Origin of the sequence: Halolamina sp. C58 (assembly GCF_051195095.1) — an archaeon.
GTDB lineage: Archaea > Halobacteriota > Halobacteria > Halobacteriales > Haloferacaceae > Halolamina.
Genome location: NZ_JBNTJY010000001.1, coordinates 1,100,553 through 1,206,022, shown reverse-complemented (window position 1 = coordinate 1,206,022; position 105,470 = coordinate 1,100,553). Strand labels below are relative to the sequence as shown.

Annotated in this window: 124 protein-coding genes and 3 tRNA genes (2 of these 127 cut by a window edge); 64 read left to right on the top strand and 63 right to left on the bottom strand. The window is 69.7% G+C overall.

Annotation, left to right across the window (positions count from 1 at the left end):
* Positions 1 to 191: the 5' portion of a PRC-barrel domain-containing protein gene (locus ACQUSM_RS06390; protein ID WP_435116874.1), read on the bottom strand. It extends 100 nt beyond the left edge of the window; only the first 191 of its 291 coding nucleotides appear in the window; it begins with the start codon at positions 189 to 191; the stop codon falls past the left edge of the window.
* Positions 192 to 475: 284 nt separating this feature from the next.
* Here ACQUSM_RS06390 and ACQUSM_RS06385 point away from each other — a divergent pair, with 284 nt between their 5' ends.
* Positions 476 to 1,222 carry a proteasome assembly chaperone family protein gene (locus tag ACQUSM_RS06385; protein WP_435116872.1) on the top strand — a complete coding sequence of 249 codons (747 nt, stop codon included), beginning with the start codon at positions 476 to 478 and terminating at the stop codon, positions 1,220 to 1,222.
* On the opposite strand, the gene ACQUSM_RS06380 is transcribed toward ACQUSM_RS06385, so the two are convergent.
* The 3 genes from ACQUSM_RS06380 to ACQUSM_RS06370 form a co-directional block, all read right to left on the bottom strand.
* Complete coding sequence (locus tag ACQUSM_RS06380; RefSeq protein WP_435116870.1) at positions 1,223 to 2,341, bottom strand: pyridoxal phosphate-dependent aminotransferase; 1,119 nt, start codon at positions 2,339 to 2,341, stop codon at positions 1,223 to 1,225.
* A 61-nt stretch (positions 2,342 to 2,402) separates the two neighbouring features.
* On the bottom strand, positions 2,403 to 2,867 hold the full coding sequence (locus tag ACQUSM_RS06375; protein ID WP_435116868.1) for an RDD family protein: 465 nt from the start codon (positions 2,865 to 2,867) through the stop codon (positions 2,403 to 2,405).
* A gap of 35 nt (positions 2,868 to 2,902) precedes the next feature.
* Positions 2,903 to 3,055: a hypothetical protein gene (locus ACQUSM_RS06370; protein WP_435116866.1), complete on the bottom strand. Its 153-nt coding sequence runs from the start codon at positions 3,053 to 3,055 to the stop codon at positions 2,903 to 2,905.
* An 82-nt stretch (positions 3,056 to 3,137) separates the two neighbouring features.
* Here ACQUSM_RS06370 and ACQUSM_RS06365 point away from each other — a divergent pair, with 82 nt between their 5' ends.
* On the top strand, positions 3,138 to 4,502 hold the full coding sequence (locus ACQUSM_RS06365; RefSeq protein WP_435116864.1) for a DEAD/DEAH box helicase: 1,365 nt from the start codon (positions 3,138 to 3,140) through the stop codon (positions 4,500 to 4,502).
* Here ACQUSM_RS06365 and ACQUSM_RS06360 read toward each other — a convergent pair.
* Positions 4,499 to 4,909 carry a hypothetical protein gene (locus tag ACQUSM_RS06360; protein ID WP_435116862.1) on the bottom strand — a complete coding sequence of 137 codons (411 nt, stop codon included), beginning with the start codon at positions 4,907 to 4,909 and terminating at the stop codon, positions 4,499 to 4,501. The genes ACQUSM_RS06365 and ACQUSM_RS06360 overlap by 4 nt on opposite strands.
* 212 nt (positions 4,910 to 5,121) lie before the next feature.
* Between ACQUSM_RS06360 and ACQUSM_RS06355 the strand changes: the two genes are divergently transcribed.
* Positions 5,122 to 6,666, top strand: a complete 1,545-nt coding sequence (locus ACQUSM_RS06355) for a DUF790 family protein (protein WP_435116860.1) — start codon at positions 5,122 to 5,124, stop codon at positions 6,664 to 6,666.
* 3 nt (positions 6,667 to 6,669) lie between these two features.
* Here the strand turns inward: ACQUSM_RS06355 and ACQUSM_RS06350 are convergent, their stop codons facing one another.
* The 4 genes from ACQUSM_RS06350 to ACQUSM_RS06335 all read right to left on the bottom strand — a co-directional run bounded on the left by ACQUSM_RS06350 (position 6,670) and on the right by ACQUSM_RS06335 (position 8,881).
* Complete coding sequence (locus ACQUSM_RS06350) at positions 6,670 to 7,188, bottom strand: DUF7122 family protein (RefSeq protein WP_435116858.1); 519 nt, start codon at positions 7,186 to 7,188, stop codon at positions 6,670 to 6,672.
* A complete protein-coding gene (locus ACQUSM_RS06345) occupies positions 7,185 to 8,123 on the bottom strand; it encodes an RsmB/NOP family class I SAM-dependent RNA methyltransferase (RefSeq protein WP_435116856.1) in 939 nt (312 codons plus the stop codon). Before ACQUSM_RS06345 ends, ACQUSM_RS06350 begins: the two co-directional genes overlap by 4 nt.
* A gap of 43 nt (positions 8,124 to 8,166) precedes the next feature.
* Positions 8,167 to 8,664: a hypothetical protein gene (locus ACQUSM_RS06340; protein WP_435116854.1), complete on the bottom strand. Its 498-nt coding sequence runs from the start codon at positions 8,662 to 8,664 to the stop codon at positions 8,167 to 8,169.
* A 73-nt stretch (positions 8,665 to 8,737) separates the two neighbouring features.
* The gene (locus ACQUSM_RS06335) at positions 8,738 to 8,881 is read right to left on the bottom strand and encodes a hypothetical protein (RefSeq protein WP_154018489.1); all 144 of its coding nucleotides are present in this window, start codon (positions 8,879 to 8,881) and stop codon (positions 8,738 to 8,740) included.
* Positions 8,882 to 8,966: 85 nt separating this feature from the next.
* Between ACQUSM_RS06335 and ACQUSM_RS06330 the strand changes: the two genes are divergently transcribed.
* The 3 genes from ACQUSM_RS06330 to ACQUSM_RS06320 all read left to right on the top strand — a co-directional run bounded on the left by ACQUSM_RS06330 (position 8,967) and on the right by ACQUSM_RS06320 (position 10,729).
* The gene (locus ACQUSM_RS06330) at positions 8,967 to 9,584 is read left to right on the top strand and encodes a DJ-1/PfpI family protein (protein ID WP_435116852.1); all 618 of its coding nucleotides are present in this window, start codon (positions 8,967 to 8,969) and stop codon (positions 9,582 to 9,584) included.
* 102 nt (positions 9,585 to 9,686) lie between these two features.
* The gene (gene sod / locus ACQUSM_RS06325; protein ID WP_435116850.1) at positions 9,687 to 10,289 is read left to right on the top strand and encodes a superoxide dismutase; all 603 of its coding nucleotides are present in this window, start codon (positions 9,687 to 9,689) and stop codon (positions 10,287 to 10,289) included.
* Between the two features lie 140 nt (positions 10,290 to 10,429).
* Positions 10,430 to 10,729 (top strand): DUF5827 family protein, encoded by a 300-nt coding sequence (locus ACQUSM_RS06320; protein WP_435116848.1) that lies wholly within the window; start codon positions 10,430 to 10,432, stop codon positions 10,727 to 10,729.
* An 83-nt stretch (positions 10,730 to 10,812) separates the two neighbouring features.
* On the opposite strand, the gene ACQUSM_RS06315 is transcribed toward ACQUSM_RS06320, so the two are convergent.
* The gene (locus ACQUSM_RS06315) at positions 10,813 to 11,604 is read right to left on the bottom strand and encodes an HpcH/HpaI aldolase family protein (RefSeq protein WP_435116846.1); all 792 of its coding nucleotides are present in this window, start codon (positions 11,602 to 11,604) and stop codon (positions 10,813 to 10,815) included.
* An 80-nt stretch (positions 11,605 to 11,684) separates the two neighbouring features.
* Positions 11,685 to 11,834: transfer RNA gene (locus ACQUSM_RS06310), tRNA-Met, on the bottom strand.
* 97 nt (positions 11,835 to 11,931) lie between these two features.
* On the opposite strand from ACQUSM_RS06310, the gene ACQUSM_RS06305 reads away from it, so the two are divergent.
* Entirely contained in the window at positions 11,932 to 12,924 is a 993-nt protein-coding gene (locus ACQUSM_RS06305; protein WP_435116844.1) for a DUF7115 domain-containing protein, read from the top strand.
* Between the two features lie 4 nt (positions 12,925 to 12,928).
* On the opposite strand, the gene ACQUSM_RS06300 is transcribed toward ACQUSM_RS06305, so the two are convergent.
* From ACQUSM_RS06300 to ACQUSM_RS06255, 10 genes are all read right to left on the bottom strand, one after another.
* Positions 12,929 to 13,801, bottom strand: a complete 873-nt coding sequence (locus ACQUSM_RS06300; RefSeq protein WP_435116842.1) for an NAD(P)H-binding protein — start codon at positions 13,799 to 13,801, stop codon at positions 12,929 to 12,931.
* Entirely contained in the window at positions 13,801 to 14,226 is a 426-nt protein-coding gene (locus tag ACQUSM_RS06295; RefSeq protein ID WP_435116840.1) for a DUF5791 family protein, read from the bottom strand. Before ACQUSM_RS06295 ends, ACQUSM_RS06300 begins: the two co-directional genes overlap by 1 nt.
* Positions 14,227 to 14,261: 35 nt before the next feature.
* On the bottom strand, positions 14,262 to 17,333 hold the full coding sequence (locus tag ACQUSM_RS06290) for a DUF7286 family protein (RefSeq protein ID WP_435116838.1): 3,072 nt from the start codon (positions 17,331 to 17,333) through the stop codon (positions 14,262 to 14,264).
* Positions 17,330 to 18,169, bottom strand: coding sequence for a DUF7284 family protein (locus tag ACQUSM_RS06285; RefSeq protein WP_435116836.1), 840 nt, complete (start codon positions 18,167 to 18,169; stop codon positions 17,330 to 17,332). Before ACQUSM_RS06285 ends, ACQUSM_RS06290 begins: the two co-directional genes overlap by 4 nt.
* A complete protein-coding gene (locus tag ACQUSM_RS06280; RefSeq protein ID WP_435116834.1) occupies positions 18,166 to 18,573 on the bottom strand; it encodes a DUF7285 family protein in 408 nt (135 codons plus the stop codon). Before ACQUSM_RS06280 ends, ACQUSM_RS06285 begins: the two co-directional genes overlap by 4 nt.
* Positions 18,542 to 19,006, bottom strand: coding sequence for a DUF7283 family protein (locus ACQUSM_RS06275; protein ID WP_435116832.1), 465 nt, complete (start codon positions 19,004 to 19,006; stop codon positions 18,542 to 18,544). The genes ACQUSM_RS06280 and ACQUSM_RS06275 overlap by 32 nt, the downstream gene beginning before the upstream one ends.
* 39 nt (positions 19,007 to 19,045) lie before the next feature.
* Positions 19,046 to 20,779, bottom strand: coding sequence for a type II secretion system protein (locus ACQUSM_RS06270; RefSeq protein ID WP_435116830.1), 1,734 nt, complete (start codon positions 20,777 to 20,779; stop codon positions 19,046 to 19,048).
* Positions 20,773 to 22,707, bottom strand: coding sequence for an ATPase, T2SS/T4P/T4SS family (locus ACQUSM_RS06265; protein WP_435116828.1), 1,935 nt, complete (start codon positions 22,705 to 22,707; stop codon positions 20,773 to 20,775). Before ACQUSM_RS06265 ends, ACQUSM_RS06270 begins: the two co-directional genes overlap by 7 nt.
* Positions 22,708 to 22,774: 67 nt before the next feature.
* Positions 22,775 to 23,194, bottom strand: coding sequence for a DUF7311 family protein (locus ACQUSM_RS06260; protein WP_435116826.1), 420 nt, complete (start codon positions 23,192 to 23,194; stop codon positions 22,775 to 22,777).
* On the bottom strand, positions 23,191 to 23,625 hold the full coding sequence (locus tag ACQUSM_RS06255; RefSeq protein ID WP_435116824.1) for a DUF7310 family coiled-coil domain-containing protein: 435 nt from the start codon (positions 23,623 to 23,625) through the stop codon (positions 23,191 to 23,193). Before ACQUSM_RS06255 ends, ACQUSM_RS06260 begins: the two co-directional genes overlap by 4 nt.
* Positions 23,626 to 23,722: 97 nt before the next feature.
* On the opposite strand from ACQUSM_RS06255, the gene ACQUSM_RS06250 reads away from it, so the two are divergent.
* The 4 genes from ACQUSM_RS06250 to ACQUSM_RS06235 all read left to right on the top strand — a co-directional run bounded on the left by ACQUSM_RS06250 (position 23,723) and on the right by ACQUSM_RS06235 (position 26,975).
* A complete protein-coding gene (locus tag ACQUSM_RS06250; protein ID WP_435116822.1) occupies positions 23,723 to 24,856 on the top strand; it encodes a tubulin/FtsZ family protein in 1,134 nt (377 codons plus the stop codon).
* A 56-nt stretch (positions 24,857 to 24,912) separates the two neighbouring features.
* The gene (locus ACQUSM_RS06245; protein ID WP_435116820.1) at positions 24,913 to 25,437 is read left to right on the top strand and encodes a CinA family protein; all 525 of its coding nucleotides are present in this window, start codon (positions 24,913 to 24,915) and stop codon (positions 25,435 to 25,437) included.
* Positions 25,438 to 25,463: 26 nt separating this feature from the next.
* The gene (locus tag ACQUSM_RS06240) at positions 25,464 to 26,396 is read left to right on the top strand and encodes an HNH endonuclease (RefSeq protein WP_435116818.1); all 933 of its coding nucleotides are present in this window, start codon (positions 25,464 to 25,466) and stop codon (positions 26,394 to 26,396) included.
* An 81-nt stretch (positions 26,397 to 26,477) separates the two neighbouring features.
* A complete protein-coding gene (locus tag ACQUSM_RS06235) occupies positions 26,478 to 26,975 on the top strand; it encodes a metal-dependent hydrolase (protein WP_435116816.1) in 498 nt (165 codons plus the stop codon).
* Here ACQUSM_RS06235 and ACQUSM_RS06230 read toward each other — a convergent pair.
* The gene (locus tag ACQUSM_RS06230) at positions 26,972 to 27,706 is read right to left on the bottom strand and encodes a PHP-associated domain-containing protein (RefSeq protein WP_435118300.1); all 735 of its coding nucleotides are present in this window, start codon (positions 27,704 to 27,706) and stop codon (positions 26,972 to 26,974) included. The two genes, ACQUSM_RS06235 and ACQUSM_RS06230, sit on opposite strands and share 4 nt — an antisense overlap.
* Before the next feature lie 123 nt (positions 27,707 to 27,829).
* Between ACQUSM_RS06230 and ACQUSM_RS06225 the strand changes: the two genes are divergently transcribed.
* Complete coding sequence (locus tag ACQUSM_RS06225; RefSeq protein ID WP_435116814.1) at positions 27,830 to 28,126, top strand: DUF7565 family protein; 297 nt, start codon at positions 27,830 to 27,832, stop codon at positions 28,124 to 28,126.
* Between the two features lie 46 nt (positions 28,127 to 28,172).
* On the opposite strand, the gene ACQUSM_RS06220 is transcribed toward ACQUSM_RS06225, so the two are convergent.
* From ACQUSM_RS06220 to ACQUSM_RS06195, 6 genes are all read right to left on the bottom strand, one after another.
* Entirely contained in the window at positions 28,173 to 28,715 is a 543-nt protein-coding gene (locus ACQUSM_RS06220) for an HD domain-containing protein (protein ID WP_435116812.1), read from the bottom strand.
* 162 nt (positions 28,716 to 28,877) lie between these two features.
* Positions 28,878 to 29,315: a transcription elongation factor Spt5 gene (locus ACQUSM_RS06215; RefSeq protein ID WP_049980982.1), complete on the bottom strand. Its 438-nt coding sequence runs from the start codon at positions 29,313 to 29,315 to the stop codon at positions 28,878 to 28,880.
* On the bottom strand, positions 29,316 to 29,501 hold the full coding sequence (locus ACQUSM_RS06210) for a protein translocase SEC61 complex subunit gamma (RefSeq protein WP_053947553.1): 186 nt from the start codon (positions 29,499 to 29,501) through the stop codon (positions 29,316 to 29,318).
* 107 nt (positions 29,502 to 29,608) lie between these two features.
* Positions 29,609 to 30,760 (bottom strand): cell division protein FtsZ, encoded by a 1,152-nt coding sequence (ftsZ, locus tag ACQUSM_RS06205; protein ID WP_435116809.1) that lies wholly within the window; start codon positions 30,758 to 30,760, stop codon positions 29,609 to 29,611.
* A 73-nt stretch (positions 30,761 to 30,833) separates the two neighbouring features.
* Positions 30,834 to 32,171: a D-aminoacyl-tRNA deacylase gene (locus tag ACQUSM_RS06200; protein WP_435116807.1), complete on the bottom strand. Its 1,338-nt coding sequence runs from the start codon at positions 32,169 to 32,171 to the stop codon at positions 30,834 to 30,836.
* A 72-nt stretch (positions 32,172 to 32,243) separates the two neighbouring features.
* On the bottom strand, positions 32,244 to 32,897 hold the full coding sequence (locus ACQUSM_RS06195; protein WP_435116805.1) for an SDR family oxidoreductase: 654 nt from the start codon (positions 32,895 to 32,897) through the stop codon (positions 32,244 to 32,246).
* Between the two features lie 96 nt (positions 32,898 to 32,993).
* Here ACQUSM_RS06195 and ACQUSM_RS06190 point away from each other — a divergent pair, with 96 nt between their 5' ends.
* The 5 genes from ACQUSM_RS06190 (at position 32,994) to ACQUSM_RS06170 (ending at position 37,591) form a co-directional block, all read left to right on the top strand.
* On the top strand, positions 32,994 to 33,806 hold the full coding sequence (locus ACQUSM_RS06190; RefSeq protein WP_435116803.1) for a shikimate dehydrogenase: 813 nt from the start codon (positions 32,994 to 32,996) through the stop codon (positions 33,804 to 33,806).
* A 92-nt stretch (positions 33,807 to 33,898) separates the two neighbouring features.
* Positions 33,899 to 34,489, top strand: coding sequence for a helix-hairpin-helix domain-containing protein (locus tag ACQUSM_RS06185; protein ID WP_435116801.1), 591 nt, complete (start codon positions 33,899 to 33,901; stop codon positions 34,487 to 34,489).
* Positions 34,490 to 34,533: 44 nt separating this feature from the next.
* Positions 34,534 to 36,108, top strand: coding sequence for an aminodeoxychorismate synthase, component I (pabB, locus tag ACQUSM_RS06180; protein ID WP_435116799.1), 1,575 nt, complete (start codon positions 34,534 to 34,536; stop codon positions 36,106 to 36,108).
* The gene (locus tag ACQUSM_RS06175) at positions 36,105 to 36,704 is read left to right on the top strand and encodes an anthranilate synthase component II (RefSeq protein WP_435116797.1); all 600 of its coding nucleotides are present in this window, start codon (positions 36,105 to 36,107) and stop codon (positions 36,702 to 36,704) included. The genes pabB and ACQUSM_RS06175 overlap by 4 nt, the downstream gene beginning before the upstream one ends.
* Positions 36,701 to 37,591, top strand: coding sequence for an aminotransferase class IV (locus tag ACQUSM_RS06170; RefSeq protein WP_435116795.1), 891 nt, complete (start codon positions 36,701 to 36,703; stop codon positions 37,589 to 37,591). Before ACQUSM_RS06175 ends, ACQUSM_RS06170 begins: the two co-directional genes overlap by 4 nt.
* On the opposite strand, the gene ACQUSM_RS06165 is transcribed toward ACQUSM_RS06170, so the two are convergent.
* The 6 genes from ACQUSM_RS06165 to ACQUSM_RS06140 all read right to left on the bottom strand — a co-directional run bounded on the left by ACQUSM_RS06165 (position 37,588) and on the right by ACQUSM_RS06140 (position 42,496).
* A complete protein-coding gene (locus tag ACQUSM_RS06165; RefSeq protein ID WP_154018221.1) occupies positions 37,588 to 37,737 on the bottom strand; it encodes a hypothetical protein in 150 nt (49 codons plus the stop codon). The two genes, ACQUSM_RS06170 and ACQUSM_RS06165, sit on opposite strands and share 4 nt — an antisense overlap.
* 41 nt (positions 37,738 to 37,778) lie before the next feature.
* Positions 37,779 to 38,201, bottom strand: a complete 423-nt coding sequence (locus tag ACQUSM_RS06160) for a Rieske (2Fe-2S) protein (RefSeq protein WP_435116793.1) — start codon at positions 38,199 to 38,201, stop codon at positions 37,779 to 37,781.
* Positions 38,202 to 38,358: 157 nt separating this feature from the next.
* Positions 38,359 to 38,433 (bottom strand) — tRNA-Met (locus tag ACQUSM_RS06155).
* Positions 38,434 to 38,503: 70 nt separating this feature from the next.
* Positions 38,504 to 38,950: a GtrA family protein gene (locus ACQUSM_RS06150; RefSeq protein ID WP_435116791.1), complete on the bottom strand. Its 447-nt coding sequence runs from the start codon at positions 38,948 to 38,950 to the stop codon at positions 38,504 to 38,506.
* Positions 38,947 to 39,714 carry a glycosyltransferase gene (locus ACQUSM_RS06145; RefSeq protein ID WP_435116789.1) on the bottom strand — a complete coding sequence of 256 codons (768 nt, stop codon included), beginning with the start codon at positions 39,712 to 39,714 and terminating at the stop codon, positions 38,947 to 38,949. Before ACQUSM_RS06145 ends, ACQUSM_RS06150 begins: the two co-directional genes overlap by 4 nt.
* A 46-nt stretch (positions 39,715 to 39,760) precedes the next feature.
* The gene (locus ACQUSM_RS06140) at positions 39,761 to 42,496 is read right to left on the bottom strand and encodes a DNA-directed DNA polymerase (RefSeq protein WP_435116787.1); all 2,736 of its coding nucleotides are present in this window, start codon (positions 42,494 to 42,496) and stop codon (positions 39,761 to 39,763) included.
* Between the two features lie 108 nt (positions 42,497 to 42,604).
* Here ACQUSM_RS06140 and ACQUSM_RS06135 point away from each other — a divergent pair, with 108 nt between their 5' ends.
* From ACQUSM_RS06135 to ACQUSM_RS06125, 3 genes are read left to right on the top strand one after another with little or no spacing between them, the layout of a single operon-like run.
* Positions 42,605 to 42,781, top strand: a complete 177-nt coding sequence (locus ACQUSM_RS06135) for a DUF7331 family protein (protein WP_435116785.1) — start codon at positions 42,605 to 42,607, stop codon at positions 42,779 to 42,781.
* A 45-nt stretch (positions 42,782 to 42,826) separates the two neighbouring features.
* Positions 42,827 to 43,201 carry a DUF7322 domain-containing protein gene (locus tag ACQUSM_RS06130; protein ID WP_435116783.1) on the top strand — a complete coding sequence of 125 codons (375 nt, stop codon included), beginning with the start codon at positions 42,827 to 42,829 and terminating at the stop codon, positions 43,199 to 43,201.
* Between the two features lie 42 nt (positions 43,202 to 43,243).
* The gene (locus tag ACQUSM_RS06125; protein WP_435116781.1) at positions 43,244 to 43,669 is read left to right on the top strand and encodes a DUF7346 family protein; all 426 of its coding nucleotides are present in this window, start codon (positions 43,244 to 43,246) and stop codon (positions 43,667 to 43,669) included.
* Positions 43,670 to 43,696: 27 nt separating this feature from the next.
* Here ACQUSM_RS06125 and rad50 read toward each other — a convergent pair whose 3' ends face one another.
* Genes rad50 through ACQUSM_RS06110 form a run of 3 tightly spaced genes read right to left on the bottom strand, consistent with a single transcriptional unit; the run spans position 43,697 to position 47,998 of the window.
* Positions 43,697 to 46,390: a DNA double-strand break repair ATPase Rad50 gene (gene rad50 / locus ACQUSM_RS06120; RefSeq protein WP_435116779.1), complete on the bottom strand. Its 2,694-nt coding sequence runs from the start codon at positions 46,388 to 46,390 to the stop codon at positions 43,697 to 43,699.
* On the bottom strand, positions 46,387 to 47,631 hold the full coding sequence (mre11, locus tag ACQUSM_RS06115; RefSeq protein WP_435116776.1) for a DNA double-strand break repair protein Mre11: 1,245 nt from the start codon (positions 47,629 to 47,631) through the stop codon (positions 46,387 to 46,389). Before mre11 ends, rad50 begins: the two co-directional genes overlap by 4 nt.
* 10 nt (positions 47,632 to 47,641) lie before the next feature.
* Positions 47,642 to 47,998: a hypothetical protein gene (locus ACQUSM_RS06110; protein WP_435116774.1), complete on the bottom strand. Its 357-nt coding sequence runs from the start codon at positions 47,996 to 47,998 to the stop codon at positions 47,642 to 47,644.
* A 152-nt stretch (positions 47,999 to 48,150) separates the two neighbouring features.
* Between ACQUSM_RS06110 and pan1 the strand changes: the two genes are divergently transcribed.
* Positions 48,151 to 49,365 (top strand): proteasome-activating nucleotidase Pan1, encoded by a 1,215-nt coding sequence (gene pan1 / locus ACQUSM_RS06105; protein WP_435116772.1) that lies wholly within the window; start codon positions 48,151 to 48,153, stop codon positions 49,363 to 49,365.
* Positions 49,366 to 49,464: 99 nt separating this feature from the next.
* Positions 49,465 to 49,770 carry a MazG nucleotide pyrophosphohydrolase domain-containing protein gene (locus ACQUSM_RS06100; protein WP_435118298.1) on the top strand — a complete coding sequence of 102 codons (306 nt, stop codon included), beginning with the start codon at positions 49,465 to 49,467 and terminating at the stop codon, positions 49,768 to 49,770.
* Here ACQUSM_RS06100 and ACQUSM_RS06095 read toward each other — a convergent pair.
* From ACQUSM_RS06095 to ACQUSM_RS06070, 6 genes are read right to left on the bottom strand one after another with little or no spacing between them, the layout of a single operon-like run.
* On the bottom strand, positions 49,767 to 49,889 hold the full coding sequence (locus tag ACQUSM_RS06095) for a hypothetical protein (RefSeq protein WP_435116770.1): 123 nt from the start codon (positions 49,887 to 49,889) through the stop codon (positions 49,767 to 49,769). The two genes, ACQUSM_RS06100 and ACQUSM_RS06095, sit on opposite strands and share 4 nt — an antisense overlap.
* 44 nt (positions 49,890 to 49,933) lie before the next feature.
* Positions 49,934 to 50,857 (bottom strand): PAC2 family protein, encoded by a 924-nt coding sequence (locus ACQUSM_RS06090; RefSeq protein WP_435116768.1) that lies wholly within the window; start codon positions 50,855 to 50,857, stop codon positions 49,934 to 49,936.
* 43 nt (positions 50,858 to 50,900) lie between these two features.
* A complete protein-coding gene (locus tag ACQUSM_RS06085) occupies positions 50,901 to 51,125 on the bottom strand; it encodes an RNA-protein complex protein Nop10 (RefSeq protein WP_435116765.1) in 225 nt (74 codons plus the stop codon).
* Positions 51,122 to 51,916 carry a translation initiation factor IF-2 subunit alpha gene (locus ACQUSM_RS06080; RefSeq protein WP_435116763.1) on the bottom strand — a complete coding sequence of 265 codons (795 nt, stop codon included), beginning with the start codon at positions 51,914 to 51,916 and terminating at the stop codon, positions 51,122 to 51,124. The genes ACQUSM_RS06085 and ACQUSM_RS06080 overlap by 4 nt, the downstream gene beginning before the upstream one ends.
* 6 nt (positions 51,917 to 51,922) lie before the next feature.
* On the bottom strand, positions 51,923 to 52,096 hold the full coding sequence (locus tag ACQUSM_RS06075) for a 30S ribosomal protein S27e (protein ID WP_435116761.1): 174 nt from the start codon (positions 52,094 to 52,096) through the stop codon (positions 51,923 to 51,925).
* Positions 52,093 to 52,374, bottom strand: coding sequence for a 50S ribosomal protein L44e (locus ACQUSM_RS06070; protein WP_435116759.1), 282 nt, complete (start codon positions 52,372 to 52,374; stop codon positions 52,093 to 52,095). The genes ACQUSM_RS06075 and ACQUSM_RS06070 overlap by 4 nt, the downstream gene beginning before the upstream one ends.
* Before the next feature lie 108 nt (positions 52,375 to 52,482).
* On the opposite strand from ACQUSM_RS06070, the gene ACQUSM_RS06065 reads away from it, so the two are divergent.
* Positions 52,483 to 52,749 (top strand): HAH_0734 family protein, encoded by a 267-nt coding sequence (locus tag ACQUSM_RS06065; protein ID WP_435116757.1) that lies wholly within the window; start codon positions 52,483 to 52,485, stop codon positions 52,747 to 52,749.
* A gap of 25 nt (positions 52,750 to 52,774) precedes the next feature.
* Here ACQUSM_RS06065 and ACQUSM_RS06060 read toward each other — a convergent pair whose 3' ends face one another.
* Positions 52,775 to 55,114: a DUF2298 domain-containing protein gene (locus ACQUSM_RS06060; RefSeq protein ID WP_435116755.1), complete on the bottom strand. Its 2,340-nt coding sequence runs from the start codon at positions 55,112 to 55,114 to the stop codon at positions 52,775 to 52,777.
* 253 nt (positions 55,115 to 55,367) lie between these two features.
* Between ACQUSM_RS06060 and ACQUSM_RS06055 the strand changes: the two genes are divergently transcribed.
* The 5 genes from ACQUSM_RS06055 (at position 55,368) to ACQUSM_RS06035 (ending at position 59,680) form a co-directional block, all read left to right on the top strand.
* Entirely contained in the window at positions 55,368 to 56,276 is a 909-nt protein-coding gene (locus ACQUSM_RS06055) for an ABC transporter ATP-binding protein (protein ID WP_435116753.1), read from the top strand.
* A 3-nt stretch (positions 56,277 to 56,279) separates the two neighbouring features.
* Positions 56,280 to 57,710 carry a Fe-S cluster assembly protein SufB gene (gene sufB / locus ACQUSM_RS06050; RefSeq protein WP_435116751.1) on the top strand — a complete coding sequence of 477 codons (1,431 nt, stop codon included), beginning with the start codon at positions 56,280 to 56,282 and terminating at the stop codon, positions 57,708 to 57,710.
* Positions 57,710 to 58,924, top strand: a complete 1,215-nt coding sequence (gene sufD, locus ACQUSM_RS06045) for a Fe-S cluster assembly protein SufD (RefSeq protein WP_435116749.1) — start codon at positions 57,710 to 57,712, stop codon at positions 58,922 to 58,924. Before sufB ends, sufD begins: the two co-directional genes overlap by 1 nt.
* A gap of 139 nt (positions 58,925 to 59,063) precedes the next feature.
* Positions 59,064 to 59,492 (top strand): DUF2178 domain-containing protein, encoded by a 429-nt coding sequence (locus ACQUSM_RS06040; protein ID WP_435116747.1) that lies wholly within the window; start codon positions 59,064 to 59,066, stop codon positions 59,490 to 59,492.
* Positions 59,489 to 59,680 (top strand): helix-turn-helix transcriptional regulator, encoded by a 192-nt coding sequence (locus tag ACQUSM_RS06035; protein WP_435116745.1) that lies wholly within the window; start codon positions 59,489 to 59,491, stop codon positions 59,678 to 59,680. The genes ACQUSM_RS06040 and ACQUSM_RS06035 overlap by 4 nt, the downstream gene beginning before the upstream one ends.
* Here ACQUSM_RS06035 and ACQUSM_RS06030 read toward each other — a convergent pair.
* Positions 59,673 to 60,884 carry an MFS transporter gene (locus tag ACQUSM_RS06030; protein WP_435116743.1) on the bottom strand — a complete coding sequence of 404 codons (1,212 nt, stop codon included), beginning with the start codon at positions 60,882 to 60,884 and terminating at the stop codon, positions 59,673 to 59,675. The genes ACQUSM_RS06035 and ACQUSM_RS06030 overlap by 8 nt on opposite strands.
* A gap of 144 nt (positions 60,885 to 61,028) precedes the next feature.
* Here ACQUSM_RS06030 and ACQUSM_RS06025 point away from each other — a divergent pair, with 144 nt between their 5' ends.
* The 4 genes from ACQUSM_RS06025 to ACQUSM_RS06010 all read left to right on the top strand — a co-directional run bounded on the left by ACQUSM_RS06025 (position 61,029) and on the right by ACQUSM_RS06010 (position 62,472).
* Entirely contained in the window at positions 61,029 to 61,526 is a 498-nt protein-coding gene (locus ACQUSM_RS06025) for a ferritin family protein (protein WP_053949318.1), read from the top strand.
* On the top strand, positions 61,523 to 61,957 hold the full coding sequence (locus tag ACQUSM_RS06020; RefSeq protein ID WP_435116741.1) for a metal-dependent transcriptional regulator: 435 nt from the start codon (positions 61,523 to 61,525) through the stop codon (positions 61,955 to 61,957). Before ACQUSM_RS06025 ends, ACQUSM_RS06020 begins: the two co-directional genes overlap by 4 nt.
* 42 nt (positions 61,958 to 61,999) lie before the next feature.
* On the top strand, positions 62,000 to 62,401 hold the full coding sequence (locus tag ACQUSM_RS06015) for a group I intron-associated PD-(D/E)XK endonuclease (RefSeq protein WP_435116739.1): 402 nt from the start codon (positions 62,000 to 62,002) through the stop codon (positions 62,399 to 62,401).
* Positions 62,400 to 62,472: transfer RNA gene (locus ACQUSM_RS06010), tRNA-Gln, on the top strand. The genes ACQUSM_RS06015 and ACQUSM_RS06010 overlap by 2 nt, the downstream gene beginning before the upstream one ends.
* A gap of 48 nt (positions 62,473 to 62,520) precedes the next feature.
* Here the strand turns inward: ACQUSM_RS06010 and ACQUSM_RS06005 are convergent.
* Complete coding sequence (locus ACQUSM_RS06005) at positions 62,521 to 64,311, bottom strand: hypothetical protein (protein ID WP_435116737.1); 1,791 nt, start codon at positions 64,309 to 64,311, stop codon at positions 62,521 to 62,523.
* A gap of 196 nt (positions 64,312 to 64,507) precedes the next feature.
* Here ACQUSM_RS06005 and ACQUSM_RS06000 point away from each other — a divergent pair, with 196 nt between their 5' ends.
* From ACQUSM_RS06000 to ACQUSM_RS05990, 3 genes are all read left to right on the top strand, one after another.
* Positions 64,508 to 65,497, top strand: coding sequence for a ring-cleaving dioxygenase (locus tag ACQUSM_RS06000; protein ID WP_435116735.1), 990 nt, complete (start codon positions 64,508 to 64,510; stop codon positions 65,495 to 65,497).
* 164 nt (positions 65,498 to 65,661) lie between these two features.
* Entirely contained in the window at positions 65,662 to 65,877 is a 216-nt protein-coding gene (locus ACQUSM_RS05995; protein ID WP_435116733.1) for a DUF3311 domain-containing protein, read from the top strand.
* Complete coding sequence (locus tag ACQUSM_RS05990) at positions 65,865 to 67,424, top strand: sodium:solute symporter family protein (RefSeq protein ID WP_435116731.1); 1,560 nt, start codon at positions 65,865 to 65,867, stop codon at positions 67,422 to 67,424. The genes ACQUSM_RS05995 and ACQUSM_RS05990 overlap by 13 nt, the downstream gene beginning before the upstream one ends.
* 9 nt (positions 67,425 to 67,433) lie before the next feature.
* Here ACQUSM_RS05990 and ACQUSM_RS05985 read toward each other — a convergent pair whose 3' ends face one another.
* Entirely contained in the window at positions 67,434 to 67,811 is a 378-nt protein-coding gene (locus tag ACQUSM_RS05985) for a DoxX family protein (protein WP_379731279.1), read from the bottom strand.
* Between the two features lie 141 nt (positions 67,812 to 67,952).
* On the opposite strand from ACQUSM_RS05985, the gene ACQUSM_RS05980 reads away from it, so the two are divergent.
* Genes ACQUSM_RS05980 through ACQUSM_RS05970 form a run of 3 tightly spaced genes read left to right on the top strand, consistent with a single transcriptional unit; the run spans position 67,953 to position 71,451 of the window.
* Positions 67,953 to 68,756 carry an N-acyl homoserine lactonase family protein gene (locus ACQUSM_RS05980; RefSeq protein WP_435116729.1) on the top strand — a complete coding sequence of 268 codons (804 nt, stop codon included), beginning with the start codon at positions 67,953 to 67,955 and terminating at the stop codon, positions 68,754 to 68,756.
* On the top strand, positions 68,757 to 70,070 hold the full coding sequence (locus ACQUSM_RS05975) for a hydroxyacid-oxoacid transhydrogenase (protein WP_435116727.1): 1,314 nt from the start codon (positions 68,757 to 68,759) through the stop codon (positions 70,068 to 70,070).
* Positions 70,071 to 70,089: 19 nt separating this feature from the next.
* On the top strand, positions 70,090 to 71,451 hold the full coding sequence (locus ACQUSM_RS05970; protein WP_435116725.1) for an NAD-dependent succinate-semialdehyde dehydrogenase: 1,362 nt from the start codon (positions 70,090 to 70,092) through the stop codon (positions 71,449 to 71,451).
* Positions 71,452 to 71,504: 53 nt separating this feature from the next.
* Here ACQUSM_RS05970 and ACQUSM_RS05965 read toward each other — a convergent pair whose 3' ends face one another.
* Positions 71,505 to 72,251 (bottom strand): alanyl-tRNA editing protein, encoded by a 747-nt coding sequence (locus ACQUSM_RS05965; RefSeq protein WP_435116723.1) that lies wholly within the window; start codon positions 72,249 to 72,251, stop codon positions 71,505 to 71,507.
* A 182-nt stretch (positions 72,252 to 72,433) separates the two neighbouring features.
* Here ACQUSM_RS05965 and ACQUSM_RS05960 point away from each other — a divergent pair, with 182 nt between their 5' ends.
* Entirely contained in the window at positions 72,434 to 73,129 is a 696-nt protein-coding gene (locus tag ACQUSM_RS05960) for an HD domain-containing protein (protein WP_435116721.1), read from the top strand.
* Positions 73,130 to 73,145: 16 nt separating this feature from the next.
* On the opposite strand, the gene ACQUSM_RS05955 is transcribed toward ACQUSM_RS05960, so the two are convergent.
* Positions 73,146 to 74,138 (bottom strand): NAD-dependent epimerase/dehydratase family protein, encoded by a 993-nt coding sequence (locus tag ACQUSM_RS05955; protein WP_435116719.1) that lies wholly within the window; start codon positions 74,136 to 74,138, stop codon positions 73,146 to 73,148.
* A 140-nt stretch (positions 74,139 to 74,278) separates the two neighbouring features.
* Here ACQUSM_RS05955 and ACQUSM_RS05950 point away from each other — a divergent pair, with 140 nt between their 5' ends.
* Entirely contained in the window at positions 74,279 to 74,587 is a 309-nt protein-coding gene (locus ACQUSM_RS05950; RefSeq protein ID WP_435116717.1) for a hypothetical protein, read from the top strand.
* Positions 74,588 to 74,615: 28 nt separating this feature from the next.
* Here ACQUSM_RS05950 and ACQUSM_RS05945 read toward each other — a convergent pair whose 3' ends face one another.
* Positions 74,616 to 75,809: a pyridoxal-phosphate dependent enzyme gene (locus tag ACQUSM_RS05945; protein WP_435116715.1), complete on the bottom strand. Its 1,194-nt coding sequence runs from the start codon at positions 75,807 to 75,809 to the stop codon at positions 74,616 to 74,618.
* Between the two features lie 111 nt (positions 75,810 to 75,920).
* Between ACQUSM_RS05945 and ACQUSM_RS05940 the strand changes: the two genes are divergently transcribed.
* Together ACQUSM_RS05940 and ACQUSM_RS05935 are read left to right on the top strand one after the other, a co-directional pair.
* Entirely contained in the window at positions 75,921 to 77,099 is a 1,179-nt protein-coding gene (locus tag ACQUSM_RS05940; RefSeq protein WP_435116713.1) for a thiolase C-terminal domain-containing protein, read from the top strand.
* Complete coding sequence (locus ACQUSM_RS05935; RefSeq protein ID WP_435116711.1) at positions 77,096 to 77,470, top strand: Zn-ribbon domain-containing OB-fold protein; 375 nt, start codon at positions 77,096 to 77,098, stop codon at positions 77,468 to 77,470. Before ACQUSM_RS05940 ends, ACQUSM_RS05935 begins: the two co-directional genes overlap by 4 nt.
* 604 nt (positions 77,471 to 78,074) lie before the next feature.
* On the opposite strand, the gene ACQUSM_RS05930 is transcribed toward ACQUSM_RS05935, so the two are convergent.
* Positions 78,075 to 79,175 carry an alpha/beta fold hydrolase gene (locus ACQUSM_RS05930; protein ID WP_435116709.1) on the bottom strand — a complete coding sequence of 367 codons (1,101 nt, stop codon included), beginning with the start codon at positions 79,173 to 79,175 and terminating at the stop codon, positions 78,075 to 78,077.
* 102 nt (positions 79,176 to 79,277) lie between these two features.
* Here ACQUSM_RS05930 and ACQUSM_RS05925 point away from each other — a divergent pair, with 102 nt between their 5' ends.
* From ACQUSM_RS05925 to ACQUSM_RS05910, 4 genes are read left to right on the top strand one after another with little or no spacing between them, the layout of a single operon-like run.
* Entirely contained in the window at positions 79,278 to 79,952 is a 675-nt protein-coding gene (locus ACQUSM_RS05925; RefSeq protein WP_435116707.1) for a metal-dependent transcriptional regulator, read from the top strand.
* Between the two features lie 2 nt (positions 79,953 to 79,954).
* A complete protein-coding gene (locus ACQUSM_RS05920; RefSeq protein WP_435116705.1) occupies positions 79,955 to 80,728 on the top strand; it encodes a TMEM165/GDT1 family protein in 774 nt (257 codons plus the stop codon).
* Positions 80,729 to 80,767: 39 nt separating this feature from the next.
* Entirely contained in the window at positions 80,768 to 81,496 is a 729-nt protein-coding gene (locus ACQUSM_RS05915) for a LysE family translocator (protein WP_435116703.1), read from the top strand.
* 52 nt (positions 81,497 to 81,548) lie between these two features.
* Positions 81,549 to 82,595, top strand: a complete 1,047-nt coding sequence (locus ACQUSM_RS05910; RefSeq protein ID WP_435116701.1) for an NAD(P)-dependent glycerol-1-phosphate dehydrogenase — start codon at positions 81,549 to 81,551, stop codon at positions 82,593 to 82,595.
* Positions 82,596 to 83,024: 429 nt separating this feature from the next.
* Here ACQUSM_RS05910 and ACQUSM_RS05905 read toward each other — a convergent pair whose 3' ends face one another.
* The gene (locus ACQUSM_RS05905) at positions 83,025 to 83,432 is read right to left on the bottom strand and encodes an HIT family protein (RefSeq protein WP_435116699.1); all 408 of its coding nucleotides are present in this window, start codon (positions 83,430 to 83,432) and stop codon (positions 83,025 to 83,027) included.
* 81 nt (positions 83,433 to 83,513) lie between these two features.
* Between ACQUSM_RS05905 and ACQUSM_RS05900 the strand changes: the two genes are divergently transcribed.
* From ACQUSM_RS05900 to ACQUSM_RS05890, 3 genes are read left to right on the top strand one after another with little or no spacing between them, the layout of a single operon-like run.
* Positions 83,514 to 84,113, top strand: a complete 600-nt coding sequence (locus ACQUSM_RS05900) for a DUF420 domain-containing protein (protein ID WP_435116697.1) — start codon at positions 83,514 to 83,516, stop codon at positions 84,111 to 84,113.
* Positions 84,114 to 84,170: 57 nt separating this feature from the next.
* On the top strand, positions 84,171 to 84,854 hold the full coding sequence (nth, locus tag ACQUSM_RS05895; RefSeq protein WP_435116695.1) for an endonuclease III: 684 nt from the start codon (positions 84,171 to 84,173) through the stop codon (positions 84,852 to 84,854).
* Positions 84,855 to 84,899: 45 nt separating this feature from the next.
* A complete protein-coding gene (locus ACQUSM_RS05890) occupies positions 84,900 to 85,112 on the top strand; it encodes a hypothetical protein (RefSeq protein ID WP_435116693.1) in 213 nt (70 codons plus the stop codon).
* A gap of 27 nt (positions 85,113 to 85,139) precedes the next feature.
* On the opposite strand, the gene ACQUSM_RS05885 is transcribed toward ACQUSM_RS05890, so the two are convergent.
* A complete protein-coding gene (locus ACQUSM_RS05885) occupies positions 85,140 to 85,619 on the bottom strand; it encodes a DUF7321 family protein (protein WP_435116691.1) in 480 nt (159 codons plus the stop codon).
* 103 nt (positions 85,620 to 85,722) lie between these two features.
* Between ACQUSM_RS05885 and ACQUSM_RS05880 the strand changes: the two genes are divergently transcribed.
* The 7 genes from ACQUSM_RS05880 to ACQUSM_RS05850 all read left to right on the top strand — a co-directional run bounded on the left by ACQUSM_RS05880 (position 85,723) and on the right by ACQUSM_RS05850 (position 89,839).
* Positions 85,723 to 86,532, top strand: a complete 810-nt coding sequence (locus tag ACQUSM_RS05880; RefSeq protein WP_435116689.1) for a DUF7319 domain-containing protein — start codon at positions 85,723 to 85,725, stop codon at positions 86,530 to 86,532.
* Between the two features lie 96 nt (positions 86,533 to 86,628).
* On the top strand, positions 86,629 to 87,222 hold the full coding sequence (locus ACQUSM_RS05875; protein WP_435116687.1) for a plastocyanin/azurin family copper-binding protein: 594 nt from the start codon (positions 86,629 to 86,631) through the stop codon (positions 87,220 to 87,222).
* Complete coding sequence (locus tag ACQUSM_RS05870) at positions 87,222 to 87,611, top strand: DUF7318 family protein (protein ID WP_435116681.1); 390 nt, start codon at positions 87,222 to 87,224, stop codon at positions 87,609 to 87,611. Before ACQUSM_RS05875 ends, ACQUSM_RS05870 begins: the two co-directional genes overlap by 1 nt.
* Before the next feature lie 3 nt (positions 87,612 to 87,614).
* Positions 87,615 to 88,415, top strand: coding sequence for a cytochrome b (locus ACQUSM_RS05865; RefSeq protein WP_435116673.1), 801 nt, complete (start codon positions 87,615 to 87,617; stop codon positions 88,413 to 88,415).
* A 4-nt stretch (positions 88,416 to 88,419) separates the two neighbouring features.
* A complete protein-coding gene (locus tag ACQUSM_RS05860) occupies positions 88,420 to 89,181 on the top strand; it encodes a cytochrome bc complex cytochrome b subunit (RefSeq protein WP_435116672.1) in 762 nt (253 codons plus the stop codon).
* A gap of 3 nt (positions 89,182 to 89,184) precedes the next feature.
* Complete coding sequence (locus tag ACQUSM_RS05855; protein WP_435116670.1) at positions 89,185 to 89,517, top strand: DUF7315 family membrane protein; 333 nt, start codon at positions 89,185 to 89,187, stop codon at positions 89,515 to 89,517.
* A 52-nt stretch (positions 89,518 to 89,569) separates the two neighbouring features.
* Positions 89,570 to 89,839: a DUF7314 family protein gene (locus tag ACQUSM_RS05850; RefSeq protein WP_379731172.1), complete on the top strand. Its 270-nt coding sequence runs from the start codon at positions 89,570 to 89,572 to the stop codon at positions 89,837 to 89,839.
* Between the two features lie 312 nt (positions 89,840 to 90,151).
* On the opposite strand, the gene ACQUSM_RS05845 is transcribed toward ACQUSM_RS05850, so the two are convergent.
* From ACQUSM_RS05845 to ACQUSM_RS05835, 3 genes are read right to left on the bottom strand one after another with little or no spacing between them, the layout of a single operon-like run.
* Positions 90,152 to 90,592 (bottom strand): DUF7313 family protein, encoded by a 441-nt coding sequence (locus ACQUSM_RS05845; protein WP_435116667.1) that lies wholly within the window; start codon positions 90,590 to 90,592, stop codon positions 90,152 to 90,154.
* A 24-nt stretch (positions 90,593 to 90,616) separates the two neighbouring features.
* Positions 90,617 to 91,324: an NAD(+)/NADH kinase gene (locus ACQUSM_RS05840; protein WP_435116665.1), complete on the bottom strand. Its 708-nt coding sequence runs from the start codon at positions 91,322 to 91,324 to the stop codon at positions 90,617 to 90,619.
* Positions 91,325 to 91,373: 49 nt separating this feature from the next.
* Positions 91,374 to 92,690 carry a M28 family peptidase gene (locus ACQUSM_RS05835; RefSeq protein ID WP_435116663.1) on the bottom strand — a complete coding sequence of 439 codons (1,317 nt, stop codon included), beginning with the start codon at positions 92,688 to 92,690 and terminating at the stop codon, positions 91,374 to 91,376.
* Between the two features lie 101 nt (positions 92,691 to 92,791).
* On the opposite strand from ACQUSM_RS05835, the gene ACQUSM_RS05830 reads away from it, so the two are divergent.
* Both ACQUSM_RS05830 and ACQUSM_RS05825 read left to right on the top strand, forming a co-directional pair.
* Positions 92,792 to 94,063 carry an NAD(P)/FAD-dependent oxidoreductase gene (locus ACQUSM_RS05830; protein WP_435116661.1) on the top strand — a complete coding sequence of 424 codons (1,272 nt, stop codon included), beginning with the start codon at positions 92,792 to 92,794 and terminating at the stop codon, positions 94,061 to 94,063.
* Positions 94,064 to 94,113: 50 nt separating this feature from the next.
* Positions 94,114 to 94,893 (top strand): MarR family transcriptional regulator, encoded by a 780-nt coding sequence (locus ACQUSM_RS05825; RefSeq protein WP_435116659.1) that lies wholly within the window; start codon positions 94,114 to 94,116, stop codon positions 94,891 to 94,893.
* Here the strand turns inward: ACQUSM_RS05825 and ACQUSM_RS05820 are convergent, their stop codons facing one another.
* A complete protein-coding gene (locus ACQUSM_RS05820) occupies positions 94,894 to 95,175 on the bottom strand; it encodes an amphi-Trp domain-containing protein (RefSeq protein ID WP_435116657.1) in 282 nt (93 codons plus the stop codon). It lies immediately after the preceding gene.
* Between the two features lie 42 nt (positions 95,176 to 95,217).
* Positions 95,218 to 95,961, bottom strand: a complete 744-nt coding sequence (locus ACQUSM_RS05815; RefSeq protein WP_435116655.1) for a DnaJ domain-containing protein — start codon at positions 95,959 to 95,961, stop codon at positions 95,218 to 95,220.
* 60 nt (positions 95,962 to 96,021) lie between these two features.
* Here ACQUSM_RS05815 and ACQUSM_RS05810 point away from each other — a divergent pair, with 60 nt between their 5' ends.
* Entirely contained in the window at positions 96,022 to 97,824 is a 1,803-nt protein-coding gene (locus ACQUSM_RS05810; RefSeq protein ID WP_435116653.1) for a S9 family peptidase, read from the top strand.
* Positions 97,825 to 97,899: 75 nt separating this feature from the next.
* Positions 97,900 to 98,595 (top strand): DUF4013 domain-containing protein, encoded by a 696-nt coding sequence (locus ACQUSM_RS05805; RefSeq protein ID WP_435116651.1) that lies wholly within the window; start codon positions 97,900 to 97,902, stop codon positions 98,593 to 98,595.
* A 17-nt stretch (positions 98,596 to 98,612) separates the two neighbouring features.
* Here the strand turns inward: ACQUSM_RS05805 and ACQUSM_RS05800 are convergent, their stop codons facing one another.
* Entirely contained in the window at positions 98,613 to 99,074 is a 462-nt protein-coding gene (locus ACQUSM_RS05800; protein WP_435116649.1) for an RDD family protein, read from the bottom strand.
* 59 nt (positions 99,075 to 99,133) lie between these two features.
* Positions 99,134 to 100,528, bottom strand: a complete 1,395-nt coding sequence (locus ACQUSM_RS05795) for a permease (RefSeq protein ID WP_435116647.1) — start codon at positions 100,526 to 100,528, stop codon at positions 99,134 to 99,136.
* 228 nt (positions 100,529 to 100,756) lie between these two features.
* Between ACQUSM_RS05795 and ACQUSM_RS05790 the strand changes: the two genes are divergently transcribed.
* Entirely contained in the window at positions 100,757 to 101,128 is a 372-nt protein-coding gene (locus ACQUSM_RS05790) for an SHOCT domain-containing protein (RefSeq protein WP_435116645.1), read from the top strand.
* Positions 101,129 to 101,200: 72 nt separating this feature from the next.
* Entirely contained in the window at positions 101,201 to 101,740 is a 540-nt protein-coding gene (locus tag ACQUSM_RS05785; RefSeq protein WP_435116643.1) for a hypothetical protein, read from the top strand.
* A gap of 25 nt (positions 101,741 to 101,765) precedes the next feature.
* Here the strand turns inward: ACQUSM_RS05785 and ACQUSM_RS05780 are convergent, their stop codons facing one another.
* Positions 101,766 to 101,915: a rubrerythrin-like domain-containing protein gene (locus ACQUSM_RS05780; RefSeq protein ID WP_435116641.1), complete on the bottom strand. Its 150-nt coding sequence runs from the start codon at positions 101,913 to 101,915 to the stop codon at positions 101,766 to 101,768.
* 149 nt (positions 101,916 to 102,064) lie between these two features.
* Between ACQUSM_RS05780 and ACQUSM_RS05775 the strand changes: the two genes are divergently transcribed.
* Both ACQUSM_RS05775 and meaB read left to right on the top strand, forming a co-directional pair.
* A complete protein-coding gene (locus ACQUSM_RS05775) occupies positions 102,065 to 102,481 on the top strand; it encodes a cobalamin B12-binding domain-containing protein (protein ID WP_435116639.1) in 417 nt (138 codons plus the stop codon).
* Positions 102,478 to 103,545: a methylmalonyl Co-A mutase-associated GTPase MeaB gene (gene meaB, locus ACQUSM_RS05770; RefSeq protein ID WP_435116637.1), complete on the top strand. Its 1,068-nt coding sequence runs from the start codon at positions 102,478 to 102,480 to the stop codon at positions 103,543 to 103,545. Before ACQUSM_RS05775 ends, meaB begins: the two co-directional genes overlap by 4 nt.
* A 648-nt stretch (positions 103,546 to 104,193) precedes the next feature.
* On the opposite strand, the gene ACQUSM_RS05765 is transcribed toward meaB, so the two are convergent.
* Positions 104,194 to 105,186, bottom strand: a complete 993-nt coding sequence (locus tag ACQUSM_RS05765; RefSeq protein WP_435116635.1) for an NAD-dependent epimerase/dehydratase family protein — start codon at positions 105,184 to 105,186, stop codon at positions 104,194 to 104,196.
* A 54-nt stretch (positions 105,187 to 105,240) separates the two neighbouring features.
* Positions 105,241 to 105,470, bottom strand: the final stretch of a protein-coding gene (locus ACQUSM_RS05760) for a competence/damage-inducible protein A (protein WP_435118297.1). 499 nt of this gene lie beyond the right edge of the window; 230 of the gene's 729 nt are visible here — the last part of the coding sequence; the start codon falls outside the window, past its right edge; it ends in the stop codon at positions 105,241 to 105,243.

Genomic DNA, 105,470 nt, shown 5'->3' with positions numbered 1-105,470 from the left:
ACCATCACGCCCTTGCCGCCCTCGACGTTGCCCTGGAACAGCTCCTCGTTCAGATCCGCGAGCGCCAGCCCGGTCACCTGTTCGGCGCCGAGGTCGAGTCGGACGTCCTCGACCTCGCCGACGAAGACCCCGTTGTTGGAGTAGACCTCCCGACCCACGAGCGCCGTGATCTCTTGGGAATCGACGTTCATACCCGGGCCGACGAACCGATGAACAATAATTCTTCGCTGTCGCGGGAAGCTACTCCCACTCGCCGACGTCCGAATCGAACGCGGAGATCTCCTCGACTCGGAGAACCGTCCGCCCGTCGACCGCGATCTCGTAGAAGCCGTCGAGTCGCCGTGCGTTCGGCGGATCCTCGGGTGGACCAGTTATGCGTCCATCACGAAGGAGACACCCGCAAAAGTTTCCGATGGGAAGCGGGCGTCGCTGGCCGCCACAACGCACTTGCACCGCCCGATCACACACGCCACCCATGGTCGAGATTCACGTGACCGACGACTCGGTCGATCCGGCGGGCGCGACGCTGATCGAGGGGATGCCCGGCGTCGGGCTGGTCGGCAAGATCGCTACCGACCACCTGATCGACGAGCGAGACATGCGGGAGTTCGCGAGCGTCCGGGGCGAGGGGGTCCCGCCGGTGACGGTGTTCGACGGCTCGGACCGGAGCGTGAACTCCCCGATCCGGCTGTACGTCGACGACGAAGAGGAGCTGGTCGCGCTCCGCAGCGATGTGCCGGTCCACGTGATGGACGCGCCGCTGTTCGCGGCGCGGCTCACCGACTGGGTCGACGAGAACGACGTGCTCCCCATCTACCTCGGCGGGCTCGCCGCCGAGCGCGACGCCGACGAGGTGCCGTCGGTCGAGGGGATCGGCGTCGGGGACGGGCAGACCCGTCTGGACGACGCCGCGGTCGCACCGCCGGACGACGGCGGGATGATCTCGGGGCCCTGCGGCGCGCTGCTGTTCGAAGCCGTCGACGCCGACGTGGACGCCGTGGGGCTGATGGTCGACACCGACCCGCGGTTCCCCGACCCACAGGGCTCTCACGCCCTGATCAAACAGGGGATCAATCCCATCGCCGGCGTCGACGTCGACACGCAGCGGCTGGTCGATCAGGCCGAGGAGATCGTCGAACAGCGCAAGGAGCTGGCCCAGAAGATGCAGCAGGCCGACCAGCACGAGGCCTCGCAGGTCTCCCGAACCGGGATGTTCCAGTAGCTACTGCACCGCGTCGTACGCGTCCGCCATGATCTCAAGCGCCTCCTCCAACTCCTCGGTGCTCGTCGCGTAGGAGATCCGCGCGTACCCCTCGCCGGCCGCGCCGAACGCCTCGCCCGGCACGAGCACGACCCCGCGGGCGATACACTCGTCCACGAACCCCTCGGGCACCTCGGGCATCACGTAGAACGCGCCCTCGGGGGTGGGGACGTCGAGCCCGATGTCGGTCAGCCCGTCGACGACCAGGTCCCGACGCTCCTCGAAGCTGTCCACCATCTCGTCTACCACGCCTTGCGGGCCCGAGAGGGCGGCTTCGGCGGCGTACTGGGCCGGGGCGGACGCACACGCCTGCACGTACTGATGGACGCGCAGCATGCGCTCGATACGCTCGGGCGCGGCGGCGACCCAGCCCAGCCGCCAGCCGGTCATCGAGTACGTCTTCGAGCAGGCGTCAACGAGGACGGTCTGCTCGGGGGCGAACTCCGCGGGCGAGCGGTGGTCGCCGTCGAAGACGATTCGGCCGTACACCTCGTCGGAGATACAGAGCAGGTCGTGCTCCCGGGCGATCCGGGCGAACTCCTTCACGTCCGCGACAGGCGAGACCGCGCCGGTGGGATTGCCCGGACTGTTGACCACGAACGCCGCGGTGTCCTCGCTGATCGCGTCCTCGATCGCCGTGGGGTCGATGGTGAGGTCGTCGCGGACCGGTACTGGGACCGGTTCGGCGCCGGTCAGCTTCGTCAGCGCGTCGTACGCGACGAACCCGGGGTCCGGGATGATCACCTCGTCGCCGGGGCCGACGTGGGCCTCCAGCGCGATGTGGAGCGCCTCGCTCCCGCCCGCGGTCGCGATGACCTGTTCCGGGTCGTACTCGAGGCCGAGGTCGCGTTCGTGCTTCGCGACGATCCCCTCCCGGAGTTCGGGGACCCCCTTGTTGCCGGTGTAAGCGTCGGTCTTCCCGGCCTCGATCGCGTCGACGGCGCCCTGCCGGGCGTGATCGGGCGTCGGGAAGTCGGGCTGGCCGAGCCCGAGGTTGATCGCGTCCTCGCCGGCGGCTTCGAACACTTCCCGGATCCCGGAGATGGCGATGCGCTCCACGCGGTCGGAGAACTGAGGCATACCTCCGAGGTTGGCGGGGAGTGCGTTAATGGTTGCTCTCCACGAAGATGGTCGGCGGGTACTATCGCCGCCCGTCGCCGGAACCCGACTTACGGCCCGTGTCCCTGACGACGTACGTGCCCGCGACGCCGTCAAACAGCCGTTGGTTCTGGTCGTCGATCGCGATCGCCGCCATCCCGACCAGCCAAGTGAGCCAGCCGCCGAACAGCGCCGGGATGTTGCGGACGAGCGCCTTCCCGTACCCGATATCCGTGCCGCGCCTGTCCACGACGCGGATCCCCGTCACCATCTTGCCGACCGTCTTCCCGTAGGCGCCTTCGAGCACGGTCCCGTAGCCGAGACCGACCGCGAGCAGGCCGAAGAAGACGGTCGCCTCGGCGCCACCCTGGCTGCCGGCAGCGGCGGCGCCGACGAACACGACCACGATCAACAGCAGGAACATCACGGCGTAGTCGAGCAACTGTGCGGCGATGCGCCCCCCGACGACGTTGACGTCGCCGGGACCGCTGGAGGGCTGTCGCGACATGCCACTGCCTCATACGTCGTCCCACCAAAAGCTTCCTACTCTTCGGTTGCTTCCCGCAGCGTCTCGATCCGTGACTGGAGCTGTGAGAGCGCCACGTCGGCGTTCATGTACCCCTGATCGTACTCCTCGTACACAGTGTCTGCCGCGTCGAGGAACTCCGCGACTGCCTCGTCGGAACCGTCGGTCATGCCGATCGCTATCGGCTCCGTGGTGGTAAGCGGTTCGGAGCGGCCCCGAAATCCACAAGCGCCGCGGCGACTAACCCGGGGTGTGACGCTCACGCTCCGGTTCGACGACGGGACAGTTCGGGCCGTGAGCGACGACGACGCTCACTCGACGCTCGCCGAGATCGCCCACGAACACGACTACCTCGACGTCGACGACCGGACGGGCGGCTACCGTGCCCCGGCGTATCGCTACGTCGACCTCCGGAGCGCGCTCGACGAGCGGGGCGTCGACTACCGCGACCGCGTGCTCGACACCGAGCCGCTTTCGCTCTCGACGCGGTACCAACTCCGGGAGTACCAACAGGCCGCACTCGACGCGTGGCACGACACCGGTGATCGTGGGGTCGTGGAACTCCCGACCGGCGCGGGCAAGACGGTGCTCGCGATCGCCGCGATCGCCGAACTCGGCGTCCCGACGCTTGTCATCGTTCCGACGGTCGATCTCCTCGATCAGTGGCGCCGCGAACTCGAAGCGGAGTTCGACACCGAAATCGGGCAGTTCGGCGGCGGTGAACAGCGTGCGGCGCCGATCACGGTGTCCACGTACGACTCGGCGTACCTCAAGGCCGACGACGTGGGCGGGCAGTTCGGATTCGCCGTCTTCGACGAAGTTCACCACCTCGGCGGCGAGGGGTACCGCGAGATCGCGCGGCTGCTGGCGGCGCCCGCGCGACTCGGCCTGACCGCGACGTTCGAACGCCCCGACGGCGCCCACGAAGCGATCGCCGACCTCGTCGGGCCGCGGGTGTACACGCTCGATGCCGACGACCTCGCCGGCGACCACCTCGCCGAGTACGAGATCCGGCGGATCGAGGTGAATCTCACTCCCGAGGAGCGTGAGGCCTACGAGGACGCACAGGGGACGTTCGTCGACTACCTCAAGCGGTCGAACATCTCGATGCAACGCGGGAGCGACTACCAGGAGCTCGTGAAACGCTCCGGGCGCGATCCCGAGGCACGCGAGGCGCTGCTGGCCAAGCAGCGCGCCCGCCGGATCGTCCGCGAGGCCGACCGGAAAGTCGACGAGCTCGGTCGGCTGTTGGACCGCCACCGGGACGACCGCGTGATCGTGTTCACCGCGAGCACCGATCTCGTGTACCGGCTCTCCGAACGGTACCTCCTCCCCGCGATCACGAACGAGACGGGCGCCGCCGAGCGCCGGGAGATCCTGGATCGGTTCCGATCCGGGGAGTACTCCCGGGTCGTGACCGCGAACGTGCTCGACGAGGGCGTCGACGTGCCGGACGCGAACGTCGGCGTGCTACTCGCCGGCTCGGGGAGCGAACGGGAGTTCACCCAGCGGCTCGGCCGGATTCTCCGTCCCACCGAGGACGGCTCGCGGGCGCTGCTGTACGAGGTAGTCAGCGAGGAGACCGCCGAGGAACGCGTCGCCGAACGCCGTCGCTAGCGCTCGAACTGATCGTCCCAGCCGTAGGAGAGCCCGCCACCCCCCGCCCACGTCTCGTAGCGCACGTCGAAGACGAGGTCGATCTCGGCCGCGGCCCCACCGTCGAGCGAGACCTCCCGGGTGGCCTCGTACTCGGTGATTCCGTCGTCGGTTTCGACCGTCGCTCGTCCGACGAGCGTGTCGCTTCGCGTGCCGTCGGCGGTGTTCTCGACGCCGATCACGAGCACGAGTCTCCCCTCCTCGCCCTCGCGCGGTGTCCCGTCCACGATCCGGAGTGCCCGTGTCCGATCGACTGGAGCGCCGCCGTCGGGCGTCGTCGGCGGGTTTCGCGGTCCGGAACCGTCGCTCGCACTCACACACCCCGCGAGGGCGACCGTGACCAGCGGGAGGAACTGGCGTCGCTGCACGGTCGTCACTGTCGGGGGGAGACAATCAGCGTTCCCCTGTGGCGGCGGTGCTGGAACTGGCGAACAGGCGGCGCGATCGCGCCACGGAGGGTGCGCCGCGCTCCCGCCTCGGCCGCCCCGTGGTCGTGTTCAGACGACGACGGGGTTGGTCGCGGCATCGTACTTGAACGTCGGGCCGGCGGCGTTTTACCGCCCCGCCGCCAACGCCGCGTGTGCTGCGGAAGGAACACCTCCGGGTGTCGCGGGCCGGCGGCGGCTACCACCCCCAGTTCACCGACGAGGGCGATCGCGCGCTGGCGGCGAGCCTACTGGGGACGTTCCAGGGGCACGTCGGCGAGCGTCGTGCCCGGCTCCGGGACGCACTCGAAGCGGCCGAACGCGAGGCCGACTCGTTCAAGCTGGTTCGGGGGCTGGCAGCGCTGCTGGAGCGTGAGGCGACGTTCGAGACGCGTGCCCCGATCCCCCCGCGCCGGACCCGCCGAGTGACGTTCGAGAGCGCGGAGTCGATCGGGGTTGCGACCGACGCCCAGCGCGGGGAGGCACTCGCTGCTGCGGCCGAGCGGTTTGGTGTCGAGTCCGACACCGTCGAGCAGTCGTTGTACGCCGACCGCGAGGAGAACCAGGTCATGGCGTCGTTCGACCCGCGCTGGGACCCCGAGACGCTGCTGAAGCAGTACGACCTCTCGCTGGCGCAGACCGCGCTGTTCGACGCCACCGAGGTCCGCGTCCGGAGTTCGGAGCCGGCGGATCTGGTTCGCGCGGTGAAACGGCTCGGGCTGATGTACGAGGTTCGGCAGACCGACGAGGGGCGGGAGCTCGTCGTGACGGGGCCGGACTCGCTGTTCCGTGCGACCCGCCGCTACGGCACCTCGTTCGCCCGGCTGCTGCGCTCGGTCGCGACGACCGACGACTGGCGACTCTCGGCCACGATCGACGACCGCGGCCGGGAACGCACGATGACGCTGACCGACGACGAGGTGTCGGTTCCGGGCGTCGAACCGATCGCCGAGCCGACGTACGACTCCTCGGTCGAAGCCGAGTTCGCGGCCGCCTTCGAGAGCCTCGACACCGACTGGGCGCTCGTCCGCGAGCCCGAGCTCTTGGAAACCGGCACCCGCGTGATGATCCCGGATTTCGCGTTCGACTACGCGCCCGCCGGCGCCGAGTCGAAATCGGTCGCGGAGCGCTTTCGCGTGTACTTCGAGATCATGGGGTTCTGGACCCCCGAGTACGTCAAGAAGAAGCTCTCACAGTTGGAGACCGTCGAGGACGTTGAGCTCCTCGTCGCCGTCGACGAGTCGCTGGCCGCGAGCGACGCGATCGAGGCCCGTGACCACCGCGCGATTCCCTACTCGGGGTCGGTCCGCGTGAAGGACGTGATCGACGCCCTCCGGGAGTTCGAGACCGATCTGGTCGCCGACGCTGCGGGCAGTCTGCCGGACGAGCTGGTGCCCGACGCGGACGTTGTCGGGCTCGCGGAACTGGCCGCCGAGCACGGCGTGAGCGTCGACGCGGTCGAAGACAAGTCGTTCCCGGAACACCGCCTCGTCGGGCGGACGCTCGTCCGCCCCTCGGTGCTCGACACCGTGGGCGACGCGATCGAGGCCGGGATGGACCTCTCCGCGGCGGAGTCGGTGCTGGCGGAGCACGGCCTCACCGACGCCTCGGCCGCGCTCTCGGCGCTCGGCTACCGCGTCGAGTGGGAAGGCCTCGGCGGCGGGACCGTCCGGGAGAAAGCGGACGAGTCGGCGGGGTAGCGCTCAGTCGAGCGTCGCGAGCGCCTCCTGATACCCTTTCGGCACCCGCGAGCGAAGCTCACCGTGGAGGTAGAGGCCGACGCCGATCGGTTCGAGCTCGCCCGCGAGCTCGTGGGCCGCGATCAGGTAGCCCCAGTCGCCGTCCCAGCGGTCGAGCTGCTGGTCGTGCCCGGCGGCGAACGCCGCCGCCTCGCCCGGTTCGAGTTCGATCACGTTCTTCGTCGCGTCGCGGCCGAACCGCCGGACGCCCGTGGTGGTCGGTTTCCAGTGCTCCTGTCGCGTCCGGAGCACGGTGATCCCCAGCCCCTCGGCGTCGACGGGAGAGGGGAGATCGGCGCTGAACGCCCAGATCTTCCCGGAGCCTTTCTCCCAGAACGTCACGCCGTCGAACGTCGCGGGGTCGACCCCGAAGCGCTCCGCCCACCAGTCGACGACCTCCTCGCGCGAGGCTCGTCCCTCGACCTCGCGGTCGTCGGGGGTCGCGGGCAGTCGATCGAACCGCTGCCCGTCGTTCTCGGTCATGCGCCCACCTCCTCGCTCGCATCGTCCGCGCTGCCGACGCGGAGCTTCGCGACGAAGAACCCGCCCGTGTCGTTCTGGTGGGGGTAGACGCGGTGGGCCTGCCGGAGCGACTCGTCGAACTGCTCGCCCTCCCACTCGGTGACGCCGGGCGACGTTTCGAGCGGCGCGTCCCACTCGACCATCTCGGCGTCGGTGGTCTCGATCGCGTGGTCCACGACGGCTTCGTTCTCCTCGGGCGCGAACGTGCAGGTGGAGTACACCACCTCGCCGCCGGGCCGCGTGAGGTCGATCGCCCGTTTGAGGATCCCCTTCTGGATCCCGACGAGGCTCTCGACGTGGCCCAGCGACCACTTCTCCAACACGTCGGGGTTCTTCCGGCAGGTGCCCTCACAGGAGCAGGGCACGTCCGCGACCGCGCCGTCCAGCGCGTCGACCCCCAGCGAGTCGAGCGAGAAGTTCCGCGCGTCGTCGTTCGTGACGACGAGGTTGCTCACGCCGAGTCGTTCGGCGTTGTGCCGCAGCGCCGAGAGCCGGCCGAGGTTGTTGTCGTTACCGATCAACACGCCGGCGTCGTCCATCAGATCCGCGAGGTGGCAGGTCTTGCTCCCCGGCGCCGCGCAGGCGTCCCAGACGCGGTCGCCCGGGGCGGGGTCGAGCGCGAGCGCGGGCAGCGCGGAGACCTCCTCCTGTCCGTGGAGCCAGCCGTGGACGTACGGCCACGTCGTGCCGGGGGAGCCGTCGGGCAGCCGGAACAGGCGGTCGTTCCAGTCGACCGTCTCGTACGTGACCCCTTCCTCGTCGAGCGCTTCGCGGGCGCGCTCGGGGGTGGCGGCGATCCCGTTGACTCGGACCACCGAGGGGAGGGGCCGGTCGCAGGCGTCGCGGAACGCCTCGGGGTCGTCGACGAGGCGCTCGTAGCGATCGAGTGGGTTCATACCGGCGGTCGGCGGCGGCGGCGCTTGTCGGTTTCGGAGCGGGCTAGCCGTCGACAGCGCGGCCGAGTATCGGTTCGTCGTGCACGAGCCGCCACAGTCCGGTGCCGACGGCCAACACGAGGCTGAGCACGACGCCCGTGAGGCTCCCGATAACGGCGCCGAACCACGAGAACGCGTACGTCCCGGAGACGACTCGCGGGACCGACTCCGGCAACAACCGCCCGACTACCGTCAACACGATCCCCGCGCCGACGAACACCGCGGTCGCCACCGCGGCGCGGACGACCGCGGGCCGGTCCGCTAGCGGGCCGAACCGGAACCGGCCGCTCCCCGCAGGGAGAGCGTAGCCGACGTGGGCGAGCGTCGCGCCGATGGACTGTGCGATCAGCACGAAGATGACCGCGAACCCTGCCGGGAATCCGTCGCTGTTCGGCGGTGGCTCGGGGATCGTCGCGCCGACGTAGATGCCGTAGCAGAACACGCTCGCCCCCACCAGTAGCAGGGCAGCGCGTGCGAGGCCGAAGTACTGTTTCGGGGACACGGGCGGTAGATCAGACCAGTTCGGCATATGCTTTCTGTCGCGAGCCACGGCCGGCCGCGAGCCGTGGCTGGTGCTACCCGTGCGTCGCGGTGTCGGTGGTCCCGAGGATGGTCTCACAGTGAGGGCACTGCCAGACGACGGGCTCGCCCCAGTCGGCATCGATGAACGCGCGTTCGAGCTTGCGCACTTCCCGCTCGCAGGACGGACAGTTGGTCATAGTTCGGCTCCCGACCCGTGCGGATTAATCGTTTCCTTCCCGGAACCCCGGGACGCTTTTGCGCTCCGGGCGCCCATGCCGCCGCATGACGACTCGTATCGACGTGCTGCTGTACGACGGGTTCGACGAACTCGACGCGGTGGGGCCGTTCGAGGTGTTCCAGAACGCCGCCCGCGCGGGCGCCGACTGCACCGTCTCGCTGGTCACCCACGAGCCTCGCGAGCGCGTGGTCGCCAGCCACGGTCTCGACGTCGGCGTCGACGGCACGCTCGCCGATCCGACGGCGGACGACGCCCCGGACCTACTCGTGATTCCGGGTGGCGGGTGGTCCGGGGGCGAGGGCGGCGTTCGCCGCGAGTACGACGACGGCGACCTCCCGGCGGCGATCCTCGATCACCACACCGGCGGGGCGACCATCGCGTCGGTCTGTACGGGCGCGATGCTGCTCGAACGGGCCGGCGTCTTGGGCGACGGCCCGGCGATCACTCACCAGTCCGCGGTCGAGGATCTCCGCGACACCGGCGTCGAGGTGGCCGACGCCCGCGTGGTGGACACCGGGCAGGTCGTGACCGCCGGCGGCGTCACGAGCGGGATCGACCTCGCGCTGCATCTCGTGGAGCGGGAGTTCGGCGCCGAGATCGCCACGAGCGTCGCGACGACGCTGGAGTACGAGCGCACCGGCGACGTGCTGGTCTCGAACTAACCCTCCCCTCGAACCCCGCAAACCGCCGTGTGGGAGCCGCTACCACACGTTTCCTCAAGATTTAACACGAACCGCAACCCAATACCTGGTGGGTGACTCACGATGACTGATTACGAACTGCCGCCGCTTCCGTACGAGTACGACGCGCTGGAACCGCACATCTCCGAGCAGGTGCTGACGTGGCATCACGACACGCACCACCAGGGCTACGTCAACGGCTGGAACAGCGCCGAGGAGACGCTCGCCGAAAATCGAGAGAACGGCGACTTTAGCTCCTCGCCGGGCGCCATCGGCAACGTGACCCACAACGGATCGGGGCACATTCTCCACGACCTGTTCTGGCAGTCGATGAGTCCCGAGGGCGGCGACGAGCCCTCTGGCGCGCTCGCCGACCGCATCGCGGAGGACTTCGGCTCCTACGAGGCTTGGAAGGGCGAGTTCGAGGCCGCCGCCGGTGCCGCGGGCGGCTGGGCACTCCTCGTCTACGACTCCTACAGCAACCAGCTGCGCAACGTCGTGGTGGACAAGCACGACCAGGGCGCACTGTGGGGTAGCCACCCCATCCTCGCGCTGGACGTGTGGGAGCACTCCTACTACTACGACTACGGTCCCGCGCGTGGTGACTTCATCGACGCGTTCTTCGAGGTTGTCGACTGGGACGAGCCGTCGGCCCGCTACGAGCAGGCCGTCGAACTCTTCGAGTAAGCAAGCCGCGGAGGCGACTGAGACGCGAACGGAGCGAGAACGCGTCGCCGTCCCGATTTCTTTCGACGCTCGCCGCCTAGCCCCGCTGCTGTCGTCGACGGACCAGTAGCGTTTACGCCGTCCCGGCCGAACGCCGGGGTATGCCACGCGCCAAGGAGAGCTTCGACGCGCTCCACCCGTGTGACTTCTACACGCCCGAGGAGCTGCTCGTCGAGGACCAGATGTACACGATCTACGAGATCGCCCGGCTGCTGCAGGGGCTCGACCCCGACGCGGAGATCGACGAGGAGACCGAGTCGGTGCTGCTCGACTGGGCGGTGCCGTGGGTGATGAACAACGCCGACGACCTCGTCGTCGCGGACCCGCCCGCGGAGGACGCGCCCGGCTACTACGGTCTACGCCAGCCCGAGGACGTGGCCGACAGTCCGGACTCGGAGTAACGCTCTTCGCTCCCGTCGCGACGGCCGGCTCCGGCGTCGGTGGTGCCGACTCCGGCGACGACGGCCGATCCTCCCCGGTTCGACTACTCGCCGAACAGCGACTCGTAGCGCTCTCTCGCCGAGCGTGCGCCCCGCCGGAGGTAGCCGATGTCGGTGCCGGCGATCAGGTAGTCGACGCCGCGGTCGTGCCACGTGTCGATCTGGCCGGGTCCGGTCGCGAGCGTGCCCACGGGGACGCCCGCGGCCTCGCCGGCCGCGAGCACGCGGTCGAACGCCGCCCGGAACGCGGGGTCGTCGTACTCGCCGAAGCAGCCCAGGTTCGCCGAGAGGTCGGCAGGACCGACGAACAGCGTGTCCACGCCGTCGACACGGGCGATCTGCTCCGCGTTCTCGACGCCGGCGGGGGTCTCGATCTGGGGCAGCACCGCGACGGCGTCGTTGGCCGACTCGAAGTACGCCTCGGTGTGGGCGCCGTAGCCGTTCGCCCGGCTCCCGGCGACGCCGCGGTCGCCCTCCGGCGGGTAGCGCGCGGCGGCGACCAGCGATTCGGCCGCCGCGGCGCGCTCGATCTTCGGCGCCATCACGCCCGCCGCACCGAGGTCCAGCGCGCGCTTGACCTGCGTGGCGTCGTTCTCGGGCACTCGGATCACCGTGTCGGTGTCGCCGGCGGCGTCGACGGCTCGCACGAGCTCGCCGGCGCTCTCGACCGACAGCGGCGTGTGTTCGGTGTCGACGACCACGAAGTCGAAGTCGAGGCCGCCGACGACCTCCGCGGCGGCCGGCGAGCCGAGCGACACCCAGCTCCCGACCGGCGACTCGCCGGCAGCGAGGCGGTCCCGGAGCTCCATCCCGTCTGTCCGCACGTCGTTACTCATACCCATTTCGCGTAGGCGCTCAGCAAAAGTCGGCGGGGTTCCGGCCAGTGCGGCCGCTCTCCGTCCGAACTGTGTGAGAATGGCCGGGGCGGGCTCCGAACCCGCGATCTCCGCATGACCCAGGTCCGAGGCTCGGCGGGCCCCGTGGGCTGCGGATAGTTCCTAGGCGTACCGCACCGAATCTCGATACCCTATGAGTGCGGCGCTATGTCCAGCTAAGCCACCCGGCCGCACTCCTCCGTAGTCGGATGTCCAACTTAAGCCCTCCCATCTCTGTCGGCGGATCGACCGGCGCGGATTTATGCCCACGGGCGTGAACGACTACCCATGACCCTGCCGGAGACCGTCACGGACCACCTCGACGGCGAGGAGCCGGTCGCGGAGGTCGACCTCGGCGGCGAGGATCGACTGTTGGTCACGCCGACCCGAACACTCGTCTACCGCGCGGAGGGGCTGCTCTCCGACGAGGCCGTCGAGGAGTTCCCCCACGAGGCGGAGCGCATCACCCTCACCACGAGTCGCCGGAAGGCGAAGCTCACGCTGGACTACGGGCTCGACGGCGAGGAGACGCTGTCGATCCCCAAGGCGAAGATCGACGAGGTGCTCCACCCGCTGCTCGCGGGGGTACTCGACGCCAACGGGATCACCGACCCCGGCGAGACCGTCAAGCGCACGTTCCGCTTCTCGGAGCTCACGCTGATCGTCACCGACAAACGCGTCGTCAAGCACATCGGGCAGGCGCTCTGGGACGAGGAGTTCGAGGAGTACCCCTTCGAGGACGTCACCGATCTCGCGTTCGAGCCCGGCAACGTCGCCACCAGCGTCGTCCTGACCCACGACGGCCGGCAGGAGCGGTTCAAGGCGCCGAACGACGACGCCCGCGCCGTCGAGGCGGCGATCACCGACGCACTGCTCTCCTACCACGACGTTCGCGACCTCGACGAACTCCGGGCGGAGACCGCCGACGAAGAGGTGGACGACGCCGACAGCGAGAGCCGTCAGGACTCGCCGTTCGGCGAGGGGCCCGAGCTGTTCGGGGAGGACGAGGAGCCCGAGCCTGATGTGGAAGAGGAATCGACGCCGGAGGAGTCGACCGACCAACTCATCCAGCAGGTGGAGGAGGCGACGGGTGACGAGGAGCCCACCGAGAACGAGGCGACGAGTAGCGGCGTCGAGCCCGCCGGTGACGCTCCCGACACGGCAGCGCTCGCCGCCGAGATCGAGGAGCTCCGGGACGCCGTCGAGCGTCAGGAGGCCGAACTCGAACGACAGAACGACCTGATCGAGCAGTTGATCGAGGAGCTCCGACAGGGTCGCTGAGCCGTTACTCGCCGCGCCGATACGCCTCGATCGCCGGCTCGTACCCCTCGTACACCGACGGATACGCGAGTTCGTACCCCAGTTCCAGCAGGCGGTCGTTCCGGCAGCGCTTGTCACTCGCCAGCCGCGAGGTCGACGACGCCGCATCGCCGCCGAGCCGCTCCTCGACGGTCAGCTTCTCCGGTTCGGGGACGCCACAGCGTTCGGCCAGCCAGTCGGCGAACTCCCAGCGGTCCACGGGAGTGCCGTCACAGACGAGCACCGTCTCCCTCCGAGCCACGCCCTCGGTCAGGAACCACGCCAGCGCGCCCGCCGCGTCGTCGCGGTGGGTCGAGTTCCGCCAGCCCGCGGTCACCGAGTCGAGGTAGGCGTCGATCCGGTAGCGGCCGGGGCCGTAGAGCCCGGCGAATCGGGCGACGGTGCCGTCGATAGCGCTCCGGTGGACGATCGCTTCCGCCTCGGCGATCACGGCCGCTTTCGGCCGCTCCGGGCCGACCGGCGTCGACTCGTCCACCCAGTCGCCGCCCTGATCGCCGTAGACGCCGGTCGTGGAAGTGAGAAGCAGCCGATCCGGCGACGACTCGCGCCCCTCGAACTCGGAGACGATCGCGCGGAGCCCGTCGACGTACAGCGCTCGCGCTTCGGCGGCGCTCGCTCGCCCCGCAGAGGCCGCGAACACGAGCGCGTCGGCGTCGGGAAGCGTCGAAGCGGCGTCGGGATCGGTCAGGTCCGCCCGGACGGCGTCGATCCCTTCCGCCGAGAGGGTGTCGGCGCTCTCCGCCGATCGGACGACCCCGGTCACGTCGTGGCCGGCATCGAGCAGCTGCCGGCCGAGTTCGCGGCCGACGTAGCCACAGCCGAGGACGAGAACGTGCATCAGCGCCGGGCGTCGATGTACGCCTGGATCGCGGCGAACTGTTCGAGCGTGGTCGGGAGCCGCCCCTCGATCGCCTGCTGGATCTCCTTCCCGTCGAGCTCGGTGTCGGTCTCCCGGGCGACCGTGTCAACGTCGACGACCGCGGTGGTCATCCCCATCAGGACGTGGTCGCGGGCCTCCCACGCGATGTCCTCGGCGTCGGGTGCGCCGTCCGTCAGTGCCAACACCTCCGCGGCCTCCTCGACGGTGAGTTCGGGCTGGTCGCCCTCGGCGATCGCTTCGACGGTCGCGCGGTCGAGGCCGGTCCCGCCCACGACGGTGTCGACCCCCAGTTCGGCGACGGCCGCCGCGAGCTCGTCGAAGTAGGCGGTGCGGAACGCCGCCGGCGACGCCTCGTCGTCGGCCTCGACTGCGTCGTACAGCATACCCGAGACTCGGCGGCCGCGAGCCAAAACCGTTGTTACTCCGGGTCGTCGGCCGTCTCGCACGACTCGTCGCCGTCGACACCCGGGCAGGGCCACCCGGGCGACTGCTCGTCCCGGTTCCCGTCCACGTCGCCGACGCCGGGCATCCCCGGCGGCACGACGGCGACGACGGTGGTCGACGCCTCGAAGTCAACACGCTCGCCTCGGCCGAGTCGTTCGGCACGGCCGTCCCCGTCCACGTCGAGGCGGGCCACGCTCCCGTCCCTGACGTACCGAACCGTTCCACTGCCGCCGTCGGGGGCGACCCCTCGTGCACGGAGGGCGAAGCGCTGGTACTCCCCGCGGACCGTGACGCTCCAGGCGTTCACCGTCGCGATCCAGCTGTACGGCGGCGGCGCGACGGGCAGCCCCGCCGGTAACCGTGAGGCGCCGGTCAGCTTCCGGGTCGCTTTCGCGCTGGCGTTCTCCAGCGCCCCGCTCACCTCCTTTCGGGCGGTTTCGCGGGCCGCCTGTTGGACCATCGACGCGGTGCGGTTGGTCGTCGCCGCGGGGACGCCGACAGCCCGTTCGGCGCGCAGTTCGCGGAGCCGGACCCGAACCCGGACGCCCGCCTCGTCGGCCGTCGGTCGGTCGATCCCACGCGCCGCCAACTCGGCGGCGAACGTCGGCACGTAACTGCCGTTCGCCATCGCCTGCGCCCGGTGGCCGAGGGTCGGCCACCGTTCGCGAGCACCGACGACGGCGGCTCTGCACGTCGATCGCTTCACACCGGTTCCGTTCGTCGCGGCGGCACAGACTGCACGCTCCCCGTCTCGGACCGAGCTCCCGACGGCGGCGGCCAGTTCGTCCCGGTTCGCCGCGAGCGCAGCCGACTCCTCGGTCCGGTTCTCGGGGCTCGTCACGACGGTCCGATTCGCCGCGATCAGCGTCGCCGAAGCGGCGTCGAGACCGACCTGCCGGCTGCCGCCCCCCAGCAGCGTGTCGACGATCCCGGAGGCGGCCTCGCCGTACGGGAGCGCGATCCAGTTCGTCGTCCGCGCGGTCAGGGGGTGGGTGGACTCCCCAGCCGGCACGCTGGGCACCTGTCCGTGATCGAGTGACTGGAGCGTGAGGTATCCCGGAGCGGCGTCGGGCGTGATCACGACGTCGTCGTCCGCACTATCCGGCTCCGTGTAGGCATCACTCGGTCGGTCGTCCGTCCCGCCGCGTCCGAGTTCGATCAGTTCCGAGAGCCCCGCCGTCGCTCGATCTCCGAGTTCGTCCCGGTAGTCGACGTTTCGATCCCGGCTGTCGGCGGCGCGCGCGTCCAGTTCCGCGAGCACGCGATCGAGGTACGCCGCGCGGGCGGCGACTCGCGCCCTGTCGGCGACGCCGTCGTAGCTCGCTGGCGCGTCGAGCAGTTCGCCCCGCTGTTGCCGAAGCGCCGCTGCCAGCCGACCCGGCGCGTTCGCGTCGCCGCTGGCGACCGCCGCTCGGGGGATCGACACCGAGACGTTCGCGACCTCACGACGGAGCTCTCGTAGGTCGGCGGCGATCCACTCGTCGAGCCGGCTCGGCCGTGTCGCGGTGATGGTCCGGGTCCGAACGAGTGTGCCCCCTCCCTCGCCTGACGCGGTCCGTTCGGCCACAGCGTCGACGCCGCCGTTGGCGTCGAGGACGGCCTCGGCCGCCCGTTCGCGTGCTCCCGCGAGGTTCGGGCCGTCGAGCACACCGCCGGCTTCGAACAGCGGCTCCGTCGGCCGATCCGGCGCGGCGTCGTCCGGGTCGTACGCCGCTGTCGCGCGTACCGCGACGCGGGCAGTCTCGGTCCACTCGGCGCTGGTCGTTCGGACGGTTCCGTTCCGGCGCCACCGCCGCTCGACGACGTGGTGGGTTGTCACGTCCAGCACTTTGCCGACGACGGCGTCGGCGGACTCCGCCGACGTGTCCTCGACAATCGTGACGGCCGTTCGCTCGCTCGTGTGCTCGTCGACCAACGTCCAGTCGCGCAGCCGTGGCTCGGGCCTCGATTCGCTCGCTCGACTGCGGACCGTGACCCGGAGCTCCCCTCGGACGCGGTAGCTCCCCGCCGTCGACACGTCGGCGATCGCACCGAGGTACGCCCGGTCGGCGGCAGCGGCCGGGGAGGCGTTGACCGGCGGCGCGTCGGGTCGGCTGGGGTCGAACTCGCTCGACGCCGGCTCGCTCGTGGCGCCGTCGACGGCGTTCGGGTTCACGAACGCGTTCGTCACGGCGGCGGCGTCGCCGTGGCGCCCGCCGAGCAGGTCGAGGACGCCGACCTTCATCGTCGCCACGTCGAGCGCGCGTGCGCCGGCGGGGTCGTGGCGTCCGAACGCGGCGCGCTGCTGGGCGAGCACCGCGGCGTTGGTCGAGAGTTCGACGTGGCGGTTCCCGAGCACGTTCCGGATCGGCGCGCCGGCGTAGCGACCGTAGCCACGCGCCATCGCGACCGCGGTCAGGCGAGTCGTCAGCCCGCGAGCCAGCCCCGGGCCGTCGAGCGCGCCGCGGTTCAGCCGCCGCTCGTACGCGCTGGACCGCCGGTGCAGCGCCAGCACTGGTGTCTCGACGGTGAGCGTGACGTTCCGCCGCCGCTGGGCGACCGTTCGATCGCCGTCTCGGGCTCGGACGGTGAGGTTCCGGATCGTCACACGCATCGCTGCCCCGCCGTCGACTGGCGTGACCTCGACATCCGACTTCGCGCGCCGGAGCGAGGCGGTCGATCCGTCGATCGGGGGCAGGCCGACGGTCGCCCTGACGCCGCCGCGCTCGCGACCCAGCTCCGACACCGACTCGCGAGCGGCGACCGCGATCCGGAGTCTGAGCGCGTCGACGAACGGCCGGGAGTCGTTCAGCGCCCTCCCTGCCGCGGTGTCGGCCGGAGTCGTGACTGGTGTTTCGGCCGACTCGCGTGCGGCCTCGCGGACCGCCATCCGGAGCGCGGGCCGTGCGTCCCGGGTGACGCCGTCCATCGCGGCGGCCGCAGGTCGCTCGATCGAGGGCTGTGCGCGATCTGCGATCCCCGTCGCGTACACGGAGGCCCCGAGCAGCAGCAGGACGCCGACGAGCGCGAACGGGATGCGCGCGCGGTCGTCGTCGGCGAGGCTCACGGCGACCACGTCCGGACAGAAATCTCGACGGTGTCCAGTTCGAGCGATTCCACAGCGTCGGCCGGGCTCCTCCCGCCTCGGCTCAGATCGCTCGCGACGCGATCGGCCATCGCGCCCGCGATCCGGCGGTTCGCCGCGTGGGTGTCTCCTCGTTCGATCGCGTCCGCCGTCTCGACGCCGTACCGGGCGCTCACGCGTCGGTAGCGGTGCCGAACGAGCGTATCCAGTGGCGCGTCGTCGGCGAGCGCCAGTCGGCCCTTCTCGGGCGGGAGCAGGCCGGCGACCAGCGACGCCGCGACGGCGCGGCCGAGACGTGTGAATCCCCCCTCGGACGCCGCGAGCGACGCGTTCGCGGGCGGATCGACGCCGCTCGGTGCGCGAACCGTCGCCGCGTTCACGTCGGCGTCCGCCGGCGGCTCCGGACCGACCGAGAACGTCCGTGACAAGTGGGCATCGGGGTACGGCCGCCAGCGGACGACGACCCGCGTCCGGTCCGGCAGGCGGTCCGCGACCGTCGCTCGAACCGCGGCCGCGAACCCCTCACTGGTGCCGGTGAGCGCCTCGCCGTCGACGCGGACGGTCCTGACTGCCGCGTCAGCCAGTAACGAGACGAGCGTCCCGTGAGCGACACGCTCGTACTCCGGGTTCGCGTCGACCTCTTCGTCCGAGACCGGCTGCAGCGTGTACGGCACGTCCGCGGTCGCCGCGGCCAGCGTCTCCGCGACGGCGTCGGCCCGGTCGTCGTCGACGGTGGGTGCCGGCGCACTGGTCACCGTGACCGCGGCCGCGCTGACCAACAGCAGGCAGAGGCAGGCGTCGAGTGCGGTGGCGCTCATCTGGCCACCACCACCCGAAGCCAGCCGATCGCCACTCGCCCGGGCGCGGTTCGCACTGGGACCCGTCGCCCCGCCGACTGCGTCTCCTTGCCCGGCGCGGGAGCGTCGCCGACCGTCCAGTGTCGCGACCCGACCCGAAGTTCGATCCGGAGCGTCCAGCCGGTCGGCCCGGCGTCGACGGCCGCGCCGAGCCGGTCGGCCGACGCCACGCCGGCCGGCGCGATCGTATCGTGAACCCGGGAGAGCGTCGGCTCCGCGACCTCGCGGTCGGCCGTCGGTGCGACGCCGGCGAACACCGCCGCGTACAGCGACAGCCCGAGCCCGACCGCTGCCACCGCGACGAGCGTCGCCGTCGGCGACGCCTGCCCGCGGTCAGGCCCCGACGAGCGTGACGTGGTAGCCATCCCAGCTCACCCCCTCGACGGCGATCTCGTCCGACGCGATCCATCCGGACTCGCGTTCCCGTGCCGTTTCGACCGCGTTACGGAACGCGTCGCGATCCGCGAACACCACTTGCGGTGGTTCCCCGTCGAGAACGCGTCGGAGCGCCCCGTCACGGACCGGCACGACGGGACCGAACGCGAACGTCGCCCGCGCGGTCCCGCCGTCGTTCCGCATCGCGATCCCGTGGGGACGGAGCCGGACGGCGTCGGCGTCGTGTTCGTGTGTCGCCCCCGCCGGCACGTCGCCGGCTGCGACCGAATCGACCGTGTCTGCCACGCCCGCCGCGTCGGGCGCGGGGTGGGCGGGGAGCGTTCCGGCGACGGCGAGAAACGCCGCCGCGGCCACCACGAGGCCGGCGTGCAACGCCGCCGAGTCGACGGGAGGTCCGATCATGGGATGGAGTGGTCCCGGTTTCGTACTTGAACTCTCGGCTCAGAGCACCGCGCCCGCGGCGACGACCGCCGCGACGTACGCCGCCGTCGCGGTGGGGAGCGCGAGCCCGATCCGGTAGCCGAGCAGCGACCGGTCGATCCCGCGCTCCAGCGCGGTCGCGAGCCCGGTCAGGATCGCCGCGAGGAGGAGCACGTAGACGCCGACGATCGGCCCGATCGAGGCCGGGCCGAGCGCGGTCGACGCCGACGCGCCACCGAGCGCCTCGCCAGCACCGCCAGCGCCCGCGGGGATCCGCCCCACCATCGCGACGGAGACGCCCCCGACGAGCGGGCCGAACAGCGCCGCCGTGTTCGACAGCGTGCCGGTGATCGCCGCCAGCTCCCGGCGCGCCTCGCGCTCGACACGAGCGAGTTCGCGGAGGTGATCGCCCGCGGCGACGAGCGCGTCCCCCGCCGGCGAACCTTCCGCCGCCGCGAGGGCGAACAGCCGGCCGGCGTCCCGCCCCCGCGGGCTCGGCACGTTCCGGAGCGCGCCGAACCGACCGAAGAACGTCTCCTCGGGCGGGAGCCCCAACCGTTCCCCCCGTTCCGCGGCGTCGGCGAGCAGAGTGCCCGTCTCGCCGGGCAGTTCCCCCGAGGCCTCCACGAGCGCCCGTTCGACGGCCGTGCCGTCGACGACGCGTCGACCGACCAGCGTCAGTGCGTCCGGCAGTCCGGACTCGATCTCCCGAACCTCTCGCCGGAGCGCCCGCGCGGGTGCGAACAGCCACAGCAGTGCAGCCCCCGACCCGGCGCCAGCGGCGACGATCGAGGCTGCCCACGGCAGCACGAACAGACAGCCTGCGCCCGCGACGGCAGCCACGAGCACGCCGAGGGCGGCGGCGCTCCGTCGGCGGTCGGGAACGTCGGGGTGGTCGCTGTCGATCCTCGGCGGCGGGAACGAGATCGGTCGGCGGGCGAGCAGCCAGCCGCTCGCGACCAGCAGCCCCACGGGGAGAAGGAGATCGTAGAGCACTGCCAACGTTCCGAGGCCGACGTTCACGCCCGCGAGCCGTGCCGCGGGGAGCACGCCGACGAGCGCGAGCGGGAGCAACACGCCGAACGCGTACAGCCCCGTCAGCGGCGCCCGGATCTCACCCGCGAACGACGCCGCGCGCTCCTCCACGCCCGACCGAACGGCTGAGAGAGCGCGTTCACAGCCCCGTTCACGTGCGTCCGCGGGCGCGTCAGCCGCGTCCGCGACCAGCGCCGCGGCGCGCTCGATCTCCGGTGCGGTCTCCCCCCACGCGGCGGCGAACGACGCCAACCCGGATTCGGGCGTTCCGCGGGCGTCGCGGGCGTGCTCGTGCAACGAGGCGGCGAGGTCGCCGTCGCCGGAGCGCCCGGCGAACGCGACCGCCCGTTCCACGCTCGGCTCGACCCGAAGTCGGAGCGTCAGCCGGCCGAACAGCGCCGGTGCGTCGCCGACGGCACGCGTCCGTGACAGCGCCGCGACGGCGAGCGGGGCGTTCCGCGCGGCGAGGAGGACCCCCGCGCCGAGTCCGACCGCGAGCGGGAGCAGCGCGACCGTGCCGGTCGCGACGGCGGTGATCGCTCCGACGACCACGACCGCGCTCCCGGCCGCTTCACCCGCGGCGACCAACTGCGGCGCCGCCGGCCAGTCGAGTTCCTCACAGGCGTCACGCAGCGCGCCGTCGACGGCGGGGGTTCGCGGCCACGACGAGCCCACCTCCTCGACGAGTTCCTCGTGGCGGCCGGTCGAGCGTGCTACCACGGCGCCCCACTCGCGTCAGTGTGCTCGTCGTCTTCCGCACGGATGGCCGCCGGGCGCGTCACGCCGTCGGCAGCGAGCGAACGCAGGTGGTCGGCCCGCGCGTTCAGCGCCGTCAGCGTCTCGCCGTACCCCTCGCCCGGCGCCGCGAGATCCGCAAGCAGGCTGCTCTCGCCCCGATCGAGTCGGCCGGTCGGTTCGAGCTCACCATGATCGAGCGCGAACAGCGGCCGGAGTTCGGTTCCGCCGTCGACCGACTCGACCTCCTCGATCGCGGTCGCGCGCCGGCCGCGTTCCGTGTCGGCGACGGTGAGCACGAACCCCGTCGCGGCGAACGCGGACTCGCTCACCCCCAGATCCTCGGTCATTCTGGTTCGGACCGCGTCGGCGCCGTCGCCGTGGACCGTACCGAGCACCGTCCCCGAGGCCGCGCCGACGCGCATCGCCTCGTACAGCGTGCTCGCTTCTTCGCCGCGGACCTCGCCGACGATCAGCGCCCCCTCGCCGAGTCTGAGCGCGGTCCGCAGCGCGGACGCGGGGCTCGTCTCGCCGGAGTCGTCGTCGCCGCGGGCGACCCGGAGCGACTGCACGTCACGCCCCGCAGCGCGGAGCGCCGCGGCCGGGAGCTCGGGGGTGTCCTCGATCAGCACCGTCCGCGTGGACCGAGGGAGCGCCCACAGCAGCGCGCCGAGCGTCGTCGTCTTCCCCGCGCCCCGGGCGCCGGCGACCAACCCAGTTCCGCCGCGTTCGACGGCCAACGAGAGCAGCGCCGCCGCCCGCGGTGACAGCGAGCCGACGGCGACGAGTCGGGGGAGCGTCCACGGATCCGCGTCGTGCCGGCGAACGGCGAACGCTGGCCCGGGCGAGAGCGGCCGCGTGACGCCGGCGATGCGAACCTCCTCGCGGTCGTCGGGCGGGCCGACGGGGAGCGTCGCGTCCACCTGCGGCGTCGCTCGCGAGAACGCGCGCCCGCTGCTCCGGCGGACCCGGGACGCGAGCGTTCCGACGCCCTCGGGCGTGAGCCGGACGTTCGTCGGCAGCGTCTCGCCGTCGACGACGACTCGGACCGGCGTCTCCGCCGCGGGCGCGGTGACGTAAACGTCCGAGACGCGGTCGTCCGCGAACAGGTCCGCGAGCACGCCGTTGCCGTGGGTGTGCTTCCGGAGCGTCGCCGACAGCTCCGCGACCGGGTCGTCGGGATCTGCCACCTCCCGGACGGCGCGGGCCGGGGCGAGATCGCCGCCCCCGTCGCGCTCCGCCAGTCGCTCTGCCGCCGCGTCGAGCAGTTCGAACGCCCGAGCGTCGAACGACGCCGACGCGGGGGTGAGGTGGTAGAGCCCGTCAGATTTCTTCGCCGAATCGAGCGCGTACCGCCGGGCGGTTCCACCGGTCGAGAGCGCCACCGAATCGCGCAGTCGGGCGTCGGCCGGCGGCCGGTGGTCGATCCGAGATCGGGCGATCGCTGGGGCGCCGTGGGAGCGCAACGCCGCCTCGTGGTCGGCGGCGCGCTCAGCGCCCGCCGCGAGTCCGGTCTCCGCGGCGAGACGACCGACCGGGCCGGCACGGCCGGTTGCGTCGCGGGCAGCCCGTAGCGGGGCCGTCCGCGCGGTCGCGGCGATCTCGGCGTCGTGGTGCTCGGCCAGCGCCGCGAACCGGCCGGCGGCGTGGAGCAGTCCGACGGCGCCGTCGGTGTACCAGCGTTCGTACCCCGCCGATCGGACGCGAACGGCGTCGGCGTCCCGGTCGGCGAGCGCGTCGACGGCGGTCGCCCGACACGCCGGTTCGACCGCGAGGTCGCCGTCGCCGGGGCAGTCGTCGGCGTCGATGCGGAGTTCGACGCGGTCCTCGACGCCGGTCCCGGCGGGCTCGACGAACGCCGGTCGACAGGCACACGTCTTCTCGTCGTCGGCCCGCCACGGAAGCAGTGACATAGCGCGGATGGCCCTGCTCTCGTACTTGAACTCTCGGCCGCCTGTCGTCGCACGGTCCGGGTGTCGGTCAGCCCCGAACCGTGACGACTCGCCCGTCGTCGCCGTGCGCGAGACCGAGGCGGAGCCGGTGGTCCCCGGGTGTGCCGAACCGAACGGCGCCGTCCGGGGTCGCGAGCGGGAGCGAGAGTCGTCGCGTTCGGCTCGCGCCGTTCCGAAGGCTGTACCCGACCGCGCAGGTGGGATCACAGTCGACGACGAACGTCTCGACCCCGACCGCGACTAGTGAGTCCGCCGGGAGTGTGACGGTCAGAACCCGGCGCGCTCCTGGGTCGTCGGCGACGAGCAGCGATCCCGCCGCTCGATCCAGCCGGTCTACGTCGCGATCGAGCGCCGCGGCCGTCCGGTCGGCCGCCGCGGACTCGACGGCGGGGAGCGACGCCGCGAGCAGCGCGGCCGCGAGCGAGACCGCGAGCAGGGCCCGGATCACCGGAGCTCCCGAAGACGCTCGCGCAGCCCTGATTCAGTCGGTCCGTCTGTGTCGCTCTCGGCCCCGGTGTCACTCTCGTCGCTGACTGTCGGCGGAATCCCCGCTGGATCCGTCTCATCTCCCCGCGTGTCGGGAGCGTCGTCCGGGTCATCGTTCTCGTCGAGCCGTCGCTCGAGCCGTTCGACCGCCGCGACCGCGGCGTCGGCGCGCTGCTCGACCGACTCGTTCACCGCGGAGACGCCGCCGAGGAACCCCCGGATCGACTGCACCGCGGCGTCGAGTTCGTCGACTCTGGACTCGAGCGTCTCGATCCGGGACTCGAGCGCCGCGCCGTCCCCGGTGTCGCTCGACTCCGGGTCACGCTGTTCCCCGTCGACTGCGCGTTCGACGGCCGCGAGCCGTCGTTCCAGCGTCGCGTCGCTGTCGGGCATGGGGTGGGGTGGTCGCCCGATCGGTGATAAGGATCGGCCCCGGCCGGTGGCGCTCGGGCGGGGGAACCTTAAGGCCGATTGGAACGAACGGGCATCCATGAAGACGGTCCTCGTTGGCGTCGGTCAGGCGGGCGGAAAGGTGGCGACGGCGCTGGCCGAGTTCGACGACGAGATGGGGTTCCGTGCGGTCCGGGACGCTATCGCCGTCAACAGCGCGAAGACCGATCTCCGCGATCTCCCGCTGGACACGGTGTTGATCGGGCAGGACGTGGTGAAGGGCCACGGCGTCGGCGGCGACAACGAACTCGGCGCGGAGGTGATGCAGAACGACGCCGAGGAGGTGATGAGCGAGCTGAGCGGCAAGATCGGCTCCGACACCGAGGCGATCTTCGTGATCGCCGGGCTCGGCGGCGGCACCGGCTCCGGCGGCGCGCCCGTGCTCGCGAAGGAGCTGAGCCGGGTGTACGACACCCCCGTCTACGCGATCGGCATCCTCCCCGGCCGCGACGAGGGGTCGCTCTACCAGGCCAACGCGGGCCGATCGCTCAAGACGCTCGCCCGCGAGGCCGACGCGACGATCCTGATCGACAACGACGCCTGGCGCGAGTCGGGCGACAGCGTCGCCGAGGGGATGGCGGCGATCAACGAGAACATCGCCCGCCGGATCGGCCTCCTGCTCGCCGCGGGCGAGCCAGTCGAGGACCGCTCGCTCGGGCTGGGCGGCGGCGGGCTCGACCGCGACGTGGCCCAGAGCGTCGTCGACACGAGCGAGGTGATCAACACCCTCCGCTCGGGCGGCCTCGCGGCGGTCGGCTACGCCGAGTCCGAGGCCAGCGAGGAGCCCGACGAGAACGTCAACGTCGTCACGAGCACGACCCGGAAGGCGCTACTCAGCGGTACCAGCCTGCCGGGGGCGAGCGAGGCCGACGCCGCCCTGCTCGTCGTCGCCGGCCGTCCGGACTCGCTCTCCCGGAAGGGCGTCGAGCGCGCCCGTTCGTGGGTGGAGGAGGAGACCGGCAGCATGGAGGTCCGCGGCGGCGACTTCCCGCTCGACACCGACCGTATCTCGTCGCTCGTCCTCTTGAGCGGTGTCGAACGCTCCGATCGCGTGCAGGAGTTCATGGACCGCGCGGCCGACGCACAGGCCGAGTCCCACGACCGAACCGAGGGCCAGCGCAAGCGCGACGCCGCCGAGACGTTCCAGAACGACGAACTCGACGACCTGCTCTGACCGCCGCTTCGACGACTTCCCCCGCCTATTTGCTCCCGGCGCTCTCACCTCCGAGTATGCGCGAGTACGCTGCCGACCCGCCGGTCGAGGAACGCATCGGCGACGCGCTGCGGGAGATCGACGCGACGGTCGCCGTCGCCGAGTCCTGTACGGGCGGGCTGATCGGGTCGCTGCTGACCGACGTGCCGGGTTCGTCGGACTACTTCGACCGCTCGGTCGTGACCTACTCCTACGACGCCAAACTCCAGGAGCTGGCGGTCTCCCGCGAGAGCCTCGACGATCACGGGGCGGTCTCGGCACCCGTCGCCGAGCAGATGGCAGCGGGAGTGCGCGACACGGCGGGGACGACGTTCGGGCTCTCGACGACGGGCATCGCCGGCCCCGAAGGGGGAAGCGAGGCGAAGCCGGTCGGGACGGTCTTTATCGGCCGCTCGTACGCCGCCGACTGGGGCACCGGCGGCTCCTACACCGAGGTCTCCCGGCACGTGTTCGACGGTGACCGAACCGAGATCAAAGAGCAGATCGCGCGGGAGGCGCTGACGCTGCTGCTTGACGATGCCCGGGACCTGTCGGAACCCTGATTAGGTCGTCGCGTCTCCCCTCCCACGTGCGACTCTGGGTGCTCAACACGCTCCCCGCCCACTGGGAACGCTGTCGCGACGGGCCGCAGGACCCCACACACCACCCCGAGCGACATCTCGGCCAGCCGTGGCACGGCATCCCCGCCGGCGGTCGCGCGCCCGACCCCCGCGACCTCACGCCGGGCGAGGACCTGTTCGTCGTCCGGCAGACCGGCGGCGTCGGCGTCTCGGGGGTCTGGACGTTCGAGGAGGCACGCCGCGTCGAGGACCAAGAGGCGGTCCCGGACGTATGGCGCGACCACGACGGCGAGACACGCGACTACGACTGGTTCCTCCACTGCCGCGGGACGCCCGAACGGACCGTCGAGCCGCCGATGCGCGAGGATTTCGGCGGCTCGTTCCCGTTCCACCACTCGAAGCTGACGGGGACGGCGATCGAGATGCGCGGCGACGACCGCGCGGCGTACGTGAACGCGCTGCTCGATCACGGGGTCTCCGAGGCCGCACAACAGCGCCTCCGTGACGCGCTGGAACTGTCGGCGACGGGGAGCGTTCGGGCAGCCGACGACGAGCCGCCCGAGCGGACCGAGTACACGACGACGCGGACGATCAGGGACACGAAACTGTCCGAGATGGCCAAAGAGCAGTACGACTACCGGTGTCAGCTCTGCGGCGACCGCCGCGAGAGCCGCGACGGGAGCGCGTACGCGGAGGCCCACCACGTCAAACCGCTGGGGCCGCCCCACCGCGGCCCCGACACCGCGGCGAACCTCCTCGTGCTCTGCCCGAACCACCACGCGGACTTCGACTACGGCCGAGTCCGTGTCGACCCCGAGTCGCTCCTCGTCGAGCACGCATTCGACGACGAAGTCGACGGGACGTTCTTGACCGTCGACGCCGATCACGACCCCGACTCAGGATTCCTCGCGTACCACAACGAACGGATCGCGGAGTTCTGACCCGTCGTTCCCCTCCGAACTGGCGGCGCGTGTCGTGATCCGACCGAAACGCTTTGCGGGGTGCCGGCCACGCACACGAGTATGGACAAGAAAGGTCACGTGCTCAACGCCCTGTTGCTGGCGATCGGCGTCGGGTACGTCCTCGAACCGTCGGGCGACGTGGCGACGTTCGTCGCGATCGCGGAAGTGTCGCTGCCGCTGGTGTTGGGCGCGCTGTTCCCGGACGTCGACACCGCGTTCGGCAAACACCGCAAGACGCTGCACAACCTCCCGATCCTCGGGATCGCGCTGGCGTACCCCTACTTCTTCGGCAACCTCGACTTCGTCTGGGCGGGGATCCTGAGCCACTACGTGCTCGACATGCTGGGGAGCAAACGCGGCATCGCGCTGTTCTACCCGTTCTGGAGCGAGGAGTTCGGCTCGCCGACGGGCGTGACGACGACGAGCAAGTACGCCGACGTGGTCACGATCGTCGTCACGCTGCTCGAAGTCGCCGTGTTCGCGGCGTTCGTCCACCTGCTGCCCCAGTACCTCCCGCCGGGACTGGAGCTGGGCGGGCTGGCGACGATCGGCGGTTAGTAGACGGAGACGTCGTCGAACCGGCCCTCGTAGGCGATGTGGTCGGGGTGGGTGGGCTCGGTGCCCGAGAGGAACAGGCGGTCGATCTTCCCCCAGGAGTTCTCGTAGCCCAGGTGGGCGAACTCCGCGAGGTTCCAGAAGCGGTGGCGCGGCCCCGAGCGGTGGACGACCTGTCGGTCGGCGCCGGAGACGAGCGCCTGCACGAGGTCGGCCTCGCTGTCGATGGCGGCGTCGAACTCGGTCCATGCCTCGCCGACGGTGCCCCGGAGGTGGGCGTACGACGAGCCGAACGCCGGCAGCCCGGTCTCCTCGGCGACCCGTTTGGCCCGCTCGTTGACGTGGGGGAGGGATTTGGCGTTGTAGCTCTCGACGGCGTCGATGTGGTCGGCGTAGGCGCGGATCTCCGGCCGGCCGAGGCTGACGTTCAGAAGCGTCGGGTGAGGCACACACAGCGCGGCGCCCTGCTCGGCGATCTCCGAGAGCGCGCCCTCGAAGGAGATGAAGTCCGGCACCGGATCGGAGAGTCCCACGGCGAGCAGGTGGCGGCGGTTCTGCCAGTTCCCGGTGAAGATCTCCCGGCCCGGCACGACCAGCAGCTCGTCGTCGCTGTGTCGCTCGGCCTGCTCGCGGATCGCCGGCAGTCGCGTGAAGTGGGGTGCGTACACGAGCACGTCGATCCCCCGGGCTTTCGCCCGCTCGACGACCCGGCCGTCGAGCGTCTTGACGTGCATGTCGACTCGCGTCGGCGCCGTAGTCACGTTCGACCGCAGTCGGTCGTCGCCCAAATAGCCTCCGTGTTCGATGCCGGGCGTCGGGGAGAACGCTTTTGCCGCCCCCACTCCGATAGAGCGCGTATGAGCCGCTGGAACTGCGGGATCGCCGGCTGTGGCCGGGAGTTCGACGGTCCCGAGGACGTGATCGTCCACCAGACGACCGAACACCAGCGTCACGAGTGTAAGGTGTGCGGGACCATCGTCCCCGAGGGGTACTTCGCGATCCGCCACGCGTTCGACGAACACACCCGTGCGGAGTACGTCCGCGCCTACGACGCCGACGGGAGCGACGTGCGCGCCCGCGAGGGGATCAAGGAGACGATCGAGGAGAACGCGGACCTCCAGAGCGTCGTCGACGAACTCAACGGGAACTCGTAGCGGGCGCGAACGGCGCCGAGCGGTTTCGTCACACCCCGGTCGGCGATCAGCGTTCGCGGCTCTCGATCCGTTCTTTCACGGCCGGGAGCTTCTCCTCGAGCTCCCGGTGGAGCTCGTCCCCGCCGATGTACGGCTCGGACCGATCTACGAAGTATCGCATCTTCTCGATCTGGTTCGCCCGCAGCTCCTCGGACTCGCCCAAGTGGTAGTAGTCGCTGTTGTCGAGGATATCTGCGGCTTTGACCGCCACCGCGCCCCTCCCCGACTCGAAACATCGCTCGTAGATGTCGTAGCACCGCTCCAGGTAGTCGTCGATGCGCTCGTCGAAGCTGGCGGCTTCGACGATCTCCGCGACGGTCTCGCCGAACGCCGAACGGATCTCGTCGGCGGTTACGTCGGTATCTTCGAGCAGGTCGTGGAGGAACCCCGCGACGACGACGTGCTCCTCGTACCCTCTGTCGTAGAGATCCATCCCCACCCTCGTACTGTGGAGTATCACCGGCTTGGGGTTGTCACCCGACGACTCGAAGGCGTGCACCAGATACTGCATCGCCCGTTCGATCTCCTCGTCCTCGGCTTTGCTCCTCATTCCTGTGACTGGAGAGCCGCGGCGGTAGCAAAGTGCTTCTGCAACGAACCGTTCGGGAGACTCCTCTCGGCTGCCCCGACGGGCACGGCTCACACGCTATCCGTGTCCGAAAGCGACGGGGGGAGGAGACAGCGCCTTCTACCGCTCGACTGTTCCGAGGAGCTACCGCTCCTCGGAGTCCAGCACGCGGATCTGGTCCCCGCGCACCGTGACCGGGATCGGGACGGTGGCCTCGTACAGCTCGACCGTCACCTGATCCTTCCCCTCGTCGATGCGCTGGACCTGCGCCTTCTCGCCCTTGAACGGGCCGGCGATGAGTTCGACGATGTCGCCCTCGGCGATCCCCTCCACGTCGGGGGTCGGCGAGAGGAAGTGCTCGACCTCGGTCATCGACGACGTGCCCGGCACGATCCCGTTGGCGTGGGGGATCTCGTCGAGCACGCGCTCGATGATCGAGTCGTCCTCGGCCTCGACCATCACGTAGGAGGTCAGCGAGTCCGGCGCCAGCACGGCGTGGATCTCGGGCATCTCCTTCGAGGCGATCATGTCCGCGACGGTCTCCTCCTGGCTCGCGGTGGTCTTGACGGCGTAGATCGGCATCTACGCACCACCCGGGACCGCGCCCGGCACGAAGCTCATGATCGCGAACATCAGGAACCCGAGGAAGCCGATCAGGAAGATGCCGGCGCCCGAGATCTTGGCGACCATCGAGAACTCCTCCCACTCGGGGGTGCTCGCGAGCTTGAGCACGCGTACGTACTCCGAGAGGTCGTATTTGACGTCCATCTTGTCGTGAGGTTCAGCCCGACGCCTTTTCTATCTATTGAATACGCCTTCGCCGGCGCGAACGCCGGGACGGCCGGCGACGGCGACCGAAAAACGAGCCGACGCGGTCAGTTCACGTCCTGCAGTTGGTCGGCCGAGGGGCCGCGCTGGGCGGTCTCGCCGCCGCCGTAGATCTGGGGGGACTCCACCCCGGTCACGACGATCATCGTGCGCATCCGGCCCTCGATCTCCTCGTCGACGGAGGTGCCCCAGATGATGCGGGCGTCGGGGTCGATCCGGTCGTAGATCTCCTCGACGACGCCCTCGGCCTCGCCGATACTCATGTCCGAGCCCCCGGTGACGTTCACCAGCGCGGAGTTGGCGCCGGAGATGTCCACGTCCAACAGCGGCGAGCGGAGCGCGGACTGCACCGAGTCCTCGGCCTTGTCGTCGGTGTCGGACTCGCCGAGCCCGATCATCGCGACGCCGCCTTTCTCCATCACGGTGCGAACGTCGGCGAAGTCGAGGTTGACCAGCCCGGGTTTGGTGATCAGCTCGGTGATCCCCTTGACCGAGCGCATCAGCACCTCGTCGGAGACTTTGAACGCCTGCTTGACGGGCAGCTTGCCCACGGCGTCGAGGAGGCGGTCGTTCGGCACGACGATCACGGTGTCGGAGACGTCCCGCAGGCGTTCGAGGCCGGCCTCGGCGTTGGTGCGCCGGACCTCACCCTCCGCGGTGAAGGGGGTCGTGACGATCGAGATCGTCAGCGCGCCCGCGGCCTGTGCGGCTTTCGCGACGACGGGCGCCGAGCCGGTCCCGGTACCGCCGCCGAGCCCGGCGGTGACGAACACCATGTCCGAGCCCGCGATCGACTCCTTGATCTCCTCCTGAGACTCGATTGCGGCCTCCTCGCCGACCTGCGGGAGCGAGCCCGCGCCGCGGCCCTGCGTTTTCTCCTTACCCATCAGGATCTTCGTGTCGGCCTCGATGGAGACGAGGTGCTGGACGTCGGTGTTCGCGGCGACCAGCTTCGCGCCGTGGATCCCCTCCTCGTGCATGCGGTTGACGGTGTTGCCGCCGGCGCCGCCACAGCCGACCACGGTGATGTTGGTCTTGAGGTCCTGCAGGACGTCCTGGAGCTGCTCGTCGGTCATCTTCCCCGACGACGGCGTCTCGCCGTCGGTCCCCGAGGGGGTCTCCTCCTCGGCCGCGGCGCCGGGCTCCTCGCCGCCCTCGCCCTCGGCCTCGTCGATCGCCTCTTCTACGATAGAGTCCATTTGACCGTCCGTATTAGGCGGAGCCTATTGACCTTTCTCCCTCTCCGGCGATTCTCGCCACCACCGACACCGCTCAGATCGGGAACCGCTCCTCCTGCTCGCTCTCCACCGCGGACGGGGGGATCACCTCGTCGTCGATCTCGACGGAGTCGCCGCTCGACAGCATCCCCATCTTCGGCCCCTCCGGCACGCCCAGCCTCCGTGCCTTCTCGGGGTCGAACGCCTCCTCTCGGGCGATTATGGCGTCGTCCTCGACCGCGATCTCGTCGTACTCCTCGCGCAGAATCGCCGCGAGATCGTCGATCAGTTCGTCGTACGCGTCGGCGTCGGGCACCGCCGCCGCGCCGTTGGCCCGTGTCCCGCTCTCGATCGTGTCGAACGCGACAGTCGACTCCCGGACCGCGTCACGCGTCGCCTCGCCGTCGACGTTCTGGGCGGTCGCGAGCAGTTCGTCCGGGAGGCTCACGGTCTCCCAGTCCTCCGGGTCGTCGGGGACGTGGGCGCCGAACCGGAGCCCCTCGTCGACGGTCGCGACCGCGGACTCCAGCGCTCGGACCAGCGCGAGCGGGCGATCGCCGACGGTCCGGACCCACGTCTCGCTCACGATCCGGTAGCCGAGATCCTCGATCGCCGCCGCCACTTCGGGGTGGTCGCCGTCGAACAGCGCGTGGGTGGCGCCGCTGCGCTCGAACGCCTGTTCGAGCACTGCTCGCGCGCCCTCGTCACGCGGGTGGCCGAGCTCTTCCAACTGCCAGTCGCTCGCGATGTGGCCGACCGCCCACGGCGTCTCCCGGAGGACACGGCCGAACCGCGGGGCGTAGTGGCCGCCGCCGATCCCGACGATCTGTCGGTCGCGGTGGGCCGCCACGCCCCGCAGCGAGAGCACCGCCTGCGCGACCGCGCGGGCGCCCTCGGGGTCGTCCCACTGCTCCTCGCCGCTCCCGAGCTCCGCGAACATCGACGGCGTGTCGATCGCGGTCGGGCCGTGGTGAGTCCCCTCGATCGCCACGTCGTACCCGTCGGGGGCGTGGGCGGCGAGCGCCTCGACGTACGCCGAGAGCGCGCTCGGCGCGGCCTCGGCGAGGTCGCCGTCGTCCCCCCCGTACTCCGCCTCGCCGAAGTTGCCCGTGAAGTGGCCCGTCAGCAGCGCGCCCGTCTCGCCGGAGTGCCGGGAGACGAACACCAGCAGGCGCGGCTCCTCGCTGAACGCCGGCGCGGGGTCGCCCAGTCCGATGTGGAGCTCGTCGAACTCCCGGAGCTCGAACGGGCCGTCCCGGTAGTACGTCCCGCCGCCGTCGGCGTCGTCGAGCGTCTCGTCCGCGTGTTCGGTCCAGTCCCCCTGCGCGAGCAGCTGCTCCCCGATGTGGAGCGACGCGTGATCGGCCCGCGAGACGACGATCCCGATAGTCATCGACTCGGCGTCCGATCGCGCCGGCAAAGTAGCCGTCGGCTCCGGCGACGCCGGCGTACTACCCTCGCCCGTTCACGCCGACAGCGGGTTCCGGAGCGCGCGCTCGATCGGGGTCTCGCCCGACAGTAGCTCGAACGTGACGCCGTGGGTGCTCGCCGTCGGGAGCGCCGTTACCAGCGTCGCTGCCACGTCCTCCCGCGGGATCGACGCCCCGGACTCCGCCTCCCAGTCGAGGTCCGGCCCGGTCCGAACCTCCCCCGTCCCGGGCTCGTCGGTGAGAGCTCCGGGGCGAACGACGGTCCACGTCAGGTCGCTGTCCCGGAGGTAGTCGTCCGCCTCGGCCTTCGCCGCGAGGTACTCCTGAAGCTCCTCGGGACCCTCCGTCGGCGCGTCGGCGCCCATCGAACTCAGCATCACGAACCGCCGGACACCGTGGGCCGCCGCGGCGTCGACGCAGTGTTTCGCCCCCTCACAGTCGACGCCCCACACGTCCTCGCCGCTGGAGCCCGCGGCGAAGATCACCGCGTCCCGGCCCTCGAACGCGTCGTCGAGGGACGACCGATCGACCACGTCGCCCCGGACCGCCGTGGCGCCGAGGGCTTCGATGTCGTCCTCGTAGGCCGGCTTCCGAACCATCCCGTACGCCGTGTGGTCCTCGTGTTCGGCGAGCAGCCGAGTGACGTGTTGACCGACCGCTCCGTGTGCGCCGACGACGAGTACGTCCATACGGACAGCAGGGCTGCCGTCCGGAAGAGCGTGACGCGAGCGGCACGCCGCGGCCGCCTCCCGGGGGTTTTTGCTCGCCGTGGTGCTGGGTCAGGTATGGACGTGTACGGGCTGATCGGGAGCCCCGTCGAACACTCGCTCTCGCCGCCGATGCACGAGGCCGCCTACGAGGCGCGCTCGCTGGACGCGCGCTACGTCACGCTCGAACCCGACCCCGACCGGATCGGCGAAGCGGTCGCCGGCGCCGACGCGATCGGCGTCGCCGGCCTCAACGTCACCGTCCCGTTCAAACAGGACGTGCTCCCGCACGTCGAGCCCACCGCCACGGCCGAGGCCGTCGGCGCGGTCAACACGATCACGTTCGGGGGCGACGGCGCGCCCGAGGGGCACAACACCGACGTGGCGGGGGTCGTCCGCGCGTTCGAGCACCACGACGTGTCGATCGACGGGCAGTCCGCGGTCGTCGTCGGGGCGGGCGGCGCGGGGCGGGCAGCCACCTACGCGTTGGCGGACGCCGGCGCGGACACGTTCGTCGCGAACCGAACGGTCGAGCGCGCCGAGGAACTCGCGGCCGATTTCTCGGCGCTCGGCGTCGACGCCGGGGGACTGGGGGCGCTCGCGGAACGCGTCCCCGAGGCCGACATCCTCGTCAACGCGACCAGCGTCGGGATGGACGCCCCCGACACCTCCCCGGTCCCCGCGGACGTGCTCCACGGCGACCTCGCGGTGCTCGATGCAGTGTACTCCCCGCTCCGCACCAAGCTCCTGCGGGACGCCGCCGACGCCGGGGCCGAGACCGTCGACGGTGCGTGGATGCTGCTGTACCAGGGTGTCGCCGCGTTCGAGCGCTGGACCGGCGTCGACGCGCCGGTGGCGGCGATGAACGAGGCGCTCCGGGGCCGGCTCTGAGGCTCGTTTCGGCTCGACGGGGCGTTTTCCCGGGTGAAACGGCCGAGGGCGACGCTGGCTTTTTACCATCGCGGGTCATTTTCGGCCACAGCATGGTACTCCGGAAGATCAAACGGCTCCTCGGGCTGGGCACCGACGAGGGCGACGGCCGGTCCGAGCGCGACGTGACGGTGCAGGATCGCTCCGACGCCGACGCCGAGACCGAGGCGGCGGTGAAGGGCACCGACGAATCGAGCGATACGACTGCCGACGACGGCGACGAGGCGGATGTCGAGAGCGTCGACGAGGCGATCGACGAGGCCGAACCGGACGACGAGCCCGTCGCCGCCGACACCGACGCGGACGCGTCGACGGAGTCGTTGGTCGACGAAGAGATCGCTCAGGAGGAGCCCGCCGGACGGGCCGAACCGGCCGAGGCGGCCGGGCCCGGGGCCGAGGACGAGACCACCGACGTCGAGGAGACGGGCGCCGACGTGGAAGAGGCGGCCGAGGTGGCCGACGACTCCCCGTCGGTCGACGAGATCAAGGGGATCGGCCCGGCGTACTCCGAGCGGCTGGCCGAGATCGACATCCTGACCGTCGCCGACCTGCAGGAGGCTGACGCCGAGGAAGTCGCCGAGCGGACGACCGCACCGGAGGGGACGGTCCAGAAGTGGATCGACCGCGCGAACGAGTACGAGTGACCGAACCCGCCCGTTTTTAGCTGATCGGCGCCGTTGGCCGACGCATGACCGAGACGACGGTGATCACCGAGCCCGAGCAGTTCCACGCCGTGGCCGGCGAGGCCCCGGCGGGCGCTCGGGTGCCCGTCGAGATCCGGACCGTCGTCGACGACCCGTTCGACGCCTACCGCCGCGCCCGGCACGACCGCGGCGGCGTGTTCCTCGAAACCTCCGGCGGGCAGGCGGGCTGGGGCTACTTCGGCGTCGAACCCGCGGAGTTTCTCACCGTCTCCAGTGAGTCGGTGCTGGCCGCGCACGAGTCGGCCGAGAGCGCCGACCGCCGGTTCGGGCAGGAGCAGTCGGAGACGCTCGCGGCGCTGTCGGGGCTGCTCGACGGCGAGTCGCTCGCCCGCGGCGACTGCGACGTGCCCTACCCCTGTGGCGCGATCGGTTGGCTCTCTTACGACGTGGCTCGCGAACTGGAGTCGTTCGGCGACGGCGCCCCCGACGACCGCGGCCTGCCGACGCTCCAGATCGGCGTGTACGACTGTCTCGTGGCGTGGGAGGAGCCACGCGGGGACGAGGTGACGCTGCGGATCACCGCCTGCCCTCGCGTGCCCCCGGACGCCGACGACGCGACACTCGACGCCCGCTACGACCGCGCACTGACGAAGGCGGCCGAGCTGGGGCGACGGGCACACGTCGGCGACCCCGCTGTCGGCCCCGCACCCGCAGACGCCGAGACGGCCGCGTTCGAGAGCACTTGCGGCCGCGAGCAGTTCCGCGAGCGCGTCCGCCGGGCGAAGTCCCACATCCGCGAGGGGGACACGTTCCAGGCGAACGTCTCCCAGCGCCTCGAAGCGCCCGCGGCCGTCCACCCCGTCGCGGCGTACGACGCGCTACGCGAGGTCAACCCCGCGCCGTACTCCGGGCTGCTGGAGTTCCGCGGCGTCGACCTCGTGAGCGCGAGCCCCGAACTCCTGCTCGACCGCGACGGCGACCGCCTGCTAACCGAACCCATCGCCGGCACACGGCCCCGCGGCGACACCGACGCGGAAGACGCCGCGCTGGCCGACGACCTCCGGACCGACGAGAAGGAGCGCGCCGAGCACGCGATGCTGGTCGACCTCGAACGCAACGATCTCGGAAAGGTCAGCGAGTACGGCAGCGTCGAGGTGACGGAGTACCGCCGCGTCGACCGCTACTCGGCGGTGATGCATCTCGTCTCGCTGATCGAAGGGCGACTGCGGGAGGACGGCACGCTCACCGACGCCGTCGCGGCGACGTTCCCCGGCGGCACCATCACCGGCGCCCCCAAACCCCGGACGATGGAGATCATCGACGAACTCGAAAACCGCCGTCGCGGCCCCTACACCGGCAGCATCGGGATCTTCGGCTTCGACGGTCGCGCGACGCTCAACATCGTGATCCGGACGCTGGTCCGCCACGCCGACGAGTACCACCTCAGCGTCGGCGCGGGGATCGTCCACGACTCCGATCCGGACGCCGAGTACGACGAGACGCTCGCGAAGGCCCGCGGGCTGATCGACGCGGTCGACGACGCGCTCGATCGGGGGCGCCTCGACGTGGCCGACCCCGAGCGGGAGGACGCCGGCGACGGCGGGGCGGTGGAGCGATGAGCGGCCCCGAGATCCTCGTGATCGACAACTACGACTCGTTCGTCTACAACCTCGTGCAGTACCTCGGCGAGACGGTTCAGGAGCGCGGCGGTGCGGTGACGGTCCGACGCAACGACGCGATCGACCGGGGGGCGATCCGCGAACTCGATCCCGACGGGATCGTCGTCTCGCCGGGCCCCGGAACACCCCAGAGCGCGGGCGTCTCGATGGACGTGTTCGATCTCGACTACCCGACGCTGGGCGTCTGTCTCGGCCACCAGGCGCTCTGTGCGCACAGCGGCGCGCCCGTGGGCCACGCCGACGCGGTGGTCCACGGCAAGCCCTCCCGGATCAGTCACGACGACGAGGGCGTGTTCGACGGGCTTCCGCAGGGGATCGAGGTGGGGCGCTACCACTCGCTGGCGGTCGATCGGGGCGCGATCCCCGACGAGCTGGCGGAGACGGCGACGACCGACGACGAGGACGTGGTGATGGCGGTGCGCCACCGCGAGAAACCCCACGTCGGCGTGCAGTTCCACCCAGAGAGTATTCTGACCGACCACGGCAAAACCATGATCCGAAACTTCCTGCGGCTCTCCCGAGAGTGGCACCGATGAGCGAGAACACCGACGAGGCCGATCCCCGACTGTACCACGTCGACGGCGAGCTCGTCCCGGCGGACAGGGCGACGGTCTCCGTCGAGGACCGCGGGTTCCAGTACGGCGATGCCGCCTTCGAGACGCTGCGGGCCTACGGCGGCGACGTGTTCGGCTGGGAGGCTCACGCCGACCGGCTCGCGGCGACCTGCGACCTGCTCGCGATCGACCACGGGCTGGCCCGCGACGACCTCCACGACCGTATCCGGGAGACGCTCGACGCGAACGATCTCGACGACGCGTACGTCCGGCTCTCGATCTCGCGGGGCGTCCAGCCCGGGAAGCTCGACCCCGATCCCGAGGTCGATCCGACGGTCGTGATCGTCGTCAAGCCGCTCCCGCGTGGCGGGCTCGACGGCGAGCCCGTCTGGGACGGTCCGGCGACGCTGCGGACCGTCTCCACCCAGCGAATCCCGGACGCAGCCGTCCCCGCCCGGGCGAAGACCCACAACTACCTGAACGGGATCCTCGCCCGGCTCGAACTCCGGGGGACCGACGCCGACGAGGCGGTGATGCTCGACTCGGCGGGCCACGTCGCCGAGGGGGCGACGAGCAACGTGTTCGCGGTCGACGGCGACGGCCTGCTCACGCCGGCGCTCTCGGGGCCGGTGCTGCCCGGGATCACGCGGGCGACGGTGATCGACATCGCCGAGGAGGAAGGAATCCCCGTCAGGGAGGTGACGATCGCCCCGGACGCGCTCCGAACGGCGGAAGAACTGTTCTGCACCAACTCGACGTGGGAGGTTCGGCCGGTCGAGGCAATCGACGGCGCGAGCGTCGGCGGCGGGCCGGTGACGGAGCTGCTCGCCCGGCGCTACCGCGAACGCGTCGAGGCGCAGTACGACTAGGCCGCGGCCAGCAGGATCGTCGCGACCGCGTACAGCAGGATCAGCAGCACCGCGCCGACGATGAACTTGAGCACTAACCCGTCCTCGTCGGGCGTCTCGCCCTCCGGGAGGCCGTCGTCGTACAGGTCGCCGTCCTCCTCGCTCATTGTCGAGACGAGGGGCCCCGGCGGTATGAATCCGTCCTTCCTCAGAAACCGATCCGTGACTCCGTCGACTGGGGACCGTCGTCATCGTCGCTTTCGGCCTCGCCGAGCCGGACGAACGCGTAGCCGTCGTCGTCGACGAACACGCCACCGTCGGCGTGCTGGACCGCGAGCTCGTCGAGGACTGCGCCCTCGCAGGGGCCGAACGTGCACTCGCCGCTCTCGCACTCGAACGTCGCGCCGTGGCGCTTGCAGACCAGTTCGCCGTCACGGATCACTGCCCCGTCCCCGGTGTCGAGGTTCACGTCGCGCCAGTGCTGGCAGTAGTTGAACCACGCCCTGATCCCGTCGTCGGTGTCGACGAGCACGGCCTCGCGTTCCTCCCCGCTCTCACGATCCTCGACGGTGAACAGGAGGCTACTCTCTGCCGGGACATCGGCCACGTCGGCGATGCGTTCCTCACTCATTTCCCCGGCGTACTCGGTCGGCGAGGAAGGGTGTTTGGGTCCGGTATCGACGATGGACTCGCCGTTCGTGATCCCCAGTTTCGCAAGAACCGACAGGCGCTATATCCCCCCGACCGGACGCATGGCTCGCCGTCTTTCGTTGGCCGGCAGGGGAATATAGCGGGAGGTAGATTTGAACTACCGATCTCCGGGTTATGAGCCCGGCGGAATCTCCTGGCTATCCCATCCCGCTACCTGTTTCAAATCCCGTTCGACGGTTAAGGGTTCTGATTCCGTCGTCGTCGCGTGGTTTCCTCCCACACTCAGTCGGCCGTGACCCGCCACGTGAACAGGCTCTCGAGCACGTAGTTCAATAGGAGCGAACAGCCGATCGCGATCGGGAACGTCGCCAGTTCCCAGAGGTCGACGCCGAACGCCTCCAGAACGACCGGCAGGCCGGTGAGCACCGCGACGACCCCGACCTGCACGGCGACGCCGCCGCTGCGCACGACGTTCGACTTCAGCAGCCGGCGGAGGATCGCCCAGCCGTCGTCGTCGCCGTGGCCGGCGAACGTCCAGCGCTCGTTGACGACGAACATCACGAGGATCGCCACCTCGGCGCCGACGAGCTTCGCGATCTCCGGCGGGACGCCGAACCCCGCAGTCAGCACCGAACTCGTCGTCAGATCGAAGACGGCACCGACCGCGCCGACGGAGACGAACTGCCCGAACCGCCCCGGTGCGAGCAGTTCGTCCGGGACACCCCTCACTGTCCACCCCGATCGATCAGCAGCGGTCGCTCGATCCGTGCGGCGAGTAGCTCGTGCAGTCGGCTCCCGCGGACCGCCTTCGCGCGGTGGCGTGCAGTCAACAGCCCGGTGAACATCGAGAGCGTGTCGCTCACGGGGTCGACCGTCGACTCGGGCTGGTCCTCCCACGTCACCGGCACCTCGGCGATCTTCCCCCCGAGCGCGCCCGCGATCGCGAGCAGTTCGATGTCCCACGCGAACCCGGACTCGGTGAGGTGGCGCCGCAGTCGCGACCAGAAGTTCGCCGAGACGGCCTTCGCACCGCACTGGTAGTCGTGCAGGTCCGGATCGAGCAGCTGCCGGGCCAGCCACGCGAACGCGTCGCCGAGGAAGCGCCGCAGCGTCTTCTGGTGGGACTGGACCGTCGCGTCCGGGTGGCGGCGCGAGCCGGCAGCGAGATCGAACCGCCCGGACGCCACGGGGTCGATCACGGCGGCGACCGACTCCGCGGGCGTCGAGCCGTCGGCGTCGGCGAACGCCAGCACGTCGGTGTCGAGGGCGTCGAACCCGTCGGTGATCGCGGCGCCCTTCCCGCGCCGGCGGTCGGCGACGTGGACCGTCGCGGGGAGCTCGGCCAGCGCCTCGCGGTCGCCCGGCGCGGGGTCGTCGAGTTCGATACGCAGTACCGCCGGGTCGAGCCGCTCGTCGAGGTCGCGCACGTAGCGCGAGAGGCGGTCCACGTCCGGCCGGTAGGCGGGGACCACCACGCCGACGGAGCGAGACATGTGGCGGCGTTCCGCGCCATCGGGGAAAAAGCGTCCGAACTTCCGTTCAGCCCCACTGCCCGAGGCCGGTCTGCTCCTGCCCGGATTTGACTTCGTCCCACGAGAGCCCGAGCGCCTCGATGACGCGCTCGATCGGCCCCTTCAGCGTCTTGTCGAGCATCTTCGGCCAGTCGACCTCGAACTCCTCGGGCACCTCCTCGGCGTACTCGTAGCAGATCACGTCGGGGTCGCGCTTGAACTCGCGGTAGAGCGGATCCGTCTGCGGATCGAACCCCTCCTCGTTCTCCATCCGCTGCCAGAACTCGGGGTGGACCTTCTTCAGGTAGAGCCGCTTGGGCTTGGAGCCGCGCTGGAAGTTGGTGCCCAGCAGGAGGTTCGCGTACTTCGCCCCGCGGACCTGTGCGGTGTCGGTGTCGTAGGCGTCGAGGCGCTTGCCGATCCCGCCGGGGATCCCGACCTCCTCCAGATCCGCTTCGCCCTCCTCGAAGGTGGTGATCTCGTCGTGGAGATACTCCTTCACGTCGTCGAGATCGCCCCCCCGGACGATCATGTCGATCACCTCCTTCTGGACGCGCTTGGTGACGGGCGCGATGTCCGAGCGTTTGTACTCGAAGCCCGTGATGTCGATGTCGTCGACGTCCTTCCCCTCCTTCCAGACGATGTGGCCGGCGTAGCGTTTCTTCTTGCCCGCCTGGAAGAACCGCCGGTAGAGCTTCTCGAACTCGATCTCGAACCGGTGGGAGTCGGCGTCGAGCTCCTCGCGGGCGAAGTCGTCGTAGCGCTCGTTGATGTGCTCCTCGATGCCGAAGGACTGCTCGATGGCCTCGTCCTTCGTAATATCTCCTCCGAGAGACAACATAACGCTGTCAGTGTCACCGTACGCCACCTCGTGCCCGATCTCCTCCGCGGCGGTCTCGGTGAACTCGATCACTTCCCGGCCCGTCGCCGTCACGGCGGCGGCGCCCTCGGTGTCGTAGAGGCGGAAGCGATCCCAGCCCGAGACGCCGTAGAGGCTGTTCATGATCACCTTCACCCCGCCCTGCTGCCGGTCGTAGCGCTCGTACGCCTCGGAATCCGGATCGTGCTGGTCGCGTAACTTCTTCTTCTCCTCGCGCTCGGTGAGGAGTTCGTCGATCATCTCGCGCATGATCCCGTCCGGCTCCTTCCGGAAGTGGGTCCCGTCCGGCGCGCGGTACGTCTCGCCGTCGTACTCCTCGGGGTCGACCTTCGTCTCGGGCGAGGAGTTGATCGTCGCCATCGACATCGGGTACAGCGACTTCAGGTCGAGCACGGTGACGTTCTCCATGACGCCCGAGATTGGCTCGAACACCGCGCCGCCCTCGAACTCCTCGGCGGCCTCCTGCTGGCCCTTCGACGGCAGGCCGAACTCGCCGTAGGCCTTGTGCAGCACGTACATGTCCACCGCGTCGCCGGCGGTGGGTGCGTCCTCCAGCTTACAGCCGACGAACGAGCGCACCTCGTCCCAGAACGCGATCACGGACTGCTTGCGGTCGATCTCGACACAGAGCTCCACGTCCCGGAGGTTGTACTCCAGCAGCTGTTCGGGGTCCTGCTCCCAGAGGTCGCCGATGTCGCCGGAGTAGTGCTCCTTCCCCACGTCGAGTTCGCGCTCGCCGATGGCGTCGAGGCGGAACGACTCCAGCTCCTTGATGACGATCTGCTTGTAGCCGTACAGCAGGTCGAACACCACCCGCCCCTTCACGTCCGGGCCGCCCCAGTCCGAGCGCCACACCTCGTCGACCCGGGAGAGGCGGTCGATGTCGAGGTCGTACTCGGTGCTCGGGTCGACCATCTCCAGCCGGTCGAGCACGTACGGCATGTCGAAGTCCTCGAAGTTCCAGCCCGTGAGCACGTCCGGGTCAGTCTCCTCGATGTAGGAGACGAACGCGTCGAGCATCGCGGGCTCCTCGTCGAACACGCGCACGTCGACGCTGCCCGAGTCCGCGATCTGCTCGTACTCGTCGAGCACTTCCGGCGCGTCCACTTCGGCGTCGGGGGCGTCGAACAGCCACACCACGTACTCGTCGTCGTAGGAGTCGTGGGAGGTGAGACAGACGATCGGCTCCTCGCCGTCCTCCGGGAAGCCGGAGCGGTCGTCGACCTCGATGTCGAACGTGTTCACCCGGAGGTCCGCCTCTGTGGGTGCGTCGACGGCGACCAGCTCCTCGTCGTCGTAGCGCACCTGGATCCGGCCGTCCTCCAGCCGCCGTTCGGGCACCTGCAGGCCGGCGCTCACGTCCTTGTCGATCAGGAAGCGGTTGGGGAACAGGATGTCGGCCTCGTAGTGCTCCTCGAAGTCGTCACGCATCTGCCCCACGTCACGGGGTGTGCGGCCGATCACCTTCGTCAGTGGTCGGCCACGGATCGACTCGAAGCGCTCGCCGGTGGGGTCCTCCTCGCGGGTGTCGAGGATCGCGTCGTACTCCTCGGTCAGCGCGCGGTCCGCGACGTTCCCCGTCGGCACGTAGAAGTACGGCTCCACCCCGAGTACGCGGACGTGTTCGGGCTCGTTGTCGGCAGTCCGGCCGAAGACGTGGACGACGGGGTACTCCTCGGCACCCGACCCCTCGATGGTGTAGTCCACCTGCGAGACTTTCAGTTCGACCACCCCGTCGCTGTCGGGGAACTTCAGGTCCGCGGCGTCGACGACCTCGCTGACTGACTGTCCGGCGTCGCCGGCGACGACGGCCGCCTCCTCGTCCGGCCGGCCCTCGTCGGCACCCGCGAAGTCGCCGAGGCCCGACTGCTGACGCTCGCTCATTGCCGGTGGTTTGCCGTGATCCGTTAAAACGACGGTGGTCCGACCGCCGCGGCTGCGGGTTCGCACACCCCCGAAAGGCATATACTCCACCGTTTGGTAGGTAGTCACATGCCAGACGAGAGCGGCCTGCCGGAGGTGGCATCGGAGCCGGTCGAACCTGCCGACGACGGTTTCGAGACGGTGGAGGCGTACGAGGTCGACGGCGGCGTCGTCCTCTACGACGCCGAAGCGCCGCTTGCGTGGCTCCGGAGCGACGCGGCGGTGTCGCTCGCGGATCGACGCTGAGACCGACTACGAACTCTTTTGCCGGTCGGTCGGGGAGTGAGGGACGTGAGCGACGACGACCCCGTCGAGACGTTCGACGGCGAGGACGACGGGGTTTCCGTCCCGGAGACGCGGGACATGGAGACCGAGCTCCACGAACGGACGGGAACGGCCGCCGGCGACGAGGAAGACCTCACGGCGGTCGACTCCGAGACGGCGACCGCGTTCTGGGGCGCGGTGATCTACGTCAACGCCGGCGTGTTGCTGATCGCGCTCGGCCCGACGGTGTACGCGCTCCGCGGGTACCCCCTCGTCTCAGTGGGGCTGATCGCCGGCGGCGTGCTCGCGCTGATGCGTGCGTACTGGGTGTATCGTCGGTTCACCGACGAAGACGGAAGCACCGAAGACGACGACCCCATCGACGACAGCGACGACCCGTGAGGCCCGGAAGCGTTTTGCGCGGCCGCCGGCTACCGACGAGCGATGCGAACGGTCGAGACACCCGACGGCCAGCGACACCTGTTGCTGTCACGGTCCGAGGGGACGGCACGGGTTCGTGACCCCGCGACCGGCGAGGAGCGAACCGTCGACGCGGACGCGCTCGAACCGGTCGGAGACGGGGCGTTGAGCGTCGCCGCCGAGGGGGTCCCCGAACCGGTTCGGCGGGTCGTGACGGCAGCACACGACGAGCGCACGCTGGGCGTGCTGGTGACGCTCGTCGACGAGGGGCCGACCGCGGTCGTCGACCTGCTCTCCTACTCGGGGCTGTGTGAGAGCGACTTCAACGGCCTGTTCGGCGAGCTCCGCGCGGCGGGGCTGGTCACGACGTGTCAGGTCGCCGGCGAACGCGGCTACGAGGCGACCGAAACCGCCGAAGAAGCCGTGGCGCTGCTCCGTGACGACGCCTAGTCGCCGTTCCTGCTTCCGTCGACCGCCTCAATCCCCGCTCTCCAGTAGCGCCGTCGCACTGGAGAGCGTCGCGGCGTCCTCCCGACGCGCGGTCGAGCGGTTCGTCGTCGTGTCCTTCTCGACGGTGACGAGCTCGTCGGCGGCGTCGACCAGCTCCTCGTCGTGGCTCACGATCAGGATCTGCCGCACGCCGAACCCGCGCATCTCCTCGACCAGATCGACGAGGCGGGAGACGTGCCCCGAGTCGAGGAACACCGTCGGCTCGTCGAGGATCAGCGGCGGCGTCGGCGCCGCACCCTCGATCCCCTCCGAGAGCAGGCGGTAGATCGCACACCGCAGCGAGAGGTTGAACAGCGCGCGCTCGCCGCCGGAGAGCTGATCGGGCGACAGCGGCGTGCCGTCCTTCTGGAAGACGGTGAGGTCGTACTCGCCGTCGAGCTCGATGTGTGAGTAGGCGTCGTTGCCGTACGCGAGGTCGAACGTCTCGTTCAGCATCCGTTCGAGGCTCTCGACGTTCCGCTGGCGGAGTTCGGCCCGGAGGTCGCCGTACGTCCGCTCCAACTGCTCGGTCTCCTCGTGGAGCGACTCCAGATCCGCGACGGTCTCGGCGAGCTCCTCGCGGTCCTCGCGGAGCGCTTCCAGCTCTTCGATCTCGTTCTCCACGCTACCGATCTCGCCGGTGAGCTCGTCGCGCTGCTCGGACAGCGAGTCGAGCTTGGCCTCGACCTGTTCGAGGTAGTCGACCGCTTTCTCCCGCTGTTCACGCGCCCGCTCGACGCGCTCGCGGTCGAACGCCTCACGGAGCTCGTCGCGGCGTTCCCGTAGGTCGTCCAGCCGATCCCGGCGCTCCGCGGCGAGTTCCGCCTTGCTCTCCCGCCGCTCGCGCAGGCGGTCGATCTCCGCTTCGGCGTCGTCGATGGCGTCGAGCGCCTCCTCCACGGCGTCGAGTCGGTCCCGGCGCTCCTCGATCGCGTCGAGTTCCTCGTCCAGCTCGGCGACCTGCTCGCGGGCGTCCTCGGCGTCGGCGGCTTTCTCCTCGGCGTCGGCTTCGGTCTCCTCGGCCTCGACTTCGAGCTCTTCCGCCTCCTCGCGGCGCTCCTCCGCCTCCGCACGGTCGCTTTCGATCTCGGCGTCGAGCTCCTCGACGCGCTCGGTCTTGGTCTCGTGGCGCTCGGCGAGCACTTCGGCGCGGCTCTCGGCCTCGACGAGGGACTCGGCGTCCTCGATGTCGGCTTTCAGCTCCTCCTTCCGGCCGTTGAGTTCGCCGAGTCGCGCGGAGAGTTCCTCGACGCGCTCACGGTCGTCCTCCAGTGTGTCGACGTGAGGGGAGTCCTCGACCGGCTGGCCGCACTCGGGGCAGTTCCCCTCCTCGAGCAGTTCTTCGGCCTCCTCGACGCGGTCGCGGGCGGACGCGAGCGCGCCGACCGTCTCCTCGATCTCGGCCTGTATCTCGTCGAGTTCCTCGCGGAGCGACTCGCGGTGTGTCTCGGCCTCCCCCATCTCGACGGGCGTGTCGGCGAACCGCTCCTCGATCTCCTCACGCTCTCGAACCACCTCGTCGAGGGTGTTCCGCAGGTCGTCTCGGTCGGTCTCGGCGTCGTCGGCTTCCTGTTCGAGTTCGTCGGCGCGTTCCCGTTTCTCGGTGGCCTGTTCGCGCAGTCGCTCGGCCTCATTTTCGAGGCTCTCGGCGTCGTTCTCGAGGCCGGTGACTCGATCGCGCTGCTCCTGTCGCCGCTCGCGAAGGGTCGCTTCGCGATCGTCGAGCTCCTCCCGGGCTTCGGCGACAGCCGCCTCCGTCGCGGCGTCGATCCCGGCGGCGTCGGCGAGCTCGTCGAGTTCGGCCTCGCGCTCGTCGATCCGCTCGCGGATCTCGGTGATCTCTTCGAGCAGTTCTTCGCGCTCGCTCTCGGTCTCCCGGATCGACGCTTCCAGCTCCTCGATCTCCTCGTTCAGCTCTTCGAGTTCGCTCTCGCGCTCTTCGGCCTGCTCGATAACCGATTCCGCCTCGTCTCTGGTCTCGCGGGCGTCCTCGCGGTTCCCCTCGAAGCGCTCGATCTCGTCGTCGAGTTCGGAGAGCTCGCTCTCCAGCTCGTTGAGCCGGTCGTGGAGCTCCTTCCCCTCCTTCCGCTCGATCTGCTCTTCGAGCTTGTTCAGGCCGCCGCGCTTGTCCGCGAGCACGTCTTCGACCCCGAGGCGGGCGTCGCGAGCGCGTTCGCGGTACTCCTCCAGCTTCCCGAGCTGGAGCAGGTCGTCGATCATCTCCTGGCGCTCCCGCGGCGAGGCGTTGATCAGGCGGTTCACCTCGCCCTGCCGGATGTACGCGCAGTTGCGGAACGCCTCGCTGTCCATCCGGAGCAGCTCCTCGCCGACGAACTCCCGCACGTCGCGGGCGCCCTCGACGGCCGTCTCCGCGCCCTCGAGCACGCAGGTCCGCGTCGAGATCGACCCGCCGGAGCGGCGGAGTTCGCGGGTGATCTTGTACTCCTCGCCGGCGTGGGTGAACCACAGCTCCACGTCGGTCTCGTCGGCGCCGGTGGTGACGGCGTCGTCGAGCGTCCCGTCCAGCGCCTTCGAGCCGTACAGCGCGAAGAAGCAGGCCTCCAGCAACGACGACTTCCCGGAGCCGTTCAGTCCGTGGATCACGGTCACGCCGTCGGTGAACTGCAGGTCGGTGTCGGCGTACGGCTTGAAGTTCCGCAGCCGCAGGCGGTCGAACTTCACAGGTACTCCTCCATGGTCCCCTGCTCGTCGTCGCCGTTCGCCGTCGGCTCGTCGGCCTCGGCGTCCGCCTCACTGCCGTCGGTGGCGTCGTCGTCGGTAGCGCCGCCGGCGACCGCCTCCTCGTCGTCACCGGCCGGCTCGAACGCCCCGGGGTCGTCGCCGAGCAGATCTGTCACGCGGTTTTTGACCTCCTCGCGGACGTTCGAGTCGGCGACTTTGCTCTCCCGAACCGTCTCGTCCACGTCCCGGGCGGCCGTCGAGAGCCCCATCTCCGAGACACGCTCGTTGACCGCCTCGTCCGGGTCGGCGAAGCTGACGCCGATGTCGGCCTCCTCATCGATCTCGCGGCGGTCGGTGACGCGGACGAGTAGAGCGCCTTCCGCCTCGCCGGCCTCCTCGATCGCGGCGGGGGTCACGGGCTCGCCCTCGCCGGTGATCTCGACGATGCAGACCGCGTCTGCGAGGTCGTGCTGGCGCACCTGCTCGCGCACGCGCTCGACGCCCTCGCCCTCCGCGAGGTCGACCGAGACGAACGCGAACGGGCGGGTGTCGAGGCTGCGCCGGCGGATGTCCACCCCGTCGTCGAACGTGACGAGGTTGTAGCCGCGGGCGTCCTCCTCGCTCGCGCTCGCGCGCTCGGTCGACCCGCAGTACGTCACCCACGTCCCCGCCACCTCCGCGGTGTCGGCTTTGTGGTTGTCGCCCAGCAGCATCGCGTCGAACTCGACGGTCGCGTCCCCGAGCACGGTCTCGGTGTCCCACTCGCCGAACTCGAAGGGGGTGAACAGGCCGTGGGAGACCAGCGCCGCGTGCGCGGCGTCGTGATCCTCGAACTCGTACTCGAGCTCGTCCCGGCGCGATTCGGGTACCCAGTCGAGCCCGTAGAACGCGGTGTCGCCGACGATCTCCGGGCTGTCGTCCAGCCGCGTCGCGAGCCCCGTCCCCTCGAACAGGTCCAGCCACTCGCCGGTCCGGGTGGCCTCGTGGTTGCCGACGATCGCGAGGAACGGGATGTCGGCGTCGTCCAGCCGCCGCAGCGCCGAGAGCACGGCCATCAGATCCGGCAGCTCGGGCCGGCGGTCGTGGAACAGGTCGCCGGCGTGGACCACCGCGTCGACGTCCGCCTCGATCGCGTCGTCGACCACGGCGGCGAACGCCCGGCGGAAGTCCGCCCGGCGCTCGGGGGAGTGGTACTGCTGGTAGCCGACGTGGGTGTCGCCCGTGTGTATCACCCGAGTCATCTGCCCTCGGCTACGCCCCCTCCCGGGAAGAGCGTTGCGCGAGCGTGGTGGAAGTGGTCCGCGCGTCGCCGGCCGGCCGTTCGTCGCTGTTGGCGGCCGCGTCGCGGAACGCGTCGAGCGTCGTCAGCACCGCCCGACCGCGGGCCGCGACACCGTCGTCGCCCGCGTTCTCCGCGGCGTCGACGGCGTGGCGGAGCCCGACCTCCCCGCCGTCGTCGACGAACGCCGCCGCGCCGTCGACGCTCTCGATCGCGGCCTCGGCGTCGGCGACGGTCCGTTCGGGCTCCGCATCGTCGGCGTCGTACTGTCGCTGCCTGCCGTCAGCGAGCCGCGCTAACGCTCGTGCGACGGCGTCCGGATCCGGCATGGCTGGCGTGGCCGCGCCATCACACTTGAGGATCGGGATGAGCCGGCACTCGGAGTAATCAGATAGCAGCGGCGCTGTGGCGCCCGTTGCGCCGTCGGCGCGTTCCGACGCGACCCGAAGCCTCATAAGAGTCAGCCGCTTACAGACTGCCAATGAGCGATACGGTTGACGACGTCGAACTCCCCTACGAGGAGACGGCGTCGCAACAGGAGAAGATCGAGTCCCTACGTGACCGCCTCGAGGATCTGGAGGACCAGAACGAGCAGATGCGGGACAGCCTGCTGGACGCCAACGCCGAGAACAACAAGTACCAGCAGAAGCTCGAACGGCTCTCCCACGAGAACGAGAAGCTCAAGCAGTCGCCGCTGTTCGTCGCGACGGTACAGGAGGTCAACGACGACGGCGTCGTGATCAAGCAGCACGGCAACAATCAGGAGGCGCTGACCGAGGTCACCGACGAGATGCGCGAGGAGATCGAGCCCGACGACCGCGTCGCGGTCAACAACTCCCTGTCGGTCGTCCAGAAGCTCACCCGCGAGACGGACGTGCGGGCCCGCGTGATGCAGATCGACCACTCGCCGGACGTGACCTACGGCGACATCGGCGGCCTGCAGGACCAGATGCGCGAGGTGCGTGAGACGGTCGAGCTCCCGCTTCAGCAGCCGGAGACGTTCGACACGGTGGGCATCCAGCCCCCGAGCGGGATCCTGCTCCACGGCCCGCCCGGGACGGGGAAGACGATGCTCGCGAAGGCCGTCGCGAACGAGACCGACGCGAGCTTCATCAAGATGGCCGGCTCCGAACTGGTCCACAAGTTCATCGGCGAGGGCGCCAAGCTCGTCCGCGACCTGTTCGAGGTCGCCCGCGAGAACGAGCCCGCCGTGATCTTCATCGACGAGATCGACGCGATCGCCTCGAAGCGGACGGACTCGAAGACCTCCGGCGACGCCGAGGTCCAGCGCACGATGATGCAGCTGCTCTCGGAGATGGACGGGTTCGACGAGCGCGGTGACATCCGCATCATCGCCGCCACGAACCGCTTCGACATGCTCGACGAGGCGATCCTCCGGCCCGGCCGCTTCGACCGCCTGATCGAGGTGCCCAAGCCCGACGTGGAGGGTCGCGAGCTCATCTTCCAGATTCACACTCGCGACATGAACGTCTCCGACGACGTGAACTTCGCCGAGCTCGCCGAGATGGCCGAGGACGCCTCCGGCGCCGACGTGAAGGCGATCTGTACGGAGGCCGGGATGTTCGCGATCCGGGACGACCGCACCGAGATCGAGAAGCGCGACTTCGTCGAGGCCTGGGAGAAGCTGCAGGGCAGCGACACGATGGAGACCGGCGACTCCCCCGCGTTCGCCTGATCGAGCCGGCTCGCTTTTCGTACTCTACTGTCCGCTCTTCGAACCGCCCCCTTTTTGCGGTCCGCTGCCGCTCGCGTCGCTATGATCGACGACCCGTCCATGTCCGAACAGCGCGAGGTTGCCGAGTTCCTCGCGGAGAACGAGATGACGGCCCCGCCGGCGTATCGCCTGCTCGATCTCGTCGCCGAGGTGGGCGAGGTGGCGGCCGACGCGGCGAAGTCGAGTGAGTACGGGGAGGATCCCGACTCGCTTTCGGTCCCTGACGACGAGCTCGGCGACGCGCTGTTCGCGTTGCTGGCGCTCGCCGAGGAGCTGGATACGGACGCCGGCGACGCGCTGGCAACGTCGCTCTCGAAGTACGAGGCGCGCATCGACGCCGACGGCGACGCCGGCTCGGGCGCCTAGAGCAGGACGAAGATCGCGGTCGGCACGCCGAACAACAGCACGGTCATGCCGGCCAGAATCAGCCCGTAACCGCCGAGGGCGCCCGCCAACGCGCGCCACGAGGGGTGTTCGATGTCCATACCCGATCCCGGGCGCGGCGGGACTTAGTTCCCCCGACCCGCGCTCAGCCGATGTAGCGCAGCTCCTCGTCGCCGCCCATGCCGCCACCGCCGCCCTCCTGCATCTGCTGGATCTTGCTGACGACCTCCTCCATCTCCTCGGCGCGCTTCTCCAGCGCGGCGAAGTCGACGCGGAACTCGAGCTGCTGCTCCAGCGTCTCCAGCACCGCCTGTGCGCTCTTGGGGTCGACGAGGTAGCCGCTGGTCTCGCCCATCAGGCAGGCCACGTCGAGGCCGCGCCGGCCGCCGAGACCGAGCAGCAGCCCCGAGACGCCGACGATCCCGCCGGCGGGCTCGTCGCCGCGGAACTCCACGCCCGCCTCGGCGAGGGAGTCGGTGAGCTCGCCGTCGCTGACGGCGCCGAGGACGTTGTGCTCCTCGATGAGCTCGCCCGTCGGGACGCCGCCCAGCGCGTACGCCTCCTCGACGCCGAACCCCTCGGCCACGTCGAGGAACGCCTCCGTGAGCTGGTAGTGACCCTTGTTGCTGCCGGCCTGGTGGTTCCCCGTGAGCACGAGCAGGTCGCGGTCGGTCGGGACGGTGCCGGGATCGTCCTCCTCGTCTTCGGCCTCGTCCGCCTCGGCCTCTTCCTCGCCGCCGTCGGCGAGCGCGTCGCCTTCGGGGTTCTCGTCGTCCGCCTCGTCGGCTTCGTCATCGTCGTCGTCCTCGTCCACGTCGGTCGGCGTCGGGGAGGAGAGATCGACCGCGTGGAAGGAGGCGTGGGTCAGCGAGGCGACGCCGTCGTCGTCGACGTCGACCTGTGGCGGGAACTCGTCGGCGTACACCCGGCGGACGAGCGTGCTCTCGAACTCCTCGAGCAGGTGCTCGGCGGCGAGCTTGCCGACGTGGCCGACGCCGGGCAGCCCCTCGACGAGCACGGGGTCGCGGAGCTCGGGGTCTGCGACCGTCTCGATATCGATGGGATCCATACCCGCGAATGGTCTCTCGGCGGGTAAAGGTACGTCGAAACCCTCAGTTCGTGTCGGGGCCCGCGTCGCGCGCCCGCCGGCGGTACTCGCCGTAGGGGTCCGCGGGGTCGAACGGCGCCGGGGCGGAGTTGACCGCCTCGGCGCCACACTCCGGACACGTCGAAGAAAGCGTGTAGACGGGGCGGTCGTGCCGGCCCGACCCGTCTGCTCGATCCGGGTCGTCCTCGGACCTCCACGCCGAGCAGACGCGGATGTCCGACTTGGTCATTCTTCGGGCTCGTTGCGTTCGCGGTGGTACTCGGCGGTGCCACCGCGCTCCTCGATCGCCGTCTCGGCGCGCGCCGCCGCGGCCTCGAGCTCGGCTTCGGCGGTCTTGTAGTCGGGCGCCTGCACCTCGATGCGGTACTCCGGCGCGCCGACGTAGGAGACTTCGAGTTCGACCTCCTCGGGGACCTCGTGGTCGCCGTCGCCTTCGGCGGCCCGCAGCGCCTCCTTCACGTCGTCGACGCCCTCGGGGCCGGGCGAACGGATGTCCACGTAGCCGGTGACGTTGACGTACGGCACCGAGACGTTCTCGCGGGCGGTCTGGACGACCGCCTGCGCGGCCTCGTCGTCGAGGCCCACGTCGTCGAGCGCCTCCATCCCGTGGACGGCGGCCTCCTCGAACGCCTCGTACAGCGAGTCGTACTCGGCGGTCAGCGCCTCGACCACGTCGTCGCGGTCGTGGTCCTCGCCGAACGCGAGCTCCATCCACTTGTCGGCCTTCTGCTGGTTCTTCCACTCCTGGATCGTCTGCTTGCGCTGGTGCTCGTTGACGTCCTTCAGCGAGAGGTCGACCTGTTGGGCCGACTCGTCGACTTCGAGCACCTTCGCGACGACCGTCCGGCCGACGCTGACGTGGTCGCGGACGTTCTTGATCCAGCCGGAGGCGACCTCCGAGACGTGGACGAGTCCGCGGTGCTCGTACCCCTCCATGTCGACGAACACGCCGAAGTCGGCGATCTCGTCGACGGTGCCGACGACGAGCTCACCCGGCTCGGGCCACTCGTTCCCCGCCATCAGGTGTTATCGCGCCTCGACGGTGTCGGCGACTTCGCCGTTGATCTCCGCCTTCCCGCCGGTAGGCGTCGCCAGCGTGGTGCCACAGACGGCGCAGTTGACCGTCGTGGCGGCCTTCTGGAAGACGACCTGCTCGTTCTCACAGTCCGGACAGACGACTTCGAGGAAGCTCCCCGTCATTCCTGGAACTCCAGGCGGCCGGTCCGCCACCCCTCTCGCATGTGCGCCTTGTTGCAGTCCGAGCAGATGTACTTCAGGTGGGTCTTCTTGGTCGGCTTGTTGCCGGCCGGCACCTTCGAGAACTTCCCGGAGTTCCCGATCGTCTTCTTGCCGCGCTTCTGCTGGCGGGCGGCCCACTTCATCCCGGTCTGGCGGCCGGATCGAACCTTCTCGACCTCGTGTTCGTGGTGGGCGTCACAGTGCGGACAGTACGTGTTCATGCGGCGTGGCATCTCCATGGATATTCGCCTCTTGGCGGCGAGTTCGGGAGGCGCAGTTAAAACCCGTTTGGTCTCGACCGACGGGGGAGCGAAGCGGTTAAGGAGCGAGTGGCCGAACCTCGGCCCATGAAGCAGCTCATCGTCCACGGCGACGCGGGGTTCCGACGCGACGACGTGATCGAGGTCGACGGGGAGGAGCTGGTCTGTTTCGGCGTGAACAAACAGGGCGACTGGCACGGGCCGGACGAGCCCCAGATGTGGTGCACGGTCGGCACCGAAGACGAACGCGAGACGTACGACAAGCGGCAGTACGTTCCCAACTGGCTCGACACCGAGAGCGTCGACGCCGAGGACGTCGAGATCGTGAGCGAGAAGAACCCGCTGAACGTCTAGGTCACTCCTTCTCTCGGTCGCCGCATCACGCCGGAAGCTCCGCGGCCGTCACCTCGTACACCACCACGTCGCCGTGGGTGAACACGGGCTCGTAGCCCGGCCGGTCGGAGAAGTTCACCAGCGCGTCGCCGTAGCGGTTCCGCTCGGCGCTGCCGACCCAGACGTAGTCCACGTCGTGCTCGCGGATCACCGACGCGGCGTCGCCGGGCGTCCCCGTGTAGAGCGCGTCCACGGCGTCGACGCGGGCGTAGTACGACTCGCTCCCGCGGTAGCCGACTTCGTGAGCCCAGCCGACCACCGTGGGCACGCCCGTCAGGCTGGACGCGATCGCGGAGTTCCAGTTGTACATCCCGGGCGTGCCGCCCTGTGCGGGCGCCGAAACGATCACCGTCTCCCCGTCGGCGTTCCGGTCGAGCCAGTCGACCGCCGCGAGCTCGTCGTCCTCGTACCACGACGGCATCTCGGTCGCGTCGAGCGTCGGATCGCTCGCGCCGGCGAAGTGGCCCGAGAGCGCGAACCCGCCGTACAGCGAGGTAGAGATCACGAGCAGCGCGACGAACGCCGGAATCACGACCCCCCGGCCCACCGCGGGACGCTCCGCGCGCTGGGCCGCTCGTTTCGCGCCTCCCAGCAGCCCGGCGACCGCTGCGCCGGCGCCGACGCTCCACAGCACCCAGACCTGCATGTACGTTTTGAACACTGTGTTCATCCGGAGGGGCCCGGCCTGCTCGCTGACGTAGACGAACTCCACGATCGTCACCAGCCCCGCGCCGGCGACGATCAACACCGTCTCGTAGCCCGCGTCGCGGAACCGCAGCACCGCCCAGCCGACGACCAGCAGCGGGAGCGTGAACGCCAGCACGTCGAGCGGGAGCGTGATCGCGACGGCTGCGACGCCGAGCACGCCGGTCACCAGCGGCAGTCGCTGGTCGCCGCCCAGCCGCGAGAGGAGGAACAGCCCGAACACGAGCAGGAACGCGCCGTGGACGGCGAACAGTTCGAGGATCCCGCTCCGGGCCGCCGCGGGGAGGAGCGCGATCGTGCGCTCGCTCCCGCCGGTCATCGTCCGCGTCAGGAACGGGAGCGCCAGCACGCCCGCGACCGCGACGAGCCCGCCGACGACGCCGAGCGGGACGAACAGCCGTTCGAGTTCGGCGAGCGCACGACCCGCGCCGTCGCCGAACGAGTCAGCCACTCGTCGCCGTCGTTTGCGAACGCGCTCGGCCGCCCCGTCGGGCAGGAGCGCGGTCGGATCGGCCGGGGCGAGTGCCAGCGCGAGGTAGGTGACGCCGAAGATCGAGGGGAAGCTCCAGGTGCTCGTGACGATCTGGAAGAACCCCAGCAGGGGGACGATCGCGAGCAATCCCAGCCGTCGGCGGCGCTCCTCGGCCGGCGTCAGGTAGAGCGCGAACCCCAGCGCCGCCGCGAGCAGGAGGAACGGGGTGCCCATCATGTGGGCGTGCATGTCGCCGTTGAGCCACGCGAACAGCGGGAACTCGTTGATCGTCGGGAACGTGTTACCGTCGACGGTGTCGGTGATCACACGACTGGCGTTCCAGTAGCTGAACCCCTCACCTGACAGCGGGAGCGCCTCGATTCCGGGCGCGAGCGATTCGCGCAGTCCCGACGGGAGGACGCCGAGGAGGAGGCGGCCGATCGTCGCGAAGTTGCTCGCGAAGCCGACGAAAAACGCCGCGAACGCGCCGCCGACGCCGGGGGTCCAGTCGCGCTCGGCCGCGACGTTCGCGGCGAGGTCGTACGCCGCGGTCACGAGCATCGCGTAGAACCCCGCGAGCGCGAGGTTGTACGCGAGTTCGGGCGCGCTGCCCGTCAGGACGGTCAGGATCGCGGCGACCAAGTGGCCGCCGTAGTAGTACTGTACCGGCTCGCCCGCGAACCAGAAGTCCTCCGGCGGCAGCGTTCCCGAACGGAGCAGCGTCCGGAGCATCCCGTAGTCGAGATACTTCTCGCCGCCGGCGGCGTGGACTGCGGGGTCGACGCTGCGGATCGCGAGCAAGAACAGGAACGCCGCGACGAACACGACCGCGGTCTCGGCGACTGCGCGGCGGTCGATGCCGATCCCCTCGGCGAGACGGACCTCCCGCTCCCGAAGCGCCTCTCGGTCGAGGCCGAGGACGACGGCGACGCCGACGAGGACGGCCAGCCCGACGGCGACCGTCAGCGGACCGAAGGAGAGCTTCCCGAGCCAGTACACCGGGAGCCAGATCGTCACCAGCGCGACCGGGAGCGCGAACCCCGCTCCGTTGCTCCGGAACCGGGCGAACAGCCGGGCCGCCGCCGGGTAGCCGAGCGCGGCCAACCCCCCGAAGACGGCCAGCCAGACGAGCACGGCGAGGTACTGCATTGCCGGAAGCCGCGGCCCCGACCCGGAAACCCCTTTCGGGTAGCGGTGGACGGGACACAACCGACCCCTCTGAGTCGGTCGTTTCTGGGGAAAATGACTGACTCAGCGGTTCTCGGCCGAGAATTGTGACGGTTATCGAACTGCCCCGTGGTTCGCTATTCGGAAAATAATCTTCTCTCATCCAGAAATTGTCGCGGGGTCTTGCGTAACGTTCATAGGTGCGACAGACCGATGTATGCCCACGAGGCTACGAATGGCTACACTCGAAATCAACAACCTACACGCCGAAGTCGCCGAGAACGGAGAGCGAATCCTCCGCGGGGTCGACCTCGAGGTCGAGTCCGGGGAGATCCACGCGCTGATGGGCCCGAACGGCTCGGGTAAGTCCACGACCGCCAAGGTAATCGCGGGCCACCCGGCCTACGAGGTAACCGAGGGCGAGATCAACCTCCACCTCGACGCCGAGGACGTCGAGGACGTCGACGCCGACGAGGCGGACATGTCGTGGGACCTGCTCGACCTCGAACCCAACGAGCGGGCCGCGCTGGGGATCTTCCTCGCGTTCCAGTACCCCGCCGAGATCGAGGGGGTCACGATGACTAACTTCCTCCGACAGGCGCTCAACGCCAAGCTCGAGGAGCGCGAGGAGCTCTTCGAGGACGAAGACGAGGAAGAGGCCGAGGACGACGAGGAGGAGGGGTACGAGACCTCCCCGATGGAGGGCCCCGCCGACGAGGGCGAGATCGGCGTCGCCGAGTTCCAGCAGATCCTGAGCGAGAAGATGGAGCTGCTGGACATGGACGAGTCGTTCGCGCAGCGCTACCTCAACGCCGGCTTCTCCGGCGGCGAGAAGAAGCAGAACGAGGTGCTGCAGGCGGCGATCCTCGAGCCCTCGATCGCGGTGCTCGACGAGATCGACTCCGGGCTCGACATCGACCGGCTCAGCGACGTGGCACAGGGCATCGAACGACTGCGTGACGAACAGGGCACCGGCGTCCTGCAGATCACCCACTACCAGCGCATCCTCGACTACGTGGAGCCCGACCGGGTCCACGTGATGCTCGACGGCGAGGTCGTCATGGACGGCGACGCCGAGCTCGCCGAGAAGCTCGAGGAGGAGGGGTACGACTGGGTGCGCGAGCAGGTCTACGAGACGGCTTAAATCATGAGTTCAGACCAGGACCACCTACAACAGACCGACACCGAGGAGCGCTTCGACTTCAAGAAGGACTCCGAGGCCGCCTACGCGGCGGAGAAAGGGCTGACCGAGGAGACGATCCACGCGATCTCCGACGACAAGGACGAGCCCGACTGGATGCGCGAGCGCCGGCTGCGCGCGCTCAAGCAGTTCCAGGCGATGCCGATGCCGACCGACTGGCCGGGCCAGCCCGACCTCAGCGAGGTCGACATCGACGAGATCGTCCCGTACATCCGTCCGGACATCGAGACCCGCGGCGGCGTCGACGACTGGACCGACCTCCCCGACGACATCAAGGACACGTTCGACAAGCTGGGCATCCCCGAGGCCGAGAAGAACGCGCTCTCGGGCGTCGGCGCCCAGTACGAGTCGGAGGTCGTCTACCAGAACATGCTCGAGCGCTGGGAGGAGAAGGGCGTCGTGTTCATGAACATGGACCAGGCCGTCCAGGAGCACCCCGAGCTCGTCAAGGAGCACTTCATGACGGACTGTGTCCCCCCGAGCGACAACAAGTTCGCCGCGCTGCACGGCGCCATCTGGTCGGGCGGCTCGTTCGTCTACGTCCCCGAGGACGTGACCGTCGACATGCCCGTCCAAGCGTACTTCCGGATGAACTCCGAGGGGATGGGCCAGTTCGAGCACACGCTCATCATCGCCGAGGAGGGCTCGGAGGTTCACTACATCGAGGGCTGTTCCGCCCCGAAGTACTCCGCGTTCAACCTCCACTCCGGCGGCGTCGAGGTGTACGTCGGCGAGAACGCCCACGTGCAGTACTCGACCGTCCAGAACTGGTCGAAGAACACGTACAACCTCAACACGAAGCGCGCCCTCGTCGAGCAGGACGGGCGCATGGAGTGGATCTCGGGCTCGATGGGCTCGAAGGCCACGATGCTCTACCCGTCGACGGTCCTCAAGGGCCGCGGCGCCAGCGACAACCACATCACCATCGCCTTCGCGGGCGAGGGGCAGGACATCGACACCGGCGCGAAGGTGTACCACAACGCGCCGGAGACGAAGTCCACCATCGAGTCGAAGTCGATCAGCAAGGACGGCGGCCGCACGAACTACCGCGGGCTCGTCCACATCGCCGACGGCGCCGAGAACTCCTCGACGGCCGTCGAGTGTGACGCGCTGATGTTCGACAACGAGTCGACCTCCGACACGATGCCGTACATGGAGATCAACGAGTCGAAGGTCGACGTGGCCCACGAGGCGACGGTGGGGAAGATCGGCGACGAGGACATCTTCTACCTCCAGACTCGCGGGCTCGACGACGACGACGCCAAGCAGATGATCGTGAGCGGCTTCATCGAGCCGATCACGGAGGAGCTCCCCATCGAGTACGCCGTGGAGCTGAACCGACTGGTCGAACTCGAGATGGAGGGGAGCCTCGGATAATGAGCGCGACACTCAAACAGGGTCTCACCGCGGACACCGTCCGCGAACTCTCCGAGGCCCGCGACGAGCCCGAGTGGCTGCTCGAACGCCGCCTCGACGCGCTCGATGCGCTCGACGACCTGGAGCTGCCGGACGTGATCCAGACGCCCGGCCGTCGGTGGACGAACCTCACCGACCTCCAGTTCGACAGTCTGGTCGATCCGCTGAACCAGTCCGACGAGACCGAGCGCGTCACCGCCGAGGGCGTCGAAGTGCTCGACTTCGAGACGGCTCTCGCCGAGCACGAGGAGCTCGTCCGCGAGGAGTTCGGGTCGACGCTCGACCCGCAGAGCAACTACCTCACCGCGCTGTCGGCCGCGCTGTTCACCACCGGCACGCTGATCTACGTCCCCGAGGGCGTCGACGCCGAGGACGTGAAGATCCGGACGGAGATGCGCTCCCGATCGCTGTTCAGCCACACGCTCGTGGTGACCGAGGAGAGCGCCTCCGTCACGATCCTCGAAGCGATCGACGACGAGGGGCCGACCGAGGACGACGAGGGTCGCTACTTCAGCAACCTCGTCGAGATCTCGGCCGGCGCGAACTCGAACGTCCAGTTCGGCTCGCTGCAGGACCTCTCCGAGGACGCCTACTGCTACACGCTCAAACACGGCGCGGCGGGCGACGACGCCACGGTCGACTGGATCGAGGGGAACTTCGGTACCCAGATCACCCGCTCCGACGTCGAGACCGAGCTGAACGGCGAGGGCAGCGAGTCCCAGATCGTCGGCGCGTTCTTCGGCCACGAGGACCAGCACTTCGACATCAACGCCCGCGTCTGGCACAACGCCGAGCACACGACCGCGGACCTCGTGACCCGCGGCGTGCTCGACGACACCGCACGCTCCGTCTACGAGGGTGTGCAGGACGTGGGCCGCGACGCGTGGGACACCTCCTCCTACCAGCGCGAGAACACCCTGATGCTCTCAGACGAGAGCGAGGCCGACGCCTCGCCGAAGCTGATCATCAAGAACCACGACACCGAGGCCAGCCACTCCGCGACGGTCGGGCAGGTCGACCAGCAGGACCTGTTCTACATGACCTCCCGCGGGATCGACGGACTGCAGGCCCGGAACATGCTCGTCGAGGGGTTCTTCGTCCCCGTCCTCGAGGAGATCGCCGTCGAGGAGTTCCGCGACGACGTGCAGGAGCTCGTGCAGGAGCGCCTGAACTAACGCACGCGTCGTTTTCCGTTATTTTCCGCCGCCGACAGTGGCGTCTCTGCCGTGAGCGTTCCAGCCGGCGACAGCTTTACGGTGCTGTGTAAAGAAGACTTTACTGTAAAGGACGCTTTCCACGGCGTCGGTGAGCAGCATGAACGAGACAGGAAACGTACTGGAGACGCGGCAGAAGTACCGGAGTTGGATGAACAGCGCCATGGGTGCGGGGATCGCCCTCGGTGCTGCCCTGCTGATCGCGGGCGGCCTGCTGGAGCGGGATCTGCTCGTGGTCGGCGGCGTCGCCGTCTACTGGCTCGGCATCCTGAGTTACGGCGTGATCAGGTGGCGCGCGCCGGTCGAGGTCCGGGACGAGCGCGAGGCCCGGATCAGTCGGGAGGCGTCCGAGCTCGCGCTGAACGTGCTCGCGATCGCCCTGATCCTCTCGGCGCCGACGGTGACGGTGCTGACGGTGACTGGGGTGTACGTCGTCCCCGAGTTCTACTGGGGGATGGTGACGACGCTGGCGCTGGTCGGGATGGTCGTGGGCGTCGCCAACTGGTACGTGGAGCGACAGCGATCGTGAACAACGATCTGCCCGAACGCCGCGACGAGCGCGGAATGAGTCAGGCCGACCTCGCCGCGGCCGTCGGCGTCTCCCGACAGACGATCAACGCGATCGAGCGCGACCGTTACGATCCGTCGCTCGAGCTCGCGTTCGATCTGGCCGCGGAGTTCGACTGCCGGATCGAGGAGATCTTCGACCCTAACTGAACATCTTCTCGCGGCTGATCTGCAGCCTGAGGAACGCCGGGATTGCGACCAGCGCCAGCAGGATCTCCGCGCCGCCGGCGAACGCGAACGCGGCGGGGTAGCCGAAGTCGTCGGCGATCAGCCCGCCGCCGACGACGCCGGCGAGGAAGCCGAGGCTGCCGGCGATGTTGAACCCACCCAGCGCGACGCCGCGCTCCCCCGTCGGAGCGAGATCGACGACCAGCGCCATCGTCGCCGGCGCCATCAGCGCGCCGAGCACCCCGACGGCGACCATCCCGAACTGGACCGCCAGCAGCGCGTCGCCCCGCGCGGGGAACGCACCCTCCGCGGCGCCGATCCCGAGCACGACGATCCCGTAGAACGCCGAGCCGGCGACGATCGGCGCGGTGCGGCCGAAGCGATCGGAGAGCCGGCCGAAGGGGTACTGCAGGAGGCCGAAGGGGGCGAAGAAGAGTGCGAGTGTGATCCCGGTCTCGGCGGGCGAGAGCTCGAAGGCGGTCCGGAAGTAGACGGTGCCGACCAGCGCGAAGAAGCCCGCAGTCATGCGGTCGGCGAACCCGAACGCGAACGGTACCGCCAGCGAGGGGGTGCGACGAAGCGCCCCCAGCGCCTCGCGGACGCCCTCGTGCTCGCCGGTGGGCGCGTGGTCCGACACCACCAGCGTCGCCGCGCCGACGAGCGTCAGCAGCCCCGCGCCGGTCCAGAGCGGCACGAACGGCCCGATCGAGTAGAGCTGGCCGCCCAGCGGCGCGCCGAGCGCCGTCCCGAGGCCGATCGCGATCCCGGCGGCGCCCATGTTCCGGCCGTTCCCCTCGCCCAAATCGGCGAGCATCGACATCGCCAGCGAGAACGCGCCCACGGTGGCCGCGCCCTGCAGGAACCGCACGACGAGCACGAGCCACATCGCCGGCTCGGTGGGCCCGAGCAGCCCGAGCGCGCCGTACCCCAGCGCGCCCAGCACGGCCCCGGCGGCGACGAAGGGGATCCGTCGCCCGACGGTGTCGCTCGCGGCGCCCCAGACGCCGGCGGCGAGCGCGAACGCGGCGAACTCCGCGGCGAGGAACCACGTGCTCGCGTCGAGGTAGTTCCCGCTGCCCAGCCCCATCGCGGCGACGAGCCGGTCGACGCCGGGGTACAGCAGCGTCTGGGAGAGCATCACCGCCCAGACGACGAGGGCGAGCGCGGTCCGGTCGCGGGAGGACACGGGCACCCGTTGGAACTCCGACGGCTTCGGCGTTCCGGGTTCGGTCGGCGGTCGGGGACCCGTCGAAGGGCCGGGCTTAAGTCCCTCCCTCACGGAGTCGGGGACGATGAGGACGGTATCGGTCGCCAACCGGCGGTGGTCGCCGTGAGCGTCGACCAGCAGGTCGACTCGGACCACCAGCTCGCCCGACTCCTCCAGATCGGCGTGGTGCTGGAGGAAGTCGTCGAAGCGCGCGCGTATCGACACTACCAGAGCCTCGCGGAGGAGGACCGCGACCTCGAAGCCGACGTGGAGGCGCTGCTCGAGGACGCCGCCGAGGAGTCGGCCCGCCACCGCGAGCAGCTGGAGGAGCTGGTGGACGCCCTCGACGCGGACTCGATCCCCTTCGAGGACGTCGAGACGCTGGTCGAGGCTCGCTACGGCCGCACCAAGCCCGAGGATTTCGACGGCGTACTGTACGACCAACTCTGCAACGAGGAGACGGCCTACAAGTTCTACGACGACCTGATCGACGCCATCGAGGCCAGCGACGCCGCGTTCACGCTCGACCGCGACCGCGTGCTCTCCGTGCTGACGGCGATCCGCGACGACGAGGCCGAGGGCGTCGAAGAAGTTACCCGGATCATGGAGGCTCGCGAATGAACACGGCCAATCAGTACCTGAAAGCCATCTACCTGGTCCAGCGCATGGACGACGGCCCCGCGGCGACGGGCCGTGTCGCCGACTCGCTCGACGTGAGCCCCGCCAGCGCCAACGAGATGATCGGCAAGCTGGAGGATCGCGGGCTCGCCGAACACGAGAAGTACAAGGGCGTCTCGCTCACCGACGAGGGGATCGCCCGCGCCGAGAGCGCGCTCCAGACGTACTGCATCATCGAGCGCTTCCTCGCGAACGTCCTCGGTGTCGAGGAGTTCCGCGAGGAGGCCAAGGAGCTGGAGCCCGTCATCGACGAGACGGTCGCCGAGCGGCTCGACACCATCATCGATCGCGAGGACCAGTGCCCGGACTGCTTCGACGCCGAGGCCGACGCCTGCTGCTACTTGGCGGGGACGTGCGAGGAAGCGTCTGACTGAGGACCCGCGATTTCTTCACGGAGAGGGGAACCATCCCCGAAGATGGACGACACAGAGCTGTCTCCCAACAGAGCGGGCGCCGTCAGCGAGCAGGTCGTCGCGGCTCGACTGCTCCGAGCGGGATTCAACGTCTCGGAACCACGAGTTCCGTGTCAGTACGACGTGATCGTGGACCTTGACGGCGAACTCACCAAGACCCAGATCAAGCGCGGCTTCGCGGACAGTCGTCCCGAGACCCTCCGCGTGAACATGATGGGGTCGATCCACGACGGCGGGACGAGCTATGAGAGCGTAACGTACGACTCCGCACACGTCGACGCCTTCGCAGTCCACGACCCGATCAACGAGGAGGTGTACTGGCTCTGGTTCGACGAGGCGCCGACGACTGAACTAAGAAGAAAGTATAATTCCCTTCTAGCACATACGATCGACCGCAAGCTCTAGTCTCGTGGTGTAGTGGCCAATCATCTGGGCCTTTGGAGCCCAGGACGGCGGTTCGAATCCGCCCGGGACTACTAAACTTTCTGATAATTAGCTAGTAGCGCGGAGTCGGTCACTGTCCGTCAGTTGACCGCCTTCGAGAGCTCCGCGCCCGCCTTGAACTTCACGTCGTTCGACGCCGCGTCGGCGTCGACGAGGTGGAGAATCGGCGCGTCGAGCGCCGTGACGACGCAGGCCGGGTAGATGCCGGGGTCCTGGTCGTCGCAGTCACCGCCGCCGTCGGCGAGCGCCGCCCGGGACTGGACCGCCCAGTAGCTGTGTCCCTCGGCCGGGCACGCCGACCGAACGTTCGTCGGCAGGATGTCGCCGTCGTCGTCGGGGTCGTACGCCCGGCGGAGGACGATGTCCCCGTACTTCGCCCGGCCGGGCCGCTTGCGGCGCGCGGCGAGGGCCTCCAGATCCGTCCCCCCGTTCTCGATGTCGGACTGTGTGACGCCCGCGAGGACGGCCGGGCCGTCGGCGACCAGTAGGGTCGCGCTGTCCTCGTAGAGCGCGCCGTCGTCGAGCAGCCAGCCGCCCGCGTAGAGGTACTGATCGTCGTGGCGGAGCCGCCGGACGTAGAGCAGCGCCGGCATCGGCGACGGGCAGTCCGGCGGCGTCGCGAGCACCGGACAAACGAACGTCGCGGAGGCCGCGACCCCGCCCTGGGTTCGCTCGTCACCCCAGGAACGGAGCGTCGTCGGCGCGTCGACGGTGCCGTCGACCGACACCCGCAGCAGCTCCCGGCTCTCTTCGACGGCCGGGCACGCCCCCGTGACGACGACGCTACCCTCCTCGGCGGTCGCGAAGACGTGGCGCCGTTTCTCGGTCTCCTCGGCCAGCGTCGCCGTGAGGAGGTTCCGACAAGCGAGGTCGCGGTGGATCTCCACGGGGCCGTCGATCTCCCCGCAGCGACCGCTCCCCTGCTCGCCGATTAGGTAGTCGAGCACCCGCCGCGGCGTGAGTTCGTCCGCCAGCGCGGGGCCGTCGTTCGGCAGCCGGGCGTCGGGGAGGCTGACGACGAACCGCTCGCCGATCGTCCCGTCGCCGTCGAGGTAGGCGTAGAGGGCCTCGGTGCCGTCCCCGAGGCCGTCGCCGTCGCTGTCGAGGTCGCCGCCGATGAGCTTCAGGTCCCCGTCGACGATTCCTCGGGCTTCCCGGAGCGAACTCGCCGCTTCCTCCCACTCGCCGGCGTCGACGGCGTCGCGGGCCGACCGCCCGATGTCGCGTCGCCCGTCGGCGTGCTCCCGGACGGTCACACAGACCTCCGAGCCACAGCGATCCAGCGTCCCCCTGACTTCGGTGACCGCCTCGACGAAGCTGTCGAGGGAGGCCGTCGCTTCGGCGGCCGACCGGGCGTCGACGGCCGCGATGGCCGAGTCGAGGTGGATCGAGAGCGCCCGCTCCATGTCCAGTACCGTCGCGAGGGTTCTCGCGGCGTCGTCGTAGCCGTCGCCGTCGAGGTCGGGTACCCAGACCAACCGGGTTCTGTTCGACCGCGAGGAGTTGTGGTTCTGGGCCCCCGTGGTCGTGCTGGTGATCCAGCCGTCGAGGTCGACGCGCTGGCCGCGAGCCCGGAGCCCCGCCGGCACGTAGCGGACCTCGGTCGTGCCGCTCGGGAGGTGCTGGCGCTCCCCGTCCGACTGATCGGCCCAGAGAGCCGGGTCGCCGCTGTAGAACCCGGCCGGCGACGCCGAGGTGGTTCCCAGCGCCGCGTCGGCGGCGCGGTTCAACACGCCGTCGATGGCGGTACAGCCGGCCAGCCCCGACAGTGCGACCGCTCCGCTCGCTGCGAGGACGCGGCGACGCGTCGTGTGGAGGGTGCTCTGGGGGCTGTCCGCTGTCCCGGTGGTCGGCTGGCTGTTCGCGTCCATCGGTAGCTGGTACGTCGGCAACGTATATAGGGTAGTACGCTCCTACTCCCGGGATACTGGCAGTAGTGGGCTCAAAAGCCCCGTTTTCGGGATACGGGGCGGCGTCGGGGCGTCGCTGCCCCCGCACTCGCCGCGAGCCCCGCGGTAACACTCGCGTCAGCGCGCACTCAAGTCCCTCCGGCGCCTACGTGGAGGTATGGCTACACCACCGCCCACCCCGGGCATCCACCACGTCACCTGTGTCGCCGGCGACCCCCAGCGAAACATGGATTTCTGGGCCGAGACGCTCGGCCTCCGGCTCGTGAAGCGGTCGATCAATCAGGACGACCCGAGCACGTACCACTTCTTCTTCGGCGACGCCGAGGGGACGCCGGGGACGAGCATGACGTTCTTCCCGTGGGAGGACCTGCCGCAGGGGAAGATCGGCTCCGGGCAGGTCTCCCGGGTCGGGTTCCGCGTCCCCGAGGGGAGCCTCGACTACTGGGAGGAGCGCTTCGACGAGTTCGGCGTCGACTACGACGATCGCGTCGAACGCTTCGGCGAGACCGTCCTGCCGTTCCGCGATCCCGACGGGCTCCCCGTCGAACTGGTCGAGACCGAGATCGGCGACGACGACCCGACGACTGCGTGGACCGAGTTCGTTCCCGAGGACGCTGCGATCCGCGGCTTCCACTCGGTAACGCTGTGGCTCGCCGACCCCGACCCGACCGAGGAGCTGCTGGAGACGATGGGGTTCGACCGCGTCGGCACCGAGCAGGCCGAGGGCGACACGCCCGGCGACGAACGCACCCGCTTCGCCGCCGCGGGCCCCGTCGGGAAGTACGTCGACGTGCTCCCGACCATTCAGGGCGGCCGCAACGGCCACGGAACCGTCCACCACGTCGCGTTCCAGACGCCGACCGACGAGGATCAGGAAGCGATGCGGAAGGCGGTCCGCTCGCGCGGGCTCAACCCCACCGCACAGATCGACCGGCACTGGTTCCGCTCGGTGTACTTCCGTGAGCACGCCGGCGTGCTGTTCGAGCTCGCGACCAACGGTCCCGGCTACGACAGCGACGAGCCGCTGGACGATCTCGGCGGCCGACTCGTCCTCCCCGGGAAGTTCGAGGGTCGCCGCGAGGAGATCGAGGCCGGCCTCCCCGACGTGACGGTTCCCGGTCCCGAGCCCGTCGACGCCGACGACTGAGGCGGTCCCCGCCGGCCTCGTGGGCCCGTCGACGTTCGTGACACTCTGTTCCGGCTAGCTGTGGCTGTCGACCGACGACCTTTGAAGAATATTTTTCTTCAATAGCTATTCTTGTCTGCTCTTTCGGTACTATTTTCACTCTACGAGGGCGATTAGACTCCACGATGCCGAACCGAACCGCTTCGTTCGCGTGGGGAGCGATCCTGTTCGTGCTGATGGCGCTGGCGATCCCGTGGTTCCTCTGGGGGAACTCGACCGTCGTCGCCGGCCTCCCGGTCTGGCTCTGGTGGCATATCGGCTGGATGGGGCTCGCGTCGGCCGCCTTCGCCGTGTTCACCCAGCGCGGCTGGGGGCTCTGGATGGGGAGGTGGTCGGCGTGATCCTCCAGTCCGCGGTGGCGATCCAGATCGGGATCGTCGTCGCCTACCTCCTGCTCGCGCTGGGGGTCGGCCTCGTAGCCTACCGCCTCACCGACCGCACCGCCGAGGACTACTACCTCGCCTCCCGGACGCTCGGGACGGTGGTGTTGCTGTTCACCACGTTCGCCACCCTCCTGTCGGCGTTCACGTTCTTCGCCGGGCCGAACATCGCCTTCGCCTACGGGCCGGAGTGGATCCTCGTGATGGGGCTGATGGACGGGGTGATCTTCGGCGTGCTCTGGTACGTCGTCGGCTACAAGCAGTGGCTCGTCGGCCGGGAGCACGGCTACGTCACGCTGGGCGAGATGCTGGGCGACCGGTTCGGCTCGCCGCTGCTGCGCGGGCTCGTCGCCGCCGTCTCGCTGTTCTGGCTGTTCCCGTACGTGATGCTCCAGCAGGTCGGTGCCGGCGGCGCGCTGTCGGCGCTGACGAACGGCGCGGTTCCCTACTGGGCCGGCGTGGGGCTGATCACCGCGTTCATGATCGTCTACGTCGTCCTGTCGGGGATGCGCGGCGTCGCGTGGACGGACACGCTGCAGGGGCTGTTCATGCTCACGATGGTGTGGGCGGCGTTCGTCTGGGTGCTCGCCGGCGTCGGCGGGATCGGCGCCGCAACCGACGCGCTGGCGTCGTCGAACCCCGAGTTCCTCTCGCTGGGTGACGGCTCGGCCGCGCCGTCGCTGCTCGGCGGCGGCGCCTACTCGCTACCGTGGATGCTCTCGCAGGCGATCGGGATCGCGTTCGGCGTCGCGATGTTCCCGCAGGTGAACCAACGGTTCTTCGTCGCCGACTCCGAGAGAGTGCTGAAGCGGACGATGACGCTGTGGCCGATCGTCGTGCTCCTCCTGTTCGTCCCGGCGTTCATGCTCGGCGCGTGGGCCGCGGGGCTGGGCGTCCCGATGCCCGAGAGCGGCAACATCCTCCCGGGCCTGCTCGCCGAGTACACGCCGACGTGGTTCGCGGCGCTGGTCGTCGCGGGCGCGATGGCCGCGATGATGTCCTCCTCGGACTCGATGCTGCTGTCGGGCTCGTCGTACTTCACTCGCGACCTCTACCGGCCGTTCGTGAACGCCGACGCCAGCGAGCGCCGCGAGGACCTGATCGCCCGGATCGGCGTCGCCGTCTTCGCGACGCTCGCGTTCCTCGCGAGCCTGTTCAATCCGCCGTCGCTGTTCGTGATCGGCGACACCGCGTTCGGCGGGTTCGCCCAGCTCGCGCCGCCGGTGATCGTCGCGCTCTACTGGTCGCGAACGACGCGCTGGGGGATGTTCGCGGGGATCCTCGGCAGCCAGCTGTTTTACGCGGTCACGACGTTCACGCCGCCGGCCGGCGAGACGACGACCGTCTGGGGCGTCGTCGTTCCGGGCGTGATCGAGACGTTCGCGGGCTGGTCGTCGTCGGTGGTCGGAATGGCCGTCGGCCTCGCCCTTGTCGTCGGCGTCTCCCTCGTCACCGACGCCGCGGTCGCCGAGCAGCCCTCGGTGCTGGCTGGGCCGACGGACGACTGAGCGTCGGGGTCAGTCCCGCCGCCACGCCTCCCGCAGGAAGACGAGGACGCCGCCGAGCATCGCGAGGTTCCCGAAGAAGGCGAGGCGCTCGCCGCTGCCGTCCTCCTCGGTCCAGAAGTCGTGCATCGTCGGCGTCACCACCGCGAGGAAGGTCGCGGCCGCGCCGGTCGCGAGCCGCGGGAACCGCCAGAGCGCGATCCCCAGCCCGCCGAACAGCATCGTCCCGGAGCCCAGCGGCGCCATCGTCTCGGGCATCGGCACGCCCGCCGACTCGGCGTACTCGACGCTGTCCTCCATATCCCGGAAGTCCTCGCTGGCCTGCAGCGCGAGGCCGAGCCCGAGCGCGATACGACCCAGCCGCGAGAGCGATCGGTCGTCGTCGGTCATACGGCCACGTTTCGCCGGAAGCGTCAAAAGCGTGACTGCCCCGCCGACGCGCCGGCGTGGACTCGCCGCGGGATGCGGAAAACGGTAAGCAATGAAGCACATCCGAACGTTCATTTTATTTGACGACAAAATCCGGAACGTATGGTAAACGCTACCATCGACGTGATCCACCGTGGCGGGCTGAAATGTGACCTCAACTACTTGATCCAGGGGAACACGCTCGGGAGCCACGACGAGCCCAACCCCGACACCGACTACGAGGAGATCCCGGTGTGGAACCTCGTGATCGACCACCCCGAGGCGACGATCCTCTGGGACACGGGCAACCACGAGGACGCGCTCGACGGCCACTGGCCGAAGGGACTGAAACAGGCGTTCTACCCCCACGACGTGCGGGAGCACACGCTCGAGAGCGACCTCGCGGACGCGGGGTACAGCCTCGACGACATCGACGCCGTGTTCCAGACCCACCTGCATCTGGACCACGCCGGCGGGCTCCACCACTTCGACGGGACGGACGTGCCGATCTACGTCCACGAGAAGGAGCTCAAGTTCGCGTACTACTCCGAGAAAACCGACAAGGGCAGCAGCGCGTACATTCTGGAGGACTTCGACCACGACCTGAACTGGCAGGTCATCCATCAGGACCGCGAGAGCCACTTCGAGGACGTGGAGTTCATCCGGCTCCCCGGCCACACGCCCGGGCTCACGGGGACGATGATCCACCTCGACGACCACGGGACGATCGTGTTCGCGGGCGACGAGATCTATCAGGACGTGAACTACGAGGACGAGGTGCCGCTGGGCGCCGGCCTGCTCTGGGGGAACCAGGAGTGGTTCGAGAGCCTCCAGACGCTGAAGGAACTGGAACGCTACCACGACGCCGAGGTCGTGTACGGCCACGACCCCGACCAGTTCGAGGAGATCCGTTCGGGGTGGTCCTGAGTGGGCTACCAGCGCTCCGTTTCGGCCGACAGCCACGAGCTCTCGCCGGAGACGGTCTGGCACATCGACATGCCGGAGATCCGGTTCGGCCGGGACGCCACCGACGAGCTCGCGTTCCAACTCCGCGACCTCGGCGTCGAGGGCGCGGCCCGCGGCCTCGTGATCACCGACGAGGGGATCGCCGACGCGGGCCACGCCGACCGCGTCGTCGCCCACCTCGAGGACGCCGGGCTCGACGTGGACCTCTACGCCGACAGCGAACGCGAGCCCTCGATCGGGGCGATCGAGGACTGCCTCGCGTTCGTCCGAGACAACACCGACGACGGCTACGACTTCTACGTCGGCCTCGGCGGCGGGAGCTGCATGGACACCGCGAAGGCGACGCGGGCGATCGTCGCCAACGGCGGCAGCCCGCTCGACTACATCGCCGAACCCACCGGCGACGGGCAGCGCCTCACGGAGTCCGGGCCGCCGCTCGTCCTCCTCCCGACGACCGCCGGCACCGGCGCCGAGATCTCGCCGGTCGCGATCCTCTCGGTGCCCGAGAAGGAGATCAAGGAGGCGATCTCCAGCAACCACGTCCGGGCCGACGCCGCCGTGCTCGACCCCACGCTGACGACGACGCTCCCGCCGGAGCTCACCGCCCGGACGGCGATGGACGCGCTCGGCCACGCGATCGAGGGGTACACCACCCACGAGCACGACTCGCTGCTGCGCGCGGAGGATCCGGCCAAACGCCCCGTCTACGCCGGGCGCACACCGCTGACCGAGATGTTCTCCGAGAAGGCGATCCGGCTGCTCTCCGGGAGCGTCCGCACCGCGGTCCACAACGGCGACGACCTCGACGCCCGCGAGGACATGCTGCTGGGCGCGCTGTTCGGCGCCATCTCCGGGCTCACCGCCGGCGCGAGCCTCTGTCACGCGATGGCGTACCCAGTCGGCAACAAGTACCACACGTACCACGGCGAGACGATCGCCGTGCTCACCCCCGCGAGCACGATCGACTACAACGCCGCGAGCGACCCCGGCCGGTTCGCGGAGGTCGCGGAGATCTTCGGCGTCGACACCGCGGGGATGACCGACCGCGCGGCCGCCGACGCGCTCAAACGGGAGTACATCCAGCTCCAGCGGGACCTGAACGTCCTCCCCAGCGGGCTGAACGAGCTCGCGGGGATCACCGAGGACGAGGTGGACTGGCTGGCCCAGCAGACCGTCGACACGCAGGAACGGCTGCTGCGGTGCAACCCCCGGCCGGTGACGAAGGAGGACGTGGCGGACGTGTTCCGCGACGCGCTGCACAACTGGGAGGAGTGACGAGCCCGTACACACAGCCATGGACGCGATCAACCCCGCGACGGGCGAACGCATCGCGACGTACGAGCCCGACTCGGCGAGCGAGGTCGAGGACGCGCTGACCCGGGCCGACGAGGCGTTCGCGGACTGGCGCGAGCGACCGATCCGCGAGCGCGAACAGCTGCTCGCCGACGCCGCCGAGGTGCTCCGGGCGAACAAGCGCGACTACGCCGAGTTGATGACCGAGGAGATGGGCAAACCCGTCTCGCAGGCGGTCTCGGAGGTCGAGAAGTGCGCGTGGGTCTGTGACCACTACGCCGAGCATGCGGGCGCGTACCTCCAGCCCGACGGCCACCCCAGTCCGCCGGGGGCGGACGTGGAGACCGTCTACGAACCGCTCGGACCGGTACTGGCGGTGATGCCGTGGAACTTCCCGTTCTGGCAGGTGTTCCGCTTCGCCGCGCCGTACCTCACGGCGGGCAACGTCGGCCTGCTGAAACACGCCTCGAACGTCCCGGGCTGTGCGGAGGCGATCGAGGACGTGTTCCGTCAGGCGGGCTACCCCGAGGGGGTGTTCCAGACGCTCCTGATCGGCTCCGACGAGGTGGACGACGTGCTCGCGGACGACCGCGTGCGCGCAGCGACGCTCACGGGCAGCGGCCCGGCCGGGCGCGCGGTCGCGTCGACGGCCGGCGAGAACCTCAAGAAGACCGTGCTCGAACTCGGCGGCAGCGACCCGTTCGTCGTGCTTGACGACGCCGACCTCGACGAGGCGGCCGAGACCGGCGCGTGGGCGCGCACCCTCAACGGCGGCCAGTCCTGTATCGCCGCCAAGCGGTTCGTCGTCCACACCGACGTGTACGACGCGTTCGTCGACCGACTCGTCGACGAGGTGGCGTCGCTCACCGTCGGCGACCCGACCGACGAGGACACCGAAGTCGGACCGCAGGCCAGCCCGGACCTGCTGGCCGATCTCCACGAGCAGGTCCAGCAGTCGATCGACGCCGGCGCGACCGTGCTGACCGGCGGCGGCCCGATGGACCGCGAGGGGGCGTTCTACGAGCCGACGGTGCTCGCGGACGTGCCCGCGGGCTGTCCCGCCGACAGCGAGGAGCTGTTCGCCCCGGTCGCCGCGGTGTTCGAGGTCGAGGACGAACAGGCGGCGATCGAGAAAGCCAACGACACCGAGTTCGGCCTCGGCGCGAGCGTCTGGACCGAGGACCGCGAGCGCGGTCGGCGTGTCGCCCGGGAGATCGACGCCGGCTGCACGTACGTGAATCAGTTGGTGAAGTCCGACCCGCGGGTCCCCTTCGGCGGCGTCGGTATTTCGGGGTACGGCCGCGAGCTCTCGGAGGCCGGTATCAAGGAGTTCGTCAACCGCAAGACGCTCTGGGTGGAGTAGTCGCCGCCATCCGGCGTCCCACACCCCCGGGCAGTCCGTCGGTCGGCGGCGGTTCAGTCGAGTTCGAACGTGATCCGCTCTTCCTCGCTGCCTTTGGTCTCTCGACCCGTCACGGTCACCGCGCCGATCTCCTCGGTGTTCGAGACGTGGGTGCCCGCGCAGGCGGTGCGGTCGAACGGCTCTTCGTCCACGCCGCCGATCTCGACGATCCGGATCTCGGTGATCGAGTCGGGCAGCAGCGAGAGGCGCGTGCGCTCCGGATCCAGTTCCGCCTCGGCGGTCTCGCGGTCCAGCACGTACCACTCCACCGGGCGAGCCTGTTCGACCAGTTCGTTCATCCGGGCCTCGACGTGTTCGAGTTCGTCGTCGTGGAAGCGCTCGTAGGCGCAGTCCAGCGTCGCCTTGTGGGATCGAACTTGATTCCCGGTCGTCTCGGCGTCGTACTCCTCGAGCAGCAGCGCCGACAGCAGGTGCTGGGCCGTGTGGTAGCGCATGTGGCTGTCGCGGCGCTCCCAGTCGAGTTCTCCCGTGACGGTCGTGCCGGCCTCGGGGAGTTCGTCGCCGTCGACGCCGTCGCCCGGTTCGAGGTAGTGGTGGATCCCGTCGTGTTTCTGCACGTCGACGACCTGCCACTCGCGGCCGTCCTCGGTGCTGATCGTCCCGTGGTCGGCCGGCTGGCCGCCCCCCTCGGGGTAGAAGTGGGTCCGGTCGAGCACGACGCGGTCGTCGCTCACCGTCCGTTCGACGGTCGCCTCGAACTCGTCGACGGTGGAGTCCTCGAGGTAGAGTTGCTCGGTCATGTGGCTGGGCAGCACCTCGGGCCACCTAACGGTTCGGACACTGGCGTGTCCGACAATCGCGAGCGGGCGAGAGGAGAACTCGAGACGGCGTGTTTGCCCGTCCCGCAACGACTAAGAGCGAAACGGCCGTCCTCTCCGATAATGAAACACGAACGTCGTACGACCGAACCCGGGGGACCAGCATGGGCGTCGAGATAAGGGACGCGCCCGTCTCCGCCGAGGAGTTCGCCGCGATGGAGGAGTTCGTCCACGACTACCTCGCCGCCAGCGTCGAGAGCGAGGACGACGGCGGTCGGATGCGCTGGTACCCGTGGCACTCCGCGGAGTACCGCTTCAACCACATCCGCAACGTCGTCGAGATCGCGAGCGAGATCGCGGCGGCCGAGGGGGCGAACGTCCACGTCGTCCGCGTGGCGGCGGTGTTCCACGACGTGTCCAAGCTCGAAGCCGAGCAGGACCGCCACGCCGAGGCCGGCGCGCAGGTCGCTCGCGAGTACCTCCAGAGCCGGGGCGACTTCCCGGACTCCTTCATCGACGAGGTGTGCAACGTCGTCGCGGATCACTCCTACCAGGGACCGCTCTCGGACGTGTCGCTGGAGACGCAGTGCCTGATCGAGGGCGACGTGTTGGATAAGGTCGGCGCCAACGGCACCGTCCTCATGCTCCTCAGAATGGGGTACGAGGCGCGCACACACATGGACGCCGCGGAGATGGTCGACCGCGTGCTCGAACGCGGGCAGGAACACTGCGACCGCGTCGAGAGCGACACCGCCGAGTCGATCGGCCACCAGCGGCTCAAGCGCGTGAAGTGGTTCCGCGAGTGGCTGGAGGAGGAGGTCGCCGGCATCAGCGCGGAGAGCCGGGAGATGGAGTTCTGAGCCGGCGGTCGGCGGCTCAGAGCGTGTCCAGCACGTCCAGCACCGCCTCCTCGTTCTCCCGGCCGGGGTCGTGCTCGCTCCCGTCGCGATCCGAGTCCCGGTGTTCCGCGACGGTTCGCGCCATCGCGTCGGAGAGCGGCGTCGACTCCCAGCCCAGATCCGCCAGCTTCTCGGTCGCGAGCAGGTGCGGGTAGTCGCGGTAGAGCACGAAATCCGCCGGTTCGAGACCCGCGGCCGCGAGCTCGCGCTCGCCCGCGTGGACGACCTCGATCTCGGTGTCCATCGCGTCGGCGATCAGTTCGAGCATCTCTTCGAGGGTGACCGCCCGACGGTCGCCGACGTTGTAGAACTCCCCGGGCTCGCCGTCCTCGGCGACGATCCGGAGTGCGCTGGCCACGTCCTCGACGTACGCGCGGTGCCAGATGTTCTGCCCGTCGCCCGGGACGACCACGCGGTCGTGGCTGTCGACGCGATCGAGCCAGTAGTCCAGCCGCTCGGTGTAGTCGTACGGTCCGTAGATGATGCACGGACGGACGGACATCGCGTTCACGCCGTCCTCGGCGGCCGCGACGATCTCGCGGTCGCCCTCGGCCTTGCGGTTGCCGTAGGTCTCCCCGGAGTCGTCGACGGCCTGTTCCTCGCTGCAGGGGCGCATCGGCGTCGACCCCTCGCGTTTGGGAATCTCCTCCGCGCCGTAGGCATCGCCCGAGGAGATGTAGACGTAGCCGTCGACGTCCGCGAACACGTCGGTCGCGATCGCCACGTCCGCGGGGTAGTAGGCCACGCAGTCGATCACGATGTCAGGCTCGACTGACAGTTTCGCGGCCTTGAGGTCGGTGTCGTCCCGGCGGTCGCCCTCGACGTGGTCGACGCCTTCGCGGTCGGCGAAGGGGTTGTCGTGGTTGCCGCGGTTGAAGATCGTGACGTGGTAGCCGTGATCGAGCAGCTCCTCGACGGTGTGGCGGCCGACGAACCGGGTGCCGCCGATCACGAGCGCCGTGTCGGACATGGGTCGGCGTTGGTGGGGGGAAAGGAAAGCGTCCCGGAAGCCGGCCAGTCGTTCGCACGATCCGGCGGCGACGGCCTCCGACCGCCCCGAACGCACGACAGCCGCCGTTTTCTTGGTTCATGCTATCAAACAACAGGAACATGGGGGCGAACACGTACACGCTGGTCGTTCGGGAGGCCAGCAGCCACGACGCCGTCGACGTCGACATCCTCGACGAGGACGGGTTCGTCGAGACGGCGAGACAGTTCAGCTACGGCGATTACGGCGTCTACACCGAGCGCGAGGACGACCGACCGGACCGCATCGAGGAGGAGTTCACGGTCGAGGCCACCAGCGTCGACGTCCGACTCGACAGGGACGGCCACACGTTCGCGTTCCGGGCGATCGTCGACGACGAGGAGGCTGCCCGCGTCGAGGTGTCCGACGCCGACTGGGGCCTGCACGCCTGATCGGGGTCCGGCTGCCGGCCCGCCCGGCTCAGACGCCCTGTCCCATCAGGTGGCTCCGGAGCACGTCCGGCGCCTTCGTCGCCGCCTCGGTGTTCAGGACGACCGCCTCGTCGTCCTCGCCGAGCGTCCCGTCCTCGGCGAGCGCCCACAGCCCCGCCGCGGCGACGCCGCCGGCGAGCCCCACCTCGACGGTCTCCGTCGACGCCACCGCGACCGCGCTCTCCAGCGCGTCGGCGTCCTCGACGGTTAGCGCGTCGCCGCCGACCTCCTCGAGCGCGGCGAGCGCGAGATCGCCCCCCGGCGGGTCCGCGACCTCGAGTTCGCCGACGATCGTGTCCGGCGTCTCCCACGGCTCGGTCGCGATCTCGTCGCCGTCCCACGCGGCCGCGATCGGCGCACAGCCGGCCGCCTGCACCGCGTACACCGTCGGGAGCTCGTCGATCAGCCCGAGCTCGCGACACTCCTGGAACCCGTCGACGACGCCCACGACCAGTTCGCCCGTCCCCGCGGGGAGCACGACCGCGTCCGGCGTCTCCCAGCCGCGATCCGCGAGCAGCTCGTAGGCGACCGTCTTCAGCCCGTCGTGGCGGAACGGCGACGCGAACGCGCCCAGATCGACGTACTCCGACTGGAGCTCCTCGGCCAGCGCGTCGACCGCGTCCCCGAGCCGACCGGGGACGACCTTCATCTCCCCGCCGTGGACGTTCACCATCGCTTTGTTCGAGAACGGCGAGCGCGTCGGCACGAACGCGTACGACCGGAGATCGACCTGTCCCGCGTACGCCGCCATCGACTGGCCGGCGTTGCCCGGCGACGCGCAGGCAACGAGATCCGCGCCGGCGGCGTCGGCGGCGGTCACGGCCGCCGAGAGCCCGCGGTCCAGCACCGAGCCCGTGGGGTTGCGCGCCTCGTCTTTGATCTCGACGCCCGCGAGGCCGAGCTCGTCGGCGACTCTGGGGGCGTCGACGCTGGGGGTGCCGCCCTCCGCGGCCGAGAGCGCGTCCGCGGCCGAGAACGGCAGGACGGCGTCGCGATCCCACGCTCGCGGGCCAGCCCGGACCGTGTCCGGGTCGACGCTGTCGAGGTCGTACTTCGGGACCCGTGGCGCGCCGCAGTCCGGGCAGGGCCCGGCGCCGGCGATCGCTTCGGGGTCGGCATCCTCGACGGCGAGGCTGGCGTCGCAGTCGGTGCAGGCGAGTCCGACGAACGCGTCGCTGAACATGGTCGGAAGAAGGAACGGCGTCGGGAAGGACCTGCCGGAACGGTCCGCTCTCGCTGTCGGCGGTTCACTGACTCCGGCAGGCCTTTAGCCGAACCACTCCAACCCCGAGGTATGACTGGTGTGCGCGTGGCTGGCGTGGGGCTCACCCATTTCGGCTCGCACCCCGACCGGACCGGCCGCGACCTGTTCGCCGAAGCCGCGCTGAACGCGCGGGCGGACGCCGGCGTCCCGCTGGACGACGTGGAACAGCTGAACGTCGGCAACTTCGCCGGCTCGCTCTCGGAGGGGCAGGGCCACATGGCGCCGCTGTTGGCGGAGGCTGCCGGCCTCGACTGCCCGGCGACACGGTACGAGGAGGCGTGTGCCTCCGCAGGCGTCGCCGTCCGCGAGGCAGTCCGGACCGTCCGCTCGGGCGAGGCCGACGTGGTGCTCGCCGGCGGCGTCGAGCGAATGACCAACCAAGACACCGCGGAGGCGACGGAGGCGCTGGCCATCGCCGCCGACGAGCTGTTCGAGGTCCGCGCCGGCGTCACCTTCCCCGCGGCGTACGCGCTGATGGCGACCGCCTACGGCGAGGCGTTCGACGTCGACGAGGACGACCTCCGGACCGACCTCGCGAACGTCGCCTCGAAGAACCACGACCACGCGATCCCCAACGAGTACGCCCAGTACCAGCGCGAACTCACGGTGCAGGAGGCGCTGGACGCCCCGCCGGTCGCCGAGCCGCTGGGGCTGTTCGACTGCTGTCCGATCACCGACGGCGCCTCCGCGATCCTGCTCGTGAGTGAGGCGTACGCCGCCGAGCACGACCTCGACGCGAACGTGGCCGTGGTCGGCACCGGACAGGGCACCGACCGCATGGCGCTGCAGGACCGCGACCACCTCGCCCGCACGCCCGCGGCCGACGACGCGGCGGCGATGGCGTACGGCGAGGCCGGGATCGACGCCGGCGACGTGGACGTGGCGGAGGTCCACGACTGCTTCACGATCGCGGAGGTGCTCGCGATCGAGTCGCTGGGGCTGTACGAGCCGGGCGAGGGGCTCGGCGCCGCCCGCCGCGGGGAGACTCGTGCGGACGGCGAGACCCCCGTGAACCTCTCCGGCGGGCTGAAGGCCAAGGGACACCCCGTGGGCGCGACCGGCGGCTCGCAGATCGCGGAGATGACCAGACTGCTCCGCGGCGACCACCCCAACAGCGACGCAGTCGCGGACGCCGACGTGGGCGTCACGCACAACGCGGGCGGCACGGTGGCCTCTGCGGTCGTCCACGTGCTGGAGGTGGCGGAATGAGCGACGCGGGCTTCGACGAGTGGCTGCACGCGTTCGTCGCCGACGACGGCTACTACCTCGCGTGCGAGAACGGCCACGGGCTGCTGCCGCCGCGGCGGATCTGCCCGGACTGCGGGTCGACGGAGTTCACCGAGGAGGCGCTGCCCGAGACGGGGACGGTCGAGACGATCACGACCGTCCACGTCCCGGCGCCGGCGTTCGAGGCGGACGCGCCGTACGACACCGCGGTCGTCGACTTCGGGCCCGCGCGGGTGACGGGGATCGTCGTCGACGCCGAGCCGGGAACCGTCGGGATCGGTGACGAGGTGACCGTCGACGTGGGCGCGAGCGAGACGACCGGCGCGGACGTGCTGGTGCTGCGGCCGGCCTGATCGGTATTTGGGGGTTGATGTTTCGGTTTGTGTGTCGCGTCGGTCGGAAGGGCGACGTTGGCTCGATCGTTGGTGTTTGGGACAGTAGCTGCGGTTCGATCGTTGGCAACTGAGACAGCATCCGCGACAGCAACAGCATCTCGGTGCGAGACCACTTGCGACCGCACCGCCCCGCACAGCCCTCACCGCTCGCGGGTCGCTCCGCTCCCCGCTCGCTTCGAGGCGGTTTGCCTCGCTTTCGGCGAGTTTTCCCGCCTCGCTCCCTCCCCAGCCGACTCGTTCACTCCCTTCAGTCGTTCACTCGTCCCTCGCGCCTGCTCGTCCACGGAGGGACTCGCGCTTCGCGCCGACAACGACCGCGGTGCGGTCGCGGTGGACGCCGCGCGCTCGCCAACGGTCGGCGAGCGCGGGGGGAGGGGTGGGGACTCCGGGCTGCGCCGGGCCTCGTGCCCGGCGCACTGCGGTCACAAGTGGTCAGCGACCGAGATGCTGTTACGGTCGCAGTTGACGACAAACGAAACACTATCGCGGTCGCTGTCTCAACCCCCGAACCACTGACCGAAAAGCGAGATCACACTGTTGACGAACGGGAACGACGGCGCGGCTACTCCTCGTCCGACTCGTCGTCGTCGGCCTCCGACTCTTCGTCTTCCTCCGTTTCCTCATCCGACTCGTCGTCGTCCGCGTCCGTTTCCTCAGTCTCCTCGGTATCCTCGTCCGTCTCTTCATCACCATCCTCGCTCGGATCGTACTCCCGAATCACCGAGAAGTCGTCCGGAAGCGTTCCCTCCAGCACGTACTCCAGGAACGCGTCGGCGCGCTCGACGTGGGGCAGGAGCTTCGCGCGGTCGAACACGAGCAGTTCCGCGCCCGCGGCGCGCGCGAGCTCCTCGCCCTGCGAGACGGGCGTGAGCTCCGTCTCCCGACCCCAGACGATCGTCGTCGGCACGTCGAGATCCGCGAGCGTGCCGCCGAGGTCGAGTTCGCTGTCGAGATCGCCCGCGAGGAACGCGGCGGGGGCGAATCGAGCGTTCTCCTGGTGGGCGGTCCGCCACTCGTACTCGGCCCACTCCTCCTCGGGACCGTCCGGGTCGGCGTAGCCGTGGTCGGCGTTGAAGTACTCGATCGCGGGCTTGGAGCTCACGGCGTTGAACAGCGCCTCGCCCACCAGCGGCGCCCGGACCAGTTCGCGCACCCACGTCCCGCCGCCGGGACCGGTCGTCGTGGTCGGACAGACGAGCACGAACCGCGAGACGGGGACCGTTCGGGCGGCCGCGACGGCGTAGGACGCCGAGAGCGAGGACGCGATCACCGCGGGGCCGCCGGCGTCGCCGAACTCGTCGAGGAACGCCTCGACGAACGCCTCGTACAGCGTCGCGGAGTAACGGATCGGCGGCCGGTCCGAGCGGCCGTACCCCGGAAGGTCCGGGGCGATCACGTGGTACTCCTCGCTGAGTTCGTCGAACACGCCGCGCCACTCGCCCGAGGAGCCGGCGGCGTTGAGCCCGTGGAGGAGGACGAGATCGGGGTCGTCCGGGTCGCCGGCCTCGGTGTAGGCGACGTTCATCCCGCGCCAGCGGTAGGTGCGCTGCATCCCGTCGAGCGCGGGCGGGAGGTCGCCGGCGTCGCGTCGGAGGAGGGCGTTCCCGGCGGCGGCGGCGCCGATACCGAGAGTCACGTAGCTGAGGGCGCGTCGGAGTTTCATTCAGTCTCGGTTAGGAGTCCCGGCGGCTTAACTCCACAGTTCTCGGGCCACCTCGTCGCCGCCACCGGGGATCTTTTGCCGCGTCGAAACGTATCGTTCGACATGCTGAGCGACGCGATGGAGGACTACTTGAAAGCCATCTACGTCATCCAACGCGAGGAGGGTGCGCCGGTCTCCACCTCGGCGGTCGCGGAGTATCTCGACAAGACCCCGCCGACGGTGACCAGCATGATGGAGAAGCTGGCCGATCGGGGGCTGATCGACCGCGAGAAGTACAGCGGCGTCGAACTCACCGACGAGGGGCGGACGGTCGCGCTCGAGGTGATCCGGCACCACCGCCTACTGGAGGCGTACCTCGCCGAACACCTCGACTTCGACTGGTCGGAGGTCCACGACGAGGCCGACACGCTGGAACACCACATCAGCGAGAACCTCGAACGGCGGATGGCCGAGGCGCTGGGTGACCCAGCGGTCGACCCCCACGGCGACCCGATCCCGACCGAGACGCTCGACCCCGTCGACGAGGAGGCCGGCGAGCGCCTCACCAGCTTCGCGGAGGGCGACCGCGTCGTCGTCTCCCGAGTTCCCCATCGCGACCGCGAGGAGCTCGACTACCTCGCCGAGGCCGGCCTCACGCCCGGAACCGAGATCGAGATCGTCGACGTGGCGCCGTTCGGGATGGTGACGGTCCGCCTCGACGACGGCACCGAGCAGAGCCTCCCGCAGGAGGTCGCCGACGCCATCCGCGTCCGGGCTGCGATGGGCGAGGTCGCCTGAGCATGGCCGGCGCGCTCGCGCTCCCGCTGCAGTCGGGGCTGGACGCGGTGATCTCGCGGTACTCGGGCTACGGGCCGCTCGGGGCCGCCTTCCTCGCGAACCTGCTCGCGACGTTCGGCGACAAGGGCCAGCTCGTCGTGATCACGCTCGCGACGCGGTACGACGCCAAGGCAGTGTTCTTCGGCGCCATGGGCGCCTTCACCCTCTGGTCGGCGCTGGAGGTCGCGTTCGGCCAGTACGTCGTCGCGGTGCTGCCCGCGAGCGTGGTCACCCTGATCACCGGCGGACTGTTCGTCGTCTTCGGCGTCTGGACCGCCCGCTCGGCGGCGAAGGGGCTCCGCGACGGCGACCGGTCCCGGTCGATAACGTCCGGCACCGGGCTCGACGTCGGGATTTCCGGACGGCTCGTCCCGGACGCGCTGCTCGTCCGGGTGGGGAGCTACGGCGGCCTCCTCACCGGCTTCCTGTTCGTGCTGTTCGCGGAGTTCGGCGACAAGACCCAGCTGCTGACGATCAACCTCGCGGCGACGTTCCCCGACGCGCCCGTCTCGGTGTTCGTCGGCGTGATCGGCGCGCTCGCGCTCCGGACGGGCGTCGATGCCGTGATCGGCGGGAAAGTCGAGGCGGTGCTGCCGACCGCGTACATCGAGGCCGGCGCCGCCGTCGTGTTCCTCGCGTTCGGCGCCGTCGTGCTCGGCGCGCCGACGGTCGTGCTGTACGCCGCGATCGCGGCGCTGGTGGTGGCCGCGGTCGTCGGCGTGCTCCGGCGCCGCTGAACCGGGCGATTTTTCGCATTTTCGGCCCTTTGTCTCCTCGTGTTCGATCTCGTCCCGTCGCTCGTCGCCGGCGCCGCGTTCGGGCTCGCGCTCGCGGCGCCGCCGGGCCCGATGAACGCCGTGATCGCCGAGGAGAGCGTGCTCCGCGGCTGGACCGCGGGCGCGAAAGCCGGGCTCGGCGCGGGGCTCGCGGACTTCGTGTTCTTCCTGCTCGCGCTCGGCGGCGTCGTCGGCATCGTCCAGCAGTACCCGACCGCACAGGGAGTCATGTTCGGCGTCGGCGGGCTGCTGATGTGTTACTTCGCGTACGGCGCCGCAACGGGAGTCAAGGAGTCGTTCGCGCCGTCGTCGGTCGAGGACGAGGCTGATCGCAGCGAGACTGGATCGACTGAACCGCCGCTCGCCGACGGCGAGTCGACCGGGTTCCGCCGCGCGTTCGTGCTCGCGCTCACGAACCCCTACCAGATCCTGTTCTGGCTGACCGCCGGCGTCGGGCTGCTCGACCCCGGGACGCTCGACGTGCTGGCGGTGCTCCCCTTCGTCGGCGAGACGCTCACCGGTGTGTTCGTCGTCGAAACGGGCAGCCCGGCGCTGATCGTCGGCCTGTTCGGCGGCGTCGCGCTCTGGCTGGTGAGTTTCCCGGCTGCCCTGGTGCAGGCCGGCCGCCGTGTCGACTCCTTCGCCCCCGCGGTCGCCGCCGTGAGCGCGCTCGTGCTCGCCGGCTTCGGGGTCAGCTTCCTGTTCGAGGCGTGGCGGGTGCTGGCCTGACCGGGCGCCGACTGACGAACCGCTTTTCACCGCCGCACCCGACCACCGGAGCATGTTCGACAAATCGACGTGGATCCGGCTCCCCCGGAACGTCGTCGTCGGCCACGGGACGCTCGACGAGCTCGGCGACGCCGTCGGCGAGCTCTACCTCTCGGGCACGCCGCTGATCGTCACCAGCCCCTCGCCCAACGAGATCGTCGGCGACCGCGTCCGGGAGCAGCTCCCCGGCGCGGAGACGGTGATCGTCGCCGAGGCGGGGTTCGAGCAGGTCCAGAGCGTGATCGACGCCGCCCGCGAGGTCGACGCGGGCTACCTCGTCGGCCTCGGCGGCGGCAAACCCATCGACACCGCGAAGATGGCCAGCGACGAGCTCGACGTGGGGTTCGTCTCCGTTCCCACGGCCGCGAGCCACGACGGCATCGTCTCGGGCCGCGGGTCGATCCCGGAGGGCGACACGCGCCACTCCGTCGCCGCCGAGCCGCCGCTGGCGGTCGTCGCCGACACCGACGTGATCGCCGACGCGCCGTGGGAGCTCACGACCGCCGGCTGTGCGGACATCATCTCGAACTACACCGCGGTCGCGGACTGGCAGCTCGCCCAGCGCCTCAAGGGCGTCGAGTACTCGGAGTACGGCGGCGCGCTGGCCCGGATGACCGCGGAGATGCTCGTCGACAACGCCGACCTGATCCGGCCCGGGCTGGAGGAGTCGGCGTGGATCGTCGTGAAGGCGCTGGTCTCCTCGGGCGTCGCGATGTCGATCGCGGGCTCCTCCCGTCCCGCCTCCGGCGCGGAGCACCTGTTCTCCCACCAGCTCGACCGGATCGCGCCGGGGCGTGCGCTCCACGGCCATCAGGTCGGCGTCGGCTCGATCATGACCGCCTACCTCCACGACGGCCCCGACGGGCTGTGGCAGGACATCCGGGCCGCGCTGGAGAGCCTCGACGCGCCGACGACGGCCGACGATCTCGGGGTGAGCGAGGCCGAACTGCTGGAGGCGCTCACGACCGCCCACGAGATCCGCGACCGCTACACCGTACTGGGCGACGGGATCACGGAGAAGGCGGCCCGGGACGTGGCGGAGACGACGGGCGTCATCTGAACCGACCTTTTGCTTCGCTCGCTCGTTTCACTCGCTCGCTGGCAAAAGCTCGACCAAAAGCCTGCGTCAGGGGCTTCGCCCCTTCCTTGGCCTCGCGCTCACGTCCGTTCGCGCGAGTGAACCGACGGCCCGGACCGTTCCGGCGGAAGGGACAGAACCGCGTCGCTCGTCGGTCTGAGAACGTCCCCGAGCGGGGAGCGAACGCTCGGGAACGAAGGAACGCCGCGCGGTCTGTCCTGGACCGCGCGGCGAGAGTGGTCGGAGAGGCCGGTGGCGCGCCGAGTCCGCCGCGCCGTGGGGGCCACCCCGTCGCGGCGGGAGCCGGCCCGTCCGACCGAGGACGGGTGCGTCGCCATCACCCGTACCCGCTGTTTCCGCGCCATCGGACATAAACCCCGGGACATCGCTCCGGCGATCCCGTACTGGAGGTCAGTGCTCGGCGTCGCGGATCCGTGCGGCGAGGTCGGCGGCCGCGTCGTGATCCAGATCCCCGCGGTCGAGCGCGAGCGAAACGTCGTCGCCCGCCGCGCGTGGCACGACGTGGACGTGCGCGTGTCGGACCGAGCCGACCAGCGGGCCGGAGGTGTAGAACACGCTGAACCCGTCCGGGTCGAGCACCCGCCGGAGTGCTCCGGCGACGGCGTCGACGGTTTTGAACACCGCCTTCCCCGTCTCGTCCGTCCCGAGTAGCTCCTCGCGGTGGGCTTTCGGGAGGACGAGCGTGTGGCCGCGCCGGGTGGGCATCTCGTCGAGGATCGCGAGCGTGTGTTCGTCGTCGTGAACGACGTGGGCGCCACGCTCCCCGGCGGCGATGGCGCAGAACTCACAGTCGGCCATGCCGACCGGTTCGAACGCCGGCGGCAAAACGTCTCGGCCGGAACCCGAACCACCTTGTCGCTGCGGCCCCACCGTCCGGCCATGCTGGAAACCCTCCGATCGCGCGCGCACGATCGCCCGCGGGCGACGGTCGCACTCCTCTCGGTGCTGGGCTACGGACTGGTGATCGGGACGTTCGCGGGGGCACTCCCCATCTACCCCGACCTCACGAACGCGCAGGTGAACCTGTTCTCCCACGCGATCGCGGGGATCAACACGGTGGCGACGGTGCTGCTCGTCCTCGGCTGGAAGTGGATCCGCGAGGGGAACGTCGAGCGCCACCGGAAGGCCATGGGGAGCGCGTTCGGGCTGATCATGGTCTTTCTCGTGCTGTACCTCTGGAAGATCGGCGGCGGCGGGACGAAGGAGATGGTCGGCGCGCCCGACCCCGTCTACTACGCCTACCTGCTGATGCTCGCGATCCACATCATCCTCTCGGTGGTCGCGGTGCCGGTCGTGCTGTACGCGCTGGTGCTCGGCCTCACTCACTCGCCGCGGGAGCTGCGCGAGGAGACGCCCCACAAGCGCGTGGGGCGGGTCGCCGCCGGCTCGTGGATCCTCTCGCTGTCGATGGGGGTGTTGACGTACGTGCTCCTCAACTGGGTGTACAGCTACGAGTTCACCGCCGGTACCGGGATGTAGGCGCGTGCCCGCGGCCGCGACCGAACCGTTCAACCCCGGGGGAACGGAACGGCGGGTATGGGCGAGCCACTCGAACCACGCCGCGCACAGGCGGCCGAACTGATCGACCGCCTCGAAGCCGAGTACCCCGACTCCACGATCTCGCTGAACTTCGACACGCGACTCGAACTCCTGATCGCGGTCGTCCTCTCCGCGCAGTGTACCGACGAGCGCGTCAACGAGGTGACCGACGACCTGTTCGAGAAGTACGAGTCCGCCGACGATTTCGCCGCGGCCGACGAGGAGGAGCTGGCCGACGACATCTACGGCATCACGTTCCACAACAGCAAGGCGGGCTACCTGAAGAGCATCGGCGAGACGCTCGTCGCGGAACACGACGGCGAGGTACCGGACACGATGGACGAGCTGACGGAGCTCTCCGGCGTCGGCCGGAAGACCGCCAACGTGGTGCTGCAGCACGCCCACGACGTGGTCGAGGGGATCGTCGTCGACACACACGTCCAGCGGATCAGCCGCCGACTCGGGCTAACCGAGGAGGAACGGCCCGAGGCGATCGAGGAGGACCTCCTCGACGTGGTGCCCGAGGAACACTGGCAGCAGTTCACCCACCTGTTGATCGACCACGGGCGCGCCGTCTGTACCGCCCGCAACCCCGACTGCGGCGAGTGTGTGCTGGCGGATATCTGCCCGTCCGCGAAGGGCGACAGCGAGATCGACCTCGCCAGCGGCGAGGCGTGGTGAGGAACGGCCACCACGGTTTTTGCTCGACCGACGCAACGACGGGGTATGAGTGACGAAGACCACGGGATCGACGTCGAGGAGGACACCGATCTGGACACCGCCGACGACGCCGAGCAGTCCGCGCCCGACGAGGTCGAGGAGGAGAACCCCGACCGGGAGCCGGGCCGGGACGACGCCGACAGCCAGGTCCGGGAGACAGAGGCCGAACAGCAGGAGAACCCCGACAACCACCGCGACGAGGAGCCGTTCGAGAGCTAGCCGCGGTCGTCGCGTTTTTCGCCGGCGTCAGAGCACGTAGTCCATCAGGTACCGCACGATGCCGACGAGGTACGCGAGGATCCAGAGGATCAGGTAGCCGAACACGCCGATCCGGAGCCGTCGGCGCCACGCGCCCATGTTCTCGTGGAGCTCGCCGATGTCGGCCTCGGGGTCGGGGTTGCGGTAGAGATCCGCCTGCCGCTTGGCTTGGAAGATGCGGACGATCCCCGTGAGCGCGAGCACGAGCAGCGCGTACGCTTGCAGGCCGAAGAAGGCGTGCAGCGCCGCGAGCCCGCCGAACTGCTCCGCCAGTCGCGGGATCATCCACAAGACCATCGGCGCCGTCGTCAGCACCAGCCCCGTGACCACGAACTTCAGGTGGTGGAGCAGTCGCTCCCACGTCATCACCTCCGTCTCGATGGCGTACCACGCCCCGTAGAGGAAGAAGGGGAGACTGATCGTGACCGACAGCGCGGCGAGCGTCGCCGCGGTCGATTCGGAGACCATCTCGTCGACGTTCGCGGCGCGTCCGCCTAAAAGGAGCGACTCCGGCGCGTCGTCGTCGGGGCGCTCGCGAAGCGCTTAACGGCGCGCCAGTCCAACGGTCGCTATGGCCGACCCCTCCGAGGACGAGGCTGCGGAGCGGGCACGCGCGGACGACGCCGAGAGCGGCGACGCCGCCGAGTCGACCGACCTCGAGGCGCTCCGCGAGGAGGTCGAGCAGAAGTACGACTTCGACGACTTCGGCCCCGCGGACATGGCCGAGATGGAGCGCGAGGAGTGGGAGGCGGCGTTCGACCACGACACGTGGATCACCGGCGCGGAGCTGATCGACCGAGTCGAGCAGGATCTGGAGAACCGGATCGCGACCCGCGAGGTGTTCGCGCGGCTCGAACGCCATCCCGGGGCCGAGGGTGATCGACTGCTCGCCTACTCCGACGAGGGGTACGCGATCGTCAACCCCGACGGCAGCGTCGAGGGCGAGGGGACGGTGCTCCGGGACGTCGAGCCGACGGTCGCGCTCTGCTCGATGGCGGAGTACGAGGTGCCGACGCCGCCCGAGGATCCGAGCCTCCCCGACCCCGAGGACGTCGAGTCCGGGTCGGGCGAGCTCGGCAACACGATGCTCCAGCTGGTCGCCGCGGCCCAGATCCTCGCCGGACTCGGGCTGGTCGTCGGCTCGCTGCTGTTCGACCTCCAGCCCGACGTGCCACAGGGCGGCGTGGTCGGCCCGGCAGTCGGCATCCTGTTCGCCCTGATCGGCGTGTTCCTGTTCACCGTCGTCGCGAACGCGCGGCTCTCGGACCGGTTCCGTGCCGCGGAGTACCGCGACCGGCTCCGCGCCGTCGACGAGGCGGGCGAGCGGCCGGAGTTCGTCCCGCAGTTGAGCGACGAGCCCGACGAGGACGGCGGCGACTGAGACCCCGGTCGCCGGGCGCGTCGTACCGCCGTCGGCGGCGTCGAGGGTGGTGTGAAACGGAGGGTTTAAGCGCCGGCCGTCCCACGTTTTGGCCGTATGAAGAGGCGGGATTTTCTCCGAGCGACCGGCGGTTCCGGCGGAGCCGTCGCCCTCGGCTCGGGGGTCGCGGCCGGGCAGGAAGAGACCGGCACGACCACCGGCACCGAGGGTGGCGGCGGCGGTGGACCGACGGAGACGGTAACCGTCGGGCCGGGTGGAAGCCTCGTGTTCGAACCGGCCGATCTCACGATCGCGACGGGCACGACGGTGAACTTCGTCTGGGACAGTAACATGCACAACGTGGTTCCACAGAGCCAGCCCGAGGGCGCCAACTGGGAGGGCGAAGGCGAGCAGGGAACCACGTTCGACTCGGGCCACGAGTACTCCCACACGTTCACCACCACGGGCACCTACGAGTACGTCTGTACGCCCCACGAGAGCGCGGGGATGGTCGGCTCGATCGAAGTCGTCGAGGAGCTCCAGTCCGGCGGCGGCGGCGAACGCGAGCTCCACGAGATCGGCGCCCCGATCCACCCTCACTGGGTGGGCGCGGCGACCATCCTGATGATGTTCGTCAGCCTCGTGTTCACGTTCTACGTGCTCAAGTACGGCGAGTCACCCAACACCGGCAACACCGGGGGTGGTGAGTGATGTCCACGTCCGGATCCACCTACGGCGACATCCACCGCTACGAGCCGGCGCGTGAGAGCACGGCCGCGGCGATCGCGATCGTGCTGCTGACGCTGCTGGAGATCGTCTTCGTGTTCATGTTCACCTGGGGGCTGGTCTCCGGCTGGGCGCTGACCGCCGACGGGAACATGTTCCTCGGCGGGCTGCTCGCGATCGTGTTCATCGACCTCGCGTTCATCCTCGCGATCTACCGGAAGGAGTTCCTCCCGGACGTGATGGTCGTCAAGAAGCGCCGCCGCAAGTGGGAGGACCTCTACGTCCGCGGCGACCAGGCCGACGGCGAACAGCTCGAGGGCGCCGGCGTCTGGGACCAGATCAAGCGCGCGGTGTACCCGTACTACAAACGATAACCAATGAGCCTCAAAGAGAAAGACGAACACGACCATCTCGGCTGGATGGAGGAGAAGCAGCTCTCCCCCATCGAGAAAGGGTACTTGTTCACCCTCATCTGGCTCGACAAGCGGTTCCGCATCGTCGACTACCTGGAGCTGCTGGAGACGATGTACTACCGCGTCAACCTCCAGATGCCGAAGAGCCACACCGAGCAGTACAACCTCGACAACAAGTTCTGGTACTGGTACCCACTGTACGCGCTGGGGTCGTTCTCGACGCTGGCGTACGTCGTCGCGGCGTTATCGGGCGCGTTGCTGGGGTTCTACTACGCCCCTTCGGCGGCCGCTGCGGAGACCGGCACCGTCGCCTACTCCCAGATCGCGATGATCATGCAGGACCTCCAGTTCGGCTTCATGCTGCGCTCGATCCACCGCTGGTCGGCGCAGGTGATGACCGCGGCGGTGTTCCTGCACATGCTCCGCGTCTACTTCACCGGCGCGTACAAGGAGCCCCGCGAGCTGAACTGGCTGCTCGGGATCGTCCTGATCAGCCTCACGATGGGCTTCGGGTACACGGGCTACCTGCTGCCGTGGGACCAGCTCGCCTACTGGGCGGGCCAGATCGGCGTCGAGATGGCGCTGTCGATCCCCGTGATCGGCGAGTGGGTCGCCCAGCTGGTGTTCGGCGGCTTCTCGCTCGGCGCACCGACGCTACAGCGGATGTACATCATCCACGTGTTCCTGCTGCCGTTCGTGGTGACCTCGCTGATCGCGATCCACATCGGCATCGTCTGGATGCAGGGCATCGCGGAACCCCACTAACACAATGAGCGACGACAACCAACCCGACGCACGAACCGACGGCGGCACGGGGATCGTCCCGCCGGACGACGACACGCCGACGTGGAGCGAACGCAAGAGTCGGCGGACGGGACTCCCCCGTCTCACCTACGAGTACTTCGAGCGGGCCCGCCGCGAGGATCAGGATCTCCGCGAGGAGTCGACGTACGTCGAGCGCGACGTGCTCGCGTTCCCGACGTGGCCCCACGAACTGATCCGGAACCTCGCGCTGACGAGCTTCTTCGTCGGCATGCTGCTGCTGCTGGCGGCGACGCTCCCGCCCCACATCGGCGCTCCCGCCAACCCCAGCTCGACGCCGTCGATCATCCTGCCGGACTGGTACCTCTACTGGTCGTTCGGCCTCCTGAAGCTGGGTGACCTCAACCCCGCGATCTCGCTGCTCGGCGGGGAGAAGCTGATGGCCGACCGAACGTACGGCGTGATGGCGAACGTGGTGATCGTCGGCGCGATCGCGATCGTCCCGTTCCTCAACAAGGGGAGCGCCCGCCGCCCGGTCGAGCAGCCGTTCTGGGCTGCCGTCGGGATGGGCGGCCTGACGTTCGCGTTCACCATCTCGCTGCTGTCGATCCAGAACATCATGCCGATGAACGTCAGCCTGCTGTTCGACCTGACGTTCCTCGTGCCGATCGTGATGGCCGGGATCACCTACGCGGTGCTGAAGACGATGCGCGAGGGGTACATGTACGACCTCAACCGCCGCTACTACCGGCTGCGGCCGCCGAAGTAGGCCGTGGCCGACGACGACCGCCGTCCCGAGGGCCGCGACGGGCGCGACGTGGAGGTGCCCATGCGGCTCTACAAAACCGTCACCGTCTTCTCGACGCTGATCGCGGTGTTCGCCGTCGTGTTCGGCTTCCTCCTCTTAGACGCCGCCGCGCTCGGCACGGGGCTGCTCCGACGATTGGTGCGCTCGATCCTCTCGGCGCTCTCGCTCTCCCCCGCCGACTCGCTGCTCTCGGCGGCCTTTGCCGTCGCGGGGCTGCTGTCGATCGCGACCGGCGCGGCCGTCTACGTGCTCGGCACCCGGTTCACCGCCGAGGGGATGGGCGAGGAGTCGGGGTAGTCGCCGCCGGGATGGGAAACGCTGAAGAGGGCTCGCGGCCCAGTTTCAGGTAATGGCTGACGAGTTCATGAAAGGGTTCGGGCTGTTCAGCGTGGCCGCCCTCGTGTGGATGATCTCCGCGAGCTGGTACCGGACGCCCAGTTTCGAGAGCACCCGCCAGCTAGTGGCGGCGCCGCCGGAGGACCCCGGAACCGTGTTCGACACGCTCGGGATCTTCCTCGGCGACCTGATGTTCTGGACCGCCCTGATCGGCGCGTTCACGTTCTGGGTCATCATCCCCGCGGGCAGGCAGGCCCGCGAGGCGCTGGTCGTCGACGAGTAGTTCTCGCTTTTCTCTCGCCGGTCGCTCCCACCCCGCTAGCCGGACCGGTACCGATCGCCGCTTCGGTACCGCTCCTCGTCGGCGTCCAGTCGGCGAACGCTGTCCGGTCGGCCGTGATCGCTCCAGTGGGGGGGCTGCCCGGTTGATCGTGATCCTCCGGCCCGAGACGGTCACGTCTGTCGTGTGGCACCCGAATCGGAAGCGAACAGCAGCGGGAAGCGTTGACGGCGAGAAGCGTCGGCGACGAGAAGACGGCAGCAGCAAGCGGACGGCGGCGGGAAGCGAACGGCGCTCGGAAGCGTCGGCGGCGTCTCAGACGATCGCTGCCCACTGATCCTCGATCACCCAGAACAGGGCGGTGAACGCGGCGTACAGCAGCGCGAGGATCGAAACCGTGATCGCACCCTTGGGTTTCTCGATGTCGAGGTTGTTCCGGGCCTCGACGTTCCGGGCCTCGAACTCGAAGATGTCGGCGATCATCGTCCCGATCACGAGCACGGAGATCACCATCCCCGAGTGCGGTTCGATCACCAGGTACAGCAGGCTGACGAGCACGAGCACCGCCGAGACGGCGACGTGGGGCACGTAGCGGTCGAGCGTGTCGGCGCCGTTCTGGGCCGCGCGCTTGTAGTGATTGAACGCGCGGTGACGCGTGACGAAGTTGACCAGCACGAGCGCCAGGATCACGTAGGGGAACGCCCCAGAGATCGATTCGAGCGCCCCGATCGGGACGGCGAACTGCAGTGGGGTCATACCCGCATATCGGCACAGGACGGTTTAGTGCTTTTCCAATTCCGGCGGCTGCTCGACCAGCGGTCGGAGGCAGGTGAACTCACCGACTGCGGCGATCTCGACGGGCTCGTCGGGTCCGACCTGCCGGCGCTCCTCGCCGTCGACGAACAGCGACACGTCGCCCTCGTCGCGCTCGACGTGCAGCGAGAGCGGGCCGGGGACGACCCACGGGTTCGCGCGGGTCGAGAACGGCGAGACGGGGACGACCGACAGCCCGCCGCCGGGGGTGACGACCGGCCCGCCGGCCGCGCGCCCGTAGCCCGCCGACCCCAGCGGCGTCGAGACGACGACGCCGTCGGCGCGAACGTCGAACAGGCGTTCGCCCGACGCCGAGACGGCGTACTCGGAGATCCGGGCGGGCTCGCTCGTCATCAGCGTCGCGTCGAAGACGGCGCGATCGACGCGCTCGCCGCCGACCACGACACCGAGGATCGTGTGGGTGACGCTGCGGTAGGCGCCGTCGGCAAGCGCCGCGGCGGCGGCGTCGAGTCGGTCACGGGTCGCGCCGTGGCGGCCGTCGTCGGCGTCGACAGCGAGGATCGGCGTGTCGGCGTCTGCGAGCGCCGCGCGCCCGACCGCCTCCGGGCCGACGGCGACGACCGCGTCCGCGTCGGCGTCGGTGACCGTCAGTGGTCCGAGGTCGGCGTCGGCGCCGTGGAGGCTGACCCGACTGATCGGCGTCGACTGGGTCATGCTCGCGTCGTCGGAGTGCGCGGGTAAAACGACGGTGGTCTGTGTGTCGCTACTCGAACTCGTACGGCCAGCCGTTCGTCTTCTTCATCCCGATCGCCTGATCCTCCGCCTTCAGGTAGCCCGCCATCGTCTCCGCGTCGGCGTGTTCGATCTCGACGGCGCCGTCGGCGACCTCGACCACCAGCTCCGTCAGCAGGATCGCCTGCTCGCGCAGGGTCCGGCTCTCCAGCTTGTCGAGCGTGTCGGCCTCGGTGTGGCCCCACCCCCGGCCCGCGGAGTCGGACTTGCTCGACACCATATAGCCCGGCACGCCCCAGCGCACGAACGGCCAGTGGTCCGAGTGAGGCACCATCCGCGGCACCGTCGCGATCGGGTGGTCGAAGCGGTCGCTCACCCGTTCGGCGGCGGCGTCGAGTTCGTCGAAGCGGTGGGTCGTGAGTTCGAGCGTCCGGTTGCCCATGTTGGAGTCGACGTTGACGATCGACTTGATCGCGCCGAGGTCGGCGGTCTCGGCCTCCAGCCCCGAGCCGACGAGCCCGACCTCCTCGGCGCCGTAGGCGATGCACTTCACGCGCGTGTCGAGGTCGTCCTCGCGGGCCGCGAGCGCGTTCGCGACCTCCACGATCGTCGCCGTCCCGGCGCCGTTGTCCCGCGCGCCCTCCGCGATGTCGTGGGCGTCGACGTGGCTCGAGAGGATCACGTACTCCTCGGTGTCGGGGCCGAGTTCGGCGACCGCGTTGCCCGACTGCGTCTCGGGCGTCTCACACTCGACCGCCACCGACAGCTCGTCGCCGTCGAAGCGCCGGGCGAGGCGCGCGCCCGTCTCCGCGGAGACCCCCACCGCCGGGATGTCGCCGTACGGGCCGCCGTCGCTGCCGCCGACGCTGCCCGTCGGCGGGAGCTCGCCGGGGACGTGGTTGGCGTAAATGAACGCCGCCGCGCCGCCCTCGACGGCGTACTGGTACTTCTCCGTCCGGTGGATGTAGCGGTCGAAGTACTCCGGCACGTCCGAGGTCGCGAGCACGATCTTCCCCTCGACGTCGGTGTTCTCGAAATCCTCCGGGAGGCCGGCGCCGAGATCGACCAGTTCGGCGGTCACCTCGCCCGCCGGCCCGCGCGGGAGCGCGATGCAGTCCTCGACGGTCTCGGGCGTCGAGATCGAGCTGTCGCCGCGGACCCACCCGGCGAGATCGAACGTCTCCACGCGGGCGTCGCGGGCGCCTGCGGCCGCGAACGCGTCGCGTGTGGCCTCCAGCCCCTCCATCTCGCCGGGCTGGCCCGCCATGCGGTTGCCGATGTCGACCAGCGTCTCGAGGTGGTCCCAGCCGGCGTCGCTCCGGAACGTCTCCGCGATCCAGTCTGCCATACGTCACCCTCGCGCGGCGGCGGCTATCACCTATCGGCTCCGGCCGGGTTCGCCGCTTCCGCGGGCGGCGGAGCTATGGGCCCGCCGCTCGAACGCCCGGTATGAGCGACATCGCCGTCGCCGGCGCGGGGCTCGCGGGGCTGGTCGCCGCCCGCCGGCTCGCCGAGTCGGGCCACGACGTGACGCTGTTCGAGCAGCGCGACGAACTGGGCGGCCGGGTCCGGACCCGGACCGTCGACGGGTTCACCTGCGATCGCGGCTTTCAGGTGCTGTTCGAGGCCTACCCCGCGGTCCGACGCGAACTCGATCTCGACGCGCTCTCGCTGCGGTCGTTCGCCCCCGGTGGCGTCATCTGCCGGCCGGGCACGCGATCGACGCTCTCGGATCCGCTCCGTGATCCGGGCGCGCTCCTCCCCTCCGCGCTCTCCCGCGAGGTCACGCTGGCCGACAAGCTCCGGACCCTCCGACTCCGCCGCCGACTCACCGGCGGCGACTGGCCGACGTTCGACACCCCCGACCGCTCGATCCGCGAGTACCTCCGAGACGCGGGGTTCTCCGAAGCGTTCCTCGACAACTTCGCCGCGCCGCTGTACGGCGGGATCACGCTCGATCGCTCGCTGTCGACCTCCGCGAACGTGTTCGAGTACACGTTCCGCGCGATGTCGCTGGGGAGCATCGTCGTCCCCGCCGAGGGGATGGCCGCGATCCCGGCGCAGTTAGCCGAGAAGGCGCGCGAGGCCGGCGTCGAGATGCGGACCGGCGTCGCGGTCGCCGATCTCGACACAAGTGGAAACCGCGTCGTGCTCGACGCCGAGTCCGGCAGCCGCGAGTTCGACGCCGCCGTCGTCGCGACCGACCCCCCGACCGCGCGCGACCTCACGGGCGTCGAGTCGATCCCCACCGAGGGCGCGGGCGTCGTCACTCAACACTACCGCCTGCCCGGCCCCGAACTCGACGCCGGCACGCGGATCATGCTCAACGCCGGGGGCGAGGCGCCGAACACCGTCGCCCAGCTCTCGGCGGTCGCCCCGGAGTACGGCGACGGCAGCGACGACGCGCTGCTCGCGGCCTCCTTCGTCGACGACGGCGCACAGGACCGTTCCGCCGAGGCGCTCGCAAAACAGACCCGCGAGGCGCTTTCGTCGTGGTACCCCGAACGCGACGTGTCCGGGCTCGAACCGCTCGCGACCGACCGGATCCCGTTCGCACAGTTCGCTCAGCCGCCCGGGACGCACGCGCGGCTTCCCGACGTGGACGAGCCAGCCGGGCGGGTGTTCCTCGCCGGCGACTACACGCGCTGGTCGTCGATCCAGGGGGCGCTGGAGAGCGGGACGCGTGCGGCCGACGCCGTCGACGGCGCGTTCGACGCCTGAGCACCCGGCAGGTCGGGCGGTTTATGTGGCGTCCAGCCCACAGGTCGGCTATGAGCGACGCGCTGGCGGACAAACGCACTGCGAGCCGCTTTCGCATCCTCGCGGAGATCGCCGACCGCCAGCCGGCGGTGAGTCAGGGCGAGATCGCCGAGGCCGTCGGCGTCACCAGCCAGGCGGTCAGCGAGTACATCCGCGAACTGGTCGACGACGGGCTGGTCGAGAAGGAGGGGCGCTCGCGCTACCGCGTCACCAAGGAGGGGGTGGACTGGCTGTTCCGCGAGGCCAAGTCGCTGCGGCGCTACGTCGATCACGTCACCGACGACGTGCTGGAGAGCCTCCAGGAGGACGCCGCGATCGCGGTCGAGGCGGTCGAGGCCGGCGACACCGTCACGCTCTCGATCCGGAACGGCCTGCTGCACGCGACGCCCGGCGAGGAGGGCGCGGCGACCGGCGTCGCGACCACCGACGCCGAGGCGGGCACCGACGTGGGCGTTACGGGGTTCGAGGGCGTCATCGACATGGCGCCCGGCACGGTGACCGTCTATCAGGTGCCGCCGGTCCGGGCGGGCGGAAGCCGCGGCGTCGACGCGGACGCGCTCGGTGAGGCGTGTGAGTCGGCGGATCTGGTGCTCGCCAGCGGCGTCGAGGCGGTCGTCGCGCTCCGCCGCGTCGACCACTCCCCCGCGGTCGCCGCGGGCGCGGGCGAGGTAGCTGCCGAGGCCGCGGCTCGCGGGCAGGAGGTCGTCGTCGCGGTCACGCGCGACGAGGTGGGTCGGGTGACCGACACGCTCCGGGACGGCGAGACGGAGTACGTCGTCGAGGGCGGCTGACTACTCGATCTGCAGATCGCCGCCGGCTTCGCTGCCGCTCTCGCCCTCTTGCCACTCCAGTTCGAACTCGATGCTCTTCTCGGGCCGGTCGGCCGGCCCCTCGCGCTCGACTTTCACCTCGAACGTCGACCGTTCGGCGGGATCGACGGCGATCGATTCGGTCCCGGCCTGCAGGGTGATCTCGCCGCCGCCGTCCAGCGAGTCCGCCACCTGTCGGAGGTAGTCGGCGATCTCGCTCCGGCTTCTGTCGCTCTCGGTCTTGAACAGCACTTCCTCGGGCATACCCCGAGAGAGGTCGCCCACGAGCATAAGTGATCGGGCAGGTCAGCTCGCGTACTCCTTCGCGGTCGAGTACGCCTCCTGCAGGCGTTTGAACTCCTCCTCGCTGCCGCCTTGATCCGGATGAAGCTCCTTCACCTGCTCGCGGTAGGCCGTCTGCACCTCGTCGGCGTCGGCGTCGCGGTCCAGATCGAGGAAGTCGAAGGCGTCGCCGACGGGGTCGCCGCGAGGAGCCGTCGCACCGCGAGCCCCGCCCGGGCCGCCCCGCGGGCCCGCGCGGCCACGGCGACCGCCACGGGGGCCGGCGCCGGCCGCTCGCTCGCTGGCGTCGACGCCGAGGTCGAACGGGAGTCGGCGGCCGATCGTGGCGCCCGGAACTTCGTGCTCACAGAGGACGACGTGTGTCGGGCCGTCCGCGAGCCGGAGGTACGCCCGCGGGTCGAACGTAATCGCGACGTCCCGGTCCGGGAGATAGAACGCGACCGTGGTGGTCCCGAGCTCGTAATCCTCGAGGTACGGTTCGTCGGCGGCATCGAACACCGCGCGGATCTCGGCGCGCTGGCGCCCCGGCCCGCCGACGCGGCGCCCGCTCCGGTCGGGGTCCGGAATGTAGCGTTCGCCCAGCGCGAACACGAGCGCGACGACGACGGAGGCCGCGACGCCGAGCAGCAGGCCGGAGACGAGCCACGACGGCAGTCCGGTGGAGACGGCGGGGAGCACGCCCCAGTGTTGGGTCGGCAGCCCCTTCAACGACTCGTTGGCGGCCGCTGACGGGCGCTCTGCCCGCACGAACCCCACGAGCCGACCGCGACCCGAACGCCCTTGGCCCCACACTGCGACCGGTGAGCCGTGACAACGTACGACATCGAGCGGTACCTCAACGTCCGGAGCGCCTACGGCGGCTCGTTCGGCCCCGACGGCGAGTCGCTGGCGTTCCTGATGGACACCACCGGCACCGCGCAGGTCTGGACCGTCGACGGCCCCGGCGAGTGGCCCGTCCAGCGCACGTTCTTCGACGACCGCGTGACGTTCGTCGACTACGCCCCCGAGCGCGCGGAGCTCGCGTTCGGCAAGGATCAGGGCGGCGACGAGCGCGCCCAACTGTACACGCTCGACACCGCGACCGGCGAGATCACCAACCGAACCCAGCGTCCCGGCGCGAAACACCGCTGGGGCGGCTGGGACGGCGACGGCGAGCGGTTCGCGTTCGCCTCCAACCGCCGGGACCACACGGTGTTCGACATCTACGTGCAGGACCGCGACGGGACGGGGGACGACGCCGAACTCGTCTACGAGGGCGACGGCTGGCTCAGCCTCTCGGGCTGGTCGCCCGACGACGGCCGGCTGCTCGTCCACGAGGCCCACTCCAGCTTCGACCACGACGTGCACGTGCTCGACGTGAGCGACGGCGGGATCAGCCACGTCACGCCCCACGAGGGCCGCGCGCGGTTCAGCAGCGTCGAGTGGGGGCCCGACGGCGAGTCGCTGTACATGGTCACCGATCACGACTCCGACACGCTCCGACTCGAACGGCTGGACCTCTCGGAAGGCGAGTTCTCCGTCGTCGAAGATGGGGGCGAGTGGAACGTCGACGGCGTCTCGATCCACGAGGAGAGCCGCCGGGTGGCGTACACCCGGAACGTCGACGGCTACACCGACCTCTCGGTGGGCGAACTGGTCGACGCTGATCGGATCGACCCGGCAGAGGCCGCCTCGTTCCCGGAGGGCGTCGTCGCTGGGCTCGACTGGGCCCCCGACGGCGACGAGTACGCGGTCACCGTCACCGCCAGCACCGACAACACGAACGTCCACGTCGCCGACGCGCGCACCGGCGAGCGCGAGCGCTGGACCAACGCGGCCACGGCGGGGATCCCCCGCGAGACGTTCGTCGAACCGCAGTTGGTCCACGTCCCCAGCTTCGACGGCCGGGAGATCCCGGGCTTCTTCTCGGTGCCCGAAGATGCGGAGGGCGAACTGCCAGTCATCGTCGACATCCACGGCGGGCCGGAGAGCCAGCGCCGCCCCTCGTTCCGCGCGGTGAAACAGTACTTCCTCAACAACGGCTACGCGGTGTTCGAGCCGAACGTCCGCGGCTCCTCGGGCTACGGGAAGGAGTACGCCAGCCTCGACGACGTGCGCAACCGCATGGACTCGGTGAAGGACCTGAAAGCCGGCGTGGAGTGGCTGCAGGACCACCCCGACGCCGACGCGGACCGTATCGTCGCCTACGGCGGCTCCTACGGCGGCTTCATGGTGCTCTCCGCACTCACTGAGTACCCCGACCTCTGGGCCGCGGGCGTCGACGTGGTGGGGATCGCGAACTTCGTCACGTTCCTCGAGAACACCAGCGACTGGCGGCGCTCGCTGCGGGAAGCGGAGTACGGCAGCCTCGACGAGGATCGAGAGTTCCTCGAAGAGATCTCCCCCACCAACAACATCGAGAACATTGCGGCGCCGCTTTTCGTGCTCCACGGCGAGAACGATCCGCGCGTGCCCGTGAGCGAGGCCGAGCAGATCGTCGCGGACGCCCGTGAGCAGGGCGTCCCGGTGCGGAAGCTGCTCTTCCCCGACGAGGGCCACGGGTTCTCGAAGCTGGAGAACCGCATCGAGGCGTACTCCGCGGTCGTCGACTTCCTCGACGAGCACGTCTGAGCCTCGCTACCGTCGGTTCTTCTCCAATTAGTTGGGGAAACTGTTAAGTCACCATCGTGAGGTGTCCACGCGTACATGCTCGAAGAAGGACTCTCGTACCCGTTCAACGGGGAGAACGCGCTCGGTCGCATCGTTATCGGCGGACTGCTCGGCTTCGGCAGTATCCTGATCATCCCCGCGTTCGCGCTCATGGGGTATCTGGTCTGGGTGCTCGGCGGCGCCGCCCGCGGGGAGGAGGAGCCGCCGGCGTTCGAAGATTGGGGCGAGATGATCGTCGACGGCCTGAAGGCGACCGCGGTGTCGATCGTCTACGGCATCGTCCCGTTCGTACTGATGTTCGCGAGTATCTTCATCGCCGGCAGCGGAAGCGCCACAGGAAGTGAGACGGCGACGGGAGTTCTCGGGGGAATTGGCGTTCTCGGGCTCCTCGTGAGCCTGCTCGCGATGTTCCTGCTCTACTACCTGATCCCCGCCGCGCTGACCAACATGGCGCTGGAGGGGAACTTCGGCGCCGCGTTCGACTTCGGCACGATCAAGCAGGCGATCCTCTCGGTCGACTACCTGATCGCGTGGCTGATCCCGTTCCTGCTCGCGGCACTCGTCAACGTCGTCGTGTTCGTGCTCGCGATCACGATCGTCGGATTGGTCGTAGTCCCGTTCCTGCAGTTCTACGTGCAGGTGGCGGCGTTCTACATGTTCGGTGCGGCGTTCGGGAAAGTCGTCGACATCCCCGCTGCAGGGAGTAACGGAGAGGGCGCCGCGGCGGCGTAACCGAATAGCCCCCCTTCTCACTTCGCCTCGACGACGATCGTCTCCGCCGCCAGATCCCCGAGCCGCTGCCCCCGCTCGGTGAGGACGATCAGCACCGACCCGAGCAGGAAAAACGCCGGCAGCGCGTCGACGAGCCGGAGCACGTTCCGGACGAGCGCGTCGGCGTAGCCGATCGGCTCGCCGGCCTCGTCCACGACCACCAGTCCCACGGCTCGCTTCCCGAGCGTCTGCCCGTACGCCCCCTCCGTGTAGACGAAGTACGCCAGCCCGGCGACGACGGTGAACGACTGCAGGACGGCCACGACGGCTCCGACCGCGGGCGCGGTCGGATCGGGGACCATCACGAACGCGAGCGCCGCGACGAGTCCGGAGAGCATCCCGAACACGGTGCCGACCAACAGCGCGTCGAGGAGGAACGCGCCGACGCGCTGGCCGAACGTCTTGGACTCGGTGCCGAGTCGCGGGGCGGGGCGGTCCATGGAGGCCGGTCGGCTGGCGGGACCTTCACCGTTGTGTCCGGGTGAAGTCGCCGCCGGGGTCAGTGGTCGTGCTCGTGACCGCCGGCGCCGACTTCCGGTCCGTGGTGGGCGTACTCTTCGGGCTCCTCCTCGAACGCTCGCTTACACGTCTTCGAGCAGAAGTAGTAACTGTCGCCGTCGTAGGTCGCGCTCGGACCGTCGTCGTCGACGCGCATCCCGCAGACGGGGTCGCGGTATTCGCCGGGCGCCCCGAGACCCCGGCGGTAGAGGACCGCGAGGAAGCCGACGAGCGCGAACGCGATCAGGTTCAGTCCGAGCGTGTAGTCCACCTCGAAGTAGGACTTCTCGGTTGCGGTCGTCCCGCTCGCGAGGTTCGGGACGATCCCGAGCGCGTCGAACAGCAGCTCCATCAGGAACCCCGTGAACGCCATCGTGACGAAGAACACCGCGAGGACGTACAGCATCACCGTCCAGCCGTAGTACTTCCGGTAGACGTTCAGCACGGGCACCGTGATCAAGTCGGCGTAGACGAACGCGATCACGCCCGCGAAGCTGATCCCGCCGCCCCACAGCGCGACCGCGAAGGGAACGTTCCCCATGCTCCCGACGAAGCTGAGCACGGCGATCGCGACGCCCATCACCGCGTTCTCGGCGGTGGCGAACAGCCCGTCGCCTTGGAGGAACAGCGCGTTCCAGACCGACTGCGGGACGAACACGATCACGAACCCCGAGATCAGGAAGCCGGCGATCACGTCGGTCCAGATCATGGACCACTCCTTGCGGAACTGGTTGGCCACCTTGTACCAGCCGCCCCACGAGCGGAGCTCCTCGCGCCACCCCCCGGCGCCGGCGGTGCGCTGCCTGTACGTCTCCAGACACCCCTCGGAGCAGAACTGGAGCGTCTCGCCGCCGTCGGTGGTGAGGGTGTGCTCCGGGCTGCCCTCCATGCCGCAGGTGGGGTCCTCGTCGACGCCCGCCGCGCGGTCGCGCTCGTTCAGGCGCTCGCGGACCTCGTCGAACTTGCTCTCGGGCAGCGTGAGGTGGACCAGCAGCGCCATCACCGCGATCAGCACCAGCCCGCCGAGCAGTTCGGCGACGAGGAACTCCCAGCCGAGCAGGAGCAGGATCATCAGGCCCAGCTCGACGATCAGGTTCGTCGACGCGAACATGAACGCGAGCACGTTCACGACCGCCGCGCCCTTCTTGAACAGCCCCTTCGCGATCGCGACGGCGCCGAAGCTACAGCCGCTGCTGATCGCGCCGAACACCGTTGCCTTCGTCAGCCCGTTCAGGTCGCCCTCGCCCAGCACGTCCGCCATCCGTTCCTTCGAGACGAACGTCTGGACGAGGCTGGTGACGGTCAGCCCCATGATGATCGCCCACGCCGCCGTCCAGAGGAAGCCGACGCCGATTCGGAGCGACTCGAGTACACCGTCGACGATGGTCGGTGGCATGGGTGAACGATCGGCCGCCTGGTCTAATGCGGTTTCCCTTAGTGAGCGACACGCCGCTACAGGACGGACAGAACCGTCGTCGCTCGTGTCGCCGACCGTTCGCAGTCTGACTCAGTTTCGAGAGCGAAATTGACTGGCGTGGGATAACCGACTTACAAGAAAATCCGGCAATCGAACGACGGTTTCGAAAGAGCAAACGTGGTAAACCAGGATCCCGTACGTTCACGTATGGCCTCGAAGACCGACGGCGAACGGCTCGGGCTGCTACTGCTCGCCGGCCTCGGCGTCCTCGTCCTGTTCCCCGCCCTGTTCATGGGGTTCGGAATGATGGGCGCCGGCGGGATGATGGGCGGCGCGTGGGGCGGCCACATGTGGGACAGCGGGACGACGGGCTGGTTCCCGCTCGTCGGCCTCGTGATGCAGCTGCTGTTCCTGCTCGTCGTGCTCGGCGGCGCCTACCTGCTCTTCCGTGCGGTCGCGGGTGACGACGGAACCGACCCCGCGATCGAGGAGCTGCGCTCGGCGTACGCCCGCGGCGACCTGAACGAGGAGGAGTACGAACGGCGGCGCGAGGCGCTGGAGCGCGACGGATCGGAGTGATTCACCGTGGGCCGTCGTCCTCCGCTCCCCCCGTTGGTCGACCGCTACGCGACTCTCGGACTGTACGGCCTCGTGGCTGGCACCGCCCTCTGTCTGCTCGCGCTGTTCACCAACCCCGTCCCGGACCCGTCGTTCCCGTGGGCGACGCTGCCGGCGACGTTCCGCCTGCCGGTTCGACAGCCCCGGATCGAACACTGGCCCGTGAGCTACACGCTGGGGATCTGGCTGTGGGTGTGCTGCTTCCCGGCGCTCTTTCTCGCCGGCTACCGGCGCTTTTCCGACACGCTCTCCCCGACGTGGTGGCTCGTCGGACTGCCGACGACGGCGATGCTGGGGTGGACGACGTACTGTCGGTTCCTCTGGCCGAAGCTCTCCCCGCCGACGTGGAACGCCCCGTCCTACACGCTCGTCTGCTGGCTCTACTGCTCCTCCTACGAACCGATCTGGAGCAACGCGGCGTACGCGGTCGCGGGGGTCGGGGTCGTCGCGACCGTCGTCGCTCTCCGGCGCTGGCGCGCGGACACGCTCGCGCTCGCGGCGTTCGGGGTGCTGGCGTTCCCGCTGGGCCTTCCGTCGCTGTTCGCGGCGTATCGCCGCCGGGTGACGCGCTGAACCGCAGTCGAACGGATCGCGTGACTCACTCCGCGCGGGCTTTCGAGATGTTCTCGACCGGGCCGCCACACTCCGGACAGCTGGTCAGCCTGTCAGAGCTGGTGTGATGATCCAGACAATCCGCACATTCGTACAGTTTTTCACCGCTACTGTGCTCGAACCACGAGTCTTTCATTGGTACGTGTTACCAACGGTCATTGAGGTGCTTCAATCCTTCGGTGGTGTGAGACGCCGTCCGATCGCTGACAACGCCGGGCTTCCCGAGCGCTCGCCCGCAGTACCGACCCGTTAGAGTGAAACCGCCGCCGGGCGAACTACCCCACAATGAGCGCAGATCAGGAGCAACGAACCATCCGCTGTCTCGTCGCCAAAGTCGGGCTCGACGGCCACGACCGCGGCGCCCACGTGATTGCGCGCGCGTTCCGCGACGCGGGCTTCGAGGTCATCTACTCCGGGCTCCACCGCGCGCCCGAGGAGATCGTGCAGGCGGCGGTGCAGGAGGACGTGGACGTGCTCGGGATCTCGATCCTCTCGGGCGCCCACAACACGCTGGTCCCCAAGGTGATCGAGGGGCTGAAGGAGTACGACGCGTTCGACGACACGCTCGTGCTCGTCGGCGGGATCATCCCCGACGAGGACAAGGACGAGCTGCTGGAGATGGGCGTCGCGGAGGTGTTCGGCCCCGGTACGCCGATGGAGGAGACCGTCGAGTTCGTCGAGGAGCACGCGCCCGAGCGATGAACGCGGCCGCAGAGACCGAGCTGGTCGAGGAGCTGCTCGACGGCAAACACCGCGCGCTGGCCCGCGTGATCTCGAAGGTCGAGGACCGCGCGCCGGGCTACCGCGACATCGTCTCCCAGCTCCACGAACACACCGGCCACGCCGACGTGATCGGCGTTACGGGCTCGCCCGGCGCGGGAAAGTCGACGCTGGTGGACAAGCTCGCCGCACAGTACCGCGACCGTGGGGAGACCGTCGGCGTGATCGCGGTCGACCCCTCCTCGCCGTACACCGGCGGCGCGGTGCTCGGCGACCGCATCCGGATGGCGAACAACGTCGGCGACATGGACGTGTTCTTCCGCTCGATGTCCGCCCGCGGCACGCTCGGCGGGCTCTCGACGGCCACCTCGGACGCGATCAAGGCGCTCGACGCGTTCGGCAAGGACCGCATCATCGTCGAGACGGTCGGCGCCGGGCAGAACGAGGTCGACATCGTCCGCACCGCCGACACCGTCACGGTGCTGGTCCAGCCCGGCTCGGGCGACGACGTACAGATGCTCAAGGCGGGCATCCTCGAGATCGGCGACATCTTCGTCGTCAACAAGGCGGACATGGACGGGGCGAGCCGCACCGTCGCGGACTTGGAGGAGATGCTCCACATGGAGCGTGACCCGACCGCGAAGCTCGATACGGGCGGGTTCGAGAAGCCGGATCACCCCGACGAGGACGACCTGACCGTCGCCGACGCGGACGAGCCGGACGAGGAGATCTGGGAACCGATGGTGCTCGAAACGATCGCCAAGTCCGGCGAGGGCGTCGAGGAACTGATCGAGACGCTCGACGCCCACTCGGCGTGGCTCGACAAGACCGGCCGGCGGGAGACCAAGGCCAAACAGCGCTACGCCGCCGAGATCCGGCAGCTGCTCCGGGCGGACGTGGCGGATCTGATCGACGAGGAGATCGACCGTCGGGGCGGCGTCGAGGCGATGGCCGAACGCGTGGTCGACCGCGAGACCGACCCGTACTCGGTCGCGGACGAGGTGCTGGGTCCGATCGAGGAGTGTGTCGAGGAGCAGCGGGAGTAGATTGTGAACCGAGAGTTTCGTTGGTTTTCGTGAGTCGAGTCGGATTCTGACCCTGTGGTTCTCGCGACAGCGTCTCGATGCTTGGCAACTGGGACAGCGACTGCAACAGCGTCTCGATGCTTGGCAACTGGGACAGCGACTGCAACAGCGTCTCGATCGTTGGCACCTTGTGACCGCATTGCGCCGAGCACGAGGCTCGGCGCAGCGCCGAGTCCCCACCCCTCCCCCCGCGCTCGCCGACCGCTGGCGAGCGCGAGGCGTCCACCGCCACCGCACCGCCGTGGCTGTCGGCGCGAAGCGCGAGCCCCTCCGTGGGCGAGTCAGAGCGGGACCTCCGGTCCCGCAGGCCGTACGGGCGACGCGTGGGTCGCCCGTACGACAGCGCGAGGTCCTCGTGAGCGGAGCGAACGAGGGTACGGGAGAGCTTCGCTCTCTCGGAGGACGAACGAGCGAACGGACGTGAGCGAGTGAGTCGGCTGGGGAGGAAGCGAGGCGGGAAAACTCGCCGAAGGCGAGGTAAACCGCCTCGAAGCGAGCGGGGAGCAAAGCGACCCGCGAGCGGTGAGGGCTGTGCGGGGCGGTGCGGTCGCAAGTGGTCTACGATCGAGTTGCTGTCGCCGTCCCGAAACAGTACTAACGATCCCTCAGTCACTCCTCCCGAACCGCCTCGATGACCGCTTCCTCCGCCTCCCGGTCCGGCCCGTTCTCCACACCGTCGCGCCCGTGCTCACGATGCGCCCGCGCCGTCCTCGCGACCGCCTCCGCAGGATCGGTCGACTCCCACCCCAGCACGGCCAGTTTCTCCGTCGCCGCGAGCGCGGGCTCGGGAGAGTACAGCGGGAAGTCGGTCGCGTCGACGCCCGCCGAATCCAGATCACTCGGACCGGTCTGGACGATCTCGACCTCGGTATCCAGCGCGTCGGCAGCCAGCTCCAGCGACCGCGAGAGCGAGAACGTGTTTCGATCGGCGACGTTGTACGCCTCGCCCGCCTCCCCGCGCTCCGCGACGATCCGGAGCGCGCTCGCGACGTCTTCGACGTAGACGCGGTGGAGCAGGCTGTCGCCGTCGAACGGCACCGCGACCTCGTCGTACGCCGCGACGCGGTCGGTCCAGTACGCGAACCGCTCGGTGTAGTCGTGGGGGCCGTAGACGAGCATCGGCCGGACTGCCATCGCGTTCACCCCCTCCTCGGCGGCGCGGGCGACGACGCGGTCGCCCTCGGCCTTTCTCGGCCCGTAGCTCTCGGGCGACTCGTCGGTCGCCTGCTCGGACGTGCAGTCGTGGAGCGCCGTTTCGTCCTCGCGCAGCGGCACGTCCGGTGCGTCGTAGGCCGAGCCGGAGGAGACGTACACGTACGCGTCGGCGTCGGCGAACACCTCGGTCGCCGTCTCCACCTCGCCGGGGTGGTACGCGCAGGTGTCGATCACGATCTCCGGCTCGGCGACGTCCCGAGCGTCTTCGAGCGCGTCCCGGTCGGCTCGGTCGCCGTGAACCGCGTCGACGCTCGCGCGGTCAGCGAATGGGTCGTCGGACTCCCCGCGGTTGAACAGCGTGACGGCGTAGTCGTGATCGAGCAGTTCCTCGACCGTATGCCGGCCGACGAAGCGGGTGCCACCCACGACGAGCGCGGTGTCGGACATGGGTAGACCTGTGGCGCTGCCGGCAAAAACACGCGCTCCGCGGCAGTCGAGGCGCTACTCCGGGGTCGACACGCGCTCGCGGAGCCACTCGATCCCCTCGGCGACGGTGTCGGGGTCGCTCCCGGTGACTTTCAGGCGGTTGGTCCCCTCGCTGGAGGGGTAGCTCCCGATCACGAGGTCGAACCGCTCGCGGAACCGTTCGAGCGTGTCGGCCAGTGTGCCCTCCGGCGCCGTGATCTGGAGCGTTTCGCTCACGACGTCGCCGCCGAACTCCTCGGCCACGA

What these genes read in the sequence shown, in the direction of transcription:
- ACQUSM_RS06385 (WP_435116872.1), top strand. Translation starts at nt 476, where the DNA reads ATGGTCGAGATTCACGTGACCGACGACTCGGTCGATCCGGCGGGCGCG.
- ACQUSM_RS06380 (WP_435116870.1), bottom strand. Translation starts at nt 2,341, where the DNA reads ATGCCTCAGTTCTCCGACCGCGTGGAGCGCATCGCCATCTCCGGGATC.
- ACQUSM_RS06375 (WP_435116868.1), bottom strand. Translation starts at nt 2,867, where the DNA reads ATGTCGCGACAGCCCTCCAGCGGTCCCGGCGACGTCAACGTCGTCGGG.
- ACQUSM_RS06370 (WP_435116866.1), bottom strand. Translation starts at nt 3,055, where the DNA reads ATGACCGACGGTTCCGACGAGGCAGTCGCGGAGTTCCTCGACGCGGCA.
- ACQUSM_RS06350 (WP_435116858.1), bottom strand. Translation starts at nt 7,188, where the DNA reads ATGACCGAGAACGACGGGCAGCGGTTCGATCGACTGCCCGCGACCCCC.
- ACQUSM_RS06345 (WP_435116856.1), bottom strand. Translation starts at nt 8,123, where the DNA reads ATGAACCCACTCGATCGCTACGAGCGCCTCGTCGACGACCCCGAGGCG.
- ACQUSM_RS06335 (WP_154018489.1), bottom strand. Translation starts at nt 8,881, where the DNA reads ATGACCAACTGTCCGTCCTGCGAGCGGGAAGTGCGCAAGCTCGAACGC.
- ACQUSM_RS06330 (WP_435116852.1), top strand. Translation starts at nt 8,967, where the DNA reads ATGACGACTCGTATCGACGTGCTGCTGTACGACGGGTTCGACGAACTC.
- sod (WP_435116850.1), top strand. Translation starts at nt 9,687, where the DNA reads ATGACTGATTACGAACTGCCGCCGCTTCCGTACGAGTACGACGCGCTG.
- ACQUSM_RS06320 (WP_435116848.1), top strand. Translation starts at nt 10,430, where the DNA reads ATGCCACGCGCCAAGGAGAGCTTCGACGCGCTCCACCCGTGTGACTTC.
- ACQUSM_RS06315 (WP_435116846.1), bottom strand. Translation starts at nt 11,604, where the DNA reads ATGAGTAACGACGTGCGGACAGACGGGATGGAGCTCCGGGACCGCCTC.
- ACQUSM_RS06305 (WP_435116844.1), top strand. Translation starts at nt 11,932, where the DNA reads ATGACCCTGCCGGAGACCGTCACGGACCACCTCGACGGCGAGGAGCCG.
- ACQUSM_RS06300 (WP_435116842.1), bottom strand. Translation starts at nt 13,801, where the DNA reads ATGCACGTTCTCGTCCTCGGCTGTGGCTACGTCGGCCGCGAACTCGGC.
- ACQUSM_RS06295 (WP_435116840.1), bottom strand. Translation starts at nt 14,226, where the DNA reads ATGCTGTACGACGCAGTCGAGGCCGACGACGAGGCGTCGCCGGCGGCG.
- ACQUSM_RS06285 (WP_435116836.1), bottom strand. Translation starts at nt 18,169, where the DNA reads ATGAGCGCCACCGCACTCGACGCCTGCCTCTGCCTGCTGTTGGTCAGC.
- ACQUSM_RS06280 (WP_435116834.1), bottom strand. Translation starts at nt 18,573, where the DNA reads ATGGCTACCACGTCACGCTCGTCGGGGCCTGACCGCGGGCAGGCGTCG.
- ACQUSM_RS06275 (WP_435116832.1), bottom strand. Translation starts at nt 19,006, where the DNA reads ATGATCGGACCTCCCGTCGACTCGGCGGCGTTGCACGCCGGCCTCGTG.
- ACQUSM_RS06265 (WP_435116828.1), bottom strand. Translation starts at nt 22,707, where the DNA reads ATGTCACTGCTTCCGTGGCGGGCCGACGACGAGAAGACGTGTGCCTGT.
- ACQUSM_RS06255 (WP_435116824.1), bottom strand. Translation starts at nt 23,625, where the DNA reads ATGCCCGACAGCGACGCGACGCTGGAACGACGGCTCGCGGCCGTCGAA.
- ACQUSM_RS06250 (WP_435116822.1), top strand. Translation starts at nt 23,723, where the DNA reads ATGAAGACGGTCCTCGTTGGCGTCGGTCAGGCGGGCGGAAAGGTGGCG.
- ACQUSM_RS06245 (WP_435116820.1), top strand. Translation starts at nt 24,913, where the DNA reads ATGCGCGAGTACGCTGCCGACCCGCCGGTCGAGGAACGCATCGGCGAC.
- ACQUSM_RS06235 (WP_435116816.1), top strand. Translation starts at nt 26,478, where the DNA reads ATGGACAAGAAAGGTCACGTGCTCAACGCCCTGTTGCTGGCGATCGGC.
- ACQUSM_RS06230 (WP_435118300.1), bottom strand. Translation starts at nt 27,706, where the DNA reads ATGCACGTCAAGACGCTCGACGGCCGGGTCGTCGAGCGGGCGAAAGCC.
- ACQUSM_RS06225 (WP_435116814.1), top strand. Translation starts at nt 27,830, where the DNA reads ATGAGCCGCTGGAACTGCGGGATCGCCGGCTGTGGCCGGGAGTTCGAC.
- ACQUSM_RS06220 (WP_435116812.1), bottom strand. Translation starts at nt 28,715, where the DNA reads ATGAGGAGCAAAGCCGAGGACGAGGAGATCGAACGGGCGATGCAGTAT.
- ACQUSM_RS06215 (WP_049980982.1), bottom strand. Translation starts at nt 29,315, where the DNA reads ATGCCGATCTACGCCGTCAAGACCACCGCGAGCCAGGAGGAGACCGTC.
- ACQUSM_RS06210 (WP_053947553.1), bottom strand. Translation starts at nt 29,501, where the DNA reads ATGGACGTCAAATACGACCTCTCGGAGTACGTACGCGTGCTCAAGCTC.
- ftsZ (WP_435116809.1), bottom strand. Translation starts at nt 30,760, where the DNA reads ATGGACTCTATCGTAGAAGAGGCGATCGACGAGGCCGAGGGCGAGGGC.
- ACQUSM_RS06200 (WP_435116807.1), bottom strand. Translation starts at nt 32,171, where the DNA reads ATGACTATCGGGATCGTCGTCTCGCGGGCCGATCACGCGTCGCTCCAC.
- ACQUSM_RS06195 (WP_435116805.1), bottom strand. Translation starts at nt 32,897, where the DNA reads ATGGACGTACTCGTCGTCGGCGCACACGGAGCGGTCGGTCAACACGTC.
- ACQUSM_RS06190 (WP_435116803.1), top strand. Translation starts at nt 32,994, where the DNA reads ATGGACGTGTACGGGCTGATCGGGAGCCCCGTCGAACACTCGCTCTCG.
- ACQUSM_RS06185 (WP_435116801.1), top strand. Translation starts at nt 33,899, where the DNA reads ATGGTACTCCGGAAGATCAAACGGCTCCTCGGGCTGGGCACCGACGAG.
- pabB (WP_435116799.1), top strand. Translation starts at nt 34,534, where the DNA reads ATGACCGAGACGACGGTGATCACCGAGCCCGAGCAGTTCCACGCCGTG.
- ACQUSM_RS06175 (WP_435116797.1), top strand. Translation starts at nt 36,105, where the DNA reads ATGAGCGGCCCCGAGATCCTCGTGATCGACAACTACGACTCGTTCGTC.
- ACQUSM_RS06170 (WP_435116795.1), top strand. Translation starts at nt 36,701, where the DNA reads ATGAGCGAGAACACCGACGAGGCCGATCCCCGACTGTACCACGTCGAC.
- ACQUSM_RS06165 (WP_154018221.1), bottom strand. Translation starts at nt 37,737, where the DNA reads ATGAGCGAGGAGGACGGCGACCTGTACGACGACGGCCTCCCGGAGGGC.
- ACQUSM_RS06160 (WP_435116793.1), bottom strand. Translation starts at nt 38,201, where the DNA reads ATGAGTGAGGAACGCATCGCCGACGTGGCCGATGTCCCGGCAGAGAGT.
- ACQUSM_RS06145 (WP_435116789.1), bottom strand. Translation starts at nt 39,714, where the DNA reads ATGTCTCGCTCCGTCGGCGTGGTGGTCCCCGCCTACCGGCCGGACGTG.
- ACQUSM_RS06140 (WP_435116787.1), bottom strand. Translation starts at nt 42,496, where the DNA reads ATGAGCGAGCGTCAGCAGTCGGGCCTCGGCGACTTCGCGGGTGCCGAC.
- ACQUSM_RS06135 (WP_435116785.1), top strand. Translation starts at nt 42,605, where the DNA reads ATGCCAGACGAGAGCGGCCTGCCGGAGGTGGCATCGGAGCCGGTCGAA.
- ACQUSM_RS06125 (WP_435116781.1), top strand. Translation starts at nt 43,244, where the DNA reads ATGCGAACGGTCGAGACACCCGACGGCCAGCGACACCTGTTGCTGTCA.
- mre11 (WP_435116776.1), bottom strand. Translation starts at nt 47,631, where the DNA reads ATGACTCGGGTGATACACACGGGCGACACCCACGTCGGCTACCAGCAG.
- ACQUSM_RS06110 (WP_435116774.1), bottom strand. Translation starts at nt 47,998, where the DNA reads ATGCCGGATCCGGACGCCGTCGCACGAGCGTTAGCGCGGCTCGCTGAC.
- pan1 (WP_435116772.1), top strand. Translation starts at nt 48,151, where the DNA reads ATGAGCGATACGGTTGACGACGTCGAACTCCCCTACGAGGAGACGGCG.
- ACQUSM_RS06100 (WP_435118298.1), top strand. Translation starts at nt 49,465, where the DNA reads ATGTCCGAACAGCGCGAGGTTGCCGAGTTCCTCGCGGAGAACGAGATG.
- ACQUSM_RS06095 (WP_435116770.1), bottom strand. Translation starts at nt 49,889, where the DNA reads ATGGACATCGAACACCCCTCGTGGCGCGCGTTGGCGGGCGCCCTCGGC.
- ACQUSM_RS06090 (WP_435116768.1), bottom strand. Translation starts at nt 50,857, where the DNA reads ATGGATCCCATCGATATCGAGACGGTCGCAGACCCCGAGCTCCGCGAC.
- ACQUSM_RS06085 (WP_435116765.1), bottom strand. Translation starts at nt 51,125, where the DNA reads ATGACCAAGTCGGACATCCGCGTCTGCTCGGCGTGGAGGTCCGAGGAC.
- ACQUSM_RS06080 (WP_435116763.1), bottom strand. Translation starts at nt 51,916, where the DNA reads ATGGCGGGGAACGAGTGGCCCGAGCCGGGTGAGCTCGTCGTCGGCACC.
- ACQUSM_RS06075 (WP_435116761.1), bottom strand. Translation starts at nt 52,096, where the DNA reads ATGACGGGGAGCTTCCTCGAAGTCGTCTGTCCGGACTGTGAGAACGAG.
- ACQUSM_RS06070 (WP_435116759.1), bottom strand. Translation starts at nt 52,374, where the DNA reads ATGGAGATGCCACGCCGCATGAACACGTACTGTCCGCACTGTGACGCC.
- ACQUSM_RS06065 (WP_435116757.1), top strand. Translation starts at nt 52,483, where the DNA reads ATGAAGCAGCTCATCGTCCACGGCGACGCGGGGTTCCGACGCGACGAC.
- ACQUSM_RS06060 (WP_435116755.1), bottom strand. Translation starts at nt 55,114, where the DNA reads ATGCAGTACCTCGCCGTGCTCGTCTGGCTGGCCGTCTTCGGGGGGTTG.
- ACQUSM_RS06055 (WP_435116753.1), top strand. Translation starts at nt 55,368, where the DNA reads ATGGCTACACTCGAAATCAACAACCTACACGCCGAAGTCGCCGAGAAC.
- sufB (WP_435116751.1), top strand. Translation starts at nt 56,280, where the DNA reads ATGAGTTCAGACCAGGACCACCTACAACAGACCGACACCGAGGAGCGC.
- sufD (WP_435116749.1), top strand. Translation starts at nt 57,710, where the DNA reads ATGAGCGCGACACTCAAACAGGGTCTCACCGCGGACACCGTCCGCGAA.
- ACQUSM_RS06040 (WP_435116747.1), top strand. Translation starts at nt 59,064, where the DNA reads ATGAACGAGACAGGAAACGTACTGGAGACGCGGCAGAAGTACCGGAGT.
- ACQUSM_RS06020 (WP_435116741.1), top strand. Translation starts at nt 61,523, where the DNA reads ATGAACACGGCCAATCAGTACCTGAAAGCCATCTACCTGGTCCAGCGC.
- ACQUSM_RS06015 (WP_435116739.1), top strand. Translation starts at nt 62,000, where the DNA reads ATGGACGACACAGAGCTGTCTCCCAACAGAGCGGGCGCCGTCAGCGAG.
- ACQUSM_RS06005 (WP_435116737.1), bottom strand. Translation starts at nt 64,311, where the DNA reads ATGGACGCGAACAGCCAGCCGACCACCGGGACAGCGGACAGCCCCCAG.
- ACQUSM_RS06000 (WP_435116735.1), top strand. Translation starts at nt 64,508, where the DNA reads ATGGCTACACCACCGCCCACCCCGGGCATCCACCACGTCACCTGTGTC.
- ACQUSM_RS05995 (WP_435116733.1), top strand. Translation starts at nt 65,662, where the DNA reads ATGCCGAACCGAACCGCTTCGTTCGCGTGGGGAGCGATCCTGTTCGTG.
- ACQUSM_RS05985 (WP_379731279.1), bottom strand. Translation starts at nt 67,811, where the DNA reads ATGACCGACGACGACCGATCGCTCTCGCGGCTGGGTCGTATCGCGCTC.
- ACQUSM_RS05980 (WP_435116729.1), top strand. Translation starts at nt 67,953, where the DNA reads ATGGTAAACGCTACCATCGACGTGATCCACCGTGGCGGGCTGAAATGT.
- ACQUSM_RS05970 (WP_435116725.1), top strand. Translation starts at nt 70,090, where the DNA reads ATGGACGCGATCAACCCCGCGACGGGCGAACGCATCGCGACGTACGAG.
- ACQUSM_RS05965 (WP_435116723.1), bottom strand. Translation starts at nt 72,251, where the DNA reads ATGACCGAGCAACTCTACCTCGAGGACTCCACCGTCGACGAGTTCGAG.
- ACQUSM_RS05960 (WP_435116721.1), top strand. Translation starts at nt 72,434, where the DNA reads ATGGGCGTCGAGATAAGGGACGCGCCCGTCTCCGCCGAGGAGTTCGCC.
- ACQUSM_RS05955 (WP_435116719.1), bottom strand. Translation starts at nt 74,138, where the DNA reads ATGTCCGACACGGCGCTCGTGATCGGCGGCACCCGGTTCGTCGGCCGC.
- ACQUSM_RS05950 (WP_435116717.1), top strand. Translation starts at nt 74,279, where the DNA reads ATGGGGGCGAACACGTACACGCTGGTCGTTCGGGAGGCCAGCAGCCAC.
- ACQUSM_RS05945 (WP_435116715.1), bottom strand. Translation starts at nt 75,809, where the DNA reads ATGTTCAGCGACGCGTTCGTCGGACTCGCCTGCACCGACTGCGACGCC.
- ACQUSM_RS05940 (WP_435116713.1), top strand. Translation starts at nt 75,921, where the DNA reads ATGACTGGTGTGCGCGTGGCTGGCGTGGGGCTCACCCATTTCGGCTCG.
- ACQUSM_RS05935 (WP_435116711.1), top strand. Translation starts at nt 77,096, where the DNA reads ATGAGCGACGCGGGCTTCGACGAGTGGCTGCACGCGTTCGTCGCCGAC.
- ACQUSM_RS05930 (WP_435116709.1), bottom strand. Translation starts at nt 79,175, where the DNA reads ATGAAACTCCGACGCGCCCTCAGCTACGTGACTCTCGGTATCGGCGCC.
- ACQUSM_RS05925 (WP_435116707.1), top strand. Translation starts at nt 79,278, where the DNA reads ATGCTGAGCGACGCGATGGAGGACTACTTGAAAGCCATCTACGTCATC.
- ACQUSM_RS05920 (WP_435116705.1), top strand. Translation starts at nt 79,955, where the DNA reads ATGGCCGGCGCGCTCGCGCTCCCGCTGCAGTCGGGGCTGGACGCGGTG.
- ACQUSM_RS05910 (WP_435116701.1), top strand. Translation starts at nt 81,549, where the DNA reads ATGTTCGACAAATCGACGTGGATCCGGCTCCCCCGGAACGTCGTCGTC.
- ACQUSM_RS05905 (WP_435116699.1), bottom strand. Translation starts at nt 83,432, where the DNA reads ATGGCCGACTGTGAGTTCTGCGCCATCGCCGCCGGGGAGCGTGGCGCC.
- ACQUSM_RS05900 (WP_435116697.1), top strand. Translation starts at nt 83,514, where the DNA reads ATGCTGGAAACCCTCCGATCGCGCGCGCACGATCGCCCGCGGGCGACG.
- nth (WP_435116695.1), top strand. Translation starts at nt 84,171, where the DNA reads ATGGGCGAGCCACTCGAACCACGCCGCGCACAGGCGGCCGAACTGATC.
- ACQUSM_RS05890 (WP_435116693.1), top strand. Translation starts at nt 84,900, where the DNA reads ATGAGTGACGAAGACCACGGGATCGACGTCGAGGAGGACACCGATCTG.
- ACQUSM_RS05885 (WP_435116691.1), bottom strand. Translation starts at nt 85,619, where the DNA reads ATGGTCTCCGAATCGACCGCGGCGACGCTCGCCGCGCTGTCGGTCACG.
- ACQUSM_RS05880 (WP_435116689.1), top strand. Translation starts at nt 85,723, where the DNA reads ATGGCCGACCCCTCCGAGGACGAGGCTGCGGAGCGGGCACGCGCGGAC.
- ACQUSM_RS05875 (WP_435116687.1), top strand. Translation starts at nt 86,629, where the DNA reads ATGAAGAGGCGGGATTTTCTCCGAGCGACCGGCGGTTCCGGCGGAGCC.
- ACQUSM_RS05870 (WP_435116681.1), top strand. Translation starts at nt 87,222, where the DNA reads ATGTCCACGTCCGGATCCACCTACGGCGACATCCACCGCTACGAGCCG.
- ACQUSM_RS05865 (WP_435116673.1), top strand. Translation starts at nt 87,615, where the DNA reads ATGAGCCTCAAAGAGAAAGACGAACACGACCATCTCGGCTGGATGGAG.
- ACQUSM_RS05860 (WP_435116672.1), top strand. Translation starts at nt 88,420, where the DNA reads ATGAGCGACGACAACCAACCCGACGCACGAACCGACGGCGGCACGGGG.
- ACQUSM_RS05850 (WP_379731172.1), top strand. Translation starts at nt 89,570, where the DNA reads ATGGCTGACGAGTTCATGAAAGGGTTCGGGCTGTTCAGCGTGGCCGCC.
- ACQUSM_RS05845 (WP_435116667.1), bottom strand. Translation starts at nt 90,592, where the DNA reads ATGACCCCACTGCAGTTCGCCGTCCCGATCGGGGCGCTCGAATCGATC.
- ACQUSM_RS05840 (WP_435116665.1), bottom strand. Translation starts at nt 91,324, where the DNA reads ATGACCCAGTCGACGCCGATCAGTCGGGTCAGCCTCCACGGCGCCGAC.
- ACQUSM_RS05835 (WP_435116663.1), bottom strand. Translation starts at nt 92,690, where the DNA reads ATGGCAGACTGGATCGCGGAGACGTTCCGGAGCGACGCCGGCTGGGAC.
- ACQUSM_RS05830 (WP_435116661.1), top strand. Translation starts at nt 92,792, where the DNA reads ATGAGCGACATCGCCGTCGCCGGCGCGGGGCTCGCGGGGCTGGTCGCC.
- ACQUSM_RS05825 (WP_435116659.1), top strand. Translation starts at nt 94,114, where the DNA reads ATGAGCGACGCGCTGGCGGACAAACGCACTGCGAGCCGCTTTCGCATC.
- ACQUSM_RS05820 (WP_435116657.1), bottom strand. Translation starts at nt 95,175, where the DNA reads ATGCCCGAGGAAGTGCTGTTCAAGACCGAGAGCGACAGAAGCCGGAGC.
- ACQUSM_RS05805 (WP_435116651.1), top strand. Translation starts at nt 97,900, where the DNA reads ATGCTCGAAGAAGGACTCTCGTACCCGTTCAACGGGGAGAACGCGCTC.
- ACQUSM_RS05800 (WP_435116649.1), bottom strand. Translation starts at nt 99,074, where the DNA reads ATGGACCGCCCCGCCCCGCGACTCGGCACCGAGTCCAAGACGTTCGGC.
- ACQUSM_RS05795 (WP_435116647.1), bottom strand. Translation starts at nt 100,528, where the DNA reads ATGCCACCGACCATCGTCGACGGTGTACTCGAGTCGCTCCGAATCGGC.
- ACQUSM_RS05790 (WP_435116645.1), top strand. Translation starts at nt 100,757, where the DNA reads ATGGCCTCGAAGACCGACGGCGAACGGCTCGGGCTGCTACTGCTCGCC.
- ACQUSM_RS05780 (WP_435116641.1), bottom strand. Translation starts at nt 101,915, where the DNA reads ATGAAAGACTCGTGGTTCGAGCACAGTAGCGGTGAAAAACTGTACGAA.
- ACQUSM_RS05775 (WP_435116639.1), top strand. Translation starts at nt 102,065, where the DNA reads ATGAGCGCAGATCAGGAGCAACGAACCATCCGCTGTCTCGTCGCCAAA.
- meaB (WP_435116637.1), top strand. Translation starts at nt 102,478, where the DNA reads ATGAACGCGGCCGCAGAGACCGAGCTGGTCGAGGAGCTGCTCGACGGC.
- ACQUSM_RS05765 (WP_435116635.1), bottom strand. Translation starts at nt 105,186, where the DNA reads ATGTCCGACACCGCGCTCGTCGTGGGTGGCACCCGCTTCGTCGGCCGG.